The sequence below is a fragment of the Castellaniella sp. genome, from assembly GCF_049671645.1.
Taxonomy (GTDB): domain Bacteria; phylum Pseudomonadota; class Gammaproteobacteria; order Burkholderiales; family Burkholderiaceae_B; genus Castellaniella.
In genome coordinates, this window is sequence record NZ_JBATVG010000007.1 from 1 (window position 1) to 115,343 (window position 115,343).

Below are 115,343 nucleotides of genomic sequence, written 5' to 3' on the forward strand. Positions count from 1 at the left end.
GGCTGCGGGCACCTACGGCGGGACCTATGGCTCGGTGACGGTGGATGCCTCGGGCCATGCGGTGTATCAGCAAACGGGCCTGTACACGCACACGGGTGCGGGTGCGGACACGAAGGCCGATGCCGACAGCGTGACGGTGAAGGTGACGCTGGGCGACGGCAGCCAGGTGGACATGATCGTGAAGGTGGGCATTGCCGACGATGTGCCCACGCTAGGTGCTTTTACTCCCGGCGAGATGCAGAACGAGGCAGGCTCGATTACTGGCTCATTCGACGTCGATTTTGGGGCGGATGGCCCGAACTTGAGCAATCCGTTTGATATTACTGGTCCGGTGATAGAAGGGATTTCGTATAGCGAGCAGGATCTTGGTGGCGGTGTCACTAAACTCACTGCGTACGTCACTGGGTCTGATCCGGTGACGGAAGTGTTTTCTCTGACTGTCGATGCGACGGGCGAGTATAAGTTCGAATTGATCACGCCGAAAGCCGCGACATCCGAGCCGATCTCGTTTGGTTCTCTGGGCGCTGGTGGGCCAGGCTTCCGTGAGCTGGCAGATGATCCTAATACCCTATTGAATGAGACTGGTCGGGTTGAGTTCCAGTCGAATGGGACAGGAGTGAATTCCAACGGTTCCGCATTTGGTGTGAGTAACCTGTTTGTTGATCGGGGCGAGTGGTTCGAAATGGAGTTCCATGACCCTGGTGCTGTTGGAAACGATCCGGCCGCTACGGATCCGGATATCCTGCAATCGCTCACAATTCAGATTGCGGATGTTAAATTTGGGCCCGTCACGATCGAGTGGACAGCTACAAACCCATTGACTGGTCAGACGGAAAACGGCACGTTAGAAATTTCGTCTGCTGGGCCCATTACTATCGAACCGGGCATTCCGTTCAGTGTTCTCAAAATAGAAAATATCGACGAAAACAGTAAAGCTAATTTTCAGATGAGTACGGATGTCACGATATCCCATCTCGTCCTTCCCGCGGATCAAGAATATAAATTCGACATCGTTGCACGGGATAGTGATGGGGATGTGACTTCGTCGTCCGCTCTCGTGGTGGATGTGAATGCAGCACCTGTCGTTTCCGGCGCGATGCTGATGGTCTCCGAAGCCAGTCTGAATACCCTGATGACAGGCTCTCTGACGATTACCGATCCCGGTGATACGGCCGCTCATCACGTCAGTCTGCTGAAGCCGCCCCAAGGCGCCTTCAAGTCGGATGGGCGCCCCGTGCATTGGGAAATCTCCGATGATGGCCATACCTTGACAGGCAGTACGAAGGATACGGGGAATACTGTTGGTCATGATGTGATTGCGGTCACCATCGACGACAGCGGGAATTACACGGTCAAGCTGCTTGCTCCCATCGAACACCCGGGCCATAACCCGCAGAACGATGTGACATCCTTCGACGTCAAGGTCAAGGTCACGGATTCGCAGGGTTCGTCGGGAACGTCCAATCTGACGATCCATATCCAGGACGACGCCCCGGCCAACAACCCCAATGCCGATAGCGACCTGGGCATCCCCGTCAGCGTCATCAGCGTGGGCGAACTGGAATCCGGTTTCACGAACTGGAAGCTGGAGAACAGCGGCTCTCTGACTCAGACGATCAATAACGACAGCGATCCCGGGATCGATCGAATCGTCTGGGGCGACAAGAGCCAGGGCTCGGGCTACGCCTTCGTGGATAACGAGGGACTGCGAGGCGCCGATTCCAATCTCCTGGATACCACGTTCAAGCTGGGGACGTTCACCCACAATAATTTCCCGGTTTCGGGAAATTCGCTGACCTCGGTCGACCTGCAGGTCTCCATCCACGTGATGATTGACGGCGTCGAACACGTCGTCAATCACACGATCAAGCTCAGCCATACGGAAACGTCGAACAACTACGGTGATTCGCGGGACGACGATATCGTGTCCATCACAAACTCGACGGCCACGCAGACCTTCACGGTGGGCGATCGGACCTATGTCCTAGATATCAAGGGTTTCCTGGATGCGAATGGGAACCTGGTGTCGACGATCCACACGCAGGAGAACAAGGCGAATTCCTTCGACCTGTATGCCACGATTGCCTCCACGGACGCGTTGCCTCGGGTCGAAGGGGACTTGTTCGATCAGAGCTCCGGCATTACGACATGGCAGTACGGCGCCGACGGCGCCGGGTCGGTGGTCTGGGAAAACGGGGTCTCGGGGGTCGGCGGATCCACGGTCATCACCAATCAGTACGGTACGTTGACGGTGGGGGCCGATGGGCATTACGTGTTCGAGATGAGCCGGGCTGCTCGGGATAATTTCCAGATCGGCGACAAGAGCCTGACCTACAACTACACCGTCACGGATGCCGATGGCGATACCCAGGTCGGGCACATCACGATCGACCTGAGCGGCTACAAGAACATCCCGACAGTACCGACTGTCGATCACGCGGCGGACAGCACCCTGCTGGCCAACGAGGCCGGCTTGATGACCGTCGCGGACACTGGCCTGGATGTGGGCAAGGATGTATCCGGGGCCACGATCGCCATCACGGGAGCGGACCAGGCCAGCCTGAACGGCTCGGCGGTGACGACCAGCGTCATGGTGGACGGTTCGCCGCAGACGATCTCCCTGACGTCCGGCGGGCACGCTCTGGTGTACCAGCAGGATGCCGCGACGGGCAAACTGTATGCGGTCTACCAGGATGATCCGGGGCATAAAGTGTTTGAGGTGTCCGGGTCTGCGGCCGACGGCACCTATGCTGTGCATATGATCGATGCGTTGGATCCGGTGACCGAGTACACAGTGACAGTGCCTGGGGCCAGTGGAACGGCAAACTTCAGTTTCGGCAGCTCCGGCAGTCAAGAAACCGTCAGCAGCATTAATGATGGCATCAAGCTGACGCTGTCGTCCTTCCTGGACAAGGGCGGGGCCGAAGGCGTCAGGGATGCTGGAACTGATACGTCAGCGAACATTGTGATCGACAGCTCCAATAACCGTGGCATTAGTGTCGACAACCCGAATTGGGTCTATGGTCAAGGCAATGGGAGCAAGAAGGATATATACGATAGTCAGTTCATCCAGAACAACACCGAGTCGGGTGGCAAATCGGATGGCTCTTACGGTGAAAAACTGGTGCTCGATTTCAGCGCCAATGCGGCCGAAGGCCGGCACATCACCGAGGTGGCCCTGACCTTGAATCAGTTCGGAGATCGCAGGGCGGACGATGGCTGGAACAGTCCCAGGGGGGATGAAGATACTGCGCGTATCACGGTGTTCTATACCGACGGTTCACACGAAGATGTGAATGTGACTGCGGCGTCGAGGTCCTGGTGGGAGAACTCAAACGGTGATTCCGGAACCCAGGATGTCACGATCCAGGCGTCGGGCGGCAGGGACATCGATCATATCGTCATCGGAGCGGGTGATACCTCCAGCCAGTTCTCGGTGGATGAGCGAATCGATGTGAAATGGCATGCCGATCCCCATGACGTCACCCATGCCGTTGACCAGGACAGCCTGACCCTGCATCTGGGCGCCACCGTGACGGACGGCACATCCGATCAGGCCTCGACGAACTTCGATGTTTCCATCGATAACTCGTCCAGCGACGCCAATACGCTGCATGGCACGAACGGCAACGACGCGCTGTTCGGCGGTCAGGGCTCCGATACGCTGGTGGGGGGAGACGGCAATGACCATCTGCATGGCGGCGCCGGCAACGACTTCCTGACCGGCGGCGCGGGCGACGACGTCTTTGTCTGGAAGCTGAGCGACCGGGCTCCGGACGGACATCCGGCGGCGGTGGATCATGTCACGGACTTCGGCATCGCCTCTCCTGGGCACTCCGATTCCAATGGCAAGGATATGCTCGACCTGAGTGATCTGTTGTCGGGGCACACGGACGGCGCCACGCCGGGCGATCATGGCGATCTTACCCAGTATCTGCACATTGCCGGAGGCACGGGCGCCGATACGGGCAAGACGATCATCAACGTCAGCACCACGGGGGATGTCGCCAACGGCCATGACCAGCAGATCGTCATTGATAATGTGGACCTTACGTCAGGCCATGACGTCGGCGATCAGACGGCGTTGATCAACAGCCTGATCAATGACGGTAAGCTGAAGGTGGATCAGGGCTAAGTCCCAGCCTGCGCTTTCCAGCCTTGCACCCGCACTCCGGTTTCTGTCCGGGGTGCGGGTTTTTGCATGCGAAACGCGGAGCGTCTTAGGTATCGAGCGCCGGGGAGGCGTTCGGCCGGCTTGATGGATCGCGCCGTGGCGCCTGGCGCGACGGCGGGCTAAATCAGCCCGTCCCGGATCTCCGTCAGAATCCGGCAGAATTCCGCTGCCGGGATCGACGTCCTGGCCGGTTCCACGTCTTCGCCCGTCTGGTGCAAGATCTCCAACCCCTGAGTGGATCGCAGGACATGGCACAGCCCCTGGTTCTGGGCGAATTTCGCCTGCAGGGCGCGCTCCACCAACTGATGGTGGGCTGCGGAACCGAACGGAAGCGGCGTGGGGCCCCAGTACGCGAAGGCCTTGTCCGCGCCCTGGCCGCATTCCTTGGCCTGCCAGGCGGTGGATGCGAAGGCCCGGGCGCGTGCCGGGTGGCCTTCCGGGAATTTGATGCCCTGGATGAAACCTTCGATGGAGGCCAGCAGCACACCGTCCAGCAGGAATGGCGACAGGCTGAAGTTCGACAGGGCGACGCCGCGCCAGTCGTCGGATGTGTAAGCCACGTTGATGGTGGTGTCTGCCACTGGGGTCTCCCGCAAGAAGCCGTGTGATGGAGTCTCAGTCTAGCGGATCAGGGCAGGTTCTCGCTGAACACCACGCTGATCTGCATGGGTTCGATGCCCGCCATGGGCTCGCGCCCGGCCCGGACGTTGGCGAAGATGCGCACGGTGGACAGGATGGTCGACTGCAGGTTCTGGTTCAACAGCGCGTCCATGGTGCCGTCGATCAGCAGGCCGCGGGTGTCGGGGGTCAGGCCGTGGCCGATGAAGACGATGTCCTGGTCCCGGCCGGCGTCTTTCAGGGCCTTGCCGACGCCGTCGGCTGCGCCGCCGATGTTGTAGATGCCGGCCAGGTCCGGGTATTGGTCCAGCAATTGGCGGGCCTGGCGGTAATTGATGGCGGCGTCGTCGTGGCCTTCTTTCAGGCCGATCACCTGCAGGGCGGGAAATTTTTCGTACAGCACGTCCTGGAAACCCATCTCGCGTTCTTCATGGCCGCGATAGTGGCGGCTGCCGGCGATCATGGCGACGCGTCCTGACCGGGGGCCGATGAATCGCCCCATCAGCAGGCCGGCGCTGCGGCCCGCGGCCCGGTTGTCCAGTCCGACGTAGGCGGCGCGCGCGGACCGGGACAGGTCGGAAATCAGGGTGATGGTGTGCACGCCCCGGTCAGCCAACTGATTGACGGCTTCGCGCACCACCGGGTGTTCCAGCGCCATGAAGGCGATGCCATCGGCGCGTTTGCCTTCCCTGAGCAGGGTAGCGGCCAGGATGCGGGGATCGAAGCCTTCGACGAATCGGCTGCGGCACTGCACGTTGAACGGGTCCGTGTGGTCGTGCGTGGCGCCGGCGTAGTCCCCCAGCATGTTCAGGTAGCGGTTGGTGCCGGCCGGCAGCAGAAACAGCAGACGCATCGGGTGGGGCTGCAGCGCCCGATAAAGATCCGCCTGCGGCAGATAGCGCAGTTCGGCAGCCGCCTGGAAGACGGCTTGCACCGTGGCTGCCCGCACGCCGGGACGCTGGTTCAGGACGCGGTCGACCGTGGCGGTGGAGACCCCGGCAGCCTGGGCGACTTCGCGGATGCCGGGGCGCCTGCGAGTGGATGGAAGTTCGGTATTATTCACATCAAAAACAATCAGTACATATGATTGACCATAGAGATCATATATTGAACACTTACGCTCATACAAGAGCAGACTGAATATCAAACCTCAAATTCAATCACGGAGACATCCCATGAAACCTGCCTCTCTTCTGTTTCGCCACGGCTTGCTCGGGGCGATCCTGGCCTCCAGCCTGGGGCTGGCGGCCAGTCATGCCACGGCCGCCACCCTGACGCTGCGGTATGGGCATATGAACTCCCCAAACAGCGTGGCGGGTCAACAGGCCCAGATGTTCGCCGACAAGGTCAAGGAATACACCCACGGCGAAGTCGTCATCCAGGTGTATCCGTCGTCGCAACTGGGCAAGCTTCAGGAACTGGCCGAAGCGACCTCCACGGGTGTGATCGCCTTGTCCCATAACACGGCGGGCGGCATCGGGGCTTTGTATGAACCAGTGGCGGCGCTGGATACCCCCTACCTGTATCGGGACGTCGATCATCTGATGAAGGTGACGGATATCGCGTCGCCGGTCATGAAGGAATTGAACAAGGGGCTGATCGATTCAGCCGGCGTGCGCGTCCTGTACGCCTATGATTTCGGCACCCGTGAACTGACGGCCAACAAGGCCGTCCGCACCCCGGCGGACCTGGCGGGGGTGAAGATCCGGTCTCTGCCGTTTCCGATCTACATGACCGCGGTCGAGGCGCTGGGGGCCGTCCCCGTGCCGGTGGACTGGTCGGAAGTGCCCACGGCGCTGGCGACCGGCCAGGTGTCCGGCCAGGAAAACCCGGTGGACGTGGTGCTGTCGAACAAGCTGTATGAATCGCAGTCGCATCTGATGCGCACGGGACACATCACCAATCCGGAACTCATCATCATGAACGACCGCACCTGGAAGAAGCTCAGCGATGCGCAGCGTGCGGCGTTCACGCGTGCGGCGGAAGAAACCCGGACCAAGGCCACTGAAATGGTGCTGTCCCAGGAAGCCGACCAGTTGGCCAAGCTGAAGGAGCTGGGCATGAAAATCGTCGGCCCCGAAGACGGTCTGGACCTGAAGGTCTTCCAGGACCGTGCGCACAAACTGGTGCAGGAACGCTTCGGCGCGAAATACGGCGAACTCTACCAGCAGATCGCTGCCATCCAGTAAGCCGGTCCGCCGGGTTTCACCGTTCATCATCAGCCTTTATGCCGCCGCGCCGGTTTATCCGGTGTGGCGGGGAGCCCCCACATCATGTCTTCCACCTTGATCCAGCCGGACGGGCCGCCGCCGGGCCGTCTTGCGGCGTTGTTGCCGCGCCTTTGTCGCGGGTTTGAAAGACTGGCGATCGTGATGCTGCTGTTGACGACCTTTCTAGTCGTGCTGCAGGTCGCGGCGCGCAACTTCTGGCAGGCCGGCCTGCCCTGGGCGGATGAACTGGCCCGGTACGGCGGGCTGGGCATCGTCTACCTCGCCATCCCCCTGTTGCTGCTGCAGGATGGCCACATTGCCGTGGACATTTTCAGCTCGCGATTGAAGGGGCGAGCCGGCCGGCTGCTGGCCGTCATCAACGAACTCATCGTCCTGGCGTTCTGCGGCCTGTTCCTGTACGGCAGTTATCTGTTCCTGATGAAGGCCGGCAAATTCGCGACGCCGGCGCTGCGGATGCCCAATCTGGTGTTCTATCTGCCGGTGGTGGTCGGGATGCTGTTGTTCACCCTGGTGGTTGTCCTGCGTCTGGCCCGCGCCATCCGGCCGGCCGCCGCCGCCGATCGACAGGGGGCGTTGTCATGATGAGCCTGACCATTCTGATTCTGTTCCTGGTGATCATGCTGATGGGGGTGCCCATTGCCGTGGCCATGGGGATGTCGGCCGGCATCGTGCTGTGGTGGTTCGACCTGCCCTTGTCGGTGCTGGCGCAGCGCATGGTCAATGCGCTGGATTCCACCCCCTTGCTGGCGGTGCCGATGTTCATTTTCGCCGCCTGTCTGTTCAATGCGTCGGGCATCACGGATCGGCTGTTCACGCTGGTGCGCATGCTGGTCGGGCGCATCCGCGGCGGACTGGGGCATGTGTCGGTGCTGACCAGCCTGATTTTTTCGGGAATGTCGGGGGCCGCGCTGGCCGATATCGGGGCGCTGGGCGGCACCCAGATGCGCCTGATGCGGGAACAGGGCTACAAACCGGAATTCGCCGCCGGCATCACGATGGCGGCGGCCACGATCGGGCCGATTTTCCCGCCCAGCATTCCGCTGATCATCTTCGCCTCGGCCGCCGAAGTGTCCGCCGTGAAGCTGCTGTTGGCCGGTGTCGTGCCGGGGCTGATCATCACGGTGCTGCTGATGGTGCAGATCGCGGTCATGGCCAAGCGCCAGAATCTGCCGCGCGACACCATCGTCGTCAATGCGCGGGCGCTGCTACGCCAGGCCCTGGTGGCGTTTCCGGCGCTGTGCGCGCCGTTGGTGCTGATCGGCGGTCTGGTCAGCGGCCTGTTCGGGCCGACCGAAGTGGCCGGGGTGACTGTGGTCTACGCCCTGTTCCTGGGCTTCGCCGTCTATCGCCAGCTCACGTTGCGCGGTGTCTGGGATGCGGCCCGGGAAACCGTCAGGGCGACGGCCAGCGTGCTGTTCATTGTGGGCGCGGCGGCCTTGTTCGCCTGGGTCCTGACGATTGATCAGGTGCCCATGCTGGCGACGGAATTCTTCCTGCATCTGTCCAGCAGCCCGTTTGTCCTGCTGATGATCGTCAATGTGTTGCTGCTGGTGGTCGGCATGTTCATGGAATCGATTGCCGCGATCCTGATCCTGGCGCCGATCCTGACGCCGGCGCTGCTGGCCGCCGGGGTGGACCCCGTGCAGTTGGGGGTGGTCGTGGTGCTGAATCTGATGATCGGCCTGCTGACCCCGCCGGTGGGCATGAGCCTGTACATGGTCAGCATCATGGCCCGCATGCCCTTGCACCGCGTGATCGCGGGGGCCCTGCCGTTCTTCATTCCGCTGCTGCTGTCGCTGCTGGTCGTCACGCTGGTGCCGGCGGTGTCCACCTGGTTTCCAAGCCTGTTCATCCGTTGAATGGGAGCGCGCCGAAGGCGCATGAAAGATTGATGTCGTCCTGCGCCTGACGCGCGGGATGCAAGATGAGGAGCACGAGCAATGAGTCGTTTTTTCGGGGAAATCCGCCAACTGGGCTATGTCGTCAAGGACATCGAAGCGGCGATGGACTACTGGAGCCGGACCCTGGGCGTCGGCCCCTGGTATTACAACCCCAAGGTGCCGATCCAGAACTACCAGTACCGGGGACAGTCCTACGAGCCCCACAATTCCGTGGCCCTGGCCAATTCGGGCGATGTGCAGGTGGAATTGATCCAGACCCGCAACGATGTGCCGTCCATGTACCGGGATTTCCGGCAGGCCGGGCATGAAGGGCTGCAGCACGTGGCGTACTGGACCCGCCAGTACGATGCGGACCTGGAACGCCTGTTGGCGCAGGGCTTCAAGCCGGTCATGGGCGGCGAGGTCGGCGAGAACGGCCGTTTCATCTATTTCGATACGGAATACCACCCGGGCACGGTGATTGAACTGTCCGAGGTCCTGGGGCCCAAGGGCGCGCTGTTCGACCTGATCCGCCACGCGGCCGAGGGCTGGGACGGCCGCGACCCGATCCGGCCGTTCCCCGATCTGAACACGCTGTGAGTCAGCCATGGACGATCTTGACTACGAAGCCGACTATCTGATCGAGACGCCGCTGGACCCGGATCGCGTCGCGCAGGTGATGGCGGGCGAACAGTCCTGCGGCACCTTCACGCGGGTGGCGGGCGAAACCGACGAGCTGCGCAGCCGCGCCCGGGCCTCGGTGCTGGATGTGGAGGTCCTGGGTCAGGCGCTGGAACCGGCGCTGCCCAACGCTTTTCTGTCCCGTCGTCAAACGGCGGGCCCCTGGATTCAAGCCCGGGTGCGTATCCGGTTTCCGGTAGCCAATGTGGGCGCGAACCTGCCCACGCTGTATGCGACGGTGGCGGGCAATCTGTATGACCTGGGTGAAGTCACGGGCATGAGGCTGGACGCCCTGCGCCTGCCTGCGGCCTATCGGGCGCGGTTCGATTTCCCGACCCACGGCGTGCGCGGCACGCGGGCGGTCACGGGGGTGGAGCAGGGGGCGCTGATCGGCACCATCATCAAGCCCAATGTGGGCCTGTCCGCGCGGCAGACGGCGGATCTGGTGACAACCCTGTGCGAAGCGGGTGTCGACTTCATCAAGGACGACGAGATCTGCGCCGACCCTGCGCATGCGCCGCTGTCGGAAAGGGTGCCGGCGGTGATGGCGGCGGTGCGCGACTATCGGGCGCGCACAGGCCGGACGGTGATGGTGGCCTTCAACATCAGCGACGAGCTGGATGCCATGCGCCGTCACGCCGATCTGGTGCGCCGCGAGGAAGGCTCCTGTGTGATGGTCAGCCTCAATAGCTGCGGGTTTTCCGCTGTGCAAAGCCTGCGCCGCAGCACGCCGTTGGCCATTCATGGACATCGAAACGGCTTTGGCTCGATGTCGCGCCACCCCCTGCTGGGCATTTCGTTCCAGGCGTACCAGACGCTGTGGCGCCTGGCCGGGGTGGATCACATGCACGTGCATGGTCTGCAGGGCAAGTTCGCCCAGACCGATGCCGAGGTCGTGGAATCCGCCCAGGCCTGCCTGGCGCCGCTGGCGACGGAACGGGATGACGCCGTCATGCCGGCGTTTTCCTCCGGGCAGTGGGCGGGGACCGTCCCGGCCACGTATCAGGCCGTGGGCGACGATCTGCTGTTCATGTCGGGCGGCGGGATCCTGGCGCATCCCGATGGCCCCGCCGCCGGGGTCGGTAGCCTGCGCCAGGCCTGGGAAGCCGCACGCAGCGGCGTGGCCTTGGCCGATTTCGCCCGACAGGCGCCCGAACTGCGCCGGGCGCTGGAGTTCTTCGGTGGCCGCTGAGCAGCCCCGGCAGCTCCCCGGAGGGGACGCCGCATCAGGCGTGCCGGACTTGAAACTGGTCTTTTACGCGGATGATTTCACGGGGGCGACCGATACGCTGGCCACGGTGGCGCGAGCGGGGTTGCGGGCGACGCTGTTCCTGGGCCTGCCCACCGCCGGGCAGCGGGCGGCCATCGGCCCCCAGGATTGCCTGGGGATCGCGGGCGCATCCCGGTCCATGACCCGCCGGCAACTGCAGGCGGAGCTGGGCGGGCTGGCGGATCATCTCGCGCCGTGGTGTCCGCCCGTGGTGCATTACAAGACATGCTCCACCTTCGATAGCAGCCCGTCGGTGGGCAATGTCGGGCTGGCCGTGAGCGTGTTGCGGGATCGTCTGCCAGTCGGGCCGTTCGTGCCGATTGTGGGCGGGCAGCCCAATCTGGGCCGGTATTGCGTGTTCGGCAATCTGTTCGCCGCCTTCCAGGTGGGGGGCGAAGTCTTCCGCCTGGATCGGCACCCGACCATGAGTCGCCATCCGGTGACGCCGATGGACGAGGCCGATTTGCGCCGGCATCTGGCCCGCCAGGGGATGAAGGCCATGGCCGGCATTGCCTACCCGGTCTATGACGAGGCGCCCGATCGGCTGGACGCGCGGGTGGCCGAGGCGACTGCGGACGGCCCGGATGGGGTTCTGCTGGATGTCGCTGCGCCGGCGCATCTTGCGGTGATCGGCCGGGTCTTGTGGCGGCAGGCCCGGCGCCAGCCGCTGCTGGCCGTGGGGCCCAGCAGCGTCGAGCAGGCGCTGCTGACGCAGTGGGCGACAACTGATCACCAGGCGGCTGCGCGGGCCGAAGAGCAGGCCGCTTCGGATGCCGATCGCCCGAACGGCCCCGTGCTGGTGTTTTCCGGCAGCTTGTCGCCACGCACGGCCCGGCAGATTCAGGCGGCTCGCTCGTATGACCGGGTTCCTGTGGCCGTCGGCGATCTGCTGGATGGCGCCTCGGGCGGGCGCGCCGCTGCTCGGGACCGGATCGTGAGGGCATTGCAGTCCGGCCATCACGTCCTGGCGCACTGGGTGGACCGTTCGGGGGCGGCGGCCGCGCCGCGCCTGGATCCCGCCCAACTGGCCAGGGCCGGGGCGGGCCTGGCCGCGGACGTGCTCCGCGAAGTCCGTCCCGGGCGCCTGGGCCTGTCGGGGGGCGATACGTCCAGCCATTGCATGCAGGCGCTGGATGCCTGGGCGCTGACCTACCGGCGGACGCTGGAGCCCGGTGTGGCGCTGTGCCGGCTGCATGCGGATGCTCCCCGGCTCGATGGGCTGTCGCTCATGCTAAAGGGCGGGCAGATGGGCTCCGACGACATCTTCGAACGGCTGCTGGCCTGAGGCCCGGATCCCCATTCCCCCTGTGCTACAGTCCCGAGGTCATTCACCACTGTTGGTTCAGCGCAGGGCGGCATGGCTGCCCCGGCCTGACGGCCCGTCTATGGAAATCGTCTTCGCTTCCCGTCACGAATCGAATCCCCTGGAGTGGGTCAACGCCCTGCGGCAGGCGCTGCCGGAACACAGCGTGCGCCTGTGGGATGATGGCGGTCCCCAGGGGCGCGCAGATGCCGCCGTCGTGTGGGCGCCGCCGGCCGATCTGTTCGTCCGCGAACCCGGGCTCACGCATCTTTTCAATCTGGGCGCCGGGGTGGATGCCTTGCTGCGGATCCCGGATCTGCCGGACGACATCACGCTGGTGCGCATGGAAGACGGCGGCATGGCAGTGCAGATGGCGGAATATGTCCTGCACTACCTGATCCGTGAATCCCGGGATCTGGGCCGCTATGCCGATCTGCAGGCACAGGCCCGCTGGCAGCCGCTGGACGACATCGACCGGGATGCCTGGACGGTCGGGGTCATGGGCGGCGGCGTGATGGGCGCGCGCGTTGCGCAGGCCTGCGCCGCGCTGGACTATCCCGTGGCGGTCTGGTCGCGCAGCGGCCGCCCGGTGGCGGGGGCTCAGTCCTTCGGGCAGGATGATTTGGCGGGTTTTCTGGCCCGGACCCGGGTGCTGGTCAATGTGCTGCCGCTGACCTCAGGCACGCGCGGCATCCTGTCGCGCGCCGTGCTCGAGCAACTGCGGCCCGATGCCTACCTGATCAATATCGCCCGGGGGGACCATCTGGTCGAATCCGACCTGCTGGCCTGTCTGGACAGCGGGCGCTTGCGGGGAGCGGCGCTGGACGTCTTTTCCCGGGAACCCCTGCCGTCCGATCATCCGTTCTGGTCGGACCCGCGCATCCAGGTGACGCCGCACGTGGCGGGCGCCAGCCTGATGGCGTTGACCGTGCGGCAGATCGCCGACAAGGTCCGGGCCGTGGTCCGGGGGGAACCCATCACCGGCGTCGTGGACCGGGCGCGGCAGTACTGATGGCTACCCCGGGCGCCGGACGCCGGGCCGTGCTCGGGCTTCTGGGCGCGGCTTTGGCGCTGATGCTGTCGGCCTGCGCGTCGCCGCCGGTCGAGGGGTTGCGGGGCGAATCGTTTTCAGCCGATCAACTGGTGCAGAACGACAACAACCGCCTTCAGACACTGGCCATGCGGGACAATCTGGACAGCCTGGTCCGCCTGCTGGAAAAACTGTACCGCCGCAATCCGGGGGAATGGCGCAAGGCCGGTTTCTCCGATCTGAAAGCCGCTCTGGCCCAGGGGGATGCGCGCATCCGCACAGGGGAAGTGCCCAAGGAACTGGACGGTCTGCGGGATATCGAGGTCCTGTCCGTGGCGATGGATCCGCGCTATCCGGGCGACCGGGTGGCTGCCTTCGTGCTGGGGCTGTCCAATATGATCATCGCGGCCCACGGCGGACGCACACGCTTTCACGTGGGCGATGCGGTGGATGCCCGCCATGTCTTCAATGCGGCCCGCAACGTGGAGGTGGCGGCCTGGATGCTGGCCAGCCGGCGCGATGCCCAGGGCCGTCCGTTGCTGCTGTCCAATGAACTGGGCAACGGGGTGGCCAACCTGAGCTTCGAGCGCGAATTCGGCCGCATGATCGCCCGGCTGGATCTGGTCGCCGAATTGCAGGACGAAAACGTCCGGCGCATCGGCATCAATTATCTGCAGGGGCTGCTGTTCTTCAATTTTCTGCCGGTGCGCTAGCGGCCTGACGGGCGAGTCGTTCGGCCCAGGCCAGTCGCTGGCTGCTGTGTTCCAGCCCGCTCAGGAAACGGTCGGGGATGGCCTGGATGCCGCCGATGGCCCCGGCCAGCGCCCCGGTCAGGATGGCGCGAGCCTGATTCTGGCCGCCGCCGTTGACGGCGTGCAGCACGGCGGATTCGAAGTCCCCCTGAAATCGGCCCGCCAGGTAATAGGCGGCGGGAAACTGATGGTACACCGCGCAGGGCATGCCATAGACCAGGGATGCCTTCCAGGCCGGCTCGATGCGGATATCGGGGTCGGTGGCCGCGCGCAGGATGCCGGCGGTCGTCAGCAGGGCGTCGGGGGACGGGAACTGGCCCGCCTGCCGGGGGGCTTCAGGGCCGGGCGGCGGTGTCTGTTCCCCGACGGAGGTGACCGCGTGAAAGGGCAGGGCGCCGTCATGCACCATCGTCATCAGGCGATCGGATGTCTGCGCGTCCAGGGGTTCGCCGCGCACCAGGCTGCCCAGCACGCAGCCGTAGGCCACGGTCATGGCCATCACCGTGGTGTCGTGCTGGGTCAGCAGAGTATTGGCCGACACCTGCCGCGCCAGTTCGGCGGGCCGCAGCGCGTAGCGGATCGCCAGGGCCGGGATGCGTTCGGCGGCTTCGGTCGTGTCGGCCAGGCCCGAGACCTGGCCCCAGGGACGGTGTTCGCGCACCCGCAGCCGCCAGGCTTCGCGGATCGACTGGCTGGTGTAGCCGCCCGGCCCGTTCATGGGGGTGCCGTCCAGTTGCGGGAACAGGTCCTGGTCCAGCCGTCGGCAGAAGTCGGCTTCGTCGTAGTGTTCGCGTTCGACCAGCGACTGGGCAAGCAGATCCAGGATGTAGCCGGCCTGCGACGATTGCCCGGCCTTCAGGCCGCCGTGATAGCGGTCGGGGCGCGGATCGGTGTAGTCCGTGATCCAGGCGCCGTAGTCGCGCTGCAGGGCGTCCAGGTCGTAATACCAGTGCGGTCCCAGGGCCAGGGCGTCGCCGATGTAGGCGCCCATGAGCGCGCCCCGGGCGCGTTGTTCCAAAGTGATGTCTGCGTGTGTCATGCCGGATTCCAGGCCGATGTGCGATCGGTCCAGTATGCGGCGGCGGGGGCGGCCAATGCAAGCAGGGCGGTTCGCTGGGCGCGGAATAGTGGCGCCACGGGGCGCGGCATAACGGTATAAGCTAGTGCGATCAAAAAATAATGCGAGGAGACTTCCGGTGAGCAGTCCTGACAGCAGTCCTTTGTGGGCGCCCAGCGCCGCGCGTGTCGCCCAGGCCCGCATCACGGATTATCAGCAGTGGCTGCGTGCGCACCGGGGCAAGGATTTCCAGGATTACCCCGCCTTGTGGCAGTGGTCCGTCGACCATCTGGAAGATTTCTATGAATCGGTGTGGGAATACTTCGATCTGCGCAGCTCGGCGTCTTACCGGCGCGTGCTGGATCGCCGCGCGATGCCCGGGGCGCAGTGGTTCGAGGGCGCCCGCCTGAACCTGGCCGAGCAGGTCTTCCGTTTTCACCTGGACGAACCCGACCGCCCGGCCATTGTGTCGCGTTCGGAAATCCGGCCGCAGCAGGCCTTGAGCTGGGGGGCGATGCGCGCGCAGGTGGCCGCCGCCGCGCAGGGCTTGCGCGCCCTGGGGGTGGGGCCGGGCGACCGGGTGGTGGCGTATCTGCCCAATCTGCCCGAGACCCTGGTGGCCTTCCTGGCCGTGGCCAGCCTGGGGGCGATCTGGTCCAGCTGTTCCCCGGACATGGGCACGCGCAGCGTGCTCTATCGCTTTCGCCAGATCGATCCCAAGGTCATGCTGGCGGTCGATGGCTATCGATACGGCGGCAAGGACTTCGATCGCCTGCAGGTCGTGGCGGGGCTGCGCGATGCATTGCCGACGCTGGGCAAGGTCGTGCTGCTGCCGTACCTGGACCCGCAGGCCCGCCTGGACGGCGCCCTGGCGTGGGACGATCTGCTGGCGCAGCCGGCGGACCCCATGCGTTTCGAGCAAGTGCCTTTCGACCATCCGCTGTGGGTCGTGTATTCCTCCGGCACGACGGGGCTGCCCAAGCCCATCGTGCATGGCCACGGCGGCGTGCTGCTCAAGGGGCTGCAGGATCTGGCCCTGCAGATGGACATCGGTCCGCAGGATCGCTTCATGTGGTTCACCACGACCGGCTGGATCATGTGGAACATCCAGATGATGGGCCTGCTGACCGGGGCCACGGTCTGCCTGTATGACGGCAATCCCGGCTATCCGGATCTGAATACGTTGTGGGATTTTGCGGATCAGGCCGGGATGACGTTCTTCGGGGCGGGGGCCGCGTACTTCCTGGCCTGCCGCAAGGCCGGCATCGAACCGGGACGGCGCCTGCGCTCGGGGACGCTGAAGACCGTGGGGTCTACGGGATCCCCCCTGTCCGATGACGGCTATCGCTGGCTGATGCAGCAATTTCCGGATGTCCTGGTGGCGGCGCTCAGCGGCGGCACCGATGTCGCGGCCGCCTACGTCGGGCCGTGTCCCGTGCTGCCCGTGTATGCGGGCGAGATGCAGTGCCGCTATCTGGGAACGGCCGTGCGCGCCTATGATGACGCCGGCCGATCGCTGGAGGACGCGGTGGGCGAATTGGTCGTCACCGAGCCCATGCCCTGCATGCCGCTGTATTTCTGGAACGACCCGGACGGCAGCCGATATCGCGACAGCTATTTCAGCGTCTTTCCCGGGGTCTGGCGCCATGGAGACTGGATCCGCATCACGCCGCGTGGCGGCGCCATCATCTATGGCCGTTCGGACACGACCATCAACCGCCATGGAATCCGCATGGGAACGGCCGAGATCTATCGCGTCCTGGAGGCCTTTCCAGAAGTGCTGGATTGCATGGTGGTCGATCTGGAGTACCTGGGCCGGGAATCCTACATGCCTCTGTTCGTGGTGCTGCGCGATGGACAGGATCTGACCGAGGCGCTGGCGGCGCGAATGAAAACGGCCATTCGGGACAACCTGTCGGCCCGTCACGTGCCCGACGCCATTCTGGTGGCGCCGGCGATTCCACGCACCCTGAGCGGCAAGAAGATGGAACTGCCCGTCAAGCGGCTGCTGTTGGGCGAACCGCTGGACAAGGTCATCAACCCGGACGCCATGAGCAATCCCGACTGCCTGTCGTGGTATCTGGCGTTGGGGGAAAGCCGCAGGCAGTGACGGCGCGCGGCCTGTTCGCCGGGGGCGGGCCCTGTGCTACAGTGGCCGCCGATTTTTCATGTTTGGAGAGATCCCTATGTCATCCGCCTTTTATCCGATCGGTACGCCCGGAACGCCCTGGGGGGCGGACGAGGTCGCCGCCTGGCTGGGGCGGCAGCGGCGCCAGCGCAGCTATGCCGATCTGGTGCTGCGGGCGGTGGATGATCTGCGCGGACGGTTCGATGTCGTGCAGTACGGTTCGCTGGATTATGCGCCCGACGTGTATCCCCTGATGGCCTTGCGCAGCCGGCATTGGCAAGGCGACCGGCCCGTGGCCTTGGTGACGGGCGGGGTGCATGGCTATGAAACCAGCGGGGTGATGGGGGCCTTGCAGTTCGCTTCACGGCACGCGGCGGATTTTGAAGACCGTTGCGATCTGGTGGTCGCGCCCTGCGTCAGCCCCTGGGGCTTCGAGCGCATCCATCGCTGGAATCCGCAGGCCCTGGACCCCAACCGATCTTTTCGGGCGAATAGTCCTGCCCGGGAATCCGCCGCCCTGATGCGGCTGGTCGAACCCTTTGCCGCGCAGGTGCGGGTGCATATCGATCTGCATGAAACCACGGATTCGGACGAAACTGAATTCCGCCCGGCCCTGGCCGCCCGGGATGGACGGCCCTTCGCTCCCGGCGGAATTCCCGACGGTTTCTACCTAGTGGACGACACCGATGCGCCTCAGCCGGGCTTCCAGCAGGCGATCATCGACGCCGTGGCCCGCGTCACGCATATCGCCCCGGCAGACGAGCGCGGCGAAATCATCGGTTCGCCCGTCATGGCGCCGGGAGTGATCCGTTATGCGCTGAGGTCCCTGGGCTTGTGCGCGGGGATTACGGATGCCCCGTATCGCACCACGACCGAGGTCTATCCGGACAGCCCCAACGCGACGGCGGATCAGTGCAATGCCGCCCAGGCAGCCGCAGTGTGCGCCGCCCTGGATTACGCGCTTTCGCATCAAAGCTCCTAGGGGTAATTACGGATCTTGTGCTTTGACGGCCAGGTGCCTATACTGAAATTGCTACCGGATGGTAGCGATTCTTCGCCTCAGTGGCGTTGACTTCACACTGCGCCCATGCAGTGTTTACTGCTCCAGTGGCAGTAGGGCCCCGCCAGAAGGCGGGGCCTTTACGTTTGGGGCGCCTCATCCGCATCGTCGCTTTGCACGGCGCGGGTGCGGCCGATCTGCTCGATACCCGCCTGTTCTCTTTCGGTCCTCTTGGTCCCGCCGCCTGGTGCGCCTCGGACAAGAGCGCCGGCGCTCACCGTCTCTTCATGCGAAACCGGGATCGCCTCCGCACGCCCGGAGCCGCAACTGGCCGCCGGTTTGCCGGGCAGCCTTCCCCATCCGGTTTTCAATGAATGCTGCTTGCCAAGCCGCCCGGATCTGGGTTTCGGCATGTGCGGATCCGCACTTGCAAGAACGCCGACGAGTCGTTGACACACATGATCTTCTATGCCATCATAAAAATATGAAATCGCAGTTTCATTTTTTATTAGGCTAGAAAAAGATGGATAAAAAGAAAAAACCAGCGTCGGCGACACCCGAGGTGGCCCGCTCGATCATCAATGCCATGTCTATCCTCGAGGCCCTGCAGGCCACCGACGATTTGCTGACCCTCAGCGAACTGAGCGAGCGCTGCAATTTGTCGAAGGCGACTGCCATGCGCTACTTGGGTGCATTCGAGCAGGGCGGCTACGTCAGTCGCAATGCGCGGGATGGCAAATACGCCTTGGGCGCAAAGATCGTGCAGTTGGCGCAGCGGTTCTACATGCGGGATCACTTGCTGATGATCGCCAGCGGGTCGCTGAGATCACTGGCCGAACAGTGCGGCGAGACATCCCATCTGGCCGTGCTCGATGAAACCGAGGTGATCTATCTGGATATTGTCGACAGCCAGCAGCGGGTGCAGGCGGTCGTGCGTCGCGGTGATCGGGCGCCCGCCTATTGCGTCGCATCGGGCCGGGCCATCCTCGCCCAGAGCGAAAAGGATGCGGTGGACGCCGTCCTGAGTCATGGCCTTTCCCCCATGACGAATCGCACCGTCACTGACGAATCGAAGTTCCTGGCGCTGCTGGCGCAAGGCCGAGAGGATGGCTATTTCGTCTCCGCCGGCGAGTTCGTGGAGGACATCGTTGGCATTTCAGTACCGCTGTTTGCTCCGGATGGACGCGTATTCGCTGCCATCGGGGTGTCGTTCCCGTCTTTTCGCACAACGTCGAAAGACATTGAAGTTGTTGGGCAGTTGATCAAGAAGCATGCAGAAGACATTTCGAGGTCGTTCAAACAAATGACCACATGATTTCCCTGGAGGAAACTCGCTATGCCGAACTTCAACCGTCGCCGTTTGCTGGCCGCCAGCGTCGGTGCTATCGCAGCATCCCCGTTCTTCACATCCAACCTGGTTTATGCCAAGGATAAGCGGATCGTCGTGACATCATTGGGCGGGCTATGGGAACGCTCCATCCGCCAGGATTTCATTCCCTTGTTCAAAGAGCGCACCGGGGCCGACGTCGACATCGTCCTGGGCGGCCCTTCCCAATGGATGAGCCAGATCGAGTCCCAGCCCGGTAAACCGCCCCTGGACACGATCGACAACAGCGAAACGCTGGCCTACCGGCTCATGGAACAGAACATGGCCGTCAAGCTGACCGAGGACAAGGTTCCCAACCTGGCCGACATCCCGCCGATCTTCCGCGCGCCTTGGGATGACTATGCGGCCATGTACATGTATTCCGCCGCCGGATTTTTCTACAACAAGGAAAAAATCAAGGACCCGCCCAAGTCCTGGGTCGAGTTCTTCGAGCGTGCGGGCAAGGGCGAGTTTGGCAAATCGCTCTCGCTGCCCGACATTTCCTACGGTTGGGGCAATGCCTTCATCTGGGCCTACGCGGCGGCCCATGGCGGCGGTATCGACAATATCGAGCTCGGATTCGATGCCATCGAGCGGGTGAAGCCCTACGTCGTCAAATTCTGGGCCAATTCCGGCGAGGTCGAGCGCCTCATCACCAGCCGGGAGGTCGACATCGGCGTGTTCTGGGACGGCCGGATCTATTCCCTGATCGAAGGCGGCGCCAGCTATCTGGGCTTCCAGCGCATGGATTCCCATGTCCTGATTTCGGGCATGGCGTCCCAGGTTGTGAAAAATGGGAACGAGGCGCTGGCGCTGGAATTCCTGAATACCTTGCTGGATCCGGCGCCGCAACTGCGATTCCACCAAACGATCAATTACGCGGTGACGAATGCCAAGGTCCAGTACCCCGAGTCGAGCCGGCATCAGATTCTGCCGGCGTCCAAGGGCATCATCCCGCCGTATCGGGAATTGGCCAAACTGACTCCCGGGATGATCCAGACCTGGAATCAGAAGATCCGTACCTGATCCTGACCGACAAGAGGGCTGGCATGTTGAGCAAATTGTCCGCGCCTGTATCGACGAGGCCTTTGACCGGTCCTCCCATGAAGCTCCTGGTTCCGGTTACTGCGTTTCTGGCGCTGTTCTATCTGATCCCCCTGGCGCTCATCACATTGATGAGCGCGGGGCACCCGCCGTCGTTTTCCCTGGGGCTGGGGCTGCTGAGCCTGGAACACTACGCCAAGTTCCTGTCTTCGCCGTACTACCTCAAGGTTCTGCTGGACACGGTCCTCCTGGGCTTGGCCGTTGCGTTCATTACCACCATCCTCGCCTATCCCGTCGCTTATTTCCTGGTCCGCTCCCGGTCACGCTATCGCGGCTTCGTCTACTTCGTGACGCTGATTCCCATGGCGGTCGGGATGAACATGATCACGCTCGGGTGGCTGATCATCCTCGGGCGCAACGGCTTCATCAATACCTTGCTCGACGCCCTGGGAATCATCGATCAGCCGTTGGGGCTGCTCTATACCTGGCCGGCCATGGCGGTGGGACTGGTGAACGTCATCTTCACCTTCATGGTGCTGCCGATCGCAGCCGTGCTGAAGAACATAGATCCTTCCTTGGAGCGCGCCGCCCGCAATCTCGGGGCCGGCCCGGTGCGGACGTTCCTCATGGTGACTTTGCCGCTGAGCGCGGAGGGGGTCGCCGCGGGGTTCCTGGCGGTGTTCATGCAGACCAGCGGCGCGCTGGTGATGCCGCTGCTGCTTGGCGGGACGTCGAATACGGTGCTCTCCGTGTCCATCTGGGAGCAGTATGCGGTGGCCAATGATCGCAATTTCGCGGCCGCCCTGTCGCTCATCTTGCTGGTGGCAGCGCTCAGCGTGCTCTGGCTCCAGCTCAAGATCAGCAAATCGCGAGAGGTGCTGTGATGGATGACACGAGAACGGAGGTCCCTTCCATGGGACACAGGGTGCGCAACGGGTTGCTGCGGGCCGCCTGGCGCTTCTACCTGGTGCTGATCATTGTCTTTCTGCTGTTTCCGGCGTTGCTGGTGGTGGTGGTGTCGTTCGATACGGCCAGCTACATGCGTTTCCCGCCCGACGGCTTCACGCTGCGCTGGTACCGGACCGCGTTTATGTCGGAGACCATCCGCCTGGCGGTCTACAACAGCGTGATCGTGGCCATTTTCAGCACCACCGCGTCGATTGCGCTGGCGGTTCCCTCCGCCATCGTGATTGTCCGCCGCCGCTTTCCCGGCCGGGATGCGCTGTATACGTTCCTGATGTCTCCCATCGCCGTCCCCTGGGTAGTGTTCGGCCTTGCGTTGTTGTATCTGTGGAGCGCCGCAGGCTGGAATCGGGGGCTCGCGGCGATTGTCATTGGACACACCGTGATCGGCATGCCGTACGTGCTGCGCACATGCACGGCAGTCCTGAGTCACGCGACGCCATCGTGCGAACTGGCGGCCCGGACGCTGGGCGCGAATCCGTGGAACACCTTCCGGCTGGTGACTCTGCCGATGATGAAGGCAGGCGTCATCGCAGGCGCGACCTTCTGCCTGCTGATCTCCTTCATCAATGTCCCGGTGCCGCTGTTCTTGACCACGTCGTCTTCGACGACCATTCAGATCGCCATCTTCAGCTACATGCTGAGCAATTACGACCCGGGTGTGGCTGCAATCGCCTCGTTTCAGCTCGTGCTCATCCTGCTGGCGCTTTACGTCGCCCAGCGGATTGCCAATCTTCGTGAATTCATTGTGTAGGCCAGAATGACAAACGACCTTTCGAACATGCCGGATGCCTCCAGCGCGAAGCCGTCTGGCGACGATACCCGGCACACGCTGGAATTGAAGCATGTGCGGCACACTTTCGGCGATACGGTCGCAGTCGACGACGTATCGTTCGTGGCCCGCCGCGGTGAGTTCCTGTCGCTGCTGGGGCCCAGCGGATGCGGCAAGACGACGACGTTGTCGATGATTGCCGGCTTCCTGAACGCCACCAGCGGGGCGATTCATATCGAAGGCCGCCGCGTCGATCACCTGGCGCCGGAAAAGCGCAATACCGGCATGGTGTTCCAGAACTATGCGCTGTTTCCCCACATGTCCGTCTCCGAGAACGTCGGCTTCGGGCTGCGGATGCGGGGCGTCAAGGGCGAGGCGGCCGACAGGCGGGTCCGTGAGGCCTTGCGCATGGTGCGGATCGAGAATTTCGCCGACCGGCGGCCCAATCAGCTCAGCGGCGGACAGCAGCAACGGGTGGCGCTTGCCCGCGCAATGGTCATCAAACCGGATCTGCTGCTTCTGGACGAGCCCTTTGGCGCGCTCGACCGGCAGCTTCGCGAAGATATGCAAAGAGAGCTCAAGACCCTGCAGCGCTCGGTGCAACTGGCGACGGTCTTTGTGACGCATGACCAGGACGAGGCGCTTTCGATGTCGGACCGGATCGCCGTCATGAATAACGGCAACATCGAGCAGATCGATGCGCCGTCGATCATCTACGAGTACCCCGAAACGATTTTCGTAGCGCGTTTCGTGGGCAAGTCGAATCTGTTCAACGGCACCCTCATCGAAGCCGGCCCGACGCATTCAGTCGTGGACAGCGAGGTCGGCCGGTTGATTTTGCCAGCGCTCGGGCAGGCCCCCGCGCCGGGGACCGATGTCCAGTGCCTGGTCCGCCCCGGAAACATCCGGTGCACCCCGGCCGCCGCATCCGTTGATCCGGGCGCGGGGTCTGTCTGCGCGGCGCAGGGCCTGATCAACGATGCTGTCTATCGCGGCGGCATCAGCGAGGCGCATATCGCCATAGGCGAGTACTCGATGTTGGCGGAAACGGCGCCGAACATCGACTTGCATTCTTTGTCAGCTTCGGTGGCGGGAAGCGGAACTATACGAGTGGAGTGGAATGCGGATGACACGAGAATCTATGTGAATGGCCGGCTGCGCCGATGGAAGCATGTTTATTAATCTGGATTTGAAAGGGTTTTTCTGATGAAAATCTTCGATACGTATACTGCAGTGGCTGTGCAATCCGAGCCGATCGTCGTGCTCAAACGCAAGCAGCTCGAACAGAATCTCAACCGTGCATTGGAGATCCTGGAATCATCGCTGTATTCGGTGCCCAACGCGAAGGCGCCGGACATGCAGATCGACTATGAACCGTATGCGCCCGTCAAGCTGGTGGCGTTCCCGGAGGATTTCCTGCAGGGCTACACCATGCGCGCCAACCTGGACGTGCATGTCCAGGAAATCGGCATCACCATTCCCGGCCCGGAGACCGACAAACTGGCGGCTCTGGCCAAGAAAATGGGAATCTATCTGTACGGGGTGGCGCTGGAAGTGCTGCCGCAGTGGCCGGACCGGATCTTCAATTGTGGTTTCATCATCGATCCGAATGGCGAGATCATCCACAAATTCCATAAGTTCTCCCCTGCCATTCACTACGAGATCACCACCAGCCCGTTCGAAGTGCTGGATGAGTATCTGGAGGTGTTCGGCCAGGGCAAGTCGATGCTGCAGACGCTGTTTCCCGTCAGCGACACGCCGCTGGGAAAGATCGGCACCATCATCTGCAACGACGGTTACCACCCGGAGTATTTCCGCGCCGTGCAGGTCAATGGCGCAGAGGTCATCATTCGCCCGGCGCTGGCGGAACCCGGCGTGAGCAAGGGTTGGTTCGAAATGACCAACCGCGCCGGCGCGCTGGCGACGTTGAGCTATGTCGTGGCGCCCAATATGGGCGGCGTGATCGGCCCCGAGCATGCCAAGACCATGATGGCCGGAGATTCGATGATCGTCGACTATGACGGCCAGATCGTGTCGCGGATTCCCTGGCCCGGCGAAGGCATGGTGTCGGGCACCATTCGCCTGGAGCATTTGCGCCAGCGCCGGTCGGATCCGAGCCGCAACTTTCCCTCGCTGCTCAAGACGGAAGTCCTGCGTGAGGTATACGCAGAGACGATCTATCCCGCAAACGCCACCAATGGCGAGGCGATCCGCACCTTCAAGGAACTGTACAAGAAGGATACGCGCCATCTCGGTGTGATCGAAAAGCTGTTCGAGCGCGGCGTCTACACGCGCCCGCGTCAATATTGATCCACCTACCTGAGCGGGCGGGCCGCCTGGCGGCCCCGCCCCGCCAATTTTCCTGCACCCATTCCAACCAGGAGGTCGACCATGCACCCGCTTACCTTTGCGCAGTGGAAAGAGCGCGCCGCCCAGGCCAAGATCAGGACTCGGCATTACATCGACGGGGAGTTCCGCGATGCCATCGGCGGGGGCGTATTCTCCGTCGTCAATCCGGCCGACGGCTCGGTACTTGCGAAGGTCGGCAAAGGAGGCGCCGATGATATCGACGTTGCGGTCGCATCGGCTCGCAAGACGTTCAAGGACGGAGTCTGGTCCCGGATGGATCCGCGCGACCGTATGGATGTGCTGTACCGCCTGGCGGGTCTGATCGAACGCGACGCAGAGGAATTTGCGCTGCTGGATACGCTGTGCATGGGCAAGCCGATCAGCGACATGCTTGCAGGCGATGTGCCGTTCAGTCAACTGACATTCCAGTTTTTCGCGGAGTGCATCGACAAGATGACGGGACACCTGACCAATACCGATGCCAATTCTCTGCATTACATCTCCCGTGAGCCGCTGGGCGTGGTCGGGTGCATTGTTCCGTGGAATTACCCCCTCATGATGGCTGCCTGGAAGGTGGCGCCCGCTCTCGCGGCGGGAAATTCCGTCGTGCTCAAGCCCGCCGAACAATCTCCCCTGAGCGCTTTGCTGCTCGCCGAACTGTTCGTCGAGGCGGGAGGCCCCCCGGGAGTCTTCAACGTGGTGAACGGCCTGGGCGAGGAGGCCGGCAAGGCGCTGGCGCTGCATCGGGATGTGGACAAGATCTCATTCACCGGTTCGGTCGAGGTCGGCAAGCTGATGCTGATCTATGCAGGCCAGTCCAATATGAAGCGGGTATCCACCGAATGCGGCGGCAAGAGCCCGCAGATCATCCTGGCGGATGCGGTCGATCTCGATGTCGCCGCGGAGTACGTGGTGAACGGCATTTTCGCCAATCAGGGCGAAGTCTGTTCGGCGGGTTCGCGGATTCTTGTCCAGTCATCGATCCATGACGATTTCCTGGCCCGGGTGCTCGACAAGGCATCGAACGCCTTCGCGCCGGGCCATCCGCTGGACCCTGCCACCACCATGGGGCCGCTGGTGACCCGGGAGCAGCGGGAGCGGGTGCTGGGCTATGTTGCCCATGGCAGAGAAGAGGGGGCCACGCTGGCCTATGAAGGCAGCCTGGGATCGGCCGTGGAAGGCGGGTTCTATGTCGCCCCCACCTTGTTCACCGAGGTGCGGCCGGCAATGCGCATCGCCCGCGAGGAAATCTTCGGGCCGGTGGCCGCGGTCATGTCGTTCGAGACGCCGGACGAAGCGATTCGGATCGCCAATGATTCGATCTACGGCCTTGCCGCCAGCGTCTGGACCGGAAGCCTGAGCAGGGCTCACAGGATGGCGCGAGATATCGAGGCCGGGATGATCTGGGTCAACTGCTATGACCATGGCGATATGACCCAGCCTTGGGGGGGCTACAAGCAGTCCGGCAACGGACGGGATAAATGCTTCGAAGCGCTGCTTGCGCATACCCAGACCAAGTCGGTCTGGGTGCATCTGGGCTGACGGGCCGCCCGCGAGGCCTTGCCGAACGAATACAACAGGAAACTCCAGAGATGTCGACTTCAACTCCACAACAAGAAGCGGACGATCAGCAACTCGTTCGGCTAGGCTACCGTCCGGTTTTCGCGCGCACGATGTCGCTCTGGGAGAACTTCGCCCTGGGCTTCACCTACCTGTCGCCGGTGGTCGGTGTTTATACGCTGTTCGCCGTCTCGCTGGCCGTGGGCGGGCCGCCGTTCATCTGGAGCTATCTGCTGGTCGGCATCGGCCAATTCCTGGTGTGCCTCGTCTTCTGCGAGGTCGTGTCCCAGTATCCGATTTCGGGGGGCGTCTATTCGTGGATCAAGCGCATGCAGGGGCAGCGCTTGGCCTTCATGGGAGGATGGATCTATTTATGGGCGCTGGCGGCCACGGTGGCCGCAGTCGCCGTCGGGGCCGCGCCCTATGTGGTCGCATTGGTCGGTTCCGATGGCGGGCCTGGCACGGTCACCTGGACGGCGCTGGCGCTGATCGCGCTCGGTCTGCTGCTGAATCTCGGTGGAACCCGTGTCCTGGCCACGGCGGCGTTCCTGGGCTTCACCGCGGAACTGCTCGGCGCCCTGGCCGTGGGGTCGTACCTGCTTCTGTTCGAGCGCCTGCAGTCGCCTGCGATCATCTTCGACACCTTGGGCGCAGCCGAGCCGGATGGCTACCTGGCCGCCTTTCTGGTTGCCGGGCTGGCCGGGATCTTCCAGTACTACGGCTTCGAGGCGTGCGGCGATGTGGCCGAAGAGGTCCCGGATCCTTCGCGCAGGATCCCCAGGGCGATGCGCCTGACTATTTATGTCGGCGGGTCCGTCGCGATCTTCACCTGCCTGTCGTTGCTGCTGGCCGTCCCGGATATCCAGGCAGTGATCAGCGGCCATGATGCCGATCCCGTGATGACGATCCTGAACCGCAGTTTCGGCTCCGTCGGCGCGGGGCTGGTCATCATGATCATCCTGGTTTCGTTTCTGTCGTGCATCGTCAGCCTGCAGGCCGCGACGAGCCGCCTGCTGTTCGCCATGGCGCGGGACCGGATGGTGCCGGGCCATGGCGGCTTTGCCCGGCTATCGGAGCGCTCTAGGGCGCCGGCGAACGCCCTGTTTGCCTGCACCGCGGCGACGGTGGGGATCGTGCTGATTGGCCACGTCCGGGAAGACGCGCTCATTGCCATCATCAGCTTCGCCGCCGTGGGCATTTACATTGCGTTCCAACTGACCGTGGCGGTCGTGCTCGCCGCCCGTATCCGGGGCGCGGCGCCATCGGGGGCGTTCACGCTCGGGCGTTGGGGGTGGCCGGTGACGGTCGGCGCGCTGGCGTACGGTATCGCCGCCATCCTGAACATAGCCTGGCCGCGCGCGCCGGAGCTGGCCTGGTATCTCAACCACGGCGTGGCGTTTTCGACAGCGGTCGTCATCGTGTCGGGGTTGATATTCTCGATTGCCTCCAGAGATACCCGGGCGGCGCTTGGCGCTGGCGAATGATCCTGGTGGGCGCAGGTCGCCGGGTCCTGGCCGTCCGTCAGTCCTGTCCAACACGTAACTGTGTGCAGTACTCCGGTGTGTCAGGCCCGTCCCGACTCTTTTAGCCTCGACTTCTCGAGCCGCCCGAACGAGCCCGCATGCCGGCGGCCCGCTATCGTGGGGTCGTCTTGCGGCGCTATGCCGGCGTCTCGTCCGGGCCGCCGCTTTGCACGACGCGATTGCGCCCGGTCTGTTTGGCGCGGTACAGGGCCTGGTCGGCGGCTTTCAACACCAGGGTCATATCGGTGGCGTCTTCGGGCACCCAGGCGGCCACGCCAATGGATACCGTCACGGTTTCCCCCGGCAGGATGGCGGCGTGTTCGATCCCTGCCCGCAGCCGTTCGGCCATGCTGGCCGCGACGTCTCGACGCGCTCCGGGCAAGAGCGCCAGGAATTCCTCGCCGCCCATGCGAAACAGGGTGTCGCCCTCGCGGGCCTGGGTCCGCATCCAGTTGCCGACCTGCCGGATGACCTGGTCCCCGGTGTCGTGGCCATAGGCGTCGTTGATGCGCTTGAAGAAATCGATATCCAGCGCGATGACGGCGAAAGGCTGCCCCAGCGTCTGGCAGGCCTGCAGGGCCAGGTCCAGGCCGCGCCGGTTGCCCAGGCCGGTCAGGGGGTCCAGGTAGGCCTCGTCATGCAATTGGCCCAGTTGCGCGCCGACGGTGCCCAGGCCGGCCAGCAGCGCGCGTTGCAGGCGCTGCGCCTCGAAGTACCAGCAGCGGACCGACTGGATGCGGCGCGCCATGCCGTCTTCATAGCCGTCCTGCACGATCAGCGCCAGTTCGCCCAGGGGCCGGGAGACCCAGCTGGCCAGGAACCACAGCAGCGCCAGCAGCAGGCCGACGGGCACCAGGGACAGCCATAATGCGCGACGCATCAGGTCGTCCAGCCGCGCCAGGGTGGCCTGGGTGGGTCGCTGGACGACAATGCCCCATTGGGCGGCAGGCACGTAGGCGAACCCGGCCAGCATGTCGATGCCCTGGCTGTTGGTGATCCGCTGGGCGCCGGACTGGCCTTTCAGGACGGCATTGATGGCCGGGTTGTCGTAGACCACCTCCGTGCCGATCCGGAGGGCTTGGGGGTGGTACAGCAGCTTGCGCGTGGCGTCCACCACGTAGACGTAGGTGTCGTTGCGAAAATAATGCTGGCCGATCAGGCGCGACAGGCCTCCGTCGGATTTCAGATAGATGGTGCCCGCCAGATAGCCGAGGTACTGGTCTTTGGCGGTGTACAGCGGATGGGTGATGAGGATGGCCAGGTTGCCCAGGATGGATGTGAACGGGTTGCTGATCGCCGGGGCCAGATGCCGTGGGGATGAGCGGGGGGCTGTCTGGTCCACGCGGCGGCCCCGGAGGTTCAGAGTGCTGGGCGATACTGCCAGGACGAACCCCCGGCTGCCCGTGACCGTGACGGAATTGAAGCCGATGCCTTGCGCTCTCAGCCGATCGACCTCGGACTGCAGCACGGCGGGATCCATGCCGGACTGGACGACGCGTTCGGCGGAATATGCCAGGTCCTGCTGGGCCTGCTTCAACAGGTCGGAAGTCGACGCGGCCAGTTTTTCCGCAAAGGCCTGGTTGGCGGCCAGGGTGTCGTCCATCAGTTGATCGCGTTGAATGCGATACGCCCCCGCCATGCCCGCCACCAGCATGGCCAGAACACTGCCGATCGACAGGATCAGGACCAGTTGGCGTAAAGTGATGCGGGAGGGTTTCCGGATCTGCATCCCGTGGGGGTTCCTTTTCTTGTCTGGTCGGTGCAGTTTGAACGGTCAAGGATGGTCCCAGCCTACTACAAGTCGCTGCGCTTGGGCCAGCCTCTTGCAGCCGTTCAAAATCTTGCTATAATTGCGCTCTTTGGCGCATTAGCTCAGTTGGTTAGAGCGACGGAATCATAATCCGCAGGTCCGGGGTTCGAGTCCCTGATGCGCCACCAGATCTATGCAAAAAGGCCATTCCTTCGGGAATGGCCTTTTTGCATGCCGGGCCGGAATTCTGGAAAATCCGCAGGCTGCCTTCGGCGCTACAGCATTTCGTCCGGCGTCAGGGGCGCCAGCAGTTTCGCCAGGAAGCGCAGCCACAGGCTGGTGTCCGGGTCGTGCGCGACCTCGATGGGGCGCGCCTTGGGGGGCGCCTGCCAGCGCAGGGCGCCGTCGGGGGTCAGCTCGACCTTCCAGGCGGCGGCGTCGATCACGGCCTGCACCTGCTCGCCGGCTTGCCGCGCGAGCGCCGGGCTGCGGATCACCAGGGCGATTTCCGAATTCTGCAGCTTGGATCGCAGGTCCAGATTCATCGATCCGATGCTGATGATGCGCCCGTCGACAATGACCAGCTTGGCATGCAGGCTGGCATGCGTTCCCTTGCTGTCGGACCCCAGCACGGTGTCCCGGAGCCGGGCGCGCGCCCGCGCCCGGGTCTCGTACAGTTCCAGGCCCAGGCGCAGGAGCTGCTCGCGGTGGCGCGCGTAGCCGATCTGCGCCAGCAAGGCGTCTGTGGACGCCAGCGAATTGGTGAGCACGCGCACGCGCACGCCCCGCGTCTTCAGGTCGGCGAACAGCGCCATCATCTGCGGGCCGGGCACGAAGTAGGGCGACACGATGACCACGTCGTGCTGCGCCCTGCTCAACAGGGACAGCAGGCCTTCGATGACGGCGCCCTCGACGCGCGTGTCGTCGTCCGCGGGCATCAGTTTGAGCGGGCTGTCGACCAGCAGCCCCGCGGGGGCCCAGGTCAGCGGCAGCGCCGCCAGATCCAGGGCCGGGGGCAGGTCCGGCGCTTCCGCTGCAGGACGGGTGGCGGCGCCGTCATCGCCTCCGCCATCGGCGGTTGCCGCCCGGGGGCTGGCGGTTTCGCGCAGGCGCTTCAATTCTTCGGGGGTGATGAGCGAGGCGACCGGATAGGCCAGGGAACTGTTCCAGTAGCGGTCGAAGCTGGCTGAAATGTCCCGCACCACGGGGCCGGCGGCCAGCACGTCCATGTCGATGAAATTGCTGCCGGCGGCCGTGCCGAAGTAGGCGTCCCCCAGATTGCGTCCGCCGATGATGCCCCAGGCGTTGTCGGCGACGTAGAGCTTGTTGTGCATGCGATGCTGGATGCGCTGGAAGTCGTTCAGGGACCCCAGCGTGCGCCACAGGCCGGCCCCCCGGCTGCCGGGCAGCGGGTTGAACATGCGCATCTGCACGCCCGGCACGCCGGCCATGCGCATGACCTGGGCGTCGCGCCCGACGCTGTTGAAGTCGTCCAGCAGAATGCGGACGCGCACGCCGCGCCGCGCCGCCGCCCGCACGGCGCGCAGCAGGCTGCGGACGGTGGGGTCGACGTGGATGGCGTAATACTGGATGTCGAGTGTCTTGCCGGCCTGTTCGGTCAGCGCGAGCCGGCCGGCGTAGGCCATATTGGGCGAGGCCAGCAGCGCGAAGCCCGAGCGATCCTGGCGGACGGCATCGGGGCGCTTGTGCGCGATCAACTGCCCCAGGGTTGTGGACTCAGGGTGATCCAGGGCGGCCGAGACCGGGCGCTGCACGTCCTTGGGCAGGCTGGCGCAACCGGCCAGCAGCAGGACGGCTGCCGGCAGCCACCGTCCGGCGCCCATCAGCCGGCGGCCGCCGCCGGATCGGGCGCATCCGGGATGCTCTGGTCCGCATGGCCGGACAGCGCGGCGCTGAGGCTGTACAGGGGATCGAAGGATTCCGCCTGGGCCATGGGCCAGGCGGTGCGGAAGATCGTATTGCGGAACTTGCCTTCCAGCAATTCGCCTTTCTGCAGGTCGGGGAACAGGGCCGACAGGACGCGGACTTCGCCGTTGGCGATGCGCCGGGCGATGTGATGGGGACGCAGGTCGCCGGGGTGCTGCAGGCCGGCGGCGCCCAGCAGTTCTCCCAGCGCCTTCAAGGTGTTGGCGTGGTAGTTGGCGACGCGCACCGATTTATCGGCCACCACCAGCGCCTTCTGGCGCGCGGGGTCCTGGGTGGTGACGCCGGTCGGGCAGCGTCCGGTGTGACAGGTCTGGGCCTGGATGCAGCCGATGGCGAACATGTAGGCGCGGGCGCTGTTGCACCAGTCGGCGCCCAGGGCCATGATGCGGGCCATGTCGAAGGCGCTGATGACCTTGCCCGAAGCCCCCAGGCGGATCTTTTCCCTCAGGCCGATGCCCACCAGGGTGTTGTGCACCAGTCGCAGGCCTTCGCGCAGAGGCGTGCCCACGTGGTCCACGAATTCGATGGGCGCGGCGCCGGTGCCGCCCTCGGCGCCGTCCACCACGATGAAGTCCGGCGTGATGCCGGTGGCCAGCATGGCCTTGGCGATGGCGAACCATTCCCAGGGGTGGCCGATGCACAGCTTGAAGCCCACCGGTTTGCCGCCCGACAGTTCGCGCAGACGGACGATGAAGTGCATCAGTTCGATGGGGGTGGAAAAGGCGCTGTGGCTGGCGGGCGAGATGCAGTCCTGTCCGGCGGGCACGCCCCGGGCGGCGGCGATTTCCGGGGTGACCTTGGGCGCGGGCAGCACGCCGCCGTGGCCAGGTTTCGCGCCCTGGGACAGCTTGATTTCGATCATGCGGATGTTGTCGCGGCAGGCCATGTCGGCGAAACGTTCCGCCGAGAAACTGCCGTCCGGGTTGCGGCAGCCGAAATAGCCCGAACCGACGTTCCAGATCAGGCCCCCGCCGTGTTCCAGGTGGTAGCGGCTGACACCGCCCTCGCCGGTGTCGTGGGCGAAATTGCCCAGGGCCGCGCCTTTGTTCAGGGCTCGCACCGCATTGGCGGACAGGGCGCCGAAGCTCATGGCGGAAATATTGAAGACCGACAGGTCGACGGGCTTGGCGCAGTCCGGCCCGCCCACCGTGATGCGGAAATCGGTGTCCTGCACGTGGGCGGGCACCATGGCGTGGTTGATCCATTCATAGTGGCTGTCGTAGACGTCGCCCTGGGTGCCGAACGGGCGCTGGTCCATTTGCCGTTTGGCCCGCTGGTAGACCAGGGACCGGTCCACGCGCGAGAACGGCATCTTCAGCGTGTCGTCTTCGAAGAAGTACTGGCGCACTTCGGGGCGGATGTATTCGAACAGAAAGCGCAGGTTGCCGATCACCGGGTAATTGCGGCGGATGGCGTGCCGGGTCTGGTTCAGGTCGTAGACGCCCAGGATGGACAGCGCCAGGAACAGCAGACAGGGCAGCCACCAGGCGGCGTTCAGGCTGAGCGCCAGACCAGCGCACAGCACGGTCAGACCGATGACGGCGTAAAAAGAGGTGTGGCGGGTAAACAGGTGTTGCATGGCGGCTCCGTCTTGGGTTTGACGAGGTGTTACCTTAGCAGACTGCGGTCCAGATCAGGCGCGCCACCGTGTCCTCCGGGCACTCGACCAGGGCGTTTTGCCCGAATCTGCGAGCCAGGAGCAGCCCCGCGGCCGGCGGCAGGCCGGGGATCCAGAGGCTGGCCTCGTCCGGCCAGACGCCTTGGGGGTCCAGCCCCGCGGCGGGCAGGCTGGGAAAGCCCAGCGCGCCGATGGCCTGCCGCAGCGCGCGCATCCGCCGGGCGTTGGCGGCGGGCCGCAGGCGGCGGCTGAGCGGGTTGCAGGCGGTCAGGATCAGGCTGCGGCGGCAGCGGTGCTGCTGGTGCAGGCTGGCCAGCTCGGGGTGGGCCCGACCGATGCGGATGAACAGCGGCGGGATCGTGTCGATGCGGTAGAGGGCGTTCCGATACGCCTGGACCAGGGCGCGGGCCGCCGGTGGGGCGGGCGCGTCCGCGTCGTGGGACGCCGGGCCGTGCTCAGGCGCCGGACAGCGCCGCATGACGGTGGCAGTCGGTCGTGTGATCCATCAGACACCCGATGGCCTGCAGGTAGGCCTGGCAGATCGTCGGCCCCACGAAGGTGAAGCCGTGGCGCTTGAGCAGGCGGCTGAGCGCCTGGGCCTCCGGCCCCGCTGTGGGGATGGCGTCCCCGGGGGCGTAGCGGTGGATACGCGGAGTCTGGTCCACCACCGACCAGATCAGGGCCGCGGGGTCGTCCAGAGCCAGCCAGGCGCGCGCGTTCGTGCCGGCCGCCTGCAGCTTCAGGCGGTTGCGGATGATGGCGGCATTCTGCATCTGATCCTGCACCCAGGCGGCGTCGGTGCGCGCCAGGGCCTGGGGGTCGAAGCCGAAGAAGGCGGCGCGGAAGGCTTCGCGCCGGCGCAGGATGGTCAGCCACGACAGGCCCGCCTGGAAGCCTTCCAGGATCAGCATTTCGAACAGATGACGGGGGTCGCGGGATGGCACGCCCCATTCCTGATCGTGATAGCGCACATACAGCGGGTCGTCCGTGCACCAGCGGCAGCGGGGCGGCGCATCGGGAGTCGCGTTGCGCGGGGAGGAGGCGATGCCGGGCATGTCGGGGCGGGTCCTGGCGCGATCCGGGGTGTTCGGCATACGCCTTAGCGCCGCCGTCCGACCAGGGACCCGAGCAGGCCGCGCACCATCTGATTGGCGGCGTTGCGCACCATGCTCTTGGCGACGGACTGCACGACGCCCTCGCGGCGGCCGCCGCGCGGGCCGGTGGAACCGAACAGGAAATCGCTCAGCATGCCGCCCACGCCGGCCATGGCGCCGGAGTCGGCGGCGTCCTGGCCGGCGGCTTGCCCGCCGCGGCCGGCCTGTCCTGTCGCCGGCCCAGCGGCGGGCGCATCGCCCTGGGCGCGGGCCTGCAGGATTTCGTAGGCGGATTCCCGGTCCAGGGCCTGGTCGTATTTGCCGCCCAGCAGGGATGCGGCCCGCAGCGCCTGCCGTTCGGCGTCGGTGGCGGGACCGATCCGGCTTCCGGGCGCGGCCATCCAGACGCGTTCCGTGGCCATCGGCTGGCCTTTGGCATCCAGCAGGGATACCAGCGCTTCACCGACGGCCAGTTCGGTGATGGCGGCCTCGATATCCAGCCCGGCGCGGGGGCGCATGGTCTGCGCGGCAGTGCGCACGGCTTTCTGATCGCGGGGGGTGAAGGCCCGCAAGGCATGCTGCACCCGGTGGCCCAGCTGGCCCAGCACCGTATCGGGGATGTCGGCCGGATTCTGGGTGACGAAATACACCCCCACGCCTTTGGAGCGGATCAGGCGCACGACCTGCTCGATCTTTTCCAGCAGGGCCTTGGGCGCGTCCTTGAACAGCAGATGGGCCTCGTCGAAGAAGAACACCAGCTTGGGTTTGTCCAGATCGCCGACCTCGGGCAGTCGTTCGTAGAGGTCGGCCAGCATCCACAGCAGGAACACGCCATACAGGCGCGGGGACTGCATCAGCCGGTCGGCGGCCAGGATGTTGATCATGCCGCGCCCCTGGGCATCCGTGCGCATCCAGTCGAAGACGTCCAGCATGGGTTCGCCGAAGAATTGGTCCGCGCCTTCGGATTCCAGGCGCAGCAGGCTGCGCTGGATGGCGCCGATCGAGGCGGCCGACACTTGCCCGTAGCGGGTGCGCAGTTCGCCGGCGTGATCGGCCACGTATTGCAGCATGGTGCGCAGGTCTTTCAGGTCCAGCACCAGCAGGCCTTCGTCGTCGGCGACCCGAAAGGCCACGTTCAGCACGCCTTCCTGGGTATCGTTCAGATCCAGCATGCGGGCCAGCAGCAGGGGGCCCAGATCGGAGACCGTGGCGCGGATGGGATGGCCCTGTTGACCGAAGATGTCCCATAGGGTGGCAGGGCTGGCGCCCCAGGCCGGCTCGGGCAGGCCCAGGGTCTGCAGGCGCTTGCTGAGCTTTTCCGATGCGGCCCCGGCCTGGGAAATCCCGGTCAGGTCGCCTTTGACGTCGGCCAGGAAGACCGGGGTGCCGATGCGGGAGAAGGATTCTGCCAGCACCTGCAGGGTGATGGTCTTGCCGGTGCCGGTGGCGCCGGTGACGCAACCGTGCCGGTTGGCCATCTGCGGCAGCAGTGCGGCCTGGAAATCGGCGTTGCGGGCAATGATCAAAGGCTCTGCCATGGGGGCTCCGGGGGATGGGAACGAGTTTCAGGATACCTGAATGCGGGGCGTTCCGGCAGTCAGCCGCCCGATCCGGGCGGCCTGGCCGAAGCCATCGGCGCGCAGCAGGGCCAGGACCTCGTCGGCGGCGTCGGCGGCGCAGGCGACCAGCAGACCGCCGGAGGTCTGCGGGTCGGTCAGCAGGGCCTGGGCATACGGCGGCAGTCCGGCGGACAGGTCGATGGCGGCCTGGCAGGCGTGCCAGTTGCGCCCGGACGCGCCGGTCTGGATGCCGTCGCGCGCCAGTTCGGCGGCGGGCGCCAGCCAGGGCAGGGCGGCGTAGTCCAGTTCTGCGCGCAGCCCCGACCCCCGGCACATTTCCAGGGTGTGGCCCAGCAGGCCGAAGCCGGTCACGTCGGTCAGCGCGTGCACGGCCGGCATCTGCGCCAGCCGCGTGCCCGGCGTGTTCAGTTGCGTGGTGCTGCCGATCATGGCCTGGTAGCCGGCCGTGTCCAGCAGATCTTTTTTCAGCGCGGCGGACAGGATGCCCACGCCCAGAGGTTTGCTCAGGATCAGCACGTCGCCCGCTTGCGCCTGGTCATTGCGCTTGATCTGGTCGGGGTGCGCCAGGCCCATGACGGCCAACCCGTAGATGGGCTCGACGGAGTCGATGGAATGACCGCCGGCGATCGGGATGCCGGCCTGCTGGCAGACGGATGCGCCGCCCGCCAGCACGGCGGCGATGGTGTCGCGCGGCAGGGACTTCAGCGGCATGCCCACCAGGGCCAGGGCCATGATGGGGCGTCCGCCCATGGCGTAGACGTCGGACAGGGCGTTGGTGGCGGCGATGCGGCCGAAGTCGTGCGGATCGTCGACGATGGGCATGAAGAAATCGGTCGTCGCGATCAGTGCCTGTTGATCGTTCAGGCGGTAGACGGCGGCATCATCGGACGACTGCGTGCCCACCATCAGGTCGGGGAACGGGCCGATGGGCAGGGCGTTGCGCATCAGGTCCGCCAGGACGTCGGGGGCGATCTTGCAGCCGCAGCCGCCTCCGTGGGACAGCGAGGTCAGGCGGGGGATGGATGAATCGGTCATCGGGAAATCTCCAGAATCGCCGCCTTGCTCGGGTCGGCGTCCGTATATCGGAAGTCAGTCGTCAGCGATCAGTCGGTCGGGACGCCATCGGTCAAGCCCAGCCGATCCATCAGCTGAGCCGCCTGGCTCCGGCCGTCGGGGTCGGTGGGGTCGTAATCGAATGTGGGGGCCTGTTCCAGTCCGGCGTAGTGGCCGTGGCTGCTGCGCCGGTAGGCGGGGTCGTAGTGTTCCTGCACCAGGGCCCGGAACAGTTCGGCGCGTCGGTCGGCATCGATCAGGGCATGCCAGTCCTGGATGGTCTGCCGGCTGTGCAGGCCGACCAGCCGGCCCAGGGTGCTCTTGAAGGCATCGGGCGTCTGGAACAGGTGGTCGTAGTCCTGCAGCAGGAATTCGATGCGTTGCGGCAGGGCGGCCTGGATGCGCACGCAGCGCCCGCCGTGCATGGCGCGCAGCACGCTGTCGGGCAGGCTCAACTGGCCGATGCGGCGGCTTTCGGCTTCGACGAAGACCGGCCGGCCGGGGTCCAGGCTGTCCAGGGCCTGCAGCAGGGCCGATTCGAAACCGCGCTGGCTGGGCTGCGGCCGGGCGGGCAGGTCGCCCAGCAGGGAGCCGCGATGGCAGGCCAGGCCTTCCAGGTCCAGGATCTGGGCGCCGGCCTGGCCCAGGGCCTGCAGCAGCCGGGTCTTGCCGGATCCCGTCGGGCCGGTCAGCACGATGCAGTCCAGGCGGGCGGGGTAGTCGGCCAGGCGGTCGATCACGTGTCGCCGCCAGGTCTTGTAGCCGCCGTCCAGCTGCCGCGCGCGCCAGCCGATCAGGTTGAACCAGGTCGCCATGGATCCGGATCGCTTGCCGCCGCGCCAGCAGTAGATCAGCGGCCGCCAGCTGCGCGGGCGGTCGGCGAACAGGGTTTCCAGGTAGTCGGCGATGTGCCGGGCGACCAGGGCGGCCCCCAGCCGCGTGGCTTTGAAGGGGGATTCCTGGGCGTACATCGTGCCGATCAGGACGCGTTCCTCGTTGCTGAGCACCGGCGCGTTGATGGCGCCGGGGATGTGGTCGTCGGCGTATTCCGCCGGCGTGCGCACGTCGATGATTTCGTCGAACTGATCGAGGGATTCCAGGCCGCAGCGCAGCGACCCGGGAGGATGGGCGGGGCGATTCATGCGGGGGATTGTAAATCCACCGCCCGGGATGGTGGGTGCTGAGGGGCTCGAACCCCCGACCTACGCCGTGTAAAGGCGCCGCTCTACCAACTGAGCTAAGCACCCGGATGCGCCCCGGCAGTCCGACGGAGCGCAGGGGCGAATTATATCGGGGGGCAGAAGGGGTGGCAAACCCGTGCTCAGGCCGCGTGATCTGTCGGCGGGCGGGGCATGTCCGGCTTCCTGTCGTGGCGCGGCGGGTCGATGCGCTCGATGTTGCCCAGCACCAGGGCGCGGCCGGCGAAGGTGCCGCCGGCGGTTTCCAGGGCGAAGCGTTCCGCGTCGCGGTTGCGCACTTCGCCGATCAGGTCGTCGGCCTCCTGGTCCGTGGCGCCCAGCGCCAGCACCGCCTGGCGTCCCATCAGCAGCGCCGCTTCGAAGGTTTCGCGCACCACGTCGTCGGCGTCCAGCCGGACGAGTTCCAGGGCGTGCTCGCGGTCGAAGGCGCGCACGACCAGGCGGGTCTGCAGGCATTCGCGTCGGGCGTTCTCGACGATACGCGTGGCGGCGACCGGGTCGTCCACGCAGACCAGGATGACGCGGGCATGCCGCGCGCCGGCGGAGCGCAGCACGTCGGCGCGGGCGCCGTCGCCGAAGTAGACCTTGAAGCCGTAGCGCGCGGCGTTGCGGATCACGTCGGGGTCGTTGTCGATGATGGAAAGTTCGGCGCCCTGGGCCAGCGGGCCCTGGCTGGCGATCTGTCCCACGCGGCCGAAGCCGATGATGAGCACCTTGCCGCGCAGGTCCTGCGGTGTTTCCACGCCGTCCGGCGTCGCGGCCTCGGCCCCGGCGCGGGCGCGGGCGTAGCGCTTGTGGACCGCGCCCACGAGCGGGGTCAACGCCATCGAGAGCACGATGATCGCCGACATGTCGGCGTTGACCTCCGGAGTGATGACCTTGAGCCTGAGCGCTTCGGCGAACAGCACGAAGGCGAATTCCCCGCCTTGCACCATCAGGGTGGCGCGGTCGATGGCCTCGGCGCGGCTGCCGCCGGCCAGCCGCGCCGCGAAATACACGCACAGCGCCTTCGCCAGCATCAGCATGATCACGCCCAGGCCGATGAGCCGCCAGTCCAGCGTCACCACGTCCAGGTCGAGCGCCATGCCCACGCCCAGGAAGAACAGCCCCAGCAGCAGGCCCCGGAAGGGCTCGACGTCGGCTTCCAGCTGATGACGGAAGGACGATTCCGACAACAACACGCCGGCGACGAACGCGCCCATGGCCATGGACAGGCCGCCGAGTTCCATCAGCAGCGCCGCCCCCAGCACCACCAGCAGCGCTGCGGCCGTCATGACTTCGCGCGCCCTGGCCTTGGCCAGCACGCGGAACAGGGGGTTGAGCAGCCACAGGCCCGCTGCCACCAGCGCACCCAGCGACAGCAGGCCCAGGCCGATGCGCTGCCACAGCGGCGACGCGGCCGCCGGCGCGGCCTCGGCCGGCGCGAGAAAGGCCACCACCGCCAGCAGGGGCACGATCAGCATGTCTTCGAACAGCAGGATGGAGACGATGCGCTGCCCGCGCGGCGCGAGGATGTCGCCGCGTTCGGCCAGCGTCTGCATGACGATGGCGGTGGACGTCAGCACGAATCCCGCGCCGCTGACGAAGGCCATCCGCCACGGGAAGCCGAGCGCGATGCCCACGCCGGTGAGCAGCGTGGCGCACAGCACGGCCTGCATGCTGCCGAGTCCGAAGATCTGTCTGCGCAGGCCCCACAGGTGCGATGGCTTCATCCCCAGTCCGATGATGAAGAGGAACATCACGACCCCGAGCTGGGCCACGTTGAGGATGGTTTCGGTGTCGGTCACCAGGCCCAGGCCGTAGGGGCCGATGGCCAGCCCGGCCGCCAGGTAGCCCAGCACGGAGCCCAGGCCGAGGCGCTTGAACAGCGGCACCGCCACGACGGCGGCGCCCAGCAATGTGACCACGCCGATCAATTGGCCGGCATCTGCTCCGCTTGCCATGCTGTGTTCCTTGCGGGTGAGGGGGGATCAGGATAGAACGAAAAAGGCCACCGGGTGTCGGTGGCCTTTTTGCACAGGAGAGCCGATCAGTTGACGGCGTCTTTCAGGGCCTTGCCCGGGCGGAACTTCGGCACGCGGGCCTTCTTGATCTTGATGGCTTCGCCGGTGCGCGGGTTGCGACCGGTGCGGGCGGCGCGCTCGGACACGGCAAAGGTGCCGAAGCCGACCAGCGTGACCGACCCTTTCTTTTTCAGGGTGGTCTTCACGGCGCCGACAAAGGCTTCCAGGGCGCGACCGACGTCGGCCTTGGACAGATCTGTCTTGGAGGAAATGTGCTCGATCAGCTCGGTCTTGTTCATTTACAAAATACCCCTGAGGTTTATTGTCGCCCGGTAGAGAGCGCCGGGTCGTTTGATGGACGTGTCTTGCCATGGCTGCCGGCTGGTGCTGCACCGGGTCACACCATTTGGTGTCGGGACCTGGCCGGCTTTGGTGGCTAAGGCGTATTAAGCCTTCGAATGGCTTGCAGTGTCAAGAGAAAACCGCTGAAGACCCGCGTCTTTCCTGATGTTTGTTAAAAAGTGTTCAGGGCGCCATGGGTATACCCGAGGTGCCTGACGCCTCGGGTTGTGGTATCAGCAGCTTGCCAGGGCCTGCGCAAAATCGCCGATCAGATCGGCTTCTTCCTCGATTCCGACGGAGATGCGCAGGAAAGCGTCCGGGATGCCCATCAGTGCGCGGCGCTGCGCCCCCATTTCGTAGTAGATGGTGTGGGCGGCCGGCAGCACCAGCGTGCGGTTGTCGCCCAGGTGTGTGGCCAGCGCCACGACGCGCAGCCGGTTCAGGCAATCGAAGACGTCGACGTGGTCCTTCAGGACGACGCCCAGCAGGCCGCCATAACGGCCGCCGAAAAATTCCGTGGCCCTCTGGTGTTGCGGATGGCTGGCCAGCCCCGGATATTGAACCCGTTCGACCAGCGGGTGGTCTGCCAGAAAGCGGGCCAGGGCCAGGGCGTTGCCGCAGATGCGGTCCATGCGCAGCGTCAGTGTCTCGGCCCCGGCCGACAGGCGGTGGGCGACATCGGACGACAGGGTGCCGCCCATGTCGCGCAGGCCCTTTTTCTTGATTTGCAGCAGACCCCAGGTATGGGAATCGTCTTTGCGGTATTGCTCGTAGATATGAGGAAAGTCGGCCCAGTCGTACAGGCCGGTCTGAGTCACGGCCCCGCCCAGGGCGTTGCCGTGGCCGCCGATGTGCTTGGACAGGGAATTGACGACCAGCGAGGCGCCGAAGTCGCGCCCCGGGCGCAGATAGGGCGACGACAGGGTGGTGTCCACCACGTAGACCAGCTTATGCGTCTGGCACAGGTCGCCGATGGCCTTCAGGTCCGCCACCTGGGTGCCCGGGTTGGCGATGGTTTCCACGAACACCATGCGGGTGTTGGGGCGCAAGGCGGCCTGCACCTGGGCCGCGTCCGTCGCGTCCACCAGCGTGAGTTCGACGCCGAAGTTTTCCAGCGTCATCAGCAGGCTGTTGGTATTGCCGAAAATGTACTTGCTGGCGATCAGGTGATCGCCGTGGCGCAGCAGCGCGAAGAACACGGCGTTCAGGGCCGCCATGCCGGTGGCGAAGGCGACGGTGCCGATGCCTTGCTCCATGGTTGTGACCTGGGCTTCCAGGGCTGCGGTGGTCGGCGTGCCGGTGCGGCCGTAGGTATAGCCTTTTTTGCGGTTCTGGAAGACTGCCGCCAGATCGTGGGCGTCGTGGTAGGTGTATTCCGTGGACGGGTGGACCGCCGCGTGCACGGCCCCGTATTCGGAGTCGGCTCGGCGGCCGTAGTGGACGATCTGCGAGGTGAAGCCGGTATTGGGCATGGCGTGTGGCGGGGATGGTAGAAGAATGCTGGATTATGCGCCTGTCGGGCTCAGGCGCTGGCGAACGGTTTCGTACAGGCAGACGGCGCTGGCGACGCTGACGTTCAGGCTTTCGACCGAGCCCTGCATGGGGATGGACACCAGCTCGTCGCAGGTTTCCCGCGTCAGGCGGCGCATGCCTTCGCCCTCGGCGCCCATGACCCAGGCCATGGGGCGGCGGGCATCGACCTGGTGCACGCCGTGGCTGGCGGTATCGTCCGTGCCGACCAGCCAGACGTCGCGCTCGCGCAGCGCCCGCAGCGTGCGCGCCAAGTTGGTGACCATCAGGTAGGGGACGGTGTCCGCTGCGCCGCAGGCCACGCGTTGCACCGTGGTGTTCAAGCCCACGGCGCGGTCCTTGGGGGCGATGACGGCATGCACCCCGGCTGCGTCGGCCGTGCGCAGGCAGGCGCCCAGGTTGTGGGGATCGGTCACGCCGTCCAGAATCAGCAGCAGCGCGGGTTCCCCGCGGTCCTCAAGGACGTCCAGCACTTCGTCGACCGAAATGGCCAGCGGCCGGGCCTGGGCCAGGGCGACGATGCCCTGGTGGCGCACGCCGCGGGCCAGGCCGTCCAGGCGCTGGGCGTCGGCGGCGTGCCAGCGCACGCTCGCGGCTTCCAGTTGCTGGATGCAGCGCTGCATGCGGGCATCCTGGCGGCTGGTGTCCAGATAGACGTCTCGGATCGAATCGGGGGCGTGGCGCAGACGCGCTTGCACGGCGTGGAACCCGGCCAGAATCTGTTGGGATGACATGGTCTTCCTGATGCGCGGTAAAAGGCGCCCGCGCCATTGCGGCGCGGGTCGTGCCTGCCATTGTAGTGCGGGCGGCTTCAGCCGCGCCGTTTGCGCGAGGATTCCTGGCGAGTGGCGTGCTTGGCTTCGGCGCGGCGCTGGCGGGCGGTGGTGCCGCGCAAGGCGGCGGGCTTGGCGCCGGCAGCCTTTTTATGCGGCCGTTGCGGGGTTGCGCGGGGCGTGCCTTCGATTTCGGCCTGCAGGGATTTGAAGTCTTCGCCTCGTACCGGGCGGAAATCGATCCGGCGGGCTTCGAGATCGACCCGGGATACCTGCACCTGCAGCGTATCGCCCAACTGGTAGCGGAACCCCGAGCGTTCTCCGCGCAGTTCGTTCAGCGCTTCGTTGTACTGGAAGTAGTCGCCGCCCAGCTCGGAAATGTGCACCAGCCCGTCGACGTACAGGGTGTCCAGCGTGACGAATACCCCGAAGCTGGTGACGCCCGAGATGTGGCCGCTGAAGACCTCGCCCACGTGCTCGCGCACGAACCAGCATTTCAGCCAGGCCTGGACATCGCGCGAGGCGTCGTCGGCGCGGCGTTCGCGGGCCGAGAGCAGCGCCCCCAGGGCCTCCCAGGAGTCATGTTCGCGGATCTTGGCGGGCAGCGCCGGGTCCGCGGGCTCGCCCGGCAGGGCGGGCGGCTGGTAGCGCTGCTTGTGCAGGATGCCGCGGATGACGCGGTGCACCAGCAGATCCGGGTAGCGGCGGATGGGCGAGGTGAAGTGCGCGTAATGTTCGTAGGACAGGCCGAAGTGTCCGGTCTGTTCTGGGCTGTAGATGGCCTGCTGCATGGAGCGCAGGCACAAGGTCTGGATGATCTCGAAATCGGGCCGGGCGCGGCTGGCCTGGATCAGCTTGGCGTAATCGCTGGTCTGCGGATCGTCGCCGCCGTCCAGCGTCAGGCCCAGATGGCGCAGGGTCTCGCGCAGCGACTGCAGTTTCTCGGTGGTGGGGCCATCGTGCACGCGAAACAGCGCCTGGCGTTTGTTGCGCACGATGAAGTCGGCCGCGCAGGTGTTGGCGGCCAGCATGCATTCCTCGATCAGCTTGTGGGCATCGTTGCGGGTGTAGGGTTCGATCTTCTCGATGCGCCCCAGCGGGTTGCAGACGATGCGGGTTTCGACCGTGTCGAAGTCAATGGCGCCGCGCGCACGGCGGGCTTGCGTGAACGCCTGGAACAGTTCGTAGGCTGTCTGCACGTGAGGGTACAGATCCCCCAGGTTCTGCGCCGCTGGCCCTTTGGGCTGCTGCAGCGCGGCCCAGATGTCGGTATAGGTCGTGCGGGCGTGCGAATGGATGACGGCTTCGTAGAACTGGTAGGCCGCCACGGTGCCGGCCTTGGCGCCGCCCGCCGGAATCATCATGTCGCAGACCATCACCAGGCGGTCGACGTCCGGGTTCAGCGAACAGATGCCGTTGGACAGGGCCTCGGGCAGCATGGGAATCACCCGGCGCGGGAAATATACGCTGGTGCCCCGGTCCAGCGCGTCGTCGTCCAGGGCGGTCCCCGGTCGCACGTAGTGGCTGACGTCGGCGATGGCCACCAGCAGCCGCCAGCCGGGGCGGGCGCGCTTGGCCGTGCCCAGGTCGGCTTCCGTGCAGAAGACGGCGTCGTCGAAATCGCGGGCGTCTTCACCGTCGATGGTGATGAAGGGCACGTCGCGCAGGTCGATGCGCCCGGCATATTCGCCCTCTCGCACCTGGCTGGGAATGGATCCCAGCTGGCGCAGCGTCTCTTTGGAAAAGTCCACCGGCACATCGAATTTGCGTACGGCGATTTCGATTTCCATGCCGGGATCGTCGATTTCGCCCAGCACTTCGATGATGCGGCCTTGCGGCTGGATGTGGCTGGCGGGTTGGCGCATGATCTGCACCGTGACGACCTGGCCGGGCTCGGCGCCGCCCGTATCCTGGGCGGGGATCAGGATATCGTGCTTGATGCGCTGGTCTTCGGGGGCGACGACGAAGGCGCCGTGTTCCTTCAGGAAGCGGCCCACCAGCTTGACGGTGCGGCGCTCCAGGACCTCGACGATGGCGCCTTCCGGGCGCCCGCGGTATTCGCCGGTGGCCCTGACCCGGACGCGGTCACCGTGCAGGATCTTGGCCATTTCATGGGTGGACAGGTACAGATCGCGGCTGCCGTCATCCGGAATCAGGAAGCCATAGCCGTCGCGATGGCCCTGAACGGTGCCGACGATGAATTCCGTGTTGTTGCATATTTGCAACCTTCCCTGGGCGTTGAAGCGCACCTGGCCGTCACGTTCCATGGCTTTGATGCGGCGGATGAAGCCGGTGGACAGGGGAATCGAGGCTTGAGTGGTATCGGCCAGGGCCTCGAGCGACATGGGTTTGTCCGCGTGGCGCAGGGCGTCGAGCACCTGTTCGCGGCTGGGTACCTTGGGGTCGAAATCAGCGGGTAAATCCGCAGCCGGCACGAAGGAAGCGTCGTGGTTATTGTCGTTGTTGGTTCGCTTTTTCAAAGGCTGTTTGCATCCAAAAAAAATGTATTGTATAGTTCTGTCTTCGCTGAGACGGCGCAACAAAACGCGGTGTTTCAACGAAAGCAATAGCATACACGTTATGCCGTGCCCAGGTGGCGGAATTGGTAGACGCGCATGGTTCAGGTCCATGTGCCGCAAGGTGTGGAGGTTCGAGTCCTCTCCTGGGCACCACTTCTCTCGATCGAGAAGTCCAATGCTGTACGATGTCCTTCGGCATCAAAACAAGACCCGCATGAACTTCAGTTCTGCGGGTTTTTGTTTTATCTCCGTCGCAATTGACGGAAGGATGCATGGGATGAACGATCGTCTTCCCTGGCTGTGGTGTGTTATTTGGTAACAGCGCTGGCGTTGTGGGGCTGCGTCCCTCAGAATGCTCAAGGGAATATATTTTCCTTTTATTTAGGACTTACATTGAAAACAGAAATCGGTATCGTGAAGTGGTTCAACAATGACAAAGGGTTCGGCTTCATCTCGCCCGAATCCGGCGGCAAGGATCTCTTCGCTCACTTCAGCGAAATTCAAGGCACGGGTCACAGAACTCTTGAAGAGAACCAGCGTGTCTCGTACGTAGTCGGCCAAGGGCAAAAAGGCCCCTGCGCGACGCAGATCGTAGTGCTCTAAACCTCTCGCCTGCGTAGGCAGGCAGTCGTTAGGGTAGAGTGGCGGGTCCCACTGAAACATTGGGCCCGCCGCTTTAAAAAGCGAAACCCGCATGAATCGTTGATTCTGCGGGTTTCGCTTTTGGCGCTGCCGTTGCTGCTTCGGCGGCGATGGCGCGGCCGAAGCCGCGCGGCGTTACTGCGCCAGCAACAGCTGGGCGGACCGCCCGCTGATGGCGGCCATCGCCGGCCGGGTCGTGGCGCCGTCGACCGGGGCGGTGTTCTCGTCGTCCAGCGCGAAGGTCGCCACCAGATCGGCCAGGGTGTCCGCCTGATGATGCAGGCTGGAGGCGGCCGCGGCGGATGCTTCCACCAGGCTGGCGTTCTGGCGGGTGACGCTATCCATCTGCGTCATGGCCGAATTGATTTCCTCGATGCCTGTGGTCTGCTCGCGGCTGGCGGCGCTGATCTCACCCATGATGCCGGTGACGCGGTGGATGCTGTCCACGATGTCCCGCATGATGGCGCCGGCGCGGGACGCCTGCTCGTTGCCCTTGGCCGTGGCTTCGACGGACGTGTCGATCAGGGATTTGATTTCCTTGGCGGCCCCGGCCGATCGTTGGGCCAGGGCGCGGACTTCGGCGGCCACCACGGCGAAGCCCCGGCCCTGTTCGCCTGCGCGGGCGGCTTCCACGGCCGCATTCAAGGCCAGGATATTGGTCTGGAAGGCGATGGAATCGATGACGCCGACGATATCGGCGACCTGATGGGACTTGCCGTTGATTTCCCCCATGGTGCCGACCAGCTCGGTCACGATGGCGCCGCCGTCGGTGGCGGTCCGGGCGGCGGATTCGGCCAGCGAGTTGGCCTGCTGGGCGTTGTCGGCGCTTTGACGCACGGTGGCGGTGATCTGTTCCATGGTGGCGGCGGTTTCAGCCAGGGAACCGGCCTGCTGTTCGGTGCGCGATGACAGGTCCAGGTTGCCTTCCGTGATTTGCGCGGAGGCTGCCGCAATTGCGTTGGAACTGCCGCGCACATCGGTCACGGCCTGGCGCAGATTATCGGTCATGGCGCCCAACGCCGTCAGCAACTGGCCGATTTCGTCGCGGCCCTGCGCCCGGATCCGTACCGTCAATTGGCGTTGCGCCACCGTGCCCGCCAGATCGACGGCATGGCGCAGCGGCCGGACGATGGAGCGGGTGACGCGCCAGGCGAACAGCGGCGTCAGGATCAGGGCCAGCAAGGTCGCGATGGCCAGGACGGCCAGCCCCAATTGGCTGGATCGGGCGCTCTGGTCGAACAGTTGCTGCACGGAATCGTACTGGCGTTGCGACAATTGATCGATCCGGGCCAGGTGGCCCGCTATCATCTTCGGCAACTGCTGATTGAAGAAGGCATCGGCTTCCCCATAGTTGCCGCCGTCCAGATCCTTGAAGGCCTGGTTGCGGCTTTTCAGATAGGCGGTCCGGTCCTGCACCGCTTGCCGCAGCAGGGCGGCGGCGTCGGGGCTGTTCAGCATGTCGGCCAGTTGCAGGCTGATTTTCTGCGTCTGTTCGTCGGACGCAGCAATCGAAACCTTCAGCGTGCGCAGCGTGTCCGGGTCCGCAGCCAGCGTGGCCTGCGTCTGATTGGCATTGATGCTGATCTGGCGGGAGAGTTGCTGCAGCAGATCGCTGGTCTGCAGGCGGTTGTTCAGTTCCTGGTTGTCCTGTTGCGAATCCAGGATGCGCCAGGCGCCGATGCCCGACAGGATCAGCAGCAGGATCACCACGAAGCTGAAGCTCAGGCTCAGCCGGGTACTGATTTTCAGATTGCGCATGGCGGGGTCTCGTGGAGGCAAGGGCCGGGCTATGTTAATGGAGATGCGCCGGATTGTGATCCTGCAACACCATCTTTCTGATATACCAGAATGTTATGAGGCCAGGATGGCGCGGCCGATCGGGTGATACTTTGATACATGTCCTATGCTATTCTGAGGTCGTCCTCAAGTGTGGACTGACATCTGACGAGCAGGTGGCGTCCCGCGATTGCAGGGGAACCAGGATGGAGCGCTGTGTGACGATCGGAGGGTCGTGGGTCAAGTACGGGGTGACACCGATGCGTGTGGCGCAGGGCCTGTTGTGCGCCTTGCTGTGCGTCTGCGCGTTGGGGCAGGCGATTGCGCAGGGTCCTGTCAGGACGCTGACTTATTTTCCGGTGGGCCCCATCTACGAATATCGCTGGAAGGTGCTTGAATTGGCGCTGGATCACGTTCGCAAGGCCGAAGGGGTTGCGATCGAGCTGCAGCCCTACGACGAAAAAGTCACACAGAATCGGGGCATCCATCTGCTGCAAAGCGGTGCGATCGATGTCATTGCCCTGGGGACCGACCCCGAACGCGAAGTGGCGATGCGGCCGATCCGGATCGATATTTCCCGCGGGATCGTCGGCTACCGGGTGTTTCTGATTTCCGAGCCTGACCAGGACCGCATTGCGCGGATGGACGACGATGCGTTCAGGAAGCAACTGACCTTTGGCCTGAGCAGCCAGTGGGCGGACGTGCCCGTCATGCGGGCCAACGGCTACACGGTTGTTACGGCAACGGAATACGACCGCCTCTTTCCCATGCTGGCCGCCCATCGCTTCGATGCCCTGCCCCGGGGAATCGGCGAGGCCGGCATCGAACTGAAGGCTCAGCGCCAGACCTATCCGCAGCTGGCCATCGAAAACACCCGCGCCCTGTTTTTCCCCTATCCCATCTATTTCTGGGTCAGCCTCGATGATGTGAAATTGGCCGGGCAGATCGAACGGGGCCTGGATGCCGCGCTGGCCGATGGCTCGTTCCAGCGGTTGTTCCAGACTTATCATGCCTCGGTGATCAAGGATCTGAAACGTTCCACGCGCCGGGTCATCCGCCTCGACAATCCCTTGTTGTCCGCCGATGCGGCGGAAATCGATACCCGATGGTGGTGGCGCTGATGTGGATGCGGCTTGAATGAAGACGACGTCGACTCTGTCCAGGCGCCTGTTGCGGTCGATGCTGCCGTGGTACCTGCTGGCCATCATCGGTCTGGTGGCGGTGCAGTTGACCATACAGTACGTCAGCATCAGCCGGGCGGTGTCCAGCGATCTGGCCTCGCTGGGCCGCACCATCGAGCCGACGGTGACGGACGCGGTCTGGGAACTGGATCGCGGGCAGTTGCTCAAGGCATTGGACAGCGTGCGGCAGAATGCGATCATCAGCGGCGTGCAGGTCGTCTCCTCTGATGGCGATGTCCTGGCCGAGCGCAACTGGCCGCGCTCGGCCGCCGACATGAGCCGCTCCATCCTGTTCGTGAGCGGACATAGCGTCGTCGTGCCGCTGCATCATCCCTCGGCGGAGGGCGATATGCAGATGATCGGCACACTGGACCTCTACACCGCCCCTTCCGTGATCTGGGACAGGATCAAGTACAGCTTTGTGATCGTGCTGCTGAATTTCATCGTTCTCAGCGGCATTCTGTGGCTGCTCTTCGTCTGGGCGATCCGCAGCCGGCTCTCGAAGACGCTGGCCTCTGTCGTGTCGGTCGTCAAAAGCTGGCGTTTCGATGGCGACGGCGTCCAGGCCGCGCCGCTGTCATATCCGTATGCCGACGAACTGGGCGAACTGGTGGACGCCTTGCGCGACAGCCGCCTGCGGCTGTCGGCCTCGATGCGCGAGCTCGAGGAATTCAACCAGACGCTGGAATCGAAAGTCGAGGTCCGCACGCGGGAACTGCAGCAGGCCAAGGAAACCGCCGAGGACGCCACACGTGTGAAGTCCGACTTCCTGGCCACCATGAGCCATGAAATCCGCACGCCGATGAATGCCATTCTGGGGATGCTGTATCTGGCGCTCAAGGAAGACATGTCCCCCAATCTGCACAATCGGCTGGCCAAGGCCCAGGGCGCGGCGCAGTCGCTGCTGGGCATCATCAACGACGTGCTGGATTTTTCCAAGCTGGAAGCCGGCAAGCTGGTGGTCGAGCAGGTTGAGTTCGAACTCGAAACGGTGCTGGAACGCCTCGTGGACGCCGTCGGCCTGCAGGCCGAGGCCAAGGGCGTCGAGTTCCTGATCCGGCACGACCCCGCCATCCCGACATTGCTGGTGGGCGACCCGCTGCGCCTGGGCCAGGTGCTGCTCAATCTGTGCGGCAATGCGGTCAAGTTCACGGAACAGGGCGAAGTCGAATTGGCGCTGCTGTGCCAGGAGCAGGATGCGAGCGGCGTCACGATCCGGGTCTGCGTGCGCGATACCGGCATCGGCATGTCGCCCGACCAGACCCAGGCGCTGTTCCAGAAATTCACCCAGGCCGATCAATCCATGACGCGCCGCTACGGCGGCACGGGGCTGGGCCTGGCGATTTGTAAAAGCCTGGCGGAACTGATGGGCGGGCGCCTGTGGGTGGACTCCTCCCTGCCGGGACGGGGCACGGTGATGTGCTTTACCGTGCGGCTGGCCGTGGCCCGGCAGGCGCAGGATTCCCAGCGCCAGTTGCTGGAGCGCATCGGGGCGCGGCTGCAGGGTTGGCGGGTGCTGGTCGTGGATGACAATCCCGTGTCGGTGGAAATCCTGTCCGAGATGCTGAGGTTCTTCCAGCTTGACGTCAGCACTGCCAGCCATGGGGCGCAGGCCCTGACCATGCTGCGGCAAGCCAGCGGCAGGCCCTACGATCTGGTCTTGATGGACTGGCGCATGCCCGGCATGAATGGCGACGAGGTGGCCGGGCGCATCCAGACGGATCCCGCCATCGCTCACCAGCCCAAGATCGTGATGGTGACCGCCTACGGCAGTGAGGACGTCATGCGCCGGGCGGCTCAGACCGGCATGGACGGTTTCCTGATCAAACCGGTCTCGCCTTCGTCGCTGCTGGATACGATGCTGTCCGTGCTGGGCCGGGGCCGCTTGATGCCGGATCTCTATGGCGGACAAGCCGCGCCGGACAGGCTGGCCGGCGATACGGGGCTGGCGGGCGCCCGGATACTGCTGGTCGAGGACAATGACATCAATCGCGAATTCGCCGTGGAACTGCTGCGCGGCGAAGGCATATCGGTCGACGAGGCCGTCGACGGGCGCGAGGCGGTGGACCGGGTTCAGCGCAAGCACTATGACGCGGTGCTGATGGATATCCAGATGCCCGTCATGGATGGCCTGCAGGCGGCGCGGCGCATCCGTCGCCTGGGGCAGGCGGCGGGCGGGGCGCGTCTTGCCGAACTGCCCATCATCGCCATGACGGCATTGGCGATGGCCTCGGATGCGCAGGCCAGCCAGGATGCGGGCATGAACGATCATGTCACCAAGCCGATCGATCCGGACCATCTGCTGGCGACGCTCATCCGATGGGTGAAAGTGCCGGCTGACCGGGCCGGAGGTCCGGTGGCGTTGCCGGCAGAAAGCGAGCCAAGCCGTTTGCCCGACGATCTGCTGGCTCTGGCGCATCTGGATGCCGCCGACGGCGTGCGCCGCATCGGCGGGCGGGCGCAATCGTATCGCAAGCAATTGCGGCGCTTTCGGGCGCAATACGAGGGCGCCATCGCGCAGATGCGGAACCACTTGGCGCAGGAAGGCGTGGGCGCGGCCGAGGCGCATTGTCATATGCTCAAGGGCGTGGCCGGCAACATCGGCGCGCGCGCGCTGTTTGCCTGCGTGTCGCAGATCGATGCCCGGCTCAAACAGGGCCTGCCCCCCGATGATGCTTCGCTGGACCAGGCGGAAGCCCTGCTGCGGGACGTGCTGGCCGACATCGATTCCCTGCCCGAGGACGATGCTTCCGCAGGGCTGCCTGCCGCTCCGTTGTCATCCGCTGCCGTGCACGGCCTGCTGGCGCGCTTGCGGCAAGCGATCGAATCCGACCTCGGGGCCGCCGAAGCGCTGCTCGATGAACTACGCCAGGGGGCGGCGGGCACGCCGCTCCTGAGCCATCTCGAGGACATCGCCGAGCGGGTGGACCGCTTCGACCTGGATGCCGCCCTGGCGCTGATCGAGAAAATTCCTGTTCCGCCGGAGCGCGCCACGTGAACCTGCCTCTTCCCTCGTCCGGCGCGCCGCTGGGCGCCGCCGACCGTCCCCGGTTGCTGATCGTCGATGATGCGGCCGTCAACCTGCATATGCTGGTCGGCGTGTTTCGGGAAGACTACGCCATCTCCGCGGCCACCAGCGGGCGCAAGGCCATCGAGATGGCTGGCCGCGAACCGCGTCCCGACCTGATCCTGCTCGACATCCAGATGCCGGACATGGATGGCTACGAAGTGCTGACGGCCCTGAAAGCGGATGCGGCGACGTCGGATATCCCGGTGATCTTCGTGACCGCGCTGGCCGAGGCGGCGGACGCCGCGCGCGGCCTGCTGATGGGGGCGGCGGACTACGTCACCAAGCCCATCAATCCGGAATTGTTCAAGACCCGCGTCCGCAACCAGCTCGAGCTGGCCCGGTACCGGCGGATGCCGTCGGCATTCGACATCCTGCCGCAGGCGGCGCAGGCGCAGGCTGCGACCCTGCTGGTGGTCGATGACGTGCCTGAGAACATCCATGAACTGCTGGCGGCCCTGCGCGACGAGTTCCGCATCCAGGTGGCCAGCGACGGCGCCCGGGCGCTGGAGATCGTCCAGGGGACGGCGCCCCCCGATCTGGTGCTGCTCGACATCCAGATGCCGGGCATGGACGGCTATGAGGTCTGTCGGCGCATCAAGTCCGCGCCATCGGGCCGGCACATGCCGGTGATGTTCGTCACCGTGATCGACGACACGCAGGACAAGCTGCGGGGCTTCGCCCTGGGCGCGGCGGATTACGTCACCAAGCCTTTCGATATCGAGGAGGTCCGTGCGCGGGTGCGGGCCCACCTGGAATTGGCGCGTCTGCGCCGCTTCCTGGAGGACCTGGTGGCGCAGCGCACGGCCATGCTACAGGTCAGCGAGGAAAAATACCGGATACTGACCCATCGCGACCCCTTGACCGGGCTGCCGAACCGGGTCCTGTTCGCGGAATTGCTGGCGCATGCCATCCAGATGGCCGGCTACGGTTCGGGGCGCTTCGCCTTGCTGTGCCTGGATCTGGATAAATTCGCCGCGATCAACGAAACCCAGGGGCATGGGCAGGGCGACCGGGTGCTGGTGCAGGTGGCCCAGCGCTTGCGCGGCCTGCTCTCGGAACACGATGCCCTGGCCCGGGTCGGCGGCGACGAGTTCTATCTGATCCTGGACCGGGATCAGGGGGAACAGGGCACGGATCTGGCCGCGCAGCGTCTGCTCGATGCCCTGGCCGTCCCATTCGAAGTCGATGGCCGGGAGATCTACGTCAGCGCCGGTATCGGCGTGGCCTTGTATCCCGAGGACGGCGAGACGGCGGAAGTCCTGCTGAGCCGCGCGGATGCGACGCTGCACCAGGCCAAGGTGGATGGGCGGGGCAGCCTGCGATTCTTTTCGCCCGAGATCATGCTGCGCGCCCAGGAGCGCCTGTCGCTGGAGGCCGAACTGCGCCGCGCGCTGGAGCAGGGGGAATTCCGGGTGCATTATCAGCCGCAGTTTCACCTGGGGCAGCGGGCGGTCACGGGGCTGGAAGCCCTGGTGCGCTGGCAGCATCCGCAGCGCGGCCTGATCGCGCCGGGGGAATTCATTTCCCTGGCCGAGGAAAGCGGCCTGATCGTGCCGCTGGGCCACTGGGTGCTGCAGGAAGTCGGGCGTCAATTGCGGCAATGGCGCGACGAAGGCCGGGCGCCCGGCTATGTCGCAGTCAATCTGTGCGCCCTGCAGCTGGATTGCGACGGTTTCGCCGAATCCGTGCAGGCCGTGCTGCAGGCCAACGGACTGGAGCCCGAGCGCCTGGAGCTGGAAATCACCGAAAGCTGCCTGATGGCCGACCGTGTCCGCGCCAGCGCGGCGCTGGAAACCCTGCGCCGCCTGGGCGTGCGCCTGTCCATCGACGACTTCGGCACGGGCTATTCATCCATGTCCTATCTGCAGCATCTGAAGGTGCATCGACTGAAGATCGATATGTCCTTCATCCGGGACCTGGAAACCAACCCCAGCAATGTCTCGATCGTCACGGCCATCATCGCCCTGGGCCACAGCCTGGGGCTGGACATCGTCGCCGAAGGGGTCGAGACCCCGCAGCAGCTGGATCATCTGCGGCGCCTGGGCTGCGATCTGATCCAGGGCTACCTGGTCGGCCGGCCGGTGCCTTCGCCGCAGGCGCTGGACCTGCAGTTCGGGGCCGGCCATCCCATGGCGGCGATCATGGGCGGCCCGGGCGCCTGAGCGCGCCGGATGCGGGCTTGCGCGTCTACGCCCGCACCTCCTGACGCTGGAACACCACGTACCCTGCCGTGAACAGCAGCATCACCGCCGCGATCAAACCGGTGAATTGCGGCCAGACGATGGCCAGACTTTCGGACAGGGGCAGGGGGCTGCCCAGCAGGGCGCCCTGGATCTGCGACAGGAACACCGGCCCCAGTGCGCGGGTGGCGGGGCTCAACAGTGTGATGGCGGTGTCGCTGAACAAGGTGGCGGGCGATAGATGCAGCAGGCCCTGTTGCCAGGCGACGGTCCGCAGGTCCATGCCGCCGCTCATGACGGTGGCCAGGTCCGGCGGGGCGATGGCCTGAGCCAGGGCGGGGGCCAGCATTGGCCACAGCAGGGCGCAGAACAGCCACAAGCCCAGGGCCACCAGGGCCGAGGTGGAGGCGGAGCGGAACAGGACGGAACACAGCATGGCCACGGCCAGCCAGACGCCGGCGTAGGCCAGGGCGGCGATCAGGAAGGCTAGCGAACGCACGACCTCCTCCGCCCCGGGAGGCACGCCCAGCAGGATCAGGCCGGCCCCCATCACCAGCAGCCACAGGCTGACCAGGCAGACGGCCAGGGCGGTCAGGCCCGCCAGGAACTTGCCCATCAGCAGCGCGTCGCGGTAGATGGGCTGCGACAGGATGCGGCTGAGCGTGCGGCGGCTGTATTCGCCGTTGACGGCGTCGAACCCCAGGCCGATGGCGACCAGCGGGATCAGGAATCCCAGCAGGGCGGCAAAAGAGGGCAGGGGGGCCTGGGCGTCGGTGAACAGGCGCAGGAAGACGAAAGGGTCGGACGAAGTCGTCTGGCGGATGCCCTGGATGGCGCCGTACAGGGCGGCGGCGGCCGTCAGGACGACCAGCCATTCCAGCAGGCGCATGCGGGCGCTGCCCAAGTGGTCGGCCAGTTCCTTGGACAACACGGCGCCCAGGCCGTGCCAGGGGGAGCCCATGCGGGAAGTGCGATTCATGTCGAGGAGTCCTGAGAGAAGGTCTGCCGGTAGATGCGATCCAGGCTGGGCGTGTCCACCGCCAGGTCGCGCAGCCGGGCGCCCGCCAGTACCGCGGCCTGGGCTGCCTGGGCGCGGACGTCGCTTTCCGCTTGCAGGATGTAGTGGCCCCCGGGTTCGGCGCGCACCTGGCCCACGCCCGGCACGGCGCCCAGGGCCGCGCTGAGGTCAGGGCCGTCGGCGTGGATGTGGACTTCATGGCTGTGGCCGCCCAGCACCTGACGGGCCAGGGATTGGACCGGCCCCATCAGCGCGATGCGCCCGGCGTTGAACAGGGCGACGCGGTCGCAGATGCGCTGCATCTGGTCCAGCAGGTGCGACGACAGCAGCACGGTGACGCCATCGTCGCGCAGGGACTCGATCATCTGCAGAAAGGATTCCGTGGATTGCGGATCCAGGCCGGACGTGGGTTCGTCCAGGATGGCGATGGCGGCTTGCTTCAGTAGGATTTCGGCCAGGCCCAGGCGGCGGCGCATGCCGTGGGAAAACGTGCCCACGCGCTGGTCGATTCGATCCGCCAGCCGGACGCGCTCCAGGGCGGCTGCGATGCGCGCGTCCCGTTCATCGGCGGGAACGCCCAGCAAGCGGGCCGTGTAGCGCAGGTTGTCGCGAGCGCTCAGGTGGTCGTAGAACCCGACCGAATCGGGCATGTAGCCGATCTGGCGCTTGACGGCCAGGGGGTTGCGCCAGGGGTCTTCCCCCAGCACGCGGACCTGGCCGCGCGTGGCCTCGGTCAGGCCCAGCAGCATCAGGATGGTGGTGGTCTTGCCGGCCCCGTTGGGGCCCAGCAGGCCGAAGACCTCGCCTCGCTGAACCTGGAAATTGAGGGACTGGACCACGGTGCGGCTGCCGTAGTCCTTGCCCAGTCCCTGGGCGGCGATGGCGGGCAAGTCCTCGTCCGGGATTCGGGAAGCGGTCCGGTTCATGGCGGACCTGCTCAGCGGCGGCCGTACCGGGCCACGGCGCCGATCAGCACCAGCAGGGCCACGGCAATCAGGATGGCGCCGCTGACCCCCCACAGACCGGAGGTCGTGACCGAGACGCGCAGGTCGCCGTCGGCGGACTGGCCCGCCGACTTCGCGTGCAGCTTGACCATATAGTCGCCGGCCAGCGACTGCGCCGAAGGCGTGATCACGGCCTGGACCTCGACGGTCTTGCCCGGATCCAGCTGGGCGACGCGCTCCGGCTTGAATTCGATCTTCCAGCCGGAGGGCGCCGTGCCGGCCAGCGTGATGTCCTGGGCGGCGGCCGTGCCGTCGTTATGCAATTCCAGCGGGACGTTGCTGGCGCTGCCGATCTGGGCGCCGGCGCTCATCAGTCCGTCCCGGCCGGACAGGTTCAGCGAGGGCTGTCCGGTGATGTCCAGCTTCAGGCGGGTGCTGGCCTGGGCGCCGTCGGCGGCGACCTTGACCTGGATGTCGTGTTCGCCGGACGTCGCCGTCACGGGCGGGCGCACGTGCAGCTTGACGTTCTTGGACTCACCCGCCTTGATGGGCACGGCGCTGATCTGCTGGGTGCCATAGCCCTCCGTGAACGAGGTGTCGAAGTATTGGGGCGCGCTGGCCGCCAGGCTGGCCAGCACGTCCTGGCCGCTATCGTTCTTGATGGTCAACTGGTAGTCGAAGGCCGTGTGGGCCGAGCCGGTCAACTGCGGCAGGTCCGGCTGCACCGACAATTGGGCGGGCAGTTGCTTGGCCAGGGTGATGTCCAGCGGCAGGCTCAGGTGGCGCTGGCTGTTGTCGGCATGAACGGTGATGACGCCGTGCGCCGTGGCATCGCTTTTCGGAATATCCAGGCGCAGTTTCAGCATCAGGGTCTGGTCGCTGCCGGGCATGGCGGAAGCCACCGGCCGCCCGTCGCCCAGCAGCGTGGCCGTCCAGTCCTTGGGCACGCCGTCCAGCGACAGGGCCAGGCGTTCCGGGGGGCTGGCCTGGTTGCTCAGGTTCAGGGACACGGTGGAGGTCTCGCCGGCCTTCAGCGTCAGGGCCGGGTAGTCGGTGGACAGATAGATGCCGGCGGGCGGCGCGTCGGCGGCCAGGGCCGCTGTCTGGAGGCTGAGGGCGCACAGCGCGCCGGCGCATAGGGCAAGGATTCTGGGCATCATCATGTGCTGGCCTTGTGAGTGAGTCCTTGAAAAGACCGGAAACAGCCGCAGCAAGTTTCAATAAAAATGTATGTCTTTGTGTCTCTTTTGGTGGGGGACGCGACTTATCTCAGTAAAATCATTGGCTTGTCATAAGGATATTTTTTGATGGAATCGCGGGGCGGCGGGCGCCGGCGCGATCGGCGCGCAGATTCTGTAATTAGCATTGAGAATCGTTTTCATTCCTGCTAAGATCCCGCTTTCACTGTTGTCATTTCCAGCTTCATGGGTTCGGGTGCTTCCTTGCGTTTTCCCTGGTTGAAGGCCGCCGCCGCCGTGGCGGCGCTTGGTTTGCATGCCGCCGTGCTGGCCATGATTCTGTCGGCGCCTGTGGCTCAGGTCGCTTTGGGGCAGCCCGATGCGCTGGACGTGCAGTTCGTGGAATTGGGGCCGGCGGCCGACCCGGCGCCTGCGGCGCCGCCCGCCGCCGAATTGCCCGATATCCCCGAACCGGAACCGATGGTCGAGCCCGACCCCGAACCCGTGATCGAGCCGATCCCGGAACCCGAGCCTGTCGTCGACGAGCCTGAGCCGGACGCCATCACGGAAGCTCCGCCGCCCAAGCCGGTCGTCAAACCCAAACCGAAAGCCCAGCCCAAACCCAAGCCCAAACCGCAGCCCAGGCCCAAGCCGGCGCGTGAAACGCCGCCGGCGGCTACGTCGGCGACACAGACCCCGGCCGGCGGCGCCCCGCAGGCCGCCCAGGCGCGCGGCGAGGCTCAAGCGGTGGACCCGGATCGTCCGCGCACCATCGGCCGCGTGGATTACCTGGGTCGACGCCCCAGCCCGGCCTATCCGCGCCTGTCGCAGCGGCGCGGCGAACAGGGGCGGGTGGTCCTGCGGGTGCTGATTTCGCCGCAGGGGCAGGTGGCCCACGTCAAGGTGCAGCATTCCTCCGGCTATGCGCGGCTGGACGAGGCCGCCGTTCAGGCCATGCAGCAGGCGCGGTTTCGCCCTTATACGGAAAACGGCATCGCCTACAAGGCGCTGGTGGACATTCCCTTTGATTTCGTTTTATAGGTCTTGGACCGACAGGAGTTCCAGAACATGATGATCGATCTGATCGGCGGCGCCGCGCTGGCGCTGGCCCAGGCGGTAGGGCCGGATGCGGCCCAGGCAGCCGTCGCCACGGCGCAGGCTGCCGCACCCGCCGCCGCGGCCATCGGCGCGGCCGGCCAGGCCGCCGCTGCATTGCCGGCGGCCGACTTGGCCGTCAGCGGCCAGGGCGTGATGCATTTCATCGGGCAAAGCGATGCCGTGGGCAAGTCCCTGTTCGGTTTCCTGCTGCTGATGTCTCTGGCCAGTTGGTATCTGATCCTGGCCAAGGGCTTCACGCATCTGCGCATCCGCCAGCGTTCCAGGAAATTCCTGGCGGAATTCTGGGCGGCCAGTTCGCTGGAACAGGTGGAAAATGAAATCGCCACGCATGGGGCGGAGGAACCGTTCGCCCATCTGGCCAGCCATGCCATCCATGCGCAGAAGCATCATGCCAAATACGGGGCGCTGAAACTGGAGGAAAGCGGTTCGACGGCGGCCTTCGTCACGCGCACCATCCGCAAAGTCATCGACGAGGAAACCGCCCGGCTTGAAAATGGCCTGACGGTGCTGGCCTCGGTGGGCTCGACCGCTCCTTTCGTGGGGTTGTTCGGCACGGTCTGGGGGGTGTATCACGCGCTGCTCAGCATCGGCATGGCGGACGGCGTGACGATCAACCGCATCGCCGGGCCGGTGGGCGAGGCCCTGATCATGACCGGCCTGGGCCTGGCGGTCGCCATCCCGGCGGTGCTGGCCTACAACGCCTTCGTGCGTCTGAATCGCGTCTACCTGGCGCAACTGGACGCCTTTGCCCATGATCTGTTCACGTTCCTGACGACAGGCCAGCAGGTCGCCGACGGCGCGCATGAACGGCACGAGCGCCATGGCCGCCACATCAGCCTGGCCAGCAGCCGGGAGGCCTGATCATGGCCTTCGGCAGCTTCGATTCCAAGGGGCCGGGCACGACCATGTCCGAAATCAATATGGTGCCGCTGATCGACGTGATGCTGGTGCTGCTGGTGATCTTCATCATCACCGCGCCTTTGCTCAGCCATTCGATCCGCATCAATGTGCCACAGGTCACGGCGCAGCCGGTGGAGCAGCAGCCCAAGGTCGTCGACCTGGCCATCGACCCCAGCGGCGCGGTGTTCTGGAACGAGCAACCCGTGGCCCTGGATGATCTGGAGTCCCGGTTCGCGGCGGAATCCGGCGCAGACCCCCAGCCCGAAGTGCGCATCCGCGCCGACGTCGAGACCCGCTATGGTGAATTGGCGCAGATCATGGGGGCCGCGCGGCGGGCCGGCATGAAACGCCTGGGATTCGTGACGCAGCCGGCCGCGCCGTCCGGGACTCGGGAGGCGCCTGCGGCCGCGCACTGAGGCGGCAGGCGTTCGGCGAGCGCCCGCGGCCCCGGAAACACTGTGTTCATGCACCTGTCAGTTATGTAACGACTCCCCTTCACAGGTGACGTGCAGTGACGCGTTCAGGCTAGAATCACCCCATGCGAGTTCTAGTCATCGAAGACGACACCACCCTGGGCCATGCGCTCCAGGAATTTCTCAGCGGCCAAGGCTACGCTGTGGACTGGCTGCAGTCCGGCGACCGGGTCGAGGGCGCCGTGGTCGGCCAAGCCTACGATCTGCTGTTGCTGGATCTGAATCTGCCGGGCCTCAGCGGCCTGGAGGTCCTGCAGCGCCTGCGGGCGGGCGGATCCCAGATTCCCGTGCTGATCCTGACGGCCCGCGACGGCCTGGACGATCGTGTGGCGGGGCTGGATGCCGGGGCTGACGACTACGTGACCAAGCCCTTCGAACTGCCCGAGCTGGCGGCCCGGGTCCGCGCGTTGGCCCGTCGGCACGCCGGTCAGGCGCAGACCGTTCTGGAATGCGGACCGCTGGCCTTTGATACCGTGGGCCGGCAGATTCGCGTCAGCGGCAAGCGCCTGGCCTTGTCCGTGCGCGAATTATCGGTGCTGGAAATGCTGATGGCCCGCCCGGGGCGGGTCGTCACCAAACAGCAGATCGTCAATTCCCTGTCGGCCTGGGATGCCGATTTCAGTGAAAATGCGGTCGAGGTCTATGTCTATCGCCTGCGCAAGCGCCTGGACGGAACCGGGGCCAGCATCCAGACGGTACGCGGCTTTGGCTATCTGCTCGACGTCGAAAGTGCCTAATTCATCCGCAGGCTCCGACCCCCGCCGGGATCTCCAGGCGCTGGGTCTGTTCGAGCGCCTGATGCCCCAGGACTCCCTGGCCCGCAAATTGGTGCGCCGGCTGCTGCCGGCTTTCTTCATTCTGGTCGCCATCGATTTGCTGGCCACCTGGTTCATGACCGGCGTCATCCGTCCCCAGCCCTGGCTGTTGCGCGATCTGTTCTGGGTGATGCTGCTGACCCAGGGGTTGCTGGTGGTGCTGTTCGTCTGGGTGCTGATCTCCGGCATCCGGCTCGAACTGACGTCCATCAACCAATTGGCCGATCAGATCCGCCAGCGCTCCATCGAAGACCTGCAGCCCCTGGATCTGGCCGGTCTGCCCAGCGAGGTGGCGCCCCTGGTGCTGCATTTCAACGACCTGCTGGTGCGTCTGGACGATTCCGTGCAGGCGCAACGCCGCTTCATCGGCCATGCCGCCCATCAGTTGCGCACCCCCTTGGCGGGCCTGAAGCTGGAATCCGAACTGATGCTGGGGCAGGATCTGCCCGATGAGATCCGCACGCGGGCCGATCGCATCAAGTCCGTGACGGACCATATGATCCGCATGGGCCAGCAGTTGCTGGTGCTGGCCCGCGCCGATCATGCCGCCCGCCCCCAGGACAGCTTCGTGCGCCTGGATCTCTGCGAGTGGATGCGCCGGGCGGGCTCCGATTGGCTGGATCGCGCGCGCGGACAATCGGTGGAATTGCAGCTGTCGGCCCCGGACGCCCCCGTCTGGGTGGACGGCGACCCCGTCCTGCTGGGCGAATTGCTGGGCAACCTGATCGACAACGCCTTGCGCTACGGCCAGGGCGCGCGGCTGATTCAATTGCGGGTCATCAGCAATCCCCCCTCATTTTCGGTCGAGGACGACGGTTCGGGGATCGGCGCCGACGATCTGGAGCGCGTCTTCGAAGCATTCTACCGGGCTGCGGACGCGGGGCCCGGCGGTTCCGGCCTGGGCCTGGCCATTGTTCGGGAGATCGCCCGCGCGCATGGGGCCTGGTGGAAGGTCATCAGCCGCCCCGCGTTCGCGGGCACCCGGATCACCCTGATTTTTCCCGGGCCTTGGCGAGGGGCCTGTCTGACGCGGGCAGAATAAATCATGAGCACTCAGAAATCATCGGACTCGCGCAGCCCGCAGGCGGCGCTGCTGATCGGCGCCCTGGGCGTCGTCTATGGCGACATCGGCACCAGCCCCCTGTACACCATCAAGGTCGCCCTGTCTGGGACAGGCACGCCGGACGTCGAACATATCCTGGGCATGCTGTCGATCCTGTTCTGGATGTTGATCCTGGTGGCGTCGCTGAAATACGTGACCTGCATTCTGCGGGCCGACAACCGGGGCGAGGGCGGCACGCTGGCGCTGATGGAGCTGGCCATGCGCGGGCGCCCCGGGCGCACCCGCTGGCGGCTGGCGATTCTAGGGTTGATGGGGGCGGCGCTGTTCTACGGCGACAGCATGATCACCCCGGCCATTTCGGTGCTGTCGGCCGTCGAAGGGATCGGGATTGTGTCGCACAGGCTGGATTCCTGGGTAGTGCCGATTGCCGTGGTGGTCCTCCTGGCGCTGTTCATGGTGCAGTCGCGCGGCACGGGCACGGTGGGCCGCTTGTTCGGCCCGGTGATGCTGGTCTGGTTCCTGGTGCTGGGGATTCTGGGGGGCTGGCGCGTGGCCGAGCAACCCCAGGTGCTGCAGGCCATCAATCCGATCTGGGCGCTGCGCTTCATCGGGGATGCGCCCTGGGAAACCTTTCTGGCGCTGGGCGCCCTGGTGCTGGCCTTGACCGGGGCCGAGGCCCTGTATGCCGATATGGGCCATTTCGGCGGCCCCACGATCCGGCGGGCCTGGTTTTCCCTGGTGCTCCCGGCCCTGGTGCTGTGCTATTTCGGCCAAGGGGCCTTGTTGCTGAGCGATCCGTCGGCGATTCGCAACCCCTTTTTCCTGCTGGCGCCGGAATGGGGGCTGATACCGCTGGTCGGGCTGGCGACCGTCGCCACGGTCATCGCCTCGCAATCGGTGATTTCCGGGGCGTTCTCCGTGACCCGGCAGGCGGTGCAACTGGGCTATTGGCCGCGCATGGTGATCCAGCATACGTCGGCCCGGGAAGAAGGCCAGATCTATCTGCCGCGCGTCAACTGGCTGCTGCTGCTGGCGGTGCTGGCGCTGACCTTGGCATTCCAGTCATCGGATAGCCTGGCCCATGCCTACGGTTTTGCCGTCACGGGCACGATGCTGATGACTTCGCTGCTGGCCTTCGCCGTGTTGCCGCGCGCCTCGCGCGGGCTGCGGCGGGCCGCCTGGCTGGCGCTCATCACCTTGTTCCTGCTGATCGATATCCTGCTGTTCACGTCCAATACCCTGAAGCTGCATGAGGGCGGTTGGCTGCCGCTGGTGGTGGGGATCGCGCTGCTGACGCTGATGGTGACGTGGAAGCAGGGTCGCCAGCGCATTCACGACACCCTGGCCGGTGATCATCAGCCGCTGGTCAACTTCATGGAATCCCTGGAGGCGTATCCGCCGACCCGGGTGCCGGGGACGGCTGTCTTCATGAGCATGATCGTCGGCACGGTGCCGCCGGCGCTTCTACACAATTTGAAACACAATAAGGTGCTCCACGAACAGGCCTTGTTTCTGACCATCGAGGTGGCGGATGAGCCTTATGTGCCGTTCGGTGAACGGGTGCGGATCGAGCGGGTCAGCCGCAGCAGCTGGCAGGCGGTGGCCCGTTGGGGATTCAAGCAGGAACCCAACGTGCCTCAGGTGGTGGAGCAGATCGCCCAGGAAGCGCCCGAACTGAATCTGGAGCCGATGCAGACTTCTTATTTTCTGTCGCGCCAGACCGTCATCGTGGTGCGGCGCCTGCCCTGGCACCAGAGCTGGCGCCGTCATCTGTTCGCTTTCATGGCGCGCAATGCCAGCCGCACCACCCGGTTCTACAAGATTCCGCCCAACCGGGTGGTGGAAATGGGCATGCAGATGGAACTGTGACCGATCACGAACCGGTCGCGGCCGGGATGGTGATGGTGGTTTCGCGCAGGACGCCGCCGGACTGGACCGAGCCTTGCGTGCGGGTGTTGGCGCTGTCCATCAGCGTCGTGCAATCCTGGCGCTGATCGGCGGGCAGGCTGTCGCAGCGCTGGGTGCGGTTGCTGCTTTCCGTCTGCATGGACGGGCTGGTCAGCTTGTCTTGCCGGGCTGCTTGCGCGGCGGCGCCGGCTTCGCGCAGGCAGGCCTGCTTGTCGATGCCGGGTGTGCTGTTGCAGCGGGCCACATCCTGTTGGTATTGGGTTTGGGGACCGGCGGCCTGGGCGCCGGGGGCCAGTAGCGCGATGCCGCCCAGACCGACGGCCAGCAGGCTGGCCCGCAGAGATTTCTGTAATGCGTGACGCATGATCGAGCACTCCTTCTTGAATCCCGGGCGCTATCCCGGCCCGGTTCAGGGGACTCGTCCAGTGTAAGGGTTCTCCCTGAGGCGAATGTTACAAATGTGCTCAGGCGGCGGGCGGTTCCGCATCGTTGGGGGCGAGTTCGGCCCCGGTTTGCGCAGGCGGAGCGGCGCGCGCGATACGGCGACGGATGGCGCTTTGCATTAGCAGGATCGCCGTGACGGGGGCGCTCATGAACAGGAACAGGCAGATCAGCCATTCGTGGAAGATGGGCCTGCCCTGCAGCAGGCTGGCTACCAGGGTGGCAGCCAGGGCGACGCAGAACGTGCCCAATGTCATGCCCAGGGTGGGGGCGTGCATGCGCTGGTAGAAGTTGCGCAGGCGCAGCAGGCCCAGCGACCCGATCAGGGTGACGAGGCCGGCCAGGACCAGCAGGAAGGCCACCAGGATGGCTGCCCACAGGGGGAGTTCGTTCATGGTTCGATGACCTCGCCGTGCAGCAGGAATTTGGCCAGGGCGGCCGAGCCGACGAAACCGAACAGGGCGATCAGCAGCGCCACGTCGAAATACAGGCCGGCTTCGTAGCGCAGGCCCAGCACCAGCAGGATCAGCATGCCGTTGATGTAGAGCGTGTCCAGGGCCAGGATGCGGTCTTCGGCGCGCGGACCCCTGATCAGGCGGATCGCGGCGCAGGCCAGGCCCAGGACGAAACACAGCAGGGCAAAGCCGCCTGCCCAGTTCAACAGGATCGTGCTCATTCGAAGATCTCCATCAGCGGGCGTTCGTAGCGGTCCTGGATGACGCGCGTCAGGCCCGCCGGGTCGGACAGGTCCAGCACGTGCAGGGTCAGGACGTTGCGTTCGGTGTCGTGCCCCGCCCAGACGGTTCCCGGGGTGAACGTGACGATGCAGGCCAGGGCGGCCAGCCCGTGGGGATCGCGGATCCGCAGGGGAATGTCCAGGAAGCCGGACTGCGCGGAGGAGGCATCTCCGCGCAGGATGCGCTGGCTGACCAGATAGTTGGAAAGCACGATGTCGCGGGCGACGTGGGCGATCAGCCGCAGGGCCGTCCAGGGGTGGCGCAGGCGGGCGCGCACGGGGCGCAGGATGGGCGCCAGCAGGCTGAGCGTGACGGCGATCGCCAGGCCCAGCGCGATCTGCCCGGCCGACAGGCTGTCGTTCAGGACCAGCCACAGGGCCAGCAGCAGGCAGGGCAGGGGCAGGAATCCCAGCAGGCGTCTCATCATTGCGGCGCCTCCGCGGGGGCGGGGCCCAGCACGGCCTGGACGTAGCGGGCCGGCTGGTCCAGATAATGGGCGGTGTCCTCCAGGTAGCTCATGGCAGGGCCGGCCTGGATGGTCAGCGCGGCGCAGGCTCCCAGCAGCACCAGGATGGGGATGATCTCGTTGAATTTCAGAGTCGGAACGCGCAGCTGTTCCGGAATCCAGAACAGGCGCACTCCGCAGCGGCCCAGGGCCATCAGGCAGGCCAGACCGGACCCCAGCATGGCGGCCACCAGCAGCCAGACGTTGACGGTGGGGGCGCCGAACTCGGCGGTGCGCAGGGCCGCCGACAACAAGGAGAATTTCGCCACGAAGCCCGACAGGGGCGGCAGGCCGATGATGAGCAGGGCGCAGGCGAAAAAGCTCAGCCCCAGGAAGGCCATGGTGGCGGGCAGCGGCGCGCCCACGACCTGTTCGGACAGACTGGCGTCGTCGGGCTCGTCGGTCTCGAAGGCTTCCTGGGTGACGGCCAGGATGTCCGCCCCGAAGGACTGGCTGCGTTCGGTCAGTTCCAGCAGCAGGAACAGGGCGCCCAGGGCCATGACGGAACTGAGCAGGTAGTACAGGGCCGGGCCTGTCAGGGTGACGCCGGGCATGCCCAGCGCCGCGAAGAGCGTGCCCGACGAAGTAATGATGGCGTAGGCCGCGATGCGTCGCGGCTGCGTGCTGGCGAGCATGCCCAGTGTGCCGAAGGCCAGGGTGGCGATGCCGGCCGGAAACATCCAGGCGCCGCCGAAGGCCGCCGGCGCGCCGGCGGGCAGCAGCAGCGAGCCGATGCGCAGCAGGGCATAAATGCCGACCTTGGTCATGATGGCGAACAGCGCCGCAACCGGGGCGCAAGCCTCGGAGTAGGCGTTGGGCAGCCAGAAGTTCAGGGGCCAGGCCGCCGCCTTGATCAGGAAGGCGACCCCCAGGATGGCTGCGGCGCTGTCGAACAGCTGCCGGTCGGACCCGGTCAGGGCGAGCGCCCGGACCGACAGATCGGCCAGATTCAGGGTACCGGTCAGCCCGTAGATCAGGGCGATGGCGATCAGCAGCAGGAACGAGGCGATCAGGTTGACGCCGATGTAGTGCAGGCCGGCGCCCACGCGGCGCTTGCCCGAGCCATGCAGCATCAATCCGTAGGACGCGGTCAGCAGGATTTCGAAGAAGACGAACAGATTGAACAGGTCGCCGGCCAGGAAAGCGCCGTTCAGGCCCATCAGCTGCAGCTGGAACAGCGGGTGGAAGTGGCTGCCGGCCCGGTCCCAGCGCGCCGTGGAATAGATCCAGGCGCACAGGCCCAGGATCGCCGTCAGGCCCAGCATCAGGGCCGACAGGCGGTCGGCCACCAGCACGATGCCGAAAGGCGCCTGCCAGTTGCCCAGGCGGTAGACGCCGATGTCGTTGGGCCAGAGCGAACCGCCGATGCCCTGGGTGGCCCGGATCAGCATCAGCGCGGCCAGAATCTGCAATGCCAGGGACACCGCGCCCAGGCCCAGACGCAGGGGGCGCTGGCTGTCTCGCGTGAGCAGCATCAGCGCGCCCGCCAACAGGGGGATCAGGACCGGAAGGACCGGCAGGTGTTGCATCCAGAGGCTCATGAGCGGTGTTCCTCGCCATCGACGTGGTCGGTGTCGCTCATGCCGCGCGAGGCCAGCAGCACCACCAGGAACAGGGCCGTGGTGGCAAAGCCGATGACGATGGCCGTCAGCACCAGGGCCTGGGGCAGGGGATCGGCGTAGCGGGCCGGGTCGGCCCAGTGGGGATCGATGACGGGCGGGGCGTCCAGGCGCAGACGGCCCATGGCGAAGATGAACAGGTTGACGGCGTAGGCCATCAGCGCCAGCCCCATGATGACCTGGAAGGTGCGCGGGCGCAGCAGCAGCCAGATGCCGGATCCTGCCAGCACTCCGATGGCCAGGGCCAGTATCCATTCCATGATCAGGCCTCCGCGAGCGGCGTGTCCGCCGGTTCGGTGATGTTGCGGTGAAAGCGCAGGGATTGGTGCGCCAGGGCGATCAGGAACAGGATGGTGGCGCCCACCACCAGCATGTAGACCCCCAGGTCGAATACCAGCACGCTGGACAGGTGGATGACGCCGATCAGCGGCAGGACCAGATCCAGGACATAGGCCGACAGCAGCGGCTGGCCGGCCCACCAGACGGCCATGGCGGCGCCGCCCGCCACCAGCAGGCCCAGCGCGATCCAGATCTGCGGGCGGATCAGCGGCCGGGCTTCGACCCAGAGGATGCCGCCGACCATGTACTGCAGGATGATGCCGGTGGCCATGACCAGCCCGCCCACGAAGCCGCCGCCCGGCAGGTTGTGGCCGCGCAGCAGGAAGTACAGGGAGATCAGGGTGGACACCGGCAGCAGCAGGCGCACCAGCACGGCGGGGACGTGCATCAGCCCGTCGGGCAGCGGCGCCTTGATGTCCGGTTCCCGGGCCGGGACCTGTTGCAGGATGCGGCGCAGGCGGGGCGAGGCGGCCAGGGCCTCTGCGGGCGGGCGAAAACGTCGCAGCAGGGCGTACACGCACAGCGCGACGATCGCCAGCACCGTGATTTCGCCAAAGGTGTCGAAGGCGCGGAAATCCACCAGGATGACGTTGACGACGTTCGCCCCGCCCCCCAGGGGCCAGGCCTGCCGGACGAAAAAGCCCGAAATGCTGGGATGGGCCGAGGGGCGGATCATCATCACGTAGGCCAGGGCCGCCAGCCCGGCTCCGCCCGCGACCGCCACGGCGAAGTCCCTCCAGCGACGCCATTGGGTGCGGCGCCAGGTGGCGCCCGGGAATTCCTCGATGCGCGGCGGCAGCCAGCGCAGGCCCAGCAGGATCAGCACGGTGGTGACGACTTCGACCGCCAGTTGCGTCAAGGCCAGGTCGGGGGCGGATAGCCAGGCGAAGGTCACGCAGGTGATCAGGCCCGTGGCGCCCGCCAGCATCAGCGAAGCGGTGCGGTGGTATTTGGCCTGGTACGCGGCTGCGACGGCGCAGGCGCCGCCCATCAGCCACATCAGGCCGAAGGACCATTGCAGCGGCGTGTCGCTGGCGAAGGCCTGCGGCCACCAGCCGCCTCGCAGCAGGGGCAGCGCGGCCACGCCCAGGGTGCAGAGCACCAGCAGCAGGACCTGGACCTGCAGCCGCTGGCTTTGCAGCCAGCCCAGCAGGCGCGATGAGCCGCTGTCGATGGCTTCCAGCAGGGTTTCGAAGCTCTGGCGGCCGTCCAGGCGGTAGATCAGGGGCACTTGGCCGGGCGCCCGGCGGTCCCGTTCCCGCAGCGCCAGGTACAGGCCGATTCCGGCCACCAGGGCGATGAGGCTCATGATCAGGGGCAGGTTGATGCCGTGCCAGACCTGCAGGTCGAACACCGGCACGCGAGACCCGAGCAAGCCGCGCATGACCATGTCCAGGACGGCGCCCAGCGTCAGGTTGGGCAGGATGCCGACGGCCAGGCAGATCACGACCAGGATCGTGCAGGGGATCAGCATCATGCGGGCCGGATCGTGCGGCGTGCGAGGCAGGTCGGTGGCGGGGGGGCCGAAAAAGACCTGCAGGACCAGCCGCAGGGAATAGGTCACGCTGAAGGCTCCGGCGATGACGGCCGCCAGCGGCAGCCCCCAGCGGCTGGCCCAGTGTCCGGTGATGAAGACGGTTTCGGCGAAGAACATTTCCTTGGAAATGAACCCGTTGAGCAGCGGCACCCCCGCCATGGCGGCCGCAGACACCATGGCCAGGGTGGCGGTCAGCGGCATCAGGGTGCGCAGGCCCGACAGGCGGGTCAGGTCGCGGGTGCCGCTTTCGTGGTCGACGATCCCGGCCGCCATGAACAGCGAGGCCTTGAAGGTGGCGTGGTTGACCATGTGGAAGACGGCGGCCACCAGCGCCAGACGGCTGTTCATCCCCAGGAGCAGCGTGATCAGGCCCAGGTGGCTGATGGTGGAGTAGGCCAGCACGCTTTTGATGTCGCGTTGGAAGGTGGCGGCGTAAGCCCCCAGCAGCAGCGAACACAGGCCGGCGCCGCCGATAGTCCAGGTCCACCAGTCGGTGCCGGAAAAAATCGGCCAGAAGCGCGCCAGCAGGAAGACGCCCGCCTTGACCATGGTGGCCGAATGCAGGTAGGCCGAGACCGGGGTGGGGGCCGCCATGGCATTGGGCAGCCAGAAATGGAAGGGGAACTGGGCGCTTTTGGTGAGCGCGCCCAGGGCCAGCAGCACCAGCAGGATGGGATACCAGCGGTGGCTGCGGATTTCGCCGGCGGCGGCCAGCACGGCATCCAGGTCGTAGCTGCCGACGATGTGGCCGATGATCAGCATGCTGGCCAGCAGGCAGAACCCTCCGCCGCCCGTCACCAGCAGCGCCATGCGGGCGCCGCGCCGGGCCTCGGGGCGGTGCTGCCAGTAGCCGATCAGCATGAAGGACGACAGGCTGGTCAGTTCCCAGAACACCAGCAGCTGGATCAGGTTGCCCGCCAGCACCACCCCCAGCATGGCGCCCATGAAGCTGAGCAGGAAAGTGAAGAAGCGCGGGACGGGGTCCTGGTCCGACAGGTAGTAGTGCGCGTACAGGGCGATCAGCGCTCCCATGGCCGACACGATCACGGCGAAGAGCCAGGCGTAACCGTCCATGCGCAGGGTCAGGTCCACACCCTGGGAGGGGATCCAGGGGATGCTGAGCTTGATCATGCCCAGGGCGGCGACCTGGGGGGTGGCCGCCAGCGTCAGCGCCAGGCAGGCCAGCGCGCTGCCGCCCGCGATCCAGGCCCCCGCCCGGCGCGCGTTCGAGGGAAGCAGTGCGGCGCACAGGCTACCGGCAAACGGGATCGCGAGGATCAGGGTCAGAAGCATGGGGGAGTCGTCAATTCTGAATATCAGCTAACTGTTTATGATACGCGAACTCGGGGGCTTGACTTGAATCAAGCCGGATGCGCGCATTTCGCATGACAATGTCTTTCGATACAGGACAATGAAGCCTGTTGATCCAGGGCCAGGAGGTCCTGGGCCCGGCTTCAGGAGCGTACCGCATGAACACCCCCGACACCGCCCGTCATCCCGGCGCGCCCGTGCAGGCGCAAGCCTCCCTCGCCGAGCAGACCATTGCCTTTCCGGACCTGGAAGTTTCCGAGGCGCTGATTCGCCGCTTCGATCAGTCCGGCCCCCGGTATACGTCCTACCCCACGGCGGACCGCTTTCAGCGGGACTATCCAGCCTCGTCCTACCAGGCGCATCTGGCGCGGCGGGCGAGCTCCGCGCGGCCGGCGCCTTTGTCGGTGTACGTGCATCTGCCTTTCTGTGAGTCGCTGTGCTATTTTTGCGGCTGCAACAAGATCATCACCCAGGACCACAGCCGGTCGGCCGAATATCTGGACATCCTGTTCCGGGAAATGGATCTGGTCAGCTCGCACCTGGGCGCGGCGCGGCAGACGATCCAGCTGCATCTGGGGGGCGGCACCCCGACGTTCCTGAGCGCGGCGGAATTGACCTCGCTGATGGACCATGTCCGCCGCCATTTCGATTTCACGCCCGATGCCGAACTGGGGGTCGAGATCGACCCGCGCACCGTGACGCCGGATTCCCTGGTCATGCTGGCGGGTCTGGGCTTCAACCGCACCAGCTTCGGCGTGCAGGATTTCGATCCGCAGGTCCAGGCCGCCGTCAACCGCATCCAGCCTTACGACATGGTGCGCACCGCCCTGCAGGCCAGCCGCGACAATGGCTTCCAATCCATCAACGCCGATCTGATCTACGGACTGCCCAAACAGACGCTGGACAGTTTCAGCCGGACGCTGGACCAACTGATCGAACTGTCGCCGGATCGCATCGCGCTGTACAACTACGCGCACTTGCCCGACCGCTTCAAGTCGCAACGCCTGATCCATGCCGAGGACCTGCCGTCGGCCGACACCCGGCTGCAGATCTTCCTGATGTCGGTGCGCCGGCTGCTGGCGGCAGGCTACGTCTACATCGGCCTGGATCACTTCGCCAAGCCCGACGATGAATTGAACCGGGCGCGGCTGGACCGCAGCCTGCACCGCAATTTCCAGGGATATACGACGCGGGCCGAGTGCGATCTGGTGGGCTTCGGCATTTCCGCCATCGGCAAGATCGGCGATGCCTACGTGCAGAACCATCATTCCCTGAACGCCTATCGCGCCGTGCTGGACCGGGGGGAACTGCCGACCGCCAAGGGCTTTGATCTCAGTCCCGACGACGTCATCCGGCGGGAAGTGATCATGACGCTGATGTGCAGCATGCCGCTGGATTTCGCCGCATTCGAGGATCGTCACGGGCGGTCTTTCCAGGCCTGTTTCGCCGATGAACTGGCGCGCTTGCAGCCGTATGCGGATGCCGGCCTGCTGGAAATCGACGAACGGGGCGTGCGTGTGCAGCCCCGCGGCCGGGTCTTCGTGCGCGCCTTTGCCATGCTGTTCGACCAGTACGTGCGCCGCCCCCGCGTGGCGACTTATTCGAAATTGATCTGATCGTCGGATTCCGGCTGGCCGTCGCGGGGACGCGTCGGCAGGCGCCACAGGTAGATCGTGACGCCGATGCCGGGAACCAGCAGCAGCCAGCGGGCCCAGGGCACGGGCATGATCCAGGCCGATATCGCCAGGGACGGCCACATCAGGGCCAGCGCCACGCATTTGCTGCGCAAGGGGATGCCGCGCCCCGATTGAAAGTCGCGAATATACGGACCCAGGACACGATGGGACATCAGCCAGACATGCAAACGCCGCGAACCGCGCATATAGCAGAACGCGGCCAGCAGCAGGAAGGGCGTGGTGGGCAGCAGGGGCAGAAAGATCCCCAGCACGCCCAGCGCCAGGGCCAGTGTGCCCAGCACGGTGTACAAGGCGCGGATCATGATCCGGATTCTAGCAACCCGGAGGCGCCGCGTGGTCCGGCCCGGGCGGGCGACGATGCGCCGCGCCACGGACGCATCCGGGATCTGCTGGCCCAGGTGCCCTTGTTCAATGAACTGCCGGTGGCCGAGCTGGAGCCGATCGTCCTGGGGACCAGCGAGATTTCGGCGCGCCGCGGCGAGATCATCTTTCATCGGGGCGATCCCTGCGTGGGCTTCCACGTGGTGGTCTACGGCCAGGTCAAGCTGGTGTTCGTGTCGGCCTCCGGGGTCGAGCGGGTGGTGCGCCTGATCGGGCCTGGCGATGGTTTTGGCGAGGCCCTGATGTTCATGGGCCAGAACTACATCGTCACGGCCGAGGCGCTGCGCGACACGCTGCTGCTGCACGTCGGGCGCGATGTCCTGTTCGAGCAGATCGACCGCCATCCCGGCGTGGCCCGCAAGATGCTGGCGGGCTTGAGCCGACGGCTCTACAGCCTGATGGGCGACGTGGAGGCATACACCCTGCACACCGGCGCCCAGCGGCTGATCGCCTTTTTGCTGCGTTCGTGGCCCGGCGAGGCCGGGCAGCCGTTTCGCATCGAAATCAGCAAGTCCATCATCGCCTCGCGCCTGAATCTGACGCCGGAACACTTTTCCCGCATTTTGCGCGAACTCAGCGAACGCGGCCTGATCCGGGTGCGCGGGCGGGAATTCACGGTGCTGGATGTCGAGGGGTTGAGGGCGTATCGCGGGTGATTCCCTGTTGGCTTCTTTCGGCCAGGAGCGGTCGGTCACGACAGGCCCGCCGGCTGGCGCTGCGCAACATCACGGCAAAATGGAGCCGATCCGCCCATGACTGGGAGCAGGCCATGAATCAATTCGCCATCCTCTATGAGGATCGATTCAGCCCGCATTTCCGTGTAATGCTCAACCCGTCTCAAACACGGAATTTCTGACAGCCCCGTTACGACCGACTGGTTTTTAGTAGCCTAGCCAGGCCGTACTCTTTGAGTCGAGCATGGAACAGGCACTTTCCGGCAACCATATGAAACACCTAGGCTTCTCACCATTACTCCCTTGGCGCCGTAGGGGTTAAAGAAATTCGCCCAAGTCGATTGCTGTACACCGAATTAGTGTTTTGGTAATGCTGCACTTGCAGTGACAAACTTCGATCTTGCTGAGCGCATGTCCTTTGCTTTGTTGCGCAAGGTGACGCCAAAGAGTATGGCCACGCCATCGTGAAGATCGGGGAAAACTACTATGCCCCAACCTTGCAATCCCGGCAGTTGCAGAGCCTGCGATACCGTCTGCACAGCGAATACACAAAGCAGGAGCTCCGGCAAATTGTTCTACAGAACCAAACTGTCGGCAAGACATCTGGCGGCTTTGCACACGTCTACCCTCCTGGCCTGAGGTCTAACGGCGATATCGTCTTCGAATTGATCTCCGGTCCAGACTTTATAGTCCGGGGATGCCTAACGCCTAGATGCCCCCCGCCGTTTGTGCAGCCTGCGATTTGCCATGCACGGTTGCTTCTTTCGTAAAATGCATTGCCGGGGAACTAGAAAGGGGGAGCCGTGTCAGGATTCGAAGATGTGCGTCTGCCTAAAGGCATGCGGACACCGCTGATGGTGCGCTTCGAATTGCGGCAGATGTTCGATCGCTGGTTGCCGCGATTGCGTCAACCGCGTTTCGTCTCCGAATCTGACGCAATGGTCGACGAACTGAGTCTACTCGACCTGTGCGAGCACTATCGATTGGAGTATCCAGGTGACGCTGCGGACGTAGCCAAGGCTTGGGACGAATCGAAGGAGCGCATTTCTGACGGAGGTCCAACGTTCGCTGACCTCGTGCATTTTGGCTGGGTGTTCTTCGACGGCGGCCGTTGGGTGATGCAGCGCCCACCTGTAGGCACGTTCTCGTATATTACCTACCCGAGCCCAAGCACAAAGACCTTTTTGATGGGGCTTTGCAAGCCCCGGCTTGTTGCGAGGACTGATACGCCGCCTCCGGCTGCTCAAGATCTCGCCGCCAAGATAGTGGCTGAAGGCTGGCTCGGCTCGCACATTCCTACTAAGGACCCTGACTGGCTTGCAGGCCGGCTGTGGGAACGACTGTGTCCGAAGTCGCAGCCTCACGCCAAGGACAATGGCAACAACACAATTCAGGCAGCGACTCCTGCTGAGGATGAGGCCCGTGGCTCGCCGACATTGCTGGACGCTGATGCCGAAACTGTTGACCGAGCCTTCTTGGAATGGTCTGCGTGGTGTGATGTCCTTGGCAATATCTGCAGATGGGACATTGGCTGGGGGCACACTGAGAGGCAGTATTGCCGTGAGGCTGCACTCCGAGTCCTTGAGCGCCAAACCCTTTGGGGCACTTGGAACAACGACGCCGAGCGTTATGCCGACGTTCTCGAAAAGACACTTGCGATTCCACGGGATCAACTGCGGTATGGCGGAGCGCCGAGAACGGCAACGCCGCGGACATTGGTATTTCGAGCCGACTGGCTGAATTGGCCAGAGGTTGAACATCTCATGATGACACGGCTCGGCGTGAGCACGGTCAGCTTTGCATTTGGCCTGCTTTGCTCCGAACTTGAGAAAACCGATACTGGGCCGAGCATCACGGCCGTGGTGGCGACTGTTATATCGTTCGCAGCCGATCATCCAATGGCATTTCAGCAGCTCTTGTTGCGAGTCGATACCGTGCCCACGCTCTTGGTAGACATGCTGATGCACTCGCGTGCTGCCAGTCTAGCTGCCAAATTGGTCATCGAGTGGAAGTCGAAGTCCGGACGGGATACTGACCGTAATGTGAGCCGTGACGCACAGACTAAAGCATTTGCAGTCCAAGACGCACTATCGTTCCTAGCTTACCACTTGGATAATGGCATACTTGACTTCGAAGAATGCGCGTCTTTGATTACGTGGTGCTATGACGGAGGCGCCGGGGGTCAGAGGGGCGTTGCAGATTCACGGAGGACCGTTGGTCAACAGCTTCTCAGGATGGTCGCAAAAGAAAAGGAAGAGCTTCAGTCCGTAGTGCTGCAGTGTCTCGTAGGCCAGATGGCTTACCAGAATAACGTGCCCCGGGCGCGCTTTGCGGGAGTGCTTCACGGACTGTGCTTCCTTTCTGGCGCGACCGAGGTCGACCTTGTGCCAATCGTCGCACTGTATTCAAAATTTGCACGCGACCTAAACCTGGATTGGACCGACGCATCCAGCTTGTCCGCAGAGTTGGCTGCGCGACTCGTCGCGACCGCATTCACACAAACGGTATCCGACCGCGATGCGCTGCTAGTGCCATTCGATAGCGCAAAGCTTTTGAGAGAGGTGCCAGAAAAGGAAAGACCTTCCCTGCACTCCTCTATTGCTAGAACATTGAGGGGGCACGTACGGTTGCTTGCACGCGCCGTGGCCGGTTGGCCTGACGCCGACATACCGACGGAACTTTTCCGTGCTCTGCATACGCTCATTTCGCGTAGTGTCATTGAGCATGACGAAAAAGGCCGTGTCGGGGCCCTCACGGACAGGTACAGCCCAAGCCGCTATTACCTTTCACATGAAGAGGGGTCGCCAGCCCAAGACCTCGCGGCTGCATGGCGGCGGCTGGACAGCAACTGTAAGGAAACCATGCTGCAGGCGCTTGCTCAATCCGATGACCCGGTGCTTCTTGCCGAGCTTTGCCAGAACCTGCCCGCCGAGGCGAAGCCTGATATCCAAAAAAGGCTGCGGCAACTGAAACCGGGAGAAGCTTCGACGCCTTGGACCTGGCCGGAGCTACAGCACCGTATCGAGTCCTTGTTGGTCGCAGGCGAATACGGACTTGCCCGGGAGCATCTGGATGAAACTCAGCAGAAATTAGACTGCGCGCCTTCGCAGTTTCGGCTTGGCTTTTTTGGCCTTGAGCTCCGACTGTTTCTGAAGGAGGGGAACTGGACTGCACTCGATGCCGCGATCATCCCATCGGAGCTGGATGCACCCACGGCGCGACAGGCGCGCGACCAATTGGACTTCTACCGGGCGACCTCCCAACTGTTGCGTCCAGGCGGTAATCTAGCAGAGGCTCGACTCGTACTGCAGCGCCTTGCAGCGAGCCCCGGTGCAGCGGCTGCATATAAGGAGAACGCCTTCGCGGTTGCCATTCAGCAGCTTCTGAGGCCATCCCTTCATCCATTGACAGGCGCAGACAAGGTGACCGGCGAGGGGCTGCTTGCAGAAATCAATGCCGCAGTCACTGCGGACAAGAATCTAGCTAGTAACACCTTTCTCGCCAACCGCGCGCTGCTCATGCTGGCCTTGCAAAGGCCTGAGGATGCATTGGAAAGTGTGGCTGCACGTCGTCAGGATAGGCGCAGCTCAAACCTCGAACTCATAACCGTGCTTGCAAAGTCCGCGATGGGGTTACGGGGTGAGGCGATGGCGATATTGGATGCAGCCATCACCGAGTTTGGTACTGACGAACAGCTTATTGCGCTCAAGAACGATCTCCAAGCTGGTGACGGTGCATCTAGTGTTGCTTCAGCATCGGTTGTTGTCGATCCGGTTCAGTCCATCCGGGCCTCCTTGCAACAGTTGACCGAGCTTCCGCCGTCGCAGGTCGGTGACATACTCGGTCCACTTGGCCGCGGAGTTCGAGGCTATCTCATACGGCAAGTCTCACGTGCCGTTGCTGCGCTTCAACATATGGCGGCTATGCTTCGAGATCGAAAAAATGCTGAAGACGAGGCTAGGTTTGAGGACGATCTCAACACTGCTGTCCGAGAGGTGCTGGGGGCTTCGCTTGTAGTGGCGAAGTGGGATGTGGCCGATCAGGCGCTCGGCGGAGCAACTGCAAACGGCAATCCCGGCGAACGAGATGCCGTTATCAGGGTGTCTGGTCAGGAAATAGCCATCTATGAGGCGCTCGTCTGTTCTGGAGTTAAGCAGACTAATATCAAGGAGCATTTCGACAGACTGTTGACATACGGTGTCTGCGACATCTATTTCCTCGCCATTTACTCGTACGCGAAGGAGATCAAACTGCTTCTCGATTATGTCGAAGAAATGCTCGAAAACGAGGTTCCTCCCGGTCTCGCATACCTTCGCTGTGAATCTCTAGGGCCCCCCGATTACGAGACAAGCGGGTATATCGCAACTTATCGTGTCGACCACCGTGAAATCGCGGTGGCGTTCTTGATTGTTGACCTTAGGGCATCGCGGCCTACCGCGACTTAGACTGCTGCTTTAACGGGCCAACGGCCGCAATGGGTCGGATGCGGGCAGTCATAAATGGCTGCTTCCGACCCGAAGCGGACGCAGGTCGGCGTCTGATATGGGGGAAGGCAATTTCGGACACTCTGTTCAATTCACGTCAGATAAGCATCACTTATCTGGAAATGCGGGAAATGTGTTGGGCAGGTACCCAAAACAAGTCGAGTTGACTACTCGAATCCCTCGCTCCCGGAACCAAGTGGCCATGAAGTGAGCCTTGTGCGGTGGACAACGAGGATCGATAGCAACTGATTCGACTAGATTAACCGAGCAGTTTACAAACTCGTGCTCTGGAATCTGGACTGTAGATATCCAGCCCCAAAACCGAAAATTTTCTTTGAGTAGGCTGTGGTACTGATGTGTTGGCTCAAACATCGCCTGGTCATCCAGCATGTTTGCCGAGAAGGTCTCTTCCCCAATTCTCACACTCAGCCGCACCTCGGCTTCATGGCTAAAACTGGCATCCTTCAATCTACACGTTGTACGTACGTCAGAGAATCGACGCTGTTCTTCACGCTCCCAATAACGGGGATTAATTTCTGTAAGACTGGGTCGTTCACGACCCATCCGCTCGTAACGCTCATCAAGGCGCTGCCTGGCCTTGGCACGCCTACCAATTCTGTGTGAGATGTCTGCAAGATTTTCGTACGTCACAGGCTCAATACTTCCCATAACTGCAACCGCTACACGCTTACCGAGATCCGACGAGTTCAGTCGCAGCAACGAGTACTTCGAGGCAAGGTTCTCTACAGCTGGAAGTAGTTTCGAGACTGTTGTTGACACACGTACCGAGCAATGATCAGGAGAGTAGAGCGCCCACATCGCGACAGACTCGGCATTTCGGGACCAGCAACTGATATAGTGACTTTGCTTAACCCTGTCATGCATCCGACGAGCAGTTTCTGCATCAGACCATCCCATCCCGCAGCCGCTACCTGGTTGAGTCAACTCAAGCTGGGTGAGCAGCCTATCGATTCCCTCGTTCCTATCACTAAACGTATCCGCGCGGGAGAACATTAGCGTCATACTTGAGCACATTGCTGCTGCACTGAAGAAGTCCATCGTTCTGTAGAGCACCGTATCTTCTGGCAGTGTTGGAGCAATCGAAATGAGTGGTGACATAGCGGATTCGTGGGAAAACAGTATTTGTAGATTGCGTTCAGCGAAATGGGTCTATCGGAGCGCTCGCTTCTAGCTCTTCCGACTTTCTAGTCTCTTGCAATCAAACTACGGCCGTCGGCTTCTGGCCGATTGTAGTCAAAAGCCGACCGACCGGATCCGACCTAGAGCGGACTGCCGCTTGAGTGACAGGTTAGGTCTGATTAATGGGCTAGGGGTGTGCATCTTTGATATGTTGTTCAAGCCCTCTTCTCCACTTTCCACAAACTGGGCACTTGAATTTTGTAAGTCGGTTAAGAACGCGATAGGTACTGGTTTTTTCAAGTTTGGATACGCTGTGATTCAGCATGTACTCAACCCGCTCGTAGCTCATTTCTGCATCGCGACATGAGCTAATTTTTAGACTGAGAAATTTCTCAGATAGTCTAGAGGTTGGGTTGTTGATTCCATGTTTTTTGTAGAGCAGCAGGAGGCCTGCAACCAACTCACAGAAACTAGTTGAGTAAGTGATGGCGAAATTTGCTCGGCCGACATTTAATACGCTAATACCAGTTGGGCCGATTCGGGCGCACTCATTCAAAAGTACACTCTCATCACGAATAAATTTGGGGTCGTCACTGGGCATAGCGAAAATACCTAACTTGTTATATACCGGGGATTTTCAATTTAACACAGAGATCTGTGATACAACGTGGGAACGAGAAACCTTAGAATATCGTATGGAGCAAGACAGAAACGGCCCGAATCGGTACCGTTTATGATCCAGAAGATCGCCAACGGTCAAGCCTGCGTTGTCGACTGTCCGCTTCTGGCTGTGGATTCAACCGGTGGATGCAACGGTCTGCTTGAACCGTTGTGCCGGTGTCTCGTAGTTTAGGGTTTTTCTCGGACGCTCATTCAGTCGCCGCGCAATCGCATTGAGCTTGGCCTGTGAGTAATCGGATGGATCGACTCCCTTTGGCAGGTACTGTCGCACAAGACCGTTGGTGTTTTCATTTGTCCCACGTTGCCAGGGGTTCTGTGGATCACAGAAATAGACCTTGATATCTGTGACCAGTGTGAATCGCTTGTGATCAGCCAGCTCCTTGCCTCGATCCCAGGTAAGCAACTTATAGAGTTCCCGTGGCAGTTGTCGAGCATTCTTGATCAATCCGTTGACCACCGTCTTGGTATCCTTGGCTGCCACCTGCACCAGCATGACATAACGCGTCTGGCGTTCGACCAGAGTCGCAATCTGGCTGTTGCTACTGCCAAAGAGCAAGTCTCCTTCCCAATGCTCTGGAACTGCTCGATCTTCCGCTGAAGCGGGACGCTCGCTGATCGAGACCGCGTCGACGATCCGCCCGTGATTGTCTGTCTTCTGCGTATGGTGGCGGGAGCGACGCATGGCTCGAGTTCGTCGCAAGTGCGCCAACAGCTCCTTCTTCAATGCGCCGCGCGTTTGGATAAAGAGCGTGCGATAGATGGTCTCGTGTGACACCTGATATCCCTCGTTGTCGGGATGAGCACACTTCAGCCATCCAGCGATCTGTTCCGGCGACCACTGCAATCGGAGCTTCTCAGCCACAAGGTGCGCTAGATTTGGATTGTCTGCCAATTTACACATCTTGGGGCGAAGCGCCCTGTCCCACGCGGCCTGTTCGGCCAGGCTGGCGCGATAGTCCGATGGCCCTCCGTTACGATGAACTTCCCGGCTGACCGTGGAGGGTGCTCGCCTGAGGCCTGTGGAAATCGAGCGGATTGAATGGCCAGCGATCAGCCCTCGCGAGATCTCCTCGCGCTCGGCTAGCGTCAGCGCCAGATGGGATCGGCTCCTTGGCACTGGTTGTATGCCACCAGTCTCAGCAAGAATCCGTTGGATCGAGGAGTGGTTTCGACCAAACATCTGAGCGATCTGCTGAAGCGACTCGCCCTTACGCCGGCGTTCCCACATCACGGCCTTCTGGCTGTCCGTGTAGTAGATTCGAGATCGCTGCTTCATCTGCAACACTCCTGCTGCTTATGCAGCTGCTAGTATGTTGCATCCACCGGTTGAATCCACAGCCCATTGCTGCCTATGCTGGGTCAGCGGCAACAAACATAGGCCCCAAGCGGCCTCCCGCCAACGGAATTCGCCGGGATAGTCAAGCAGTGTCGACCTCATCCTTCTTACCTGCTTCCCACCTGAAGCTGAGCCTATCATCGCGGCCTATCACAAACAGCCCTGACCAGATAGCCAACCAGAACTGAGCTGTCACAAGCGGGGGTAGTGCCATGATCCACCCAATACCTCGAAGGAGTGTCTGTATGACAGGTTTGCGGCGTGGGCCTGTTGCGTAAGGCGAATACACTCGATTTCTGGGAAGCCCAAAGCAGAAACGCCAATATATGGCGATTTCTTCCTTAGCAAACTTTATCGCATTACAGTTCCACCAATGCCCCCATTGATACATCCACTCATCATTCAGGATCCAACTTTGAGATAGGTATGAGCGCATAGTACTGCAAGGTGGCAGAGCCTCTCCGCTCGAAAGCCTTACAACACACTGCCGCAATTTGACCTCTTCGACAGAGAATGCTATTTCCTCTCGGAGGCCGCCAACAAAATCCAGAACTGGAACATTTATCAAGCTCCAGACCATCGGAGTTCGGTCAACGTCACAAACGGATATTTTGTCCTGATAGCGGACGCCAGCGCCACGGGCCTCGAAATAAAGATCCACATTTGACAGTCTCTGACCGGTCGATCTTAAGGCAAGCTTAGAAACGTGGGGTTTGTTATCTGTAGGCTGCGCCAGCCTCAAGGAATACTCTAGGTGGTTTCCTAATGGCTCCCACCGCGATCCGAGTTGATGACGAGAATTCCATTTTCGATGCGATCCAACATAGGTCTTGTACAGCAGCACCTTGGTTACGCGCTGCCAAACCCAGGAAGCGGCTTTCACGATCAAGTTGAACGGAAGGGGCAGATCCAAATGAAACTCCAAAGTGCAAGCACGCAGGCCAGTTGGCCTTAGCATCTGATATGTCCGGAGAGTTAGGGCAAGGTCAAGCCCCCTTAATGGCTAGCAGCGATTAAGTGATCCAGATGAGGATACGCTCAACGCAGCGGCCTTATTCAAAGCTTATAAATTGCTCTCCTGAAACTCCGATTGTAATGCTCACGAAGCTTCACCGCGCACTCAGCGACCTGTTCGAATCAATCGCCCCTAATTCCCTAGGCTCATACAAAAGTCCGCTTCTGGCCGCTAGCAGCCGTTCGTGTTAGATCAATCCGAAAAATTCAAAATTAAACGGTGAAAAGTACAGAACGTTCAAAACTGGATGATCAGATCGTTCAAATTTCAATAATGAAATTTCCGTAATGTATTGATTTTCAAGGTATGATTGTCCGATTTTCGACGGCGTCCGGCAGCGGTCGCCGCCGCTAGCGGGGATCGGGCGGGTCCTGCAAGGCGGCCGTATGATGCGGCAGCGCCGCCATCGCCCGCAGCGTCTTGCGGTACAACCGCAGCGCCCGGACCAGGTTCCAGGCCAGCAGCGCCGCGGATGCCAGCAGCAGGGGCCCCGCCGCACGGCCGGCGGGCGTCCAGCCGGCCGCCGCCAGCGTCCAGGACAGCGTCATCAGCACATATAGCGCCCAGTGCCGCCGGGCCGGCCGTTCCGGAATGTAGGCGGCCATCTTCGGCAGGACCTTCAGGTACACGCGGGCCTGGCCCGGATCCCGGGATGGGATCACCATGGCGTCCTGGGCGTGTTTCCACAGCAGGAAGGGCACGATCTTGTACAGCATGCCGTGGACGATCGCCCCCAGGCCGCCGACGATCAGCAGCACGCCCAGCACCATGGCGGCCTGGGGGGCGTGGCCGTGGCGCAGCCAGACCCAGGCGGGCGCGCAAGCCAGCAGGCTGATCAGGCCGGTGAACCAGAACAGCGTCGTGGGCTCGGCCGTCGGGCGTTTGCGGGTCGCCAGACGGTGCAGGGACACGGCGATCCAGGTGACGTAGGCGCCGGCCAGCAGCAGTTCCACGGTTTCGCGCATCAGGCGCGGCAGGCCGGTGCTCGCGTCCAGCGCCGTCCAGGCCAGCAGCAGGCCGGGGATCAAGAGCGGCAGCCAGCGGGCCAGCGGCCTGGGGTAGAGTTCGGTCAACTGGAAGATCGGCAGCAACTGGAAGGACATGCCCATCAGCAGCAGCCCGCCCCAGCCCAGCAGCCCCCACAGCACGTGGCTGCCCACCCATTCGGGCAGCCCCAGCCCCAGGCCCAGCGTAGCCGCCATGGTCAGGCCCAGGGCCACGGTCAGCGCCAGGGCCAGCAGGGCGCCTCGCACCGGCACCAGGATCTCTCTCGCGCCCTTGTACACCTGAGCGCGATGGCTCCACAGCGCCCGGCCCAGGACCGCCAGGTAGAGGCCGAAGGCCAGGCCCAGCAGGATCACGGCGGACACCCAGGCCCAGGAGGCCCACCACAGGAAGCCGGCGGCCAGGGACAGCGTGCCCAGGGTCAGCAGGGCATGGACGGTCCGGGCGACGGCGCGCGCGGGCGTGACGGGCACGTTGCAGGCCACGGCCAGGATCTGGATCAGCGCGCCCAGCATGGCGCTGCCCAGAATGCCCAGGGTCCACAGATGGGTCAGCGCCAGGGCCTGCGCTGTCCAGCGGGACGAGAACGCCTGCGGACCCGCCCAGGTCGCCAGCGCTCCCGCCAGCAGGGCGAACGCCGGCACGTTCAGGAAGAAGGGCAGGGGCACCCCCAAAGCTGGGGTTTTGTCGAAATCCAGGGCGCGCTGCATGGTCAGTCGATCCAGATCGCGACCTGGAAGTGGGTGTCCTCGAACGTGCATTCATGCCGGAACCCGTCCCGGTCCAGCATTGCATACAGGGGATAGGGTTCGCGGTCGATCAGCATGTTCAATCGCTGCCCGGGAGTCAGGTCGGCCAATGCTTCCAGGCAGTGTTCCAGCGGTTCGGGCGGGGGCAGTCCGCGCACGTCCAGGGTGATGTCGGGCAAAGCCATGCGGGGTCCTCTCAAGTCAAGCCGCTACCTTACACGACCGGTCGGCGGCCGGCGGCGAAAACCGCGCGCCGAATGCCGGTTCCCTTGATGCGGATTAAGGACTTCGTCCGTCGAACGGCGCATAGTGCCCGCTATTGCCGATGCAGGGCCCGGCGTCCCCTTGGGTCAGTCCCGCGGGATTCCGGCGGCATGCCCCGCCTGCACGGCTCGAACCGTCAGGATGTTCCATGTCTGCCTTGCCTTCCTCCGACCGCCCCGGCGTAGTGCCCTGCCACGATCTGTCCGGCTTTGAACTCGTCTGTCCGGCGGGCAGCCTGCCGGCTTTGAAATCCGCCGTGGACGAAGGCGCAGACTGCGTCTATCTGGGCTTTCGCGATGCGACCAACGCCCGCAATTTCGCCGGCCTGAATTTCGATGCGGCGGCCATCGCGCAGGGCATCCGCTATGCCCACGACCGGCAGCGCAAGGTGCTGCTGGCGCTGAACACCTATCCCCAGCCCGATGCCTGGCGCCTGTGGCGGGATGCGGTGGACCGCGCGGCCGATGCCGGCGTGGATGCCATCATCATGGCCGACCCCGGCCTGATGGCCTATGCCCATGCCCGCTATCCGGACCTGCGCCTGCACCTGTCCGTACAGGGCTCGGCCACCAACTACGAGGCCATCCGCTTCTATCACGAACGCTTCGGCGTGGCCCGGGCGGTGCTGCCGCGCGTGCTGTCGGTGGCCCAGGTGCAGCAGGTGTGCGAGAACACGCCGGTCGAGATCGAGGTCTTCGGCTTCGGCAGCCTGTGCGTCATGGTGGAAGGCCGCTGCGCCCTGTCGTCCTATGCGACCGGCGAATCGCCCAATACGCACGGGGTCTGCTCGCCCGCCAAACACGTGCGCTGGCAGCAGACGGACCAGGGCCTGGAATCCCGCCTGAACAACGTGCTGATCGACCGCTACGAACCCGGCGAGAACGCCGGCTATCCCACGCTGTGCAAGGGCCGCTTCGACGTGGCGGGCGAAAACTACTACGCCCTGGAAGAGCCCACCAGCCTGAATACCCTGGAACTGCTGCCACGGCTGATGGCCATGGGCGTGCGGGCCATCAAGATCGAGGGCCGTCAACGCAGCCCCGCCTATGTGGCGCAGGTCACGCGGGTGTGGCGCCAGGCCATCGACCAGGCGCGCTCCAATCCGGCCCGCTATTCCGTGCATCCGTCCTGGATGGCCGAACTGAACAAAGTCGCCGAAGGCCAGCAGCACACGCTGGGGGCCTATAACCGGCCCTGGAAATGAATTCCGCGCGGGGCATGCGCCCGGCTTGCGGCCAGGCCGCCCGGGCCGCCCCGCCTATCGCGCACGAGGAAACCGTCATGAAAATCGCCCTTGGGCCCCTGCAATACTACTGGCCCCGCGTCACGACCCTGGAGTTCTACGCGGCCGTGTGCGACTGGCCGGTCGACATCGTCTATCTGGGGGAAACCGTCTGTTCGCGGCGCCACGAGCTGCGCCTGCCCGACTGGATCGAAGTCGCCGACATGCTGGCCCAGGCGGGCAAGACGCCGGTCCTGTCGACCCAGGTATTGCTGGAATCCGGCAACGACCTGAACACCCTGCGCAAGATCGTCGACAACGGCCGCTACGGCGTCGAAGCCAACGATATGGGGGCTGTGCGCCTGGTGCAGGCCGCAGGCCTGGCGTGGACAGGGGGGCCGTTCCTGAACATCTACAGCAAGCCCACGCTCGATGTCATCGCCGCCCAGGGCGCGACCCGCTGGGTCATGCCGCTGGAAATGGGGCGCGCCGGGCTGACGCAACTGCAGCGGGACAGGCCTGCCGGCTTGCAGACGGAAGTCTTCGCTTACGGCCGTATGCCGCTGGCCTTCTCCGCCCGCTGCTTCACCGCCCGCAACCGTAACCTCCCCAAGGACAACTGCCAGTACGTCTGCATGGACCATCCGGACGGCCTGCTGCTGGAAACCAAGGAATCCCAGGCGTTCCTGACCATCAACGGCATCCAGACCCAGTCGGCGCTGGTGCATACCCTGATCCACGAACTGGACGAGTTGCGCGGCCTGGGCGTGGACGTGCTGCGCCTGAGCCCCCAGTCGCAGCACATGGAGCAGGTCGTGGCGGCCTTCCGGGCCGTGCTGGATGGGCGGGAATCCGCCGCCGATGCGCATGCCCGGCTGGTGACGCTGATGCCCGCCGGGCCCTGCAACGGCTATTGGCACGACCGTCCCGGGCTGGACATGGTGCTGCCCGGCGACAGGATCATTTCACCGGCCCCGGATATCCGAACCCCGGGGGTCAAGGCGCGCGTCGTTGCCTGATGCGCGCCCGCTTCACCGCTTTTTCACGAGTCCGATCATGCAAAATCCCGGCAATCCCGTCTATCGCATTCCCTCGCCCCTGGCCCAGGCCCTGGAGCATCTGCCGCGCTACCCTGGTTCCGTGCTGTTCGTCAGCGGCCTGAACCTGGTGCTGGCGCGGCACCTGCACCCCGATACCCTGCACATGCTGGAAGGCCGGTCCTTGCGCATCCACGTCGCCGATGCGCGCGTCCGCTTTGATTACACCTGGCGCGGCCACGCCTTCCGGGCGGCCCGCCATGGCGACATCGACCCGGATCTGACCATCCGCGCCGATGCCGCGGATTTCTATCGCCTGCTGCAGCGCACGGAAGACCCGGACACGCTGTTCTTCAGTCGCCGCCTGGTGATCGAAGGCGACACCGAGCTGGGTCTGATGGTGAAGAACACGCTGGATTCGATCGACCTGGCGGTGTTTCATCCCAGGGCCGTGCTGCGGGACGTGGCGCAGGCGGCGCGTCGGCGTCTTGGTGAGCGGTTCATGTCCCGGCCTCGGAATCCCGCCGTCTGAGAGGCGGGTTGCGGGATGAGGCCGCGCGACCCGGTTGCCGCGGAGGGCCAGCGCCGCAAAATAGGGCATCATGGAGGGCAACGGTTTCGAAGACATGCTTCGTGGCGCGCCCCATTGCACGCCCGGCAGGTCTTTGGAGCCCTGGGCGGGGCGCTGGTGCTCCGCCAGGCAAGGACCTTTCATGAATACAGACATCTCGACCCGATATCCGGGATTGCCGGCAGGGCTGGCGCAGCGCCAGCCTTTGTTGTGGCTGAACCCCGGGTACGATCCTCAGGCCGTTGGCCGCGACTCCACGCTGGACCCGGCCGTGGCCGCAGCCCGCTTCAGTCGTTGCGCGGGGCTGCTGGAGCAGGTCTTCCCGGAACTTCGCGCCACCGAGGGCCGCCTTTCGTCGCCCCTGACGCCGATACCGCATCTGCGGGACGCCCTGGGTCTGCCGGCCTCGGGGGTCTGGCTGCTCAAGCGCGACGATGCCCTGCCGGTGGCCGGGTCCGTCAAGGCGCGCGGCGGCTTTCATGAAATCCTGACTTTGGCCGAACAGATCGCGACTGAAGCCGGCCTGCTGCGCGGCGATACCGACCGGCGCGCGCTGGCCAGCCCCGAGGCCCGAGCCGTGCTGGGGCGGCATGCCGTAGCGGTGGGCAGCACCGGCAATCTGGGCCTGAGCATCGGCATGATCGGCGCCGGCCTGGGTTTGCGGGCCGTGGTGCACATGTCGGCGGATGCCAAGGAATGGAAAAAGCAGCGCCTGCGGGCGCGGGGCATCGAAGTCGTCGAACACCCTGGGGATTATGCTTCGGCCGTGGCGGCCGGCCGCGCCCTGGCGGAATCGGACCCGTTCACGCATTTCGTCGACGATGAGCACTCCGAGGCCCTGTTCCTGGGCTATGCCGCCGCAGCGCGTGAATTGCAGGCGCAATTGCAGGCGGCGAACCGGCCCGTGGATGCCGATCACCCCCTGTTCGTCTATCTGCCCTGCGGGGTCGGCGGGGCGCCAGGCGGTATCCTGTATGGCCTGAAGCAGTTGTTCGGCGCCCACGTGCATGGGTTCTTCGTGGAGCCTGCCGCGTCGCCCTGCATGCTGGTGCAGTTGGCCTGCGGCACGCAGCATCCCGTGTCGGTCTACGACGTCGGGCTGGACAACCGCACCGATGCCGACGGCCTGGCCGTGGGCCTGGCCTCGCCGTTGGTCGCGCCCTTGATGGCGACACTGTTGTCCGGGGTCTTTACGGTGGACGAAGAGACGTTCTACGCGGATGCCTGGCGCCTGGAAGACAAGGAAGGCATCTATGTGGAGCCTTCCGCGGCGACCGGTTTGCGCGGGCCGCTGCAGGTCCTGGATACGCCGCAGGGGCAGGCTTACCTGCAGAGTCAGGGGCTGAACGCCGCCATGAATCAGGCCACCCATGTCATCTGGAGCACCGGCGGCTCCCTGGTGCCCGAGGACATCCGCCAGGGTTTTCGCCAGCGCGGGCGCCGGGCGGCCGGCGTCGCCTGAGATCGCCGCCGCCGCGTGTCGGGCTTCGGGCTGGGCATGGCGGCGGCCGGATGTCGGGGCTCATGGGCGCCGGATCTGGAATGAAGAGAACATCGCGGCCAGCGCCGAACGGGTCTCCTCGCCCGGCCACTCTCGTAAAGACTGGCCGCGGGCGTTGAGCTCGTCATCCGCGCAGCCCTGGGGGCGGAAGATCTGCACGGCGTAGTTCGACACGCCCAGGCCGGACAGGGTCCGACCCAGCTGCAGCAGCTCGGCGGCGCTGATCAGGTCCGGGTGCGCCGTCGTGCGGCATTCGAAGTCCACTCCGCTGTCCAGCACCGCCTGCAGGCTGGCGCTGGCCGGGACGCCGCTGCCGGCGACCCGCGTGATGCGTTCGTACTGGTCGAAACCGGCCTTGATGTCCAGGCCGACCCAATCCACCCGGGGCAGCACCTGGGCCAGGCGGCGCGGATGCGTGCCCCCGGTGTGCAGGCCGATCTTGTAGCCCAGGTCGCGCGCCTGCCGGATGGCGGTGCCCAGGCCGGGGTCCATGGTGGGCTCGCCGCCGCTGAAGACCACGCCGTCGATCAGGCCGACCCGGCGGCGCAGAAACGCCAGGATGTCGACCCAGTCCAGCGGGCTGGTCGCCGTGCGCGGCTGCAGGTGCGGATTGTGGCAGTAGTCGCAGCGCCAGGGGCACCCCTGCACGAAAACCACGGCGGCCAGGAGGCCGGGGAAGTCCGTGGCCGTGAAGGGCACCAGGCCGCCTGCCTTGAGTGTCCGGGCGCTGCTGCCCGGTGCGATGCGGGCCGTACCGGGGGCGGCGGCCGCCTCCGGCCCCATGACGCCGGCCGGGTGGACGGCGCGCGGGGCGGGTTCCGGCTCACCGCCTGCGACTGCGGGCGGTTGGGCATGGTGGGCGGCGTGCATGACGGATCCGGGATCAGGCAGTCCGGGCCACGGGCGTTTGGCCGGCATGGCGTTCGACGAAGAAGCGGCGTTCGTGGAATTCGCCTTTCTTGCCGATGTTGAAGGACGAGACGGGACGGTGGTAGCCCATGACGCGGGTCCAGATCTCGCAGGGTTGGCGTTCGGCGTCGTTCAGAGTGATGGGGGTGTTGGACATGATGTGCTCCTGAGGGGCTGAGAAAACCGGACCGTGGTCCGGATGGAAAAAAGGAGGGATGAGGCGAGGCGGCTTGGCCGGCTCGGGGGGCATGCGTCCGGCCTGCCGGAGGCGATCAGGCGATGTGGGCCGTCCGCGCCGGGGCTGCGGCGGCGTCGGGCGTCGTCATCCCGGCCCGGCTGTGCTTGCGGGCGATCAGTTCGTCGTCGCATTGCGGGCAGAAATCGTGCCGGCCCGGCAGGTAGCCGTGCTTCGGGCAGATGGAAAAGGTCGGGGTGATGGTGATGTAGGGCAGGGAAAAGCGGCTGAGCGTGCGGCGCACCAGGGTGCGGCAAGCATCGGCCGACGACAGCGGCTCGGTCATGTACAGGTGCAGGACGGTGCCGCCCGTGTATTTGCGCTGCAGTTCGTCCTGGCGTTCCAGCGCTTCGAACGGGTCGTCGGTGAACCCCACCGGCAACTGCGACGAATTCGTGTAGTACGGCATGTCGTCCGTGCCGGCCTGCAGAATGTCCGGCCAGCGGGCACGGTCTTCCTTGGCGAAACGGTAGGTGGTGCCTTCGGCGGGCGTGGCTTCCAGGTTGTACAGATGGCCGGTGGATTCCTGGAATTCAATCATGCGGGCGCGGACATGATCCAGCAGGCGCACGGCGAAGTCGTGTCCCCAGGGGCTGGTCAGGTCGTGTTCGTCGGCCGTGAAGTTGCGGATCATCTCATTGATGCCGTTGACCCCCAGGGTGGAAAAATGGTTGCGCAACGTGCCCAGGTAGCGACGGGTATAGGGAAACAGGCCGTCGTCCATCAGGTCCTGGATGACGCGGCGTTTGATTTCCAGGCTTTGCCGGCCCAGGGTCAGCAGTTCGTCGAGCCGGGCGAGCAACGCGGCCTCGTCGCCCCGGTGCAGATAGCCCAGGCGGGCGCAGTTGATCGTCACCACGCCCAGCGAGCCGGTCTGTTCCGCGGAACCGAACAGGCCGTTGCCGCGTTTCAGCAGTTCGCGCAGGTCCAGCTGCAGGCGGCAGCACATGGACCGGATCATATTGGGCTTGAGTTCCGAATTGATGAAATTCTGGAAGTAGGGCAGGCCGTATTTGGCCGTCATCTCGAACAGCCGTTCGGCATTGGGGCTGTGCCAGTCGAAGTCCGGCGTGATGTTGTAGGTCGGGATGGGGAAGGTGAAGGCGCGGCCCCGGGCGTCGCCGGCCATCATGACCTCGATGTAGGTCTGGTTGACCATGTCCATTTCGGCCTGCAGTTCGCCATAGGTGAAGGGCATCTCCTGGCCGCCGATCACCGGCACCTGGTCGCGCAGGTCTTCCGGGCAGACCCAGTCGAAGGTCAGGTTGGTGAACGGCGTCTGCGTGCCCCAGCGCGAAGGCACGTTCAGGTTGTAGATCAGTTCCTGCATGCACTGGCGCACCTGCTCGTAGCTCATGGCGTCCTTGCGGATGAAGGGCGCCATGTAGGTGTCGAAGGAACTGAAGGCCTGCGCGCCCGCCCATTCGTTCTGCAGCGTGCCCAGGAAGTTGACGATCTGGCCCACGGCGCTGGACATGTGGCGCGGCGGCGCGGATTCGACCTTGCCCGGCACGCCGTTCAGGCCTTCGTTCAGCAGGGTGCGCAGCGACCAGCCGGCGCAGTAGCCCGACAGCATGTCCAGGTCGTGGATGTGCAGGTCGCCCTGGCGGTGGGCCTGGCCGACGGATTCCGGGTAGACGTGGCTGAGCCAGTAGTTGGCAATCATCTTGCCGGAGGTGTTCAGGATCAGTCCGCCCAGGGAATAGCCCTGGTTGGCGTTGGCGTTGACGCGCCAGTCCTGCTGATGAAGATATTCGTCGATGGAGCGGATCACGTCGATCTGCGGAATCGGGCGGATGTCGGCCTGGGCGCGGGTCTTTGCAGTCATGCTGAATTTCTCTATATATTGTGTTTGTGTGAATACTAAACACAACATGTGGTGTCATCAAGCATGCCGATCGACTATTTTGAATAGACTTGACCTGGGTTAATTGGCGGGGGGCGAAGCGGGGGAGTCTGGCGGATCGGCCATGAAAAACACCCCAAAGTTTGGAGCGGCGTCCAATATTTGGGGTGCTGTTCGATGCGGGCGGCCGCGCGGGCGCGCCCGGGGCTGTGTTCAGGGCACGATATGGAAATCGATGACGATCTCGCCCGGGTTGCGGGCCAGGTATTCGAACTGGATGTTTTCGCCGAAGTGGTTCTTCAGTTGCTGCAGGAGCGGCAGGGGGTCATGATCGTTGCAGAAACGCATGGTTTCTCCCGGTTGCAGGGCCGACAGGGCGCCGAAGATGGCGGCATGGCGGAAGCGTTTGGCAATGCCCCGCGCATCGAGGGGATAGGTGTTTTCGGCAAACATGGGGATAGCGTCGGAGGCCACGGTGCATCATTCCTGAAAAGATGAATCGGAAAGTCCGATTATAAAAACGGCGGCTTCGGAAACCGGCAGGAACCCTATGCGCAGCGCGGGTTCCTCTGGACGTGTCGCAGCGATTGGGAGGGGCGCCGCCGCAGGCGGTTTGCCGTCGGGCGGGGAGTCGCGGGGCCGGTTCAGGATCCGGCGGCATCTTCCACGTGATCCGGGTGGCGTTGTTCCCAGGCTTTCAGGGCCTGTTGCCATTCGCGCTTTTCTTCGGCATAGGTATCGAACACGCACGGGCAGCAGCCGTTGCCGCAGCATTCGTTCAGGTCGGGTTCGATGGGTTCGATCGGGCGCGGATCGTTGTCTGCAGGGGTGTCGGTCATCACGTCATCATAGGGTATCGGGCCCTGGGCGGCACGCAATCCCATCCCTCGGCCAGGGATGATGCGCGGGCCGGGCGCCGCCGACGTCTGGCGGGCTGTCCGGGATCACGCGCAGGCCAGGTTGTCCCGGTTGCTGCGCTGGATGTCTTCGGGGATGTCGATCCGCACGCTGGACTGCGGCCGGCCGTCCACGAACATCATCAGTTCGCCTGTGTGAAAAGCGGTCCAGGTTTCGTTGTCGGTCAGCGGTTTGGTCGTGATGACGGCCACGCAGTCGCCGCGGGCGGCGACGTTGGCGAAATCCACGGCCACATCGGTATCGACCAGGTGGGCCACCTGGAACGGCCAGGCCCGCACGATGTAGGTCAGCGAGGTGGAGCAATGCGCCAGCATGCAGCGCCCGTTGGACAGCAGGAAGTTGAAGACCCCGTGACGGGTCAGTTCCGCCGTCATCTCGGCCACGGCGGCGAACAGTTCCTGGTCGCCGGGTTCGCGCGTGCCGAATCGCGCCCGCAGACCTTCCATCATGAAGCAGAAGGCGCGTTCGCTGTCGGTCTGGCCGATGGGCAGGTAGTCGCCGCGCAGCGTGGGCTGAAAGGATTTCAGGTCGCCGTTATGGGCGAACAGCCAGTGACGGCCCCACTGTTCGCGCACGAACGGGTGGCAATTTTCCAGTTCCAGCGCCCCCTGGGTGGCCTTGCGGATGTGTGCGATCACATTGCGCGATTTGATCGGATAGCGTTTGATCAGCTCGGCCACGGGCGACTGGCAGCAGGGGGCGTTGTCCAGGAAACAGCGGGAGCCGCGGTTTTCGTAGAAGGCGATGCCGAAGCCGTCGGCGTGATGGTCGGTGTCGCCGCCCCGCGCGGCAAAGCCAGTGAAGGAAAACGTGATGTCCGTCGGCGTGGCGCAATTCATGCCCAAGAGCTGACACATGGCAGGCAGGCCCCAAGGAAACCGGGGTGGAAGCACCCCGAATGGTTCATGCTTGAATTGTAGTCTTGCGGGGCTGGATATAACCGCTGCTTGGTATGGGAATCCGTGATGAGCTTATGCGGTGTCGTGCCGCAGCATCAGAATCGCCTGCCGGTAGCCGCTGGCCGGATAGATGGCGGGCATGGGCGGATGCTCGTCGCTGGGTTCCAGCGCCCGGGTGCCGGCCAGCAGGGCCTGGATCATGATGTCCAGTTCCAGCCGGGCCAGCGGCGCGCCCGGGCAGGCGTGGATGCCGGCGCCATACAGCAGGTTCAGCGCGGGGTCGCGATCCAGCCGGAATTCATCCGGATCGCCGAACACGGTTTCGTCGCGGTTGGCGGAGGCCCAGATCAGGGTCAGGCGTTCGCCGGCCTGGATCCGGGCGCCGCCTATGTCCACCGGACAGGTCGGAGTGCGCCGGTTGGCGATCAGGGGCGCGTGGATGCGCAGGATCTCGTCATTGGCGGCGCGCACCAGCGTCGGGTCGCTGCGCAACTGGTCCTGCAGCGCCGGATGCGTGGCCAGATAGTGGGCGATGATGCCCACGCTGGAGGCCATGGTGCCCAGTTCGCCGACCGTCCAGTTGCGCAGGATGCTGACGATCTCGTCCTCGGTCGGGGCGCGCCCGTGGATGGAGGCGCGCATCAGGCGGGTCGTCGCGTCGTCGGGCGCCTGGCCGCCGGCCTGGCGACGCTCTTTGAGCAGGTCGCGGATGGTCTGGTCGAATTCAGTGGCCACCGCCGCGATGGCATGCGCGTCGCCCGACAGCGTGGCGATGTTCTTCTTGTGGATCCACTGCCGCAGCGGCTCGTGCAGGCAGTCGGGCCAGCCCAGGAAGGCGCACTGCATGCGCAGCGCGAAAGGATGCGCCAGACCGAACATGATCTCCACGCTGGCATTGCGCGGCAGGGCGGCCACCAGCTCGGCGCCGATCCGCCGGCAGTCCGGCTCGAATGCCGCAATGCGGTCCAGACCGAAGTAGGGTTCGATCAGCCGGCGCCAGGCCGTGTGTTCCGGCGGGTCCATGCTGTTGGGCACCGAGACATGGCGCGAGGCCTGGCTGCTGAAGGTCTCGTGATCCGTCACGATGCGCATGACGTCGGCGTGGCGGAATACGGAATGATGCAGATAGTCGCTATGAGCCACCGGGCAGCGCCGGCGCATACGGTCATAGGCGGCGATGGGGGAGGCAAGCACTTCCGGGGCGCGGGGGTCCCAGTCCTGGTGTGGAGTCATGGCGGTTCGCTGGATGAACGGGGGCGGCCTTGGATCAGGTCCATCCGACTGTAGCACCGGGTAAACCCTGGGTGTGGGGCCTGACTGCCGGGTCCGCGGTTTATCTGGCCGGTGTTTGATGTGCCTCAATCGGATGAGGGGGGATCGGCGCCGTGACGAGCGTGTCCGTCGGGATTTGTCCGATCTGGCCGGCGCGCGCGGTCCCGGACCACAATGGCCGATCTCGCTTGCTTGAGGCCCGGCATCATGCGTCGTTATCGAAAACTTGAGCGTCACGCAGAATTATTGCATGGTGCGCAACGTGCTACATTGCGATCAAATCCTTCCGACACAGAGGGGTGAAGCGTTTCTTCGAGACCGGGTCGTTGTCGGGTATCCAGGCGAACCATGCCAAGCGGCTTCGGCTGCAGTTGGCGGCGCTTGATACGGCCGTGGTACTGAGCGACTTGGACGTTCCGGGTTTTGACCTGCATCCCTTGAAGGGCTTCATGAAGGGGCGATGGTCAATATCCGTCAATGGGAACTGGCGCATCACTTTCATTTTTCAGGATGGAAACGTTTATGTGCTGGACTATGAGGACTACCATTGATGAAGATGCATAATCCGCCCCACCCGGGCGAGTTCATCTCCGCCATCTATCTGGAGCCCAGCGGGATCAGCGGCCGGGAGTTGGCGGAAAATCTGGGTGTGGCGGCTTCCACGCTCAGCCGGGTTCTGAATGGTTCCAGTCGCGTGACGCCCGAAATGGCGCTGCGCCTTTCGAAGGCGCTTGGACGCAGTCCTGAGAGTTGGCTGGCCATGCAGGATGCCCATGATTTGTGGTTTGCCAGGCAGCGGGTCGATCTGCAAGGCGTCAGCCGGCTGGCTTGCGCCACGCCTTGAAAATCCCCCCGCCAACCGCATATATCGCATATCGGGGCGCAGCGCCCCCTCCCTATAAAGGGTCCCACCCATGCGATTCGACAAACTGACGACGAAATTCCAGCAAGCGCTGGCCGACGCTCAAAGCCTGGCCGTGCGTCACGATCATCCCTATATTGAAAACGTCCACCTGCTGTCGGCCCTGCTGGCCGACGCGGACAGCGGCGCGGCCAGCCTGCTGGCGCGGGCCGGCGTGGCCGTGCCCCGGCTGCAGGCCGAACTGGACCGCCAGATCAAGGCCCTGCCGACCGTGCAGGGCGCCGAGGGCAATGTCCAGGCCGGCCGCGATCTGCAGGCCGCCCTGGCGCGCACCGACAAGGAAGCCGGGCAGCGCGGCGACACCTACATCGCCAGCGAACTCTATCTGCTGGCCCTGGCCGATGACAAGGGCGAGGCCGGCCGCGCCCTGCGCGAGGCCGGCCTGCAGCGCAAGGCCCTGGAGGCCGCGATCGATGCGGTGCGCGGCGGCGCGACCGTGTCCGGGGCGGAGGACGAGGACAACCGCCAGGCGCTGAAGAAATACACCCTGGATCTGACGGCGCGCGCCCGGGAGGGCAAGCTCGATCCCGTGATCGGGCGCGACGATGAAATCCGCCGCACCATCCAGATCCTGCAGCGCCGCACGAAAAACAACCCGGTGCTGATCGGCGAACCCGGCGTGGGCAAGACCGCCATCGTCGAAGGCCTGGCGCAGCGCATCGTCAATGGAGAAGTCCCGGAAACCCTGAAGGGCAAGCGCGTCCTGACGCTGGATCTGGCGGGCCTGCTGGCGGGCGCCAAATATCGCGGCGAATTCGAGGAACGCCTGAAGGCCGTGCTGAAGGAACTGTCCCAGGATTCGGGACAGACCATCGTCTTCATCGACGAGCTGCACACCATGGTGGGCGCCGGCAAGGCCGAAGGCGCCATGGACGCCGGCAATATGCTCAAGCCCGCCCTGTCGCGCGGCGAACTGCACTGCGTGGGCGCCACGACGCTGGACGAATACCGCCAGTACATCGAAAAGGACGCCGCGCTGGAGCGACGTTTTCAAAAAGTGCTGGTGGACGAGCCCAATGTGGAATCCACCATCGCCATCCTGCGCGGCCTGCAGGAACGCTATGAATTGCACCACGGCGTGCAGATCACCGACCCGGCCATTGTGGCGGCGGCGGAACTGTCGCACCGCTACATCACCGACCGCTTCCTGCCGGACAAGGCCATCGACCTGATCGACGAGGCGGCCGCCCGCATCCGCATGGAAATCGACTCCAAGCCGGAAGTCATGGACCGCCTGGACCGCCGCATCATCCAGCTGAAGATCGAGCGCGAAGCCGTGCGCAAGGACACCGACGAGGCCTCCGAACGTCGCCTGAAGGCGATCGAGGAAGAACTCGAAACCCTGCAGCGCGAATACAACGACTACGAGGAAGTCTGGAAGGCGGAAAAGGCCGCCGTCCAGGGTTCGCAGGCGGTGAAAGAGGAAATCGACCAGGTCCGCGCGGAAATGGCCGAGCTGCAGCGCAAGGGGCAGTACGACAAACTGGCGGAACTGCAGTATGGCCGCCTGCCCGAACTGGAATCCCGGTTGAAGGCGGCCGAATCCGCGCCGAAGGAAGCCGAATCCGGCAAGCCGCGCCTATTGCGCACCCAGGTGGGCGCCGAGGAAATCGCCGAGGTCGTCTCCAGGGCGACCGGCATTCCCGTGTCGCGCATGATGCAGGGCGAGCGCGCCAAGCTGCTGGGCATGGAGGCCGTGCTGCACGAACGTGTCGTGGGCCAGGACGAGGCCGTGCGCCTGGTCTCGGAGGCCATTCGCCGCTCGCGCGCGGGGCTGTCCGACCCGAACCGGCCCTATGGATCGTTCCTGTTCCTGGGCCCGACGGGCGTGGGCAAGACCGAACTGACCAAGGCCCTGGCGCGTTTCCTGTTCGATTCGGACAACCATCTGGTGCGCATCGACATGAGCGAGTTCATGGAAAAGCATTCCGTGGCCCGCCTGATCGGCGCGCCGCCGGGCTATGTCGGCTACGAGGAAGGCGGCTACCTGACCGAGGCCGTGCGCCGCAAGCCCTATAGCGTGATTTTGCTGGATGAAGTCGAGAAGGCGCACCCGGACGTGTTCAATGTGCTGCTGCAGGTGCTGGACGATGGCCGGCTGACCGACGGCCAGGGGCGCACCGTGGATTTCCGCAACACGGTGATCATCATGACCTCGAACATCGGTTCGCAGCACATCCAGAACCTGGCGGACCAGCCGTATGACGTGGTCAAGGAAGTCATTCGCGACGAGCTGAAGACCGCTTTCCGGCCGGAGTTCCTGAACCGGATCGACGAGATCGTGGTTTTCCATGGCCTGGATGCCATCCATATCGAACCGATCGCCCGTATTCAGTTGAAGCGCCTGGCCGAACGCCTGGCCCAGCATGAAATGCGCCTGGAGGTCACCGATGCCGCCGTCCAGGAGCTGGCCCGTGTGGGCTACGATCCGGTGTTCGGGGCCCGGCCGCTGAAACGCGCCATCCAGCAGTACCTGGAAAATCCGGTGGCCCGCCTGATCCTGGAAGGCACCTTCGGTCCGCGCGACGTGGTTCCGGTGGACTGGGACGGTGAGAAGTTCGTGTTCGAGCGCACGCTGCAGTGAGCGTCGCGGGCGCCGCAACGGACGTGCTGTTCGCGCCCATTGCGGCGGCGCTACGGGCCGGGCGGCCAGTCAGCGCGGGGCGCTTGTCGCCCCGGTTTTCGGGTTCAGGCGCGCTTGGCCACCATGCCGTAGACGAACAGCACGATTAGGGCGCCGACGATGGAACCGATCCAGCCGGCGCCTTGTCCCGCCTGATACAGCCCCAGGGCGGCCCCCAGGTAGCCGGCCACGACCGAGCCCACGATCCCCAGGATCGTAGTCATGATGATGCCCAGCTTCTGTTCGCCGGGCATGATGGCCCGGGCGATCAGGCCGACGATGAAACCCACGACGATCATGCTGATGATGCCCATGCTGTACTCCTGTGCGGTTGGGTGACAGGAGGCAGGATAGCGGGCGGGCGGCGGAGGCGTCCAGCCGTCTTTGACGTTACTTGAGTAACAAAATATATCGTTGCGCGGCGGACGACGGCGAAGCCGCCGACCTCAAGGGGCCGCCTCCAGCACCAATCCCCACAATTCCCGCACCGCGTCCCGCTCGCGCACGCATTCCGCGGGCGGCACGCGCGCCTTTTCCGCCCCCTGCAGCCGCAGCGCATGTTGCCGGCGGCGAAAGACCCGGTAGGCATCGGCCACGTCGGCGGCCAGCAGCCCCGGAATCAGGCCGGCCTGCGCGGCCAGGCCCAGCAGGGCGATATTGCCCAGATTCCCCAGCAGCTCCGGGTGGGCGCCGGATTGGCTGAGCACCAGGAACTGGGTGATGAATTCGATGTCCACCATGCCGCCCCGGTCGTGTTTCAGGTCGAAGTCTCCGCTGCGATTGGGGTGCCCCTGGGAGATCTTGTCGCGCATGGACAGGACCTCGCGGCGCAGGGCATCCGGATCGCGGGGCAGCAGCAGGATGCGCTGGCGGATGTCCTCGAAGCGGGCGCCGATGGCCGCGTCCCCCGCGACGAAGCGGGCGCGGGTCAGCGCCTGGTGTTCCCAGGGCCAGGCCTGGTTCAGTTGATAGTGTTCGAAGGCGTCGATGGGCAGCGCCAGCAGGCCGGCGTCGCCGTCCGGGCGCAGGCGCAGATCGATCTCGTACAGGCGGCCCGACGAGGTCAGGGTGGACAGCCATGACGCCACCCGGCGCCCCAGCTTGGCATAGCGCTCGCCCGCGTCCTGGTCCGGGTCGTCGTACAGGAAGACCAGATCCAGGTCGGACGCGTAGCCGATTTCCTTGCCGCCCAGCTTGCCGTAGGCAATGATGGCGAAACGGGGCGCGCCGGGGTCGGTGCGGCGTTCGCGCGGCAGCACCTGGGGCCAGACCCGGTGGATGGCCTCGGCCAGCATCAGGTCGGCCAGGGCCGACAGGTGGTCGGCCAGGCTTTCGACGCTGATGACGTTTTCCAGATCCTGGGCCAGCAGCTGGAAGGTGATCTGGTGCTGCGCGTCGCGCATCAGGTTCATCTGCTGCTCGATGTCGGGCTGGCCGTCCGGCAGGACGCAGGCGTCCAGGTCGCTGCGCAGTTGCTCGGCGATCGCCGGAAAATCCGGGGCCTGCATCAGGCTGCGCCATTCGATCAGGCTGTCGAGCAGCAGGGGGTAGCGGCTCAGGTATTGGGATGCCCAGGGGCTGGCGCCGATGATGCGGGCCACGCGGGCCAGGGTTTCCGGGTATTCGGCCAGCAGCGCCAGGTAGGCGCTGCGCTGGGCGATGTGTTCGACCAGATTCAGCAAGCGTTGCAGGGTGGCGGGCGGGTCGTCCGTCTGTCTGGCCGCGTGCGTCAGGCCGGGCAGCAATGTCTGCAGGCGCTGCTGACTGGTGCGCGGCAGGCTCTGGATCCGATGGCTGTCCAGCAAGGCATCGATGCGGTCCTGCATATCCCGCGCCTGTTCGTCGGACACGGCCGTCGGGGCCGCATCGGGCTCGGGGGGGGCGTCCTCGGCAGCCGCATCGCCGCCCATGCCGGCGATGCGGAAGGCATCGTGGAAGCACTGCGATACATAGGTCCGATGCCGGTCCAGCGTCGTCTGGAAATCGGTGCTGTCGGGATGCCCCATGGCCTGCGCCAGCGCGGCCAGCCCGCTGGGATCGTGGGGCAGCAGATGGGTTTGCTCGTCTTCGCGGTATTGCAGCAGGTGTTCGACGCGGCGCAGATAGCGGTAGGCGTCCTCCAGGCCGCGCGCCTGGATGTCGTCCAGGATCCCGGCGCGGTGCTGCTTGTGCAGGGCGGCCAGCAGATTGCGCTGTTGCAGGGAAGGCTGGCGTCCTCCCCGGATCAGCTGGTTCAACTGGATCACGAATTCGATTTCCCGGATGCCGCCTTCGCCCAGCTTGATGTTGTGCCGGGTGTCGATCCCGTGCCGCGCCTGGGCGCGGCGCTGCCAGTCCATGCGGATGCGTTCGCGCAAGCCGCGCAGGGCAGAGAGCGCGTCGAAGTCGAAATACTTGCGGTAGACGAAGGGCCGGCGCAGGGATTCCAGGGCCTGGGCCTGGGCGGTGAAGGCGGTCTCTTCGAAGAGCGGGCAGGGGATCAGGCGGGCTTTCAGCCAGGCATAGCGTTCCCATTCCCGTCCCTGGGCGACCAGGTAGTTTTCCAGCGCGGCCAGGCTCCAGGCCAGCGGGCCGCTGTCGCCGTCGGGGCGCAGCCGCAGGTCGGTGCGAAAGACATAGCCATCGGCATCCAGTTCCGACAGGATCGGCATCATCAGCCGGCAGACCTTGCCATAGAACTCGTGGTGGCTGATGCGCCGGCGGCCGTCGGTTTCGCCTTCCTCGTCGTACAGCATGATCAGATCGATGTCGGACGATACGTTCAGTTCCTTGCCCCCCAGCTTGCCCATGCCCAGGATCAGCATGTCCTGAGGGGCGCCGGTGCCCGGGTGGCGCGGCGCGCCGTGGATGGCGATCAGCGTGCGCATGGCGCAGGCATAGGCCTGTCCGATGGCCAGGTCGGCCAGGGCGGACATGGCGGCGACGACCTCGTGCAGGGGCGCCTGCCCCGCGATGTCGCGCACCATCAGGGTGTGGAAGACGCGCTGGCGCGCGCGGCGCAAGGCCTGTTGCAGGGCGGGTCGGTCGGGGGCCTGGTCGGCCGGGCCGCCCAGCGCCTGGGCGTACCAGGCCTGGATGGTCTTGCGGCCGACGGGTTCGGCGCTGTCGGCCAGCAGCCGGGCCTGGTCGTCGGGGTGGGCCATCAGGTGGCGCCGAAGGACGCCGGACCATTGCAGGGCGGGCTCTAATATAATGGCTCGGGACATCGGATCCGTCAGCGGTTCGGTGAAACTGGGCCCGGTGCAGCCGGGCTGGCAGGGGGCTTTAACATACTGCAAAACCCGGCATGCGCCAATTCATATCAAAGCTTTCCTCTGTCTGGTCACGGCGCGTCCTCGCGGTGTTGCTCAGCCTGTATTTCGGGCTGGGGGTCACGCTGCTGGCGGGACGCTACCTGATTCTGCCTCATCTGGACGATTGGCGGCCGCAGATTGCCGCCCATCTGTCGCAGAGGGTCGGGGCGCAGGTATCGCTGGGCTCGATCCGGGTGTCCTGGCGGGGCTGGAACCCGCAGTTCGATCTCAGCCAGGTGCGGGTGACCGATGATCAAGGGCATGCGCTCCTGACGGCGCCCAGCGTTCGGGCGGGCTTGAACTGGGCGGCGCTGCTGCCGGGTCGCCAGGGGGTGCTGCGCCTGCGGGTGCAAGGCATGGACCTGGGCCTGACGCGCTTGCCCGACGGGCAATTCAGTCTGTTGGGCCAGGTGGTGGAACTGGATCAGCAGGCGGATTCGGTCACGATGCCCGCCTGGTTGCAGTGGGTGCTGGATCAACCCCTGATCTCCTTTCAAGATGCCACGCTGCGCTGGCATGACCAGCGGCGCGGGGCCCCGGAACTGACGCTGCGCAATGTCCATGCGGTCCTGCGCCGCCAGGGAACCGATGAATGGGGCCTGTCCTTGTCGGCGCAGGCGCCGATGGTGGGCGACGCCCGTCTGGATGCCAGTTTGGTGGCGGGTGTCGGGCCGCAGGAGGGGCGGCAAAAGAAGCTGGACTGGCGGGGCTGGCTGCGGCTTGGCGGAGCCGGGGCCCGGGATTGGCGGCCCTGGATCGAACTGCCGCGCGCCCTGGAACAGGGGCGGCTGGATGCGCAGTTCTGGGCGCAGCCCGGGCGGCGGGCGCCGGAATTGACCGCCTTGCTGGGGCTGCAGTCCGTCCGCTGGGCGGCTTCGGATTCTGACGGCGTGCAGGTGCCGGAGGCTGAACTCTGGATGCAGGGGGGGCTGGATCAATGGCAGGCGCTGGCCCGGGGCGACGCTGCCCCTGATGGCCTGGCCTTCGATCTGCGCACCCGGGATGTCCGTCTGGAGCAGCCCCAGTGGTTCGATGCGCCGCTGGCGTTTGGCACGGTAGCGGCGCGCGGCCGCGTGGCGCATGCGGCGCAATGGTCGCTGCAGCTGCAGCGGCTGGTCTGGCGGAATGCCGATATCGACCTGCAGGGCTCGGGCCGCTGGGATGGCGGCGGCCCGGCGGGGACGGCCGATTTCCAGGGCACGATCGTCCGCGCCCGCCTGGACGCCATCCATCGCTACCTGCCCCGCGAGGTCGATGCCGATGCCCGGGAATGGCTGGCCAAGGGCCTGCAGGCGGGCACTCTCTTCGATGGTCATTGGCTCCTGCGCGGGGATCTGGCCGAATTTCCCTTCGGCGATCAACCGCAGGCCGGGGATTTCCAGGTGAGGGGGGATTTCCGGGATGCCCGGATCGAATTCGTGCCGGATGCGGCCAAAGAGCAATCCTGGCCATTGCTGCAGGACGTCGTCGGGACTGCCGACCTGCACCGCATGGATTTGCGCCTGACGGCTTCTGCGGCCCGCATGGAGCCGGTCCAGGGGCAGGAGATCCGCCTGAGCGGCGTGCAAGCCAGAATCCCCGACCTGGAGCATGACGCCACCTTGCGGGTCTCGGGGCATAGCGCGGCCGATGGCGATGCCTATATGGCCTTGATCCGCCAGTCGCCCCTGGCCCATCTGCTGGATGGCGTCTTTGACGAGGCCAGCGCGGGGGGGGATTGGCAGGTGCCTCTGTCCCTGACCATTCCGCTCTTGAATACCGATGACAGCCAAGTGCAGGGGCGTGTCGACCTGCAGCACGGCCGGCTGCAGTTCCTGCCTCAGGCGCCGGCCTTCGAGGCGATGGACGGCAGCGTGTTTTTCAGCGAACAAGGCGTGCGGCTCGCCCAGCCGCTTTCCGCCCGGATCCTGGGGGGGCCGGTGCAGGTGCGGGGGGAATTGGGGGATGCGCAGGCGGCGGGCCTGTCCTTCCAGGGTCGCCTGACGGCCAAGGCGCTGGCGGCTTTCGTCGGCGTCCCCGGCATGAACCGCCTGTCGGGCGCCTTGAACTACCAGGCGCAACTGGCGCGGCGGGGCCGGGCCTATGTATTCACCCTGGATTCGGACACGCGCGGCCTGGCCCTGGATTTTCCGGCGCCGCTGGCCAAGCCGGCCGAGCAGGCGCGCTCTCTGAAGGTGCGCTGGACGGACGCGGATGCGCAGGCCGATGTGCTGGATGCGCGCCTGGGCGACATGGTCACGGTAGGGCTGCGGCATGTGCGGCGCACGCGCCAGGGGCCCTATTTTGAACAGGCGTTGATCGGGTTGGGGCAGGCGGCGGACGATGGGGGGCCGGGCTTGCGGCTGGCGCTGCGCTATCCGCTGATCGATCTGGACCGTTGGAACCGGATCGTGGATGAATTCTCCATCCCCCGGCGCGGACATGCGCCCGCTTCCCGGACGGCGGCCTCGCGGCCCTTGTGGCCGGACCTGTCCTTGCTCAGCGTGCAGGCGGATCAGTTGAGGCTGCAGGCCACGCGCCTGGATCAGGCGGCGCTGCGCGTGACGCGCACCCCCGACGAGCGCTGGTCCCTGAATCTGCGGTCCAAGCAGACGACCGGCACCTTGAAGTGGCGGGAACTGGACGGCCGCGTGCAAGGGCCGATGTCGGGGCGCTTCGCCCGCCTCAGCCTGGGTGACGATTCCCGGGATACGCAATCCCTGCTGCCTGACGCGCAATCGGACGATGACGCCCGCTTTGATGATGATCTGGAAATCCCCGGCCTGATCCTTCAGGCCGACGATCTGCGCCTGTATGGCCGCTCCATGGGGGCCTTGTCGCTGGAGGGGGTGCGCGATAGCGCGCGTCACGTCTGGCAACTGAACCATCTGCGCATGGGCGACGATGACGCCCGGCTGCAGGGCAGCGGCACCTGGCGCTTGCGTGGCCCGGATCGGGGGCTCAGCCTGAAGGCGACCGTGACCGCCAAGAACCTTGGGGCCTGGCTGTCCCGCGCGGGCTGGCCGGGCGTGTTGTCGGGCGGCCAGGGCACGCTGGCGGGGGATTTCACTTGGCGCAATCTGCCCTGGCGTCACGACAAGGCGGATCTGCAGGGCAGTCTGCAGATCGATCTGGACAAGGGGCGTTTCCTGAAGATCGCTTCGCAGACGGCCAAGCTGCTGGAAGTCCTGTCGCTGCAGTCGATCACTCGCCTCAATCGTCTGGAACAGGGACTGGTGGGGCTGCCCAAGGACGGTTTCCCCTTCGATCAGCTGCGCGGGTCGCTGACCCTGAACCAGGGGGTCGTCCAGGCCCATGACTACAAGGTCATCGGTTCCGTGGGCACGATCCTGCTGGAAGGCAGCACCAATATCCTGAACGAAACCCTGGATCTGCAGGCGGTCATGGTGCCCAATCTGGACGTCAGCGGCGCCGCATTGGCCGCCGGCATCGCCATCAATCCCCTGGTCGGCCTGGGGGCCTTCGTCACCCAGTGGCTGCTGAAGACGCCGCTGGCCAAGGCCATGACGGTGCGCTATCAGGTCACGGGGACCTGGGATGATCCCAAGGTCAAGGAGGTGCCCGTGAGCGGCACGGCCCAGGCGGGGCACGAGGCTGGCCCGGAGGCGGGCCGCTAGTGCGCTGTTCGACTGATACGCGTACTTGAATTTGGCGTCTGCGGCCCGACGTGAAAAAAGCTCCCGAGGGAGCTTTTTTCACGGATGCGGCAACATCAGTGGGTGGGGCATATCAGTACACCCCTTGGGCCAGCATGGCGTCGGCGACCTTGACGAAGCCGGCGATGTTGGCGCCATTCAGGTAGTTCACCTTGCCGTCATGGCTGCCGTAGCGCACGCAGTTCTGGTGAATGTCGCGCATGATGGCATGCAGCTTGGCATCGACCTCGTCGCGCGTCCAGTGCAGCCGCTGGGCGTTCTGGCTCATTTCCAGGCCCGAGACCGCCACGCCGCCCGCGTTGCTGGCTTTGCCCGGCGCATACAGGACGCCGGCCGCGATGAAGGCTTCGATGGCCTCGATGCTGGAGGGCATGTTGGCGCCTTCGGCCACGCAGCGCACGCCGTTGGCGATCAGGGTGCGGGCGTCTTCGATTTCCAGTTCGTTCTGCGTGGCGCAGGGCAGGGCCACGTCCACCGGCACGTGCCAGGGGCGTTTGCCGGCCTCGAAGGTCAGGCCGAATTCCTTGGCGTATTCCTCGATGCAGCCGCGCTTCTCGTTTTTCAGTTCGATCAGGGCCGCCAGCTTTTCAGGCGTGAAGCCGGCCGGATCGACGATGCAGCCGCGTGAATCGGACACGGTGATCACCCGGGCGCCCAATTGCATGCATTTTTCGATGGCGTACTGGGCGACGTTGCCCGAGCCCGACACCGACACCGTGTAGCCTTCCAGGGACTGGCCCGCGTGCCTGAGCATTTCTTCCGCGAAATAGACCGTGCCGTAGCCGGTGGCCTCGGGGCGGATCAGGCTGCCGCCAAAGGCCAGGCCTTTGCCGGTGAAGACGCAGCCGCTCTGGTTGGACAGCTTTTTCATCATCCCGGCCATGAAGCCGACCTCGCGGGCGCCCACGCCGATATCTCCGGCCGGCACATCGGTGTCCGGGCCCAGGTGGCGGTAGAGCTCGATGATCAGGGCCTGGCAGAAGCGCATGACTTCGGCGTCGGACTTGCCCTTGGGGTCGAAGTCGGAGCCGCCTTTGCCGCTGCCCATGGGCAGGGTGGTCAGGGCGTTCTTGAAGGTCTGTTCGAAGGCCAGGAATTTCAGGATCGACAGGTTCACCGAGGGGTGAAAGCGCATGCCGCCTTTATAGGGGCCGATGGCCGAGCTGTGCTGGATGCGAAAGCCGCGATTGACGCGGGTGCGGCCGGTGTCGTCCATCCAGCAGATGCGGAATTGAAAGGCGCGTTCGGGCTCGACGATGCGTTCGAGCAGAGCCTGGCTGGCGTAGCGCGGGTTCTGCTGGATGAAGGGCCACAGGCTGTGCATGACTTCTTTGACGGCCTGCATGAATTCGGGCTGATGAGGGTCGCGTGCCTGCAGCTGGGTTAGAAATTGATCGACGGAAGGAAGACTCATTAAGGTGCTCGCTTATTTCTTCATCATGTCAAAAAATTCGGCGTTGTTTTTGGTGGCCCGGATTTTGTCCAGGATGAATTCCATGGCGTCGATCTCGTCCATATCATGAATGAACTTGCGTAGCACCCAGACTTTTTGTAAAAGTTCGGGTTTGATCAGGAGCTCTTCGCGACGCGTGCCGGATTTGTTCAGGTTGATGGCCGGATAGATGCGCTTTTCGGCCAATCGCCGTTCGAGGTGCACTTCGGAATTACCGGTGCCCTTGAATTCTTCGTAAATGACTTCGTCCATGCGGCTGCCGGTTTCGATCAGGGCTGTGCCGATGATGGTGAGCGAGCCGCCTTCTTCCAGGTTGCGGGCGGCGCCGAAAAAGCGCTTCGGGCGCTGCAGGGCGTTGGCGTCCACGCCGCCGGTCAGGACCTTGCCGGAGGCCGGCACCACCGTGTTGTAGGCGCGCGCCAGGCGGGTGATTGAATCCAGCAGGATCACCACGTCCTTTTTCAGCTCGACCAGGCGCTTGGCCTTTTCGATGACCATTTCGGCGACCTGCACGTGGCGGGTGGCGGGTTCGTCGAAGGTCGACGCCACGACTTCGCCGCGCACGGTGCGCTGCATTTCAGTGACTTCTTCCGGGCGCTCGTCGACCAGCAGCACGATCATCACCGCGTCGGGATAGTTCGTCGTGATGGCATGCGCGATGTGCTGCATGATCACGGTCTTGCCGGATTTCGGGCTGGCGACGATCAGGGCGCGCTGGCCTTTGCCGATCGGGGCAAAGATGTCCATGATGCGACCGGTGATGTTTTCCTTGCTCTTGATGTCGCGTTCCAGCACCATCGGTTCATCGGGGTGCAGCGGCGTCAGGTTCTCGAACATGATCCGGTGCTTGATGGTCTCGGGCAACGTGCCGTTGACCTTGTCCACCTTGACCAGGGCGAAATAGCGTTCGCCGTCTTTCGGGATCCGGACTTCGCCTTCGATGGAATCCCCCGTGTGCAGATTGAAGCGGCGGATCTGGGACGGCGAAATGTAGATGTCGTCGGTACTGGCCAGATAGGACGTTTCGGGCGAACGCAGAAAGCCGAAGCCGTCGGGCAGGACTTCCAGGACCCCGTCGCCGAAGATCTGTTCGCCCTGTTTGGCGCGCCGTTTCATGATGGCAAACATCAGTTCCTGCTTGCGCAGCCGGTTGGCGTTGTCGATGTCGAGTTCGGCAGCCATTTCCAGCAGCTGCGACACGTGCAGCGCTTTGAGTTCGTTCAGGTGCATGGGGAAGGGAGAGAAGAAGGAATCGGCGGATCATGCGCGGGCCCGGTCGGGGTCCGCGCACGTCACAGTGGATGACGGAAAAGAATCAGAGAGATTCGTCGAGGAAAGCCTGAAGCTGGGTGCGGGACAGAGCGCCGACCTTCGTGGTGGCGACTTTGCCGTCCTTGAACAGCATCAGGGTGGGAATACCGCGAATGCCGTATTTGGCGGCGCTGTCGGGGTTCTCGTCCACGTTCAGTTTGGCGATGGTGACGCGGCCCTGGTATTTGGCGGCGGCTTCGTCGAGCAGCGGGGCTACCATTTTGCAGGGGCCGCACCATTCGGCCCAATAGTCGACCAGGACAGGCAATTCGGATTGGAGCACGTCGGCCTGGAAGGACGCATCGCTTACGTGCTTGATGGAGTCGCTCATAGTGCGGTTAGTGTGCGCAGATATTAGGAAAGGAAGGCAGGGGGCCGGATGAAATACCGTCGCGCAGCGGGGCGCGTGGGGCCCGATGTCGCTAAGCATACCATTATCTTCGTAAAATGGTGGCCTTTTTGATTGCTAATAACGGACACCACAGTGAGCACAGCACGCTACGACGAGTCTTCGATTCGCGTCCTGAAAGGGCTGGAACCGGTACGCCAGCGCCCGGGGATGTATACGCGCACCGATAATCCGCTGCACATCATCCAGGAAGTCATCGACAATGCGGCCGACGAAGCCCTGGCCGGGTTCGGGCATCGCATCGCGGTCACGCTGCATGCCGACGGCAGCCTGTCGGTGGAAGACGACGGGCGCGGCATTCCCGTGGGCGAGCACCCCGAGGAACACGCCCCCGTGGTGGAGCTGGTCTTCACCCGCCTGCACGCGGGCGGCAAATTCAACAAGGCCGACGGCGGCGCCTATGCGTTTTCCGGCGGCCTGCATGGGGTCGGGGTGTCAGTCACCAATGCCTTGTCGACCCGGCTGGAAGTCACGGTCTGGCGCGATGGCGGCGAATACCGCATCGTGTTCGCCGACGGCAATGTGGTCGAACCCCTGGCGCAGGTGGGCACGGTGGGCAAGCGCCGCTCGGGCACTCGCGTGCGGGCCTGGCCCGATGCCCGGTACTTCGACCACGCCCAGGTCCCCCTGGGGGATCTGGAGCACGCATTGCGCAGCAAGGCGGTCCTGTTGCCGGGCACGCGCGTCACCCTGACGACCGAAAAGACCGGCCAGCAGCGCGAGTGGCACTACGAGGACGGCCTGAAGGGCTATCTGACTGAAGCCCTGGGCGACACCCCTGCGCTGGTGCCCCTGTTCGCCGGCCAGCAATACGCCGCCGACGACGATGAGCAATATGCCTTGGGCGAGGGCGCCCAGTGGGTGGTTGCCTGGACCGAGGAAGGCGCAGTGGTGCGCGAATCCTATGTCAACCTGATCGCCACCACGGCGGGCGGCACGCACGAATCGGGCCTGCGCGAGGGCCTGTTCAATGCCGTGAAGTCCTTCGCCGAATTGCATAATCTGCTGCCCAAGGGCATCCGCCTGTTGCCGGAAGATGTGTTCGCGCGGGCCAGCTTCATTCTCTCGGCCAAGGTGCTGGACCCGCAGTTCCAGGGCCAGATCAAGGAACGACTGAACAGCCGCGATGCCGTGCGCCTGGTGGGCGGGTTTCTGCGCAACGCGCTGGAATTGTGGCTGCATGCCAATGTCGAATATGGCAAACGCCTGGCCGAATTGGCGATCGGGCAGGCGCAGGCGCGCAGCCGCGCCGCCCGCAAGGTCGAAAAGCGCAAGGGCTCGGGCGTGGCCGTGCTGCCCGGCAAATTGACGGATTGCGAGTCTTCGGACGCCGGTCGCACTGAAGTCTTCCTGGTCGAGGGCGATTCGGCCGGCGGTTCGGCCAAGATGGGGCGCGACAAGGAATTCCAGGCGATCCTGCCCCTGCGCGGCAAGATTCTGAACGCCTGGGAAGTCGAACGCGACCGCTTGTTCGCCAACAATGAAATCCACGACATTTCGGTGGCGATCGGCGTGGACCCGCATGCTGTCGGGCAGGACGTGGACCTGTCGGGTTTGCGCTACGGCCGCATCTGCATCCTGTCGGACGCCGACGTCGACGGCGCGCATATCCAGGTCCTGCTGCTGACCCTGTTCCTGCGCCATTTCCCGCGCCTGATCGAGGAAGGCCACGTCTACATCGCGCGCCCGCCGCTGTTCCGGGTGGACGTGCCGGCGGCCGGCAAACGCCCGGCCCGCAAGCTGTATTGCCTGGATCAGGTCGAACTGGACGCCGTGCAGGAAAAATTGCGCGGCGAGGGCCTGCGCGAGGGCGCCTGGCGCATCAGCCGCTTCAAGGGGCTGGGCGAAATGAATGCAGAACAGTTGTGGGATACGACTTTGAACCCGGATACCCGCCGCTTGGCGCAGGTGCGTCATGGCGACGAAGGCCTGAAGTCGTCGGAACGCATGTTCGACATGCTGATGGCGCGCGGCGAGGCCGGCCAGCGGCGCACCTGGCTGGAAGAAAAAGGCAATCTGGCCGAAGTGGACGTTTAAGGAATGACGATGGATGCCAATACCCCGGATCTGCTGATGGCAGGGGATGACGAAAGCCTGGTGCTGGGACGCTATGCCGAACAGGCGTATCTGGACTATGCCGTGTCGGTGGTGCGCGGTCGCGCCCTGCCGGAAGTGTCGGACGGGCAAAAGCCCGTGCAGCGGCGCATTCTGTACGCCATGGACGCCATGGGCCTGGGGCCGCAGTCGCGCCCTGTGAAATCGGCCCGTGTCGTGGGCGACGTGCTGGGCAAGTATCACCCGCATGGCGACCAGGCCGCCTATGACGCGATGGTGCGCATGGCGCAGGACTTCGTGCTGCGCTATCCGCTGATCGACGGCCAGGGAAATTTCGGTTCGCGCGACGGCGACAATGCCGCCGCCATGCGCTATACCGAAGCCCGCTTGACGCCGTTTTCCGGCTTGCTGCTCGATGAACTGGACGAGGGCACGGTGGACTTCGTGCCCAATTACGACGGCAGCCAGCAAGAGCCGGTCTGCCTGCCCGCCCGCCTGCCCGTCATGCTGTTGAACGGGGCTTCGGGCATCGCGGTGGGCATGGCCACGGAAATCCCTTCCCACAATCTGCGCGAGATCGCCCAGGCCTGCGTGGCGCTGCTGCGCAAGCCGGCGTTGGCCGACGCCGATCTGTACGCCATGATTCCAGGGCCGGATTTTCCCGGCGGCGGGCAGATCATTTCATCCCCCGAGGATATCGCGCAGATCTACGCCAGCGGCCGGGGTTCCCTGAAGGCCCGCGCCCGCTGGCATTTCGAAGACCTGGCGCGGGGGCAGTGGCAGCTGGTCGTCACCGAGCTGCCGCCGGGCGCGTCCGCCCAGAAGATCCTGGAAACCATCGAGGACCTGACCAACCCCAAGCCGCGCGCAGGCAAGAAATCGCTCTCGGCCGAACAGCAGCAGGCCAAGGCGCTGGTGCTGGGACTGCTGGATGCGGTGCGTGACGAGTCGGGCAAGCAGGCGCCGGTGCGCCTGGTGTTCGAGCCGAAATCCCGCGCCATCGACCGCGACGAATTCGTCAATCTGCTGCTGGTGCGCACGGGCCTGGAAGGCAATGTGTCGCTGAATCTGGTGTGCATCGACACGGACGGCCGGCCCGGCCAGCGCAGTCTGCGCCAGGTGCTGGAATCCTGGCTGGCGTTCCGGGCGCGGACCGTGACCCGGCGCACGCGCCACCGCCTGGACAAGGTGCTGGACCGCATCCACATCCTGGAAGGGCGCAGCGTCGTCTATCTGAACGTGGACGAAGTCATCCGCACGATCCGCGAGGCCGACGATCCCCGGGCCGCGCTGATGGACCGCTTCTCGCTGTCCGAACGCCAGGCCGACGACATCCTGGAAATGCGCTTGCGGCAACTGGCCCGCCTGGAGGGCATCCGCATCGAACAGGAACTGGACAAGAAGCGCGGGGAACAGCAGGAACTGCAGCATCTGCTGGACAATCCGGACGCTTTCCGGCGTCTGATGATCCGCGAGATCGAAGCGGATGCCAAGCAGTATGGCGACGACCGCCGCACCCTGATCGAGGCCGCCGACCGGGCCGTGCTGGAAGCCCAGGTGCTGGATGAGCCCGTCACGGTGATCATGTCGCAAAAGGGCTGGTTGCGGGTGCGCCAGGGCCATGGCCATGACGTGGGGCAGTTCAGCTTCAAAGCGGGCGACAGCTTGTACGACGCCGTGGAATGCCGCAGCACCCAGGAACTGACCGCGCTGTCCAGCACCGGACGCAGCTACAGCGTGGCGGTGTCCAGCCTGCCTTCGGCGCGGGGCGACGGGCAGCCGGTCACGTCCATGCTGACGCTGGAGCCGGGCAGCCGCATCGCCCATATGTGGGTCGCGCAGCCGGAGCAGCGCCTGCTGCTGGGGGTGGCCTCTGGCTATGGCTTCATGGCGGCGGGCGGCGATCTGGCCACCCGCCAGCATGCGGGCAAGCAGTTCGTCACGGTGGACAAGGGCGACGCGCTGCTCAAGCCCCTGCTGCTGAAATCCGACGACCAGGCCCTGGCCCTGTTCAGCCGCAAGGGCAAGTTCCTGGTCGTGGCGCTGGATGAATTGAAAACGCTGTCGGGCGGCGGGCGCGGCACCATCCTGATGGGGCTGGACGACGACGACCGCCTGGCGCAATGGGCCGCCGTGGGGCCGGCCGGGGTCGTGCTGCGCGGTGTCTATCGCGCCCGGGACACGGAACTGACCCTGTCCCTGGACGACCTGGCCATGTACACGGGACGCCGCGCCCGCAAGGGCAAGCTGCTGGATGTGAAAATCAAGCAGCCCAGCCTGTGGCCGGGCGCGGGGAACTGAGGAATCCCGGCGGCGGCCCTGGGGGCGCCCTGCGGGAAGCGGCTGAGGGCCGGCGTCCCCCCGTTGGCCTGCGCGCGCGGGGCTAAAATGGTAGTTTGCCCACGTTTCTGGAATCCGTCATGAGTTTCAAGGTCTCGGTACAGCCTGCTGGTCGGGATTTCGCGGTCGAGCCGGGACAGACCATCCTGGATGCGGCCCTGGCCGCCGGCATGATCCTGCCCTACAGCTGCCGCAACGGCACATGCTCCACCTGCCGGGGGCGGGTGGTGTCGGGCAGCTTTGACGCCGGCCCCGCTCCTGCCCGCATCCTGGAGCCGGGCGACCTGGCGCAGGGTTACACCCTGCTGTGCCAGGCGCGGCCTTCGTCCGACGTGGTGATCGAGGCTGATGAAGTCCGCATGAGCGGCGACATCGTCGTGCGCAAAATGCCGGTGCGTGTCCAGGCCTTGGCCCCGCTGGCGGCCGATGTCGTCGAAATCACTCTGCAGCTGCCCTCGGCCGAGGCCTTCCGCTTCCAGCCCGGTCAATACCTGGAATTCCTGTTCAAGGACGGCCGGCGGCGCAGTTACTCCATGGCGTGCGCCCAGGCGCAGGACCATCGGGTCCAGCTGCACGTGCGTCACATGCCCGGGGGGTTGTTCACCGACCGGGTGTTCGGCCGGGGCGACGAGCCCTTGAAGGCCCGCGACATCCTGCGCATCGAAGGCCCCCTGGGGTCGTTCTTCCTGCGCGACGATGAGCGACCCATCCTTTTTCTGGCCAGCGGCACGGGCTTTGCGCCGATCAAGGCCATGATCGAGGGCATGCTGATGCGCGGCGATCGGCGATCGGCCGTGCTGTATTGGGGCGGCCGTCGGCCCTCCGATCTGTATCAGGCTGATCTGGCGCAGGCCTGGCAGGCTCAATGGCCGGGTTTCCGTTTCGTGCCGGTGGTGTCCGACGCGCTGCCTGAAGACGCCTGGGCCGGGCGCAGCGGCTGGGTCCATCAGGCCGTCCTGGCCGACTTCCCGGATCTGTCCGGCCATCAGGTGTATGCCTGCGGGGCGCCGGCCATGGTCGAGGCCGCCCGCCACGACTTCGTGCACCAACGGGGCCTGCCATCCCAGCTGTTCTATGCCGACGCGTTTACGTCCGAGGCCGACCGGGCCGAGGTCCAGGCATGAAAGTCGCGGTATTCGGCGCGGGCATCATCGGGGTGTCCAGCGCCTGGTGGCTGGCGCGCGCCGGCCATGAAGTCGAAGTCATCGACCGGCGCGCCGGGGCGGCGCTGGAAACCAGCCGCGCCAATGGCGGGCAGATTTCCGTCTGCTATGCCGAACCCTGGGCCAGCGTCCACACCTTGAAGAAAGTCCTGCGCTGGATTGGCCGGGCGGATGCGCCGCTGCGCGTCAGTCTGCGACTGAATCCCCGCCAGTGGCTGTGGTGCGCTCGCTACCTGAACGAATGCCGCGCCCCGCGATTTGCAGCCAATCTGCGATCCATGGTGGCTCTGGCGCAGTACAGCCGCGCGACTTTGCGTGAACTGAGAACCGGCCTGGGCCTCGAGTACGATCACCTGGAGCGCGGCATCCTGGCGTTCTATCGTGACCCGAGGGAATTCGAGCACGCGCAGCGCAGCGCCGCCCTGATGCGGGAATTGGGCGTGGACCGCCGGATCGTGGACACCGCCGAGGTCCTGCGCATCGAGCCCGCGTTGGCGGCGGCGCGCGATCCCATCGTGGGCGGGGATTTCACGGCGGACGACGAGTCCGGCGACGTACACCTGTTCACCCGGGCGCTGGCCGAACGGGCGCGGGCGGCCGGCGTGGCGTTTCGCTTCAATACCCGGGTCAACCGCCTGGTGCCGGTCAATGGCCGCATTTCCGTGGCTGAACTGGTCGAACCCGACGGCTTCTTCCGGTCCTTGCATGCCGATGCCTATGTCGTGGCCCTGGGCAGCTTCAGCCCGATGCTGCTGGCCCCGCTGGGAATTTCCTGCCCCGTCTGGCCGGCCAAGGGCTATTCCGCCACTTTTCCCCTGCGCGATCCGGCCGCCGCGCCGATGGTCAGCCTGGTCGACCAGGAGGCCAAGATCGTGACCTCTCGCCTGGGCGATCGCCTGCGCATGGCCGGGACGGCGGAAATCGGCGGTTATTCCCGCGCGCTGGATACGGGACGTTGCAATCAGCTGGTTCAGCATGCCCGATCCCTGTTCCCAAGCGCGCTCGATTTTGATAACGTTCAGTTCTGGTCCGGCCTGCGTCCGACGACACCCTCCAATGTGCCGTTGATCGGTCGCTCCCGCATCCGCAACCTGTATCTGAACACAGGCCACGGCAGCTTGGGCTGGACCATGGGGGCAGGCTCCGGCAGGGTTCTGGCCGATCTGGTTTCAGGGCGCACGCCCGACATTCGATTTCCTTTTTTGGATTGATTCATGATGAATTTCCCCTTTGGTTCCGGCGCCGGGCGTCCGGGGTATCGTGTCGCCTGCGTGCTGGCGGCCGCCGTCGTGGCGGCGCCGGCCTGGGCGGCCACCGACGTGCCGGTCTGGATCAGCCTGGCCGGGCATAATGCCGATGCGTTCCAGTCGCTGGTCAAGGCCTACAACCGCAGCCAGTCCGACGTTCAGGTCAAGGTGCGCACTTTCGACACGCCCGAAGCCCTGAATCAGGCGCTGGACGCCGCAGCCAAGTCCAAATCCCTGCCGGCCCTGGCGCAGATCGGCGACAGCCACACGCTGGAAGACATTTCCCAGCGGCCGTATGTGCAGCCCCTGTATGCCCTGGAAAAGACCGGCCCGCTGAAAAACGTGCGCTGGTTCGTGTCTTCCGACAATGCCTTCATCCATGACGCCAAGGGCCGCCTGATGGCTTTCCCGGCGATGCTGGAAGTGCCGGTCATGTATTACAACCAGGATGCCTTCAAGAAGGCGGGCCTGGTGCCGGCCACGCCGCAACGCACCTGGATGGACTTGCAGGGCCAATTGGTCAGCCTGGCCAACAAGGGCTCGCGCAAGTGCCCGTTGACGTCGGATCTGCCGGTGTCGATCAATCTGGAAAACCTGGCGGCGGTCAACAACCAGTTGTACGCCAGCGCCGACAACGGCCTGAAGGCCAAGGGCCTGCCCAGTTTTTCCTTTGACGTCACCTATGTGCGCCACCTGTCGCTGATGATCAGCTGGGTGCGCTCCGAAATCATGGTGCGCCCGGACGCCGGCATGCGTTCCGTCAGCCGTTTCGCCCAGGGCGAATGCGCGGTGATGATGTCCAGTTCCGGACATATCGGCGAATTCAACGACCAGCGCAAGCTGCACTACGCCGTGTCCGGTCTGCCGTACTACCCGGAAGTCACCAAGGTCCCCGGCAACCCCTTCGTCAGCGGCGCGGGCTTGTGGGTCATGAAGTCCTCCAAACCCGTCACCGATGCCACGGCGGCATTCCTGGGCTGGATGGCCCAACCCGAACAGGCGGCCAGTTGGTACCAGCAGACCGGCTATCTGCCCCTGACCCAGGCGGCCTTCGACACCACGCCTCCCAGCTACTACAAGGACCTGGGCCAGTGGCGCAACCTGGTCGCTGTGTATGCCGGGCGTTCGGCCGTGACCGGGCAGGGCTTCCGCATCCACAACTACCCCGCC

90 protein-coding genes and 3 tRNA genes (1 of these 93 running past the window's edge) are annotated in these 115,343 nt (G+C 64.8%); 47 read left to right on the plus strand and 46 right to left on the minus strand.

Annotated features, from left to right (window positions below; genetic code table 11):
• Window positions 1-34: 34 nt before the first annotated feature.
• Window positions 35-4,135, plus strand: a complete 4,101-nt coding sequence (locus tag WBG56_RS01385; protein ID WP_424264761.1) for a choice-of-anchor K domain-containing protein — start codon at window positions 35-37, stop codon at window positions 4,133-4,135.
• A 158-nt stretch (window positions 4,136-4,293) separates the two neighbouring features.
• On the opposite strand, the gene WBG56_RS01390 is transcribed toward WBG56_RS01385, so the two are convergent.
• Together WBG56_RS01390 and WBG56_RS01395 are read right to left on the minus strand one after the other, a co-directional pair.
• Window positions 4,294-4,755: a hypothetical protein gene (locus WBG56_RS01390; protein ID WP_424264762.1), complete on the minus strand. Its 462-nt coding sequence runs from the start codon at window positions 4,753-4,755 to the stop codon at window positions 4,294-4,296.
• Between the two features lie 47 nt (window positions 4,756-4,802).
• The gene (locus WBG56_RS01395; RefSeq protein ID WP_424264939.1) at window positions 4,803-5,870 is read right to left on the minus strand and encodes a LacI family DNA-binding transcriptional regulator; all 1,068 of its coding nucleotides are present in this window, start codon (window positions 5,868-5,870) and stop codon (window positions 4,803-4,805) included.
• Window positions 5,871-5,967: 97 nt separating this feature from the next.
• On the opposite strand from WBG56_RS01395, the gene WBG56_RS01400 reads away from it, so the two are divergent.
• The 8 genes from WBG56_RS01400 (at window position 5,968) to WBG56_RS01435 (ending at window position 13,900) form a co-directional block, all read left to right on the plus strand.
• Window positions 5,968-6,981 carry a TRAP transporter substrate-binding protein gene (locus tag WBG56_RS01400; protein ID WP_424264763.1) on the plus strand — a complete coding sequence of 338 codons (1,014 nt, stop codon included), beginning with the start codon at window positions 5,968-5,970 and terminating at the stop codon, window positions 6,979-6,981.
• 84 nt (window positions 6,982-7,065) lie between these two features.
• The gene (locus WBG56_RS01405; protein ID WP_424264764.1) at window positions 7,066-7,605 is read left to right on the plus strand and encodes a TRAP transporter small permease; all 540 of its coding nucleotides are present in this window, start codon (window positions 7,066-7,068) and stop codon (window positions 7,603-7,605) included.
• Complete coding sequence (locus tag WBG56_RS01410) at window positions 7,602-8,882, plus strand: TRAP transporter large permease (protein WP_424264765.1); 1,281 nt, start codon at window positions 7,602-7,604, stop codon at window positions 8,880-8,882. The genes WBG56_RS01405 and WBG56_RS01410 overlap by 4 nt, the downstream gene beginning before the upstream one ends.
• Before the next feature lie 81 nt (window positions 8,883-8,963).
• Entirely contained in the window at window positions 8,964-9,503 is a 540-nt protein-coding gene (locus tag WBG56_RS01415; RefSeq protein ID WP_424264766.1) for a VOC family protein, read from the plus strand.
• 7 nt (window positions 9,504-9,510) lie between these two features.
• Window positions 9,511-10,776, plus strand: coding sequence for a ribulose-bisphosphate carboxylase large subunit family protein (locus tag WBG56_RS01420; RefSeq protein ID WP_424264767.1), 1,266 nt, complete (start codon window positions 9,511-9,513; stop codon window positions 10,774-10,776).
• Between the two features lie 40 nt (window positions 10,777-10,816).
• Entirely contained in the window at window positions 10,817-12,139 is a 1,323-nt protein-coding gene (locus tag WBG56_RS01425; protein WP_424264768.1) for a four-carbon acid sugar kinase family protein, read from the plus strand.
• A 100-nt stretch (window positions 12,140-12,239) separates the two neighbouring features.
• Entirely contained in the window at window positions 12,240-13,169 is a 930-nt protein-coding gene (locus tag WBG56_RS01430) for a 2-hydroxyacid dehydrogenase (protein WP_424264769.1), read from the plus strand.
• Window positions 13,169-13,900, plus strand: a complete 732-nt coding sequence (locus WBG56_RS01435) for a hypothetical protein (RefSeq protein WP_424264770.1) — start codon at window positions 13,169-13,171, stop codon at window positions 13,898-13,900. The genes WBG56_RS01430 and WBG56_RS01435 overlap by 1 nt, the downstream gene beginning before the upstream one ends.
• Here WBG56_RS01435 and WBG56_RS01440 read toward each other — a convergent pair.
• The gene (locus WBG56_RS01440) at window positions 13,878-14,978 is read right to left on the minus strand and encodes an ADP-ribosylglycohydrolase family protein (RefSeq protein WP_424264771.1); all 1,101 of its coding nucleotides are present in this window, start codon (window positions 14,976-14,978) and stop codon (window positions 13,878-13,880) included. The genes WBG56_RS01435 and WBG56_RS01440 overlap by 23 nt on opposite strands.
• Before the next feature lie 157 nt (window positions 14,979-15,135).
• Between WBG56_RS01440 and WBG56_RS01445 the strand changes: the two genes are divergently transcribed.
• Window positions 15,136-17,106, plus strand: coding sequence for an acetoacetate--CoA ligase (locus WBG56_RS01445; RefSeq protein ID WP_424264772.1), 1,971 nt, complete (start codon window positions 15,136-15,138; stop codon window positions 17,104-17,106).
• A gap of 76 nt (window positions 17,107-17,182) precedes the next feature.
• A complete protein-coding gene (locus WBG56_RS01450) occupies window positions 17,183-18,106 on the plus strand; it encodes a M14 family metallopeptidase (protein ID WP_424264773.1) in 924 nt (307 codons plus the stop codon).
• Between the two features lie 158 nt (window positions 18,107-18,264).
• On the opposite strand, the gene WBG56_RS01455 is transcribed toward WBG56_RS01450, so the two are convergent.
• Window positions 18,265-18,537: a hypothetical protein gene (locus WBG56_RS01455; RefSeq protein ID WP_424264774.1), complete on the minus strand. Its 273-nt coding sequence runs from the start codon at window positions 18,535-18,537 to the stop codon at window positions 18,265-18,267.
• Window positions 18,538-18,647: 110 nt separating this feature from the next.
• Here WBG56_RS01455 and WBG56_RS01460 point away from each other — a divergent pair, with 110 nt between their 5' ends.
• The 8 genes from WBG56_RS01460 (at window position 18,648) to WBG56_RS01495 (ending at window position 27,662) form a co-directional block, all read left to right on the plus strand.
• A complete protein-coding gene (locus WBG56_RS01460; RefSeq protein WP_424264775.1) occupies window positions 18,648-19,439 on the plus strand; it encodes an IclR family transcriptional regulator in 792 nt (263 codons plus the stop codon).
• A 21-nt stretch (window positions 19,440-19,460) separates the two neighbouring features.
• Window positions 19,461-20,516: an extracellular solute-binding protein gene (locus WBG56_RS01465; protein ID WP_424264776.1), complete on the plus strand. Its 1,056-nt coding sequence runs from the start codon at window positions 19,461-19,463 to the stop codon at window positions 20,514-20,516.
• Window positions 20,517-20,593: 77 nt separating this feature from the next.
• Window positions 20,594-21,418: an ABC transporter permease gene (locus WBG56_RS01470; RefSeq protein ID WP_424264777.1), complete on the plus strand. Its 825-nt coding sequence runs from the start codon at window positions 20,594-20,596 to the stop codon at window positions 21,416-21,418.
• 29 nt (window positions 21,419-21,447) lie between these two features.
• Complete coding sequence (locus tag WBG56_RS01475) at window positions 21,448-22,251, plus strand: ABC transporter permease (RefSeq protein WP_424264778.1); 804 nt, start codon at window positions 21,448-21,450, stop codon at window positions 22,249-22,251.
• A gap of 27 nt (window positions 22,252-22,278) precedes the next feature.
• Window positions 22,279-23,451, plus strand: a complete 1,173-nt coding sequence (locus WBG56_RS01480) for an ABC transporter ATP-binding protein (RefSeq protein WP_424264779.1) — start codon at window positions 22,279-22,281, stop codon at window positions 23,449-23,451.
• A gap of 24 nt (window positions 23,452-23,475) precedes the next feature.
• Complete coding sequence (locus tag WBG56_RS01485) at window positions 23,476-24,579, plus strand: nitrilase-related carbon-nitrogen hydrolase (RefSeq protein WP_424264780.1); 1,104 nt, start codon at window positions 23,476-23,478, stop codon at window positions 24,577-24,579.
• 81 nt (window positions 24,580-24,660) lie between these two features.
• Window positions 24,661-26,160 (plus strand): aldehyde dehydrogenase, encoded by a 1,500-nt coding sequence (locus WBG56_RS01490; protein ID WP_424264781.1) that lies wholly within the window; start codon window positions 24,661-24,663, stop codon window positions 26,158-26,160.
• 50 nt (window positions 26,161-26,210) lie between these two features.
• Complete coding sequence (locus WBG56_RS01495; RefSeq protein WP_424264782.1) at window positions 26,211-27,662, plus strand: APC family permease; 1,452 nt, start codon at window positions 26,211-26,213, stop codon at window positions 27,660-27,662.
• Window positions 27,663-27,837: 175 nt separating this feature from the next.
• Here the strand turns inward: WBG56_RS01495 and WBG56_RS01500 are convergent, their stop codons facing one another.
• Window positions 27,838-29,430 (minus strand): diguanylate cyclase, encoded by a 1,593-nt coding sequence (locus WBG56_RS01500; protein ID WP_424264783.1) that lies wholly within the window; start codon window positions 29,428-29,430, stop codon window positions 27,838-27,840.
• 132 nt (window positions 29,431-29,562) lie between these two features.
• Here WBG56_RS01500 and WBG56_RS01505 point away from each other — a divergent pair.
• Window positions 29,563-29,639: transfer RNA gene (locus WBG56_RS01505), tRNA-Met, on the plus strand.
• Between the two features lie 87 nt (window positions 29,640-29,726).
• Here WBG56_RS01505 and WBG56_RS01510 read toward each other — a convergent pair.
• From WBG56_RS01510 to rnr, 13 genes are all read right to left on the minus strand, one after another.
• On the minus strand, window positions 29,727-31,295 hold the full coding sequence (locus WBG56_RS01510) for a phospholipase D family protein (protein ID WP_424264784.1): 1,569 nt from the start codon (window positions 31,293-31,295) through the stop codon (window positions 29,727-29,729).
• Window positions 31,295-32,977, minus strand: coding sequence for an FMN-binding glutamate synthase family protein (locus tag WBG56_RS01515; protein ID WP_424264785.1), 1,683 nt, complete (start codon window positions 32,975-32,977; stop codon window positions 31,295-31,297). The genes WBG56_RS01510 and WBG56_RS01515 overlap by 1 nt, the downstream gene beginning before the upstream one ends.
• Window positions 32,978-33,011: 34 nt before the next feature.
• Window positions 33,012-33,494, minus strand: coding sequence for a DUF3293 domain-containing protein (locus WBG56_RS01520; protein ID WP_424264786.1), 483 nt, complete (start codon window positions 33,492-33,494; stop codon window positions 33,012-33,014).
• Window positions 33,472-34,110 (minus strand): DNA-3-methyladenine glycosylase I, encoded by a 639-nt coding sequence (locus WBG56_RS01525; protein WP_424264787.1) that lies wholly within the window; start codon window positions 34,108-34,110, stop codon window positions 33,472-33,474. Before WBG56_RS01525 ends, WBG56_RS01520 begins: the two co-directional genes overlap by 23 nt.
• Window positions 34,111-34,115: 5 nt before the next feature.
• The gene (locus WBG56_RS01530; RefSeq protein WP_424264788.1) at window positions 34,116-35,648 is read right to left on the minus strand and encodes a helicase HerA-like domain-containing protein; all 1,533 of its coding nucleotides are present in this window, start codon (window positions 35,646-35,648) and stop codon (window positions 34,116-34,118) included.
• Between the two features lie 27 nt (window positions 35,649-35,675).
• A complete protein-coding gene (selD, locus tag WBG56_RS01535) occupies window positions 35,676-36,725 on the minus strand; it encodes a selenide, water dikinase SelD (RefSeq protein ID WP_424264789.1) in 1,050 nt (349 codons plus the stop codon).
• Between the two features lie 68 nt (window positions 36,726-36,793).
• A complete protein-coding gene (mnmH, locus tag WBG56_RS01540; RefSeq protein WP_424264790.1) occupies window positions 36,794-37,885 on the minus strand; it encodes a tRNA 2-selenouridine(34) synthase MnmH in 1,092 nt (363 codons plus the stop codon).
• A 29-nt stretch (window positions 37,886-37,914) separates the two neighbouring features.
• Window positions 37,915-37,990 (minus strand) — tRNA-Val (locus WBG56_RS01545).
• A gap of 74 nt (window positions 37,991-38,064) precedes the next feature.
• The gene (locus tag WBG56_RS01550) at window positions 38,065-39,885 is read right to left on the minus strand and encodes a monovalent cation:proton antiporter-2 (CPA2) family protein (protein WP_424264791.1); all 1,821 of its coding nucleotides are present in this window, start codon (window positions 39,883-39,885) and stop codon (window positions 38,065-38,067) included.
• 86 nt (window positions 39,886-39,971) lie between these two features.
• Window positions 39,972-40,244, minus strand: coding sequence for an HU family DNA-binding protein (locus WBG56_RS01555; RefSeq protein ID WP_269495036.1), 273 nt, complete (start codon window positions 40,242-40,244; stop codon window positions 39,972-39,974).
• A 276-nt stretch (window positions 40,245-40,520) separates the two neighbouring features.
• Complete coding sequence (locus WBG56_RS01560) at window positions 40,521-41,759, minus strand: cystathionine gamma-synthase family protein (protein ID WP_424264792.1); 1,239 nt, start codon at window positions 41,757-41,759, stop codon at window positions 40,521-40,523.
• A gap of 33 nt (window positions 41,760-41,792) precedes the next feature.
• Window positions 41,793-42,551, minus strand: a complete 759-nt coding sequence (rlmB, locus tag WBG56_RS01565) for a 23S rRNA (guanosine(2251)-2'-O)-methyltransferase RlmB (protein WP_424264793.1) — start codon at window positions 42,549-42,551, stop codon at window positions 41,793-41,795.
• Window positions 42,552-42,628: 77 nt separating this feature from the next.
• On the minus strand, window positions 42,629-45,070 hold the full coding sequence (gene rnr / locus WBG56_RS01570; RefSeq protein ID WP_424264794.1) for a ribonuclease R: 2,442 nt from the start codon (window positions 45,068-45,070) through the stop codon (window positions 42,629-42,631).
• Window positions 45,071-45,177: 107 nt separating this feature from the next.
• Here rnr and WBG56_RS01575 point away from each other — a divergent pair.
• Together WBG56_RS01575 and WBG56_RS01580 are read left to right on the plus strand one after the other, a co-directional pair.
• Window positions 45,178-45,262: transfer RNA gene (locus tag WBG56_RS01575), tRNA-Leu, on the plus strand.
• Between the two features lie 240 nt (window positions 45,263-45,502).
• Window positions 45,503-45,712, plus strand: a complete 210-nt coding sequence (locus tag WBG56_RS01580) for a cold-shock protein (protein ID WP_424264795.1) — start codon at window positions 45,503-45,505, stop codon at window positions 45,710-45,712.
• A gap of 174 nt (window positions 45,713-45,886) precedes the next feature.
• Here WBG56_RS01580 and WBG56_RS01585 read toward each other — a convergent pair whose 3' ends face one another.
• Window positions 45,887-47,509, minus strand: a complete 1,623-nt coding sequence (locus WBG56_RS01585) for a methyl-accepting chemotaxis protein (RefSeq protein ID WP_424264796.1) — start codon at window positions 47,507-47,509, stop codon at window positions 45,887-45,889.
• Window positions 47,510-47,745: 236 nt separating this feature from the next.
• Here WBG56_RS01585 and WBG56_RS01590 point away from each other — a divergent pair, with 236 nt between their 5' ends.
• The 3 genes from WBG56_RS01590 to WBG56_RS01600 are packed head-to-tail and all read left to right on the plus strand — an operon-like array spanning window position 47,746 to window position 53,940.
• The gene (locus WBG56_RS01590) at window positions 47,746-48,648 is read left to right on the plus strand and encodes a substrate-binding periplasmic protein (protein WP_424264797.1); all 903 of its coding nucleotides are present in this window, start codon (window positions 47,746-47,748) and stop codon (window positions 48,646-48,648) included.
• Window positions 48,649-48,664: 16 nt separating this feature from the next.
• Window positions 48,665-51,706 (plus strand): response regulator, encoded by a 3,042-nt coding sequence (locus WBG56_RS01595; protein WP_424264798.1) that lies wholly within the window; start codon window positions 48,665-48,667, stop codon window positions 51,704-51,706.
• On the plus strand, window positions 51,703-53,940 hold the full coding sequence (locus tag WBG56_RS01600; protein WP_424264799.1) for a GGDEF/EAL domain-containing response regulator: 2,238 nt from the start codon (window positions 51,703-51,705) through the stop codon (window positions 53,938-53,940). The genes WBG56_RS01595 and WBG56_RS01600 overlap by 4 nt, the downstream gene beginning before the upstream one ends.
• Before the next feature lie 25 nt (window positions 53,941-53,965).
• On the opposite strand, the gene WBG56_RS01605 is transcribed toward WBG56_RS01600, so the two are convergent.
• Genes WBG56_RS01605 through WBG56_RS01615 form a run of 3 tightly spaced genes read right to left on the minus strand, consistent with a single transcriptional unit; the run spans window position 53,966 to window position 57,083 of the window.
• On the minus strand, window positions 53,966-54,937 hold the full coding sequence (locus WBG56_RS01605) for an ABC transporter permease (RefSeq protein ID WP_424264800.1): 972 nt from the start codon (window positions 54,935-54,937) through the stop codon (window positions 53,966-53,968).
• Entirely contained in the window at window positions 54,934-55,902 is a 969-nt protein-coding gene (locus WBG56_RS01610) for an ABC transporter ATP-binding protein (protein WP_424264801.1), read from the minus strand. Before WBG56_RS01610 ends, WBG56_RS01605 begins: the two co-directional genes overlap by 4 nt.
• Before the next feature lie 11 nt (window positions 55,903-55,913).
• Window positions 55,914-57,083: an NEW3 domain-containing protein gene (locus WBG56_RS01615; protein WP_424264802.1), complete on the minus strand. Its 1,170-nt coding sequence runs from the start codon at window positions 57,081-57,083 to the stop codon at window positions 55,914-55,916.
• A 279-nt stretch (window positions 57,084-57,362) separates the two neighbouring features.
• Here WBG56_RS01615 and WBG56_RS01620 point away from each other — a divergent pair, with 279 nt between their 5' ends.
• The 6 genes from WBG56_RS01620 to WBG56_RS01645 all read left to right on the plus strand — a co-directional run bounded on the left by WBG56_RS01620 (window position 57,363) and on the right by WBG56_RS01645 (window position 63,337).
• Window positions 57,363-58,139 (plus strand): TonB family protein, encoded by a 777-nt coding sequence (locus tag WBG56_RS01620; protein ID WP_424264803.1) that lies wholly within the window; start codon window positions 57,363-57,365, stop codon window positions 58,137-58,139.
• 30 nt (window positions 58,140-58,169) lie between these two features.
• The gene (locus WBG56_RS01625) at window positions 58,170-59,078 is read left to right on the plus strand and encodes a MotA/TolQ/ExbB proton channel family protein (RefSeq protein WP_424264940.1); all 909 of its coding nucleotides are present in this window, start codon (window positions 58,170-58,172) and stop codon (window positions 59,076-59,078) included.
• Between the two features lie 2 nt (window positions 59,079-59,080).
• Window positions 59,081-59,533: an ExbD/TolR family protein gene (locus WBG56_RS01630; protein WP_424264804.1), complete on the plus strand. Its 453-nt coding sequence runs from the start codon at window positions 59,081-59,083 to the stop codon at window positions 59,531-59,533.
• A 122-nt stretch (window positions 59,534-59,655) separates the two neighbouring features.
• Window positions 59,656-60,327 carry a response regulator gene (locus tag WBG56_RS01635; protein WP_424264805.1) on the plus strand — a complete coding sequence of 224 codons (672 nt, stop codon included), beginning with the start codon at window positions 59,656-59,658 and terminating at the stop codon, window positions 60,325-60,327.
• A gap of 61 nt (window positions 60,328-60,388) precedes the next feature.
• Window positions 60,389-61,447, plus strand: a complete 1,059-nt coding sequence (locus WBG56_RS01640) for a sensor histidine kinase (RefSeq protein ID WP_424264941.1) — start codon at window positions 60,389-60,391, stop codon at window positions 61,445-61,447.
• 3 nt (window positions 61,448-61,450) lie between these two features.
• Window positions 61,451-63,337 (plus strand): potassium transporter Kup, encoded by a 1,887-nt coding sequence (locus WBG56_RS01645; RefSeq protein ID WP_424264806.1) that lies wholly within the window; start codon window positions 61,451-61,453, stop codon window positions 63,335-63,337.
• Between the two features lie 4 nt (window positions 63,338-63,341).
• On the opposite strand, the gene WBG56_RS01650 is transcribed toward WBG56_RS01645, so the two are convergent.
• The 7 genes from WBG56_RS01650 to WBG56_RS01680 all read right to left on the minus strand — a co-directional run bounded on the left by WBG56_RS01650 (window position 63,342) and on the right by WBG56_RS01680 (window position 69,847).
• On the minus strand, window positions 63,342-63,740 hold the full coding sequence (locus tag WBG56_RS01650; protein WP_424264807.1) for a hypothetical protein: 399 nt from the start codon (window positions 63,738-63,740) through the stop codon (window positions 63,342-63,344).
• Between the two features lie 100 nt (window positions 63,741-63,840).
• On the minus strand, window positions 63,841-64,212 hold the full coding sequence (mnhG, locus tag WBG56_RS01655) for a monovalent cation/H(+) antiporter subunit G (RefSeq protein WP_424264808.1): 372 nt from the start codon (window positions 64,210-64,212) through the stop codon (window positions 63,841-63,843).
• Entirely contained in the window at window positions 64,209-64,493 is a 285-nt protein-coding gene (locus WBG56_RS01660) for a K+/H+ antiporter subunit F (RefSeq protein WP_424264809.1), read from the minus strand. Before WBG56_RS01660 ends, mnhG begins: the two co-directional genes overlap by 4 nt.
• Entirely contained in the window at window positions 64,490-64,981 is a 492-nt protein-coding gene (locus WBG56_RS01665; protein ID WP_424264810.1) for a Na+/H+ antiporter subunit E, read from the minus strand. The genes WBG56_RS01660 and WBG56_RS01665 overlap by 4 nt, the downstream gene beginning before the upstream one ends.
• Window positions 64,978-66,600, minus strand: coding sequence for a monovalent cation/H+ antiporter subunit D (locus WBG56_RS01670; RefSeq protein WP_424264811.1), 1,623 nt, complete (start codon window positions 66,598-66,600; stop codon window positions 64,978-64,980). The genes WBG56_RS01665 and WBG56_RS01670 overlap by 4 nt, the downstream gene beginning before the upstream one ends.
• Window positions 66,597-66,938 carry a Na+/H+ antiporter subunit C gene (locus WBG56_RS01675; protein WP_424264812.1) on the minus strand — a complete coding sequence of 114 codons (342 nt, stop codon included), beginning with the start codon at window positions 66,936-66,938 and terminating at the stop codon, window positions 66,597-66,599. The genes WBG56_RS01670 and WBG56_RS01675 overlap by 4 nt, the downstream gene beginning before the upstream one ends.
• 2 nt (window positions 66,939-66,940) lie before the next feature.
• Window positions 66,941-69,847, minus strand: a complete 2,907-nt coding sequence (locus WBG56_RS01680) for a monovalent cation/H+ antiporter subunit A (RefSeq protein WP_424264813.1) — start codon at window positions 69,845-69,847, stop codon at window positions 66,941-66,943.
• A 176-nt stretch (window positions 69,848-70,023) separates the two neighbouring features.
• Here WBG56_RS01680 and hemN point away from each other — a divergent pair, with 176 nt between their 5' ends.
• A complete protein-coding gene (hemN, locus tag WBG56_RS01685) occupies window positions 70,024-71,481 on the plus strand; it encodes an oxygen-independent coproporphyrinogen III oxidase (RefSeq protein WP_424264814.1) in 1,458 nt (485 codons plus the stop codon).
• Here hemN and WBG56_RS01690 read toward each other — a convergent pair.
• Window positions 71,463-71,864 carry a YbaN family protein gene (locus WBG56_RS01690; RefSeq protein ID WP_424264815.1) on the minus strand — a complete coding sequence of 134 codons (402 nt, stop codon included), beginning with the start codon at window positions 71,862-71,864 and terminating at the stop codon, window positions 71,463-71,465. The genes hemN and WBG56_RS01690 overlap by 19 nt on opposite strands.
• 102 nt (window positions 71,865-71,966) lie before the next feature.
• Here WBG56_RS01690 and WBG56_RS01695 point away from each other — a divergent pair, with 102 nt between their 5' ends.
• Both WBG56_RS01695 and WBG56_RS01700 read left to right on the plus strand, forming a co-directional pair.
• On the plus strand, window positions 71,967-72,599 hold the full coding sequence (locus tag WBG56_RS01695; protein ID WP_424264816.1) for a Crp/Fnr family transcriptional regulator: 633 nt from the start codon (window positions 71,967-71,969) through the stop codon (window positions 72,597-72,599).
• Window positions 72,600-73,420: 821 nt separating this feature from the next.
• Window positions 73,421-77,062 carry a hypothetical protein gene (locus tag WBG56_RS01700; protein WP_424264817.1) on the plus strand — a complete coding sequence of 1,214 codons (3,642 nt, stop codon included), beginning with the start codon at window positions 73,421-73,423 and terminating at the stop codon, window positions 77,060-77,062.
• 147 nt (window positions 77,063-77,209) lie between these two features.
• On the opposite strand, the gene WBG56_RS01705 is transcribed toward WBG56_RS01700, so the two are convergent.
• From WBG56_RS01705 to WBG56_RS01720, 4 genes are all read right to left on the minus strand, one after another.
• Window positions 77,210-78,220 (minus strand): hypothetical protein, encoded by a 1,011-nt coding sequence (locus WBG56_RS01705; RefSeq protein WP_424264818.1) that lies wholly within the window; start codon window positions 78,218-78,220, stop codon window positions 77,210-77,212.
• A gap of 817 nt (window positions 78,221-79,037) precedes the next feature.
• On the minus strand, window positions 79,038-80,198 hold the full coding sequence (locus WBG56_RS01710) for an IS30 family transposase (protein WP_424264819.1): 1,161 nt from the start codon (window positions 80,196-80,198) through the stop codon (window positions 79,038-79,040).
• 1,425 nt (window positions 80,199-81,623) lie between these two features.
• Window positions 81,624-82,988: a hypothetical protein gene (locus tag WBG56_RS01715; RefSeq protein ID WP_424264820.1), complete on the minus strand. Its 1,365-nt coding sequence runs from the start codon at window positions 82,986-82,988 to the stop codon at window positions 81,624-81,626.
• A 2-nt stretch (window positions 82,989-82,990) separates the two neighbouring features.
• Window positions 82,991-83,212: a DUF2249 domain-containing protein gene (locus WBG56_RS01720; protein ID WP_424264821.1), complete on the minus strand. Its 222-nt coding sequence runs from the start codon at window positions 83,210-83,212 to the stop codon at window positions 82,991-82,993.
• A gap of 227 nt (window positions 83,213-83,439) precedes the next feature.
• Between WBG56_RS01720 and ubiU the strand changes: the two genes are divergently transcribed.
• The 4 genes from ubiU (at window position 83,440) to WBG56_RS01740 (ending at window position 87,583) form a co-directional block, all read left to right on the plus strand.
• The gene (ubiU, locus tag WBG56_RS01725) at window positions 83,440-84,495 is read left to right on the plus strand and encodes a ubiquinone anaerobic biosynthesis protein UbiU (protein WP_424264822.1); all 1,056 of its coding nucleotides are present in this window, start codon (window positions 83,440-83,442) and stop codon (window positions 84,493-84,495) included.
• A 77-nt stretch (window positions 84,496-84,572) separates the two neighbouring features.
• Window positions 84,573-85,532: a ubiquinone anaerobic biosynthesis protein UbiV gene (gene ubiV, locus WBG56_RS01730; protein WP_424264823.1), complete on the plus strand. Its 960-nt coding sequence runs from the start codon at window positions 84,573-84,575 to the stop codon at window positions 85,530-85,532.
• 37 nt (window positions 85,533-85,569) lie between these two features.
• Entirely contained in the window at window positions 85,570-86,082 is a 513-nt protein-coding gene (gene ubiT, locus WBG56_RS01735) for a ubiquinone anaerobic biosynthesis accessory factor UbiT (RefSeq protein ID WP_424264824.1), read from the plus strand.
• 181 nt (window positions 86,083-86,263) lie between these two features.
• Complete coding sequence (locus tag WBG56_RS01740) at window positions 86,264-87,583, plus strand: D-serine ammonia-lyase (protein WP_424264825.1); 1,320 nt, start codon at window positions 86,264-86,266, stop codon at window positions 87,581-87,583.
• 60 nt (window positions 87,584-87,643) lie between these two features.
• On the opposite strand, the gene WBG56_RS01745 is transcribed toward WBG56_RS01740, so the two are convergent.
• The 7 genes from WBG56_RS01745 to WBG56_RS01775 all read right to left on the minus strand — a co-directional run bounded on the left by WBG56_RS01745 (window position 87,644) and on the right by WBG56_RS01775 (window position 93,662).
• A complete protein-coding gene (locus WBG56_RS01745) occupies window positions 87,644-88,405 on the minus strand; it encodes an anaerobic ribonucleoside-triphosphate reductase activating protein (protein ID WP_424264942.1) in 762 nt (253 codons plus the stop codon).
• Window positions 88,406-88,505: 100 nt separating this feature from the next.
• Window positions 88,506-88,688 (minus strand): anaerobic ribonucleoside-triphosphate reductase, encoded by a 183-nt coding sequence (gene nrdD / locus WBG56_RS01750; RefSeq protein ID WP_424264826.1) that lies wholly within the window; start codon window positions 88,686-88,688, stop codon window positions 88,506-88,508.
• Between the two features lie 115 nt (window positions 88,689-88,803).
• On the minus strand, window positions 88,804-90,642 hold the full coding sequence (locus WBG56_RS01755) for a ribonucleoside triphosphate reductase (protein ID WP_424264827.1): 1,839 nt from the start codon (window positions 90,640-90,642) through the stop codon (window positions 88,804-88,806).
• Between the two features lie 183 nt (window positions 90,643-90,825).
• Entirely contained in the window at window positions 90,826-91,065 is a 240-nt protein-coding gene (locus tag WBG56_RS01760) for a DUF2249 domain-containing protein (RefSeq protein WP_043681763.1), read from the minus strand.
• 191 nt (window positions 91,066-91,256) lie between these two features.
• The gene (locus tag WBG56_RS01765; RefSeq protein WP_424264828.1) at window positions 91,257-91,451 is read right to left on the minus strand and encodes an oxidoreductase-like domain-containing protein; all 195 of its coding nucleotides are present in this window, start codon (window positions 91,449-91,451) and stop codon (window positions 91,257-91,259) included.
• Between the two features lie 105 nt (window positions 91,452-91,556).
• On the minus strand, window positions 91,557-92,387 hold the full coding sequence (locus WBG56_RS01770; RefSeq protein WP_424264829.1) for a class II glutamine amidotransferase: 831 nt from the start codon (window positions 92,385-92,387) through the stop codon (window positions 91,557-91,559).
• A gap of 114 nt (window positions 92,388-92,501) precedes the next feature.
• On the minus strand, window positions 92,502-93,662 hold the full coding sequence (locus tag WBG56_RS01775; protein WP_424264830.1) for a cytochrome P450: 1,161 nt from the start codon (window positions 93,660-93,662) through the stop codon (window positions 92,502-92,504).
• A 314-nt stretch (window positions 93,663-93,976) separates the two neighbouring features.
• On the opposite strand from WBG56_RS01775, the gene WBG56_RS01780 reads away from it, so the two are divergent.
• From WBG56_RS01780 to clpB, 3 genes are all read left to right on the plus strand, one after another.
• The gene (locus WBG56_RS01780; protein WP_424264943.1) at window positions 93,977-94,252 is read left to right on the plus strand and encodes a type II toxin-antitoxin system RelE/ParE family toxin; all 276 of its coding nucleotides are present in this window, start codon (window positions 93,977-93,979) and stop codon (window positions 94,250-94,252) included.
• Window positions 94,252-94,545, plus strand: a complete 294-nt coding sequence (locus tag WBG56_RS01785; protein WP_424264831.1) for a HigA family addiction module antitoxin — start codon at window positions 94,252-94,254, stop codon at window positions 94,543-94,545. Before WBG56_RS01780 ends, WBG56_RS01785 begins: the two co-directional genes overlap by 1 nt.
• 70 nt (window positions 94,546-94,615) lie before the next feature.
• On the plus strand, window positions 94,616-97,207 hold the full coding sequence (clpB, locus tag WBG56_RS01790) for an ATP-dependent chaperone ClpB (RefSeq protein WP_424264832.1): 2,592 nt from the start codon (window positions 94,616-94,618) through the stop codon (window positions 97,205-97,207).
• 104 nt (window positions 97,208-97,311) lie between these two features.
• Here the strand turns inward: clpB and WBG56_RS01795 are convergent, their stop codons facing one another.
• Window positions 97,312-97,560, minus strand: coding sequence for a GlsB/YeaQ/YmgE family stress response membrane protein (locus WBG56_RS01795; RefSeq protein WP_424264833.1), 249 nt, complete (start codon window positions 97,558-97,560; stop codon window positions 97,312-97,314).
• Between the two features lie 132 nt (window positions 97,561-97,692).
• Window positions 97,693-100,452, minus strand: a complete 2,760-nt coding sequence (glnE, locus tag WBG56_RS01800) for a bifunctional [glutamate--ammonia ligase]-adenylyl-L-tyrosine phosphorylase/[glutamate--ammonia-ligase] adenylyltransferase (protein ID WP_424264834.1) — start codon at window positions 100,450-100,452, stop codon at window positions 97,693-97,695.
• 80 nt (window positions 100,453-100,532) lie between these two features.
• Here glnE and WBG56_RS01805 point away from each other — a divergent pair, with 80 nt between their 5' ends.
• Window positions 100,533-104,156, plus strand: coding sequence for a YhdP family protein (locus WBG56_RS01805; protein ID WP_424264835.1), 3,624 nt, complete (start codon window positions 100,533-100,535; stop codon window positions 104,154-104,156).
• Window positions 104,157-104,268: 112 nt separating this feature from the next.
• Here the strand turns inward: WBG56_RS01805 and gdhA are convergent, their stop codons facing one another.
• The 3 genes from gdhA to trxA all read right to left on the minus strand — a co-directional run bounded on the left by gdhA (window position 104,269) and on the right by trxA (window position 107,290).
• Complete coding sequence (gene gdhA, locus WBG56_RS01810) at window positions 104,269-105,609, minus strand: NADP-specific glutamate dehydrogenase (protein WP_424264836.1); 1,341 nt, start codon at window positions 105,607-105,609, stop codon at window positions 104,269-104,271.
• A 12-nt stretch (window positions 105,610-105,621) separates the two neighbouring features.
• Entirely contained in the window at window positions 105,622-106,878 is a 1,257-nt protein-coding gene (rho, locus tag WBG56_RS01815) for a transcription termination factor Rho (RefSeq protein WP_424264837.1), read from the minus strand.
• Window positions 106,879-106,963: 85 nt separating this feature from the next.
• Window positions 106,964-107,290, minus strand: a complete 327-nt coding sequence (trxA, locus tag WBG56_RS01820) for a thioredoxin TrxA (protein ID WP_322998635.1) — start codon at window positions 107,288-107,290, stop codon at window positions 106,964-106,966.
• Between the two features lie 153 nt (window positions 107,291-107,443).
• Here trxA and WBG56_RS01825 point away from each other — a divergent pair, with 153 nt between their 5' ends.
• From WBG56_RS01825 to WBG56_RS01845, 5 genes are all read left to right on the plus strand, one after another.
• Window positions 107,444-109,405, plus strand: a complete 1,962-nt coding sequence (locus WBG56_RS01825; protein WP_424264838.1) for a DNA topoisomerase IV subunit B — start codon at window positions 107,444-107,446, stop codon at window positions 109,403-109,405.
• A 9-nt stretch (window positions 109,406-109,414) separates the two neighbouring features.
• Window positions 109,415-111,724: a DNA topoisomerase IV subunit A gene (gene parC / locus WBG56_RS01830; protein ID WP_424264839.1), complete on the plus strand. Its 2,310-nt coding sequence runs from the start codon at window positions 109,415-109,417 to the stop codon at window positions 111,722-111,724.
• Between the two features lie 119 nt (window positions 111,725-111,843).
• The gene (locus WBG56_RS01835) at window positions 111,844-112,887 is read left to right on the plus strand and encodes a CDP-6-deoxy-delta-3,4-glucoseen reductase (protein ID WP_424264840.1); all 1,044 of its coding nucleotides are present in this window, start codon (window positions 111,844-111,846) and stop codon (window positions 112,885-112,887) included.
• Complete coding sequence (locus WBG56_RS01840) at window positions 112,884-114,137, plus strand: D-amino acid dehydrogenase (protein ID WP_424264841.1); 1,254 nt, start codon at window positions 112,884-112,886, stop codon at window positions 114,135-114,137. The genes WBG56_RS01835 and WBG56_RS01840 overlap by 4 nt, the downstream gene beginning before the upstream one ends.
• Window positions 114,138-114,140: 3 nt before the next feature.
• A protein-coding gene (locus WBG56_RS01845; RefSeq protein ID WP_424264842.1) for an extracellular solute-binding protein crosses the window boundary here: on the plus strand, window positions 114,141-115,343 show its 5' portion. It continues 114 nt past the right edge of the window; the window shows 1,203 of its 1,317 coding nt (coding positions 1-1,203); it begins with the start codon at window positions 114,141-114,143; its stop codon lies off the right edge, out of view.

Excerpts from the sequence above, each read along its gene's own strand:
- WBG56_RS01405 (WP_424264764.1), top strand. The coding sequence starts at position 7,066 with ATGTCTTCCACCTTGATCCAGCCGGACGGGCCGCCGCCGGGCCGTCTT.
- WBG56_RS01520 (WP_424264786.1), bottom strand. The coding sequence starts at position 33,494 with ATGCGGCGCTGTCCGGCGCCTGAGCACGGCCCGGCGTCCCACGACGCG.
- WBG56_RS01745 (WP_424264942.1), bottom strand. The coding sequence starts at position 88,405 with ATGGGGCCGGAGGCGGCCGCCGCCCCCGGTACGGCCCGCATCGCACCG.
- WBG56_RS01465 (WP_424264776.1), top strand. The coding sequence starts at position 19,461 with ATGCCGAACTTCAACCGTCGCCGTTTGCTGGCCGCCAGCGTCGGTGCT.
- WBG56_RS01785 (WP_424264831.1), top strand. The coding sequence starts at position 94,252 with ATGAAGATGCATAATCCGCCCCACCCGGGCGAGTTCATCTCCGCCATC.
- WBG56_RS01595 (WP_424264798.1), top strand. The coding sequence starts at position 48,665 with ATGAAGACGACGTCGACTCTGTCCAGGCGCCTGTTGCGGTCGATGCTG.
- WBG56_RS01615 (WP_424264802.1), bottom strand. The coding sequence starts at position 57,083 with ATGATGATGCCCAGAATCCTTGCCCTATGCGCCGGCGCGCTGTGCGCC.
- WBG56_RS01630 (WP_424264804.1), top strand. The coding sequence starts at position 59,081 with ATGGCCTTCGGCAGCTTCGATTCCAAGGGGCCGGGCACGACCATGTCC.
- WBG56_RS01470 (WP_424264777.1), top strand. The coding sequence starts at position 20,594 with ATGAAGCTCCTGGTTCCGGTTACTGCGTTTCTGGCGCTGTTCTATCTG.
- WBG56_RS01665 (WP_424264810.1), bottom strand. The coding sequence starts at position 64,981 with ATGATGAGACGCCTGCTGGGATTCCTGCCCCTGCCCTGCCTGCTGCTG.
- selD (WP_424264789.1), bottom strand. The coding sequence starts at position 36,725 with ATGACCGATTCATCCATCCCCCGCCTGACCTCGCTGTCCCACGGAGGC.
- WBG56_RS01840 (WP_424264841.1), top strand. The coding sequence starts at position 112,884 with ATGAAAGTCGCGGTATTCGGCGCGGGCATCATCGGGGTGTCCAGCGCC.
- WBG56_RS01460 (WP_424264775.1), top strand. The coding sequence starts at position 18,648 with ATGGATAAAAAGAAAAAACCAGCGTCGGCGACACCCGAGGTGGCCCGC.
- WBG56_RS01440 (WP_424264771.1), bottom strand. The coding sequence starts at position 14,978 with ATGACACACGCAGACATCACTTTGGAACAACGCGCCCGGGGCGCGCTC.
- WBG56_RS01650 (WP_424264807.1), bottom strand. The coding sequence starts at position 63,740 with ATGCGTCACGCATTACAGAAATCTCTGCGGGCCAGCCTGCTGGCCGTC.
- WBG56_RS01715 (WP_424264820.1), bottom strand. The coding sequence starts at position 82,988 with ATGCAGCGCGCCCTGGATTTCGACAAAACCCCAGCTTTGGGGGTGCCC.
- WBG56_RS01645 (WP_424264806.1), top strand. The coding sequence starts at position 61,451 with ATGAGCACTCAGAAATCATCGGACTCGCGCAGCCCGCAGGCGGCGCTG.
- rho (WP_424264837.1), bottom strand. The coding sequence starts at position 106,878 with ATGCACCTGAACGAACTCAAAGCGCTGCACGTGTCGCAGCTGCTGGAA.
- WBG56_RS01670 (WP_424264811.1), bottom strand. The coding sequence starts at position 66,600 with ATGAGCCTCTGGATGCAACACCTGCCGGTCCTTCCGGTCCTGATCCCC.
- WBG56_RS01765 (WP_424264828.1), bottom strand. The coding sequence starts at position 91,451 with ATGACCGACACCCCTGCAGACAACGATCCGCGCCCGATCGAACCCATC.
- WBG56_RS01485 (WP_424264780.1), top strand. The coding sequence starts at position 23,476 with ATGAAAATCTTCGATACGTATACTGCAGTGGCTGTGCAATCCGAGCCG.
- WBG56_RS01625 (WP_424264940.1), top strand. The coding sequence starts at position 58,170 with ATGATCGATCTGATCGGCGGCGCCGCGCTGGCGCTGGCCCAGGCGGTA.
- WBG56_RS01680 (WP_424264813.1), bottom strand. The coding sequence starts at position 69,847 with ATGCTTCTGACCCTGATCCTCGCGATCCCGTTTGCCGGTAGCCTGTGC.
- WBG56_RS01495 (WP_424264782.1), top strand. The coding sequence starts at position 26,211 with ATGTCGACTTCAACTCCACAACAAGAAGCGGACGATCAGCAACTCGTT.
- WBG56_RS01555 (WP_269495036.1), bottom strand. The coding sequence starts at position 40,244 with ATGAACAAGACCGAGCTGATCGAGCACATTTCCTCCAAGACAGATCTG.
- WBG56_RS01610 (WP_424264801.1), bottom strand. The coding sequence starts at position 55,902 with ATGAACCGGACCGCTTCCCGAATCCCGGACGAGGACTTGCCCGCCATC.
- WBG56_RS01740 (WP_424264825.1), top strand. The coding sequence starts at position 86,264 with ATGAATACAGACATCTCGACCCGATATCCGGGATTGCCGGCAGGGCTG.
- gdhA (WP_424264836.1), bottom strand. The coding sequence starts at position 105,609 with ATGAGTCTTCCTTCCGTCGATCAATTTCTAACCCAGCTGCAGGCACGC.
- WBG56_RS01605 (WP_424264800.1), bottom strand. The coding sequence starts at position 54,937 with ATGAATCGCACTTCCCGCATGGGCTCCCCCTGGCACGGCCTGGGCGCC.
- WBG56_RS01410 (WP_424264765.1), top strand. The coding sequence starts at position 7,602 with ATGATGAGCCTGACCATTCTGATTCTGTTCCTGGTGATCATGCTGATG.
- hemN (WP_424264814.1), top strand. The coding sequence starts at position 70,024 with ATGAACACCCCCGACACCGCCCGTCATCCCGGCGCGCCCGTGCAGGCG.
- trxA (WP_322998635.1), bottom strand. The coding sequence starts at position 107,290 with ATGAGCGACTCCATCAAGCACGTAAGCGATGCGTCCTTCCAGGCCGAC.
- WBG56_RS01705 (WP_424264818.1), bottom strand. The coding sequence starts at position 78,220 with ATGTCACCACTCATTTCGATTGCTCCAACACTGCCAGAAGATACGGTG.
- WBG56_RS01450 (WP_424264773.1), top strand. The coding sequence starts at position 17,183 with ATGTCATCCGCCTTTTATCCGATCGGTACGCCCGGAACGCCCTGGGGG.
- WBG56_RS01770 (WP_424264829.1), bottom strand. The coding sequence starts at position 92,387 with ATGTGTCAGCTCTTGGGCATGAATTGCGCCACGCCGACGGACATCACG.
- WBG56_RS01835 (WP_424264840.1), top strand. The coding sequence starts at position 111,844 with ATGAGTTTCAAGGTCTCGGTACAGCCTGCTGGTCGGGATTTCGCGGTC.
- WBG56_RS01420 (WP_424264767.1), top strand. The coding sequence starts at position 9,511 with ATGGACGATCTTGACTACGAAGCCGACTATCTGATCGAGACGCCGCTG.
- WBG56_RS01775 (WP_424264830.1), bottom strand. The coding sequence starts at position 93,662 with ATGACTCCACACCAGGACTGGGACCCCCGCGCCCCGGAAGTGCTTGCC.
- WBG56_RS01415 (WP_424264766.1), top strand. The coding sequence starts at position 8,964 with ATGAGTCGTTTTTTCGGGGAAATCCGCCAACTGGGCTATGTCGTCAAG.
- WBG56_RS01510 (WP_424264784.1), bottom strand. The coding sequence starts at position 31,295 with ATGGGCGCCGGACGGTGGCTGCCGGCAGCCGTCCTGCTGCTGGCCGGT.
- WBG56_RS01400 (WP_424264763.1), top strand. The coding sequence starts at position 5,968 with ATGAAACCTGCCTCTCTTCTGTTTCGCCACGGCTTGCTCGGGGCGATC.
- ubiU (WP_424264822.1), top strand. The coding sequence starts at position 83,440 with ATGTCTGCCTTGCCTTCCTCCGACCGCCCCGGCGTAGTGCCCTGCCAC.
- parC (WP_424264839.1), top strand. The coding sequence starts at position 109,415 with ATGGATGCCAATACCCCGGATCTGCTGATGGCAGGGGATGACGAAAGC.
- WBG56_RS01660 (WP_424264809.1), bottom strand. The coding sequence starts at position 64,493 with ATGAGCACGATCCTGTTGAACTGGGCAGGCGGCTTTGCCCTGCTGTGT.
- WBG56_RS01675 (WP_424264812.1), bottom strand. The coding sequence starts at position 66,938 with ATGGAATGGATACTGGCCCTGGCCATCGGAGTGCTGGCAGGATCCGGC.
- WBG56_RS01690 (WP_424264815.1), bottom strand. The coding sequence starts at position 71,864 with ATGATCCGCGCCTTGTACACCGTGCTGGGCACACTGGCCCTGGCGCTG.
- WBG56_RS01760 (WP_043681763.1), bottom strand. The coding sequence starts at position 91,065 with ATGTTTGCCGAAAACACCTATCCCCTCGATGCGCGGGGCATTGCCAAA.
- nrdD (WP_424264826.1), bottom strand. The coding sequence starts at position 88,688 with ATGTCCAACACCCCCATCACTCTGAACGACGCCGAACGCCAACCCTGC.
- WBG56_RS01480 (WP_424264779.1), top strand. The coding sequence starts at position 22,279 with ATGCCGGATGCCTCCAGCGCGAAGCCGTCTGGCGACGATACCCGGCAC.
- WBG56_RS01795 (WP_424264833.1), bottom strand. The coding sequence starts at position 97,560 with ATGGGCATCATCAGCATGATCGTCGTGGGTTTCATCGTCGGCCTGATC.
- WBG56_RS01475 (WP_424264778.1), top strand. The coding sequence starts at position 21,448 with ATGGGACACAGGGTGCGCAACGGGTTGCTGCGGGCCGCCTGGCGCTTC.
- WBG56_RS01550 (WP_424264791.1), bottom strand. The coding sequence starts at position 39,885 with ATGGCAAGCGGAGCAGATGCCGGCCAATTGATCGGCGTGGTCACATTG.
- clpB (WP_424264832.1), top strand. The coding sequence starts at position 94,616 with ATGCGATTCGACAAACTGACGACGAAATTCCAGCAAGCGCTGGCCGAC.
- WBG56_RS01515 (WP_424264785.1), bottom strand. The coding sequence starts at position 32,977 with ATGCAACACCTGTTTACCCGCCACACCTCTTTTTACGCCGTCATCGGT.
- glnE (WP_424264834.1), bottom strand. The coding sequence starts at position 100,452 with ATGTCCCGAGCCATTATATTAGAGCCCGCCCTGCAATGGTCCGGCGTC.
- mnhG (WP_424264808.1), bottom strand. The coding sequence starts at position 64,212 with ATGAACGAACTCCCCCTGTGGGCAGCCATCCTGGTGGCCTTCCTGCTG.
- WBG56_RS01430 (WP_424264769.1), top strand. The coding sequence starts at position 12,240 with ATGGAAATCGTCTTCGCTTCCCGTCACGAATCGAATCCCCTGGAGTGG.
- WBG56_RS01635 (WP_424264805.1), top strand. The coding sequence starts at position 59,656 with ATGCGAGTTCTAGTCATCGAAGACGACACCACCCTGGGCCATGCGCTC.
- WBG56_RS01490 (WP_424264781.1), top strand. The coding sequence starts at position 24,661 with ATGCACCCGCTTACCTTTGCGCAGTGGAAAGAGCGCGCCGCCCAGGCC.
- WBG56_RS01585 (WP_424264796.1), bottom strand. The coding sequence starts at position 47,509 with ATGCGCAATCTGAAAATCAGTACCCGGCTGAGCCTGAGCTTCAGCTTC.
- WBG56_RS01720 (WP_424264821.1), bottom strand. The coding sequence starts at position 83,212 with ATGGCTTTGCCCGACATCACCCTGGACGTGCGCGGACTGCCCCCGCCC.
- WBG56_RS01560 (WP_424264792.1), bottom strand. The coding sequence starts at position 41,759 with ATGCCCAATACCGGCTTCACCTCGCAGATCGTCCACTACGGCCGCCGA.
- WBG56_RS01530 (WP_424264788.1), bottom strand. The coding sequence starts at position 35,648 with ATGGCAGAGCCTTTGATCATTGCCCGCAACGCCGATTTCCAGGCCGCA.
- WBG56_RS01640 (WP_424264941.1), top strand. The coding sequence starts at position 60,389 with ATGCCCCAGGACTCCCTGGCCCGCAAATTGGTGCGCCGGCTGCTGCCG.
- WBG56_RS01755 (WP_424264827.1), bottom strand. The coding sequence starts at position 90,642 with ATGTTGTGTTTAGTATTCACACAAACACAATATATAGAGAAATTCAGC.
- mnmH (WP_424264790.1), bottom strand. The coding sequence starts at position 37,885 with ATGAATCGCCCCGCCCATCCTCCCGGGTCGCTGCGCTGCGGCCTGGAA.
- WBG56_RS01710 (WP_424264819.1), bottom strand. The coding sequence starts at position 80,198 with ATGAAGCAGCGATCTCGAATCTACTACACGGACAGCCAGAAGGCCGTG.
- WBG56_RS01500 (WP_424264783.1), bottom strand. The coding sequence starts at position 29,430 with ATGCAGATCCGGAAACCCTCCCGCATCACTTTACGCCAACTGGTCCTG.
- ubiV (WP_424264823.1), top strand. The coding sequence starts at position 84,573 with ATGAAAATCGCCCTTGGGCCCCTGCAATACTACTGGCCCCGCGTCACG.
- WBG56_RS01455 (WP_424264774.1), bottom strand. The coding sequence starts at position 18,537 with ATGCCGAAACCCAGATCCGGGCGGCTTGGCAAGCAGCATTCATTGAAA.
- WBG56_RS01435 (WP_424264770.1), top strand. The coding sequence starts at position 13,169 with ATGGCTACCCCGGGCGCCGGACGCCGGGCCGTGCTCGGGCTTCTGGGC.
- ubiT (WP_424264824.1), top strand. The coding sequence starts at position 85,570 with ATGCAAAATCCCGGCAATCCCGTCTATCGCATTCCCTCGCCCCTGGCC.
- WBG56_RS01805 (WP_424264835.1), top strand. The coding sequence starts at position 100,533 with ATGCGCCAATTCATATCAAAGCTTTCCTCTGTCTGGTCACGGCGCGTC.
- rlmB (WP_424264793.1), bottom strand. The coding sequence starts at position 42,551 with ATGTCATCCCAACAGATTCTGGCCGGGTTCCACGCCGTGCAAGCGCGT.
- WBG56_RS01525 (WP_424264787.1), bottom strand. The coding sequence starts at position 34,110 with ATGCCGAACACCCCGGATCGCGCCAGGACCCGCCCCGACATGCCCGGC.